Origin of the sequence: Pseudomonas sp. QLc11A (assembly GCF_052112305.1) — a bacterium.
Lineage (GTDB): Bacteria > Pseudomonadota > Gammaproteobacteria > Pseudomonadales > Pseudomonadaceae > Aquipseudomonas > Aquipseudomonas laurylsulfatiphila.
On sequence record NZ_JAVAJJ010000010.1, the window covers coordinates 115344 to 229774 of the forward strand.

Consider the following 114431-nt stretch of genomic DNA (forward strand, 5'->3'; position numbering starts at 1 on the left):
ACCCCGGATGCACCTTCGCCGAGCTTTTTTTCCAGGCGCAATGCCGACCAGTCAATGCGCGGTGTCGCGTCGAGGGCCGCGGCGTCGGCTTCGGTTTCCAGCGGGTTACCGGCGTACGCCAGCCAGGTCAGGCTCGGCAATTCCAGCAACCATTGCGGTAACTCGGTCAACTGGTTGGCGGCGATGCGGATCAGTTCCAGCCGATGGCATTGACGCAAGGATTCCGGCAGTACGTGCAAACGGTTGCCGGCGAGCATGAGCTTTTGCAGGTATGGCCGCTCTCCCAACTCGCTCGGCAGCGTCTCGATGCAGTTGTCGGTCAGGATCAGCCAGCGTAGCAGCGGTGGCAGTGCCGCAGCGGGCACGTGGGCAATGCGGTTGGCCTTGAAGCCGATCATCGTCAGTGCGGCGCATTGGCCCAGGCAGGCCGGCAACTCGGTGAAGCGGTTATCGGAGCAGAACAACACGCGCAGACGGGTCAGGCGATGCAAGTCTTCCGGCAGGGCGCTCAAGGCATTGCCGCTGAGGTTGAGTACTTCCAGCGAGTCCGCCAGATCGAAAATTTCCCGAGGGAATTCGCTGAGGCCGTCGACCAGATCCAGCCGCGTGATGCCTGACAACTCGCCGGCACGCAATTGAGCAAGGGTATGCATGAACAGATTCGCCATTAGCCAAGGGGAGGACGCGTGGGAAATGGGCGACATGATAGCGGGAAAGATGTGGCGCCTGTCAGGCCGCTTTCGCGAGCAGGCTCGCTCCCACATTGGATCTGTGCCACGACAGAAATCCAATGTGGGAGCGAGCCTGCTCGCGAAGGGGCCAGTCAATGCAATAAAAAGATATCGATCAAACTGGCTCGCTGACTTCGACCAGTTGCCCCAGTCGACTGCGGGTGCGTGCCAGATCAATGGCATCGCCGTCCAGGCATTCGCGCAGGGCGTGCTGTGCGAGCAGCGTCAGGTGCTTGTCCTGGTCGTACAGTACGTCGATGAGGTTGATGAAGCGCTGTTGGGCGGCCATCGAGCACTCAGCGAGCCGCGGCAGGTCATCGATGATCCAGCGATCGAAGCGGCGGCACAGCTCCAGGTAATCCATCACGGCCACAGGCTGGTCGCACAGGTCGGCGAAAGTAAAACCGATGCGGCGCTCATCGCACAAACGCGCCTGGAAATGCCGGGTGCCTACGGGGAGCAATAGGGGCGGGGCGCCGCGATCCGGCAGATTCAATGAGCGCCGCTGCACCGCGCTGGCCGGCCACACATAATGGCCTTGGGTGAACAGCTGCTGCGCGTGACTGCGGACCTGGCTGCGATAGTCGTGCGGACCGCCGACTTCCATGACTTGCATGCGTGCATTGATCAAGTCGATCACCGGTTTGAAGCGGGCATGGTACAGCGGATTGGGCAACAGGCCTGCGGGCGGGTAGTTGGAGGTGACCAGCAACAGGATGCCACGCTGGAACAGTGCCTTGAACAACCGGGTGATGAGCATCGCATCGCCGATGTCGTGCACATGGAACTCATCGAAACACAGCACCCTGCAATCGCTGAGCAGGGCATCCAGGGTGATCGCCAGGGCATCAGGATGATCGCGGTGCTCGAACATGCCCTGGTGCAGTTGGGCGAAAAACTGATGGAAGTGCAGGCGTTGTTTATGCGCGAGGGGAACGGCGCGGAAAAAACCGTCGAGCAGCCAGCTCTTGCCGCGCCCCACGGCACCATGCAGGTAAAGGCCCGGAAGGGTTTGCGTCGAAGCGCCCATCAACAGGCAGGTATGCCGGGCCATGCAGTCGATCACGCGTTGCTGGCTGTGACTGAGGGTGTAGCCCCGGGAATGGGCCTGGTGACGAAAGTAGTCGTGGATAACCTCGCTTGCCTCGGCGCTGCCGGCAGCCGGTGCCTTGCCGAGAAGGCGACGCAACGATTGCCAGCGCGATTTGATTCGCGAACGATTGGGTGGTCGAACGGCCACTGAGATGTCACCTCTGGTGTGCGGGCAGGCTCCCCGAGCTGCGGCGGCATAGTTTAACCAGAGCAGGGAATGTGCTTCCAGCGGAGTTGACCTGTCCGGGCCACCGTAACCGGGTTCTGAAGGAACACCGCAAACCCTGTGGGAGCAAGCTCGCTCCCACAGAGGGGGATCAGAACCGAGTGGTCTGCTTGAGCATCTGCGCCGCCGCTGTGTCCGCCGGGCTGACCATCGCATAGTTGTAGCCAGCACCCGACCAGTACTCGGCCTGCAGGTCTCCATCGCTACGGCTGCCACGGGGCAGTAGGAAGTTTTTCGGTCCTGGCGGGCGCACATAGAAGCTGATTTTCTGCCCGCCCTGATTCTCGTAGACCACCATCGCTGCCGGGCCTTGCTCGGTACTCAGCAAACGCCCGCTGGCCGGCTTGAACCCGGCCCCCGAGAGGTCGGGCAGGCGATTGGCCCGGGTGAAGTAGCGGTCGAGCCAACCTTGCATGTCACCGTCGTCGCCGGCCTTGTAATCCGCCGGCAGGATGCCTTGCTGGGCAATCAGGCGATACGCCTGCAGGGCATCGGTCATTGGAAGCTGGGGGCTCGCAAGTGTCATCTCCCGCGCTTGCCAACCGCTGAAACCGCCGACGCTGACGGCGATGAGCAATACCGCGGCAGTGGCCAGGTGTCGACGGGATTGGCGTTTGAGGCGCTGGCGTATCACCACCGGATCCAGGTCCGGGTTCGACGGTTGTTGCAAGGCGCCACTCAAGGCCGCGCGCAGTGTCTGGGCATCCTGCTGCCAGGCGCGCACTTGTGCCGCCACGGGCGGGTTACTGGCCAGAAATGTCTCCACCAGGCGCCGGTCGGCGTCGCTCAGTTGGTGGTCGACGTAGGCGTGCAGGTCTCGCTCGCTGGGGGGCATGCTGATCATTTGAGTCTCCGCAGGGATGGGCGGTTGATTTCGCCATCGCTGAGTTGGCGCAGGGCTTGGCGAGCCCGGGACAGGCGGGACATCACGGTGCCGGTGGGTACGTCGAGAATCTCGGCGACCTCTTTGTAACTCAAGCCTTCTACCGAGACCCAGAGCAGCAGCGCGCGTTGTTCGGTGGGCAGTTGATCGAAGGCATTGAGGGTCGATTGGGCAATGACCGTGCGCTCCACCGAGGGCTGGGCATCGTCACGCCCGGTGAAAAAATCGAGCATGCGCGCGTAGCGCCGGGAGCGGCGGTGTGCATCGAGAAACTGCCGATACAGAATCGAGAACAGCCAGGCGCGCAAGTCGCCCTCGGCGCGTTTGCCAGCCCAACTCGACAGTGCCCGCTCCAGACTCGCCTGCACCAGGTCGTCAGCGCTGCTCGGGTTGCGCGTCAGCGACACGGCGAACCGTCGCAATCGGGGAATGATTTCTCTGAGTTGTTCGTCGATATCGTTCATGAAGTTCTGGCTAGTCACTACGCTTGGGACTAGGAAGACGCCCGGTACTCAAGGTTATTCCACGCCTGAAAAAATAAATACCGCGTGTGGGAATAAACCTGTGTGCGGTTCGTCTGCTTGATTCTTCTCACTTGTGGCCGATGGCCCTGGAGTCTTTCATGGTAGATCGATCATCACCGCCCACCCGGCCACCCTTGAGTGCGGCCAGCCTGACGTTGCGTCTGGCGGGCATTGCCGTGGTCGTTGCCGCACTGGCAGGGGCGTTTGCCTACGTCAACGGCACCTTCGACCCACAGCGCCTGACCCCGAAGAAACTGATCAACGTGCTGGAAACCAACAACGGCGTGCATCCGGGTTTCCGTCGCAACCATTCAAAAGGCGTGTGCGTGATCGGGCACTTCGAAAGCAGCGGTGAGGTGCGCAGCTATTCCACCGCTCAGGTCTTCAATGAGGCGCAGACGCCGGTGGTCGGGCGTTTCGCCTTGCCGGCCGGTAACCCCTACGCGCCGGACAGTGCCGTGCCGATCCGCAGCATGGCCTTGCGCTTCACTCAGGCCAACGGCCAGCAGTGGCGCACCGGGATGAACAGCATGCCGGTGTTCCCGGTGGGCACGCCCGAGGCGTTCTATCAATTGCAAAAAGCCCAGTCACCAGACCCGGCCACCGGCAAGCCGGACCCCAAGGCGGTGCCCGCATTCTTTGCTTCGCACCCGGAAGCGGCACCTTTCCTGGCCTGGATCAAAACCGCCAAGCCGTCGGCCAGTTATGTGACCGAAAACTACAACAGCGTCAATGCGTTCTACCTGGTCAACGCGGCGGGCCAACGCCAGGCCGTGCGCTGGAACATGGTGCCTCTGGCCCAGGATGCACCCGGGGCCACGGCGCCGGAGGGCAGTGATTTCCTGGAGAAAGACCTGGTCCAGCGAATTGCCGCAGGTCCGTTGCGCTGGCAACTGAACATCACCCTGGCCAACCCCGGCGATCCGGTGAACGACGCCAGCAAGGCCTGGCCCGAAGGACGCAAGGTGTTGAACGCTGGCACTCTGGTGCTTGAAAAGACTCAGCCGCAACTCAACGGCGAATGCCGTGACATCAATTACGATCCGCTGGTGTTGCCTGCCGGGATCGAAGGTTCCGACGACCCGTTGCTTGCCGCTCGTTCAGCCGGTTACGCCAATTCCTACCTGCGTCGCACCAGCGAAGTCAGCCAGTTGCCCGCCGCCACACAGGAGACCCGGCAATGAGCACTCAACCGAACCACTTTGCCCCGCTGGCACGCCTGCTGCACTGGCTGATGGCGCTGATGATCATCGCCATGCTGTTTATCGGTGCCGGCATGGTCGCCTCGGTGTCCGAGCGGCATGAATGGCTGATCCATTTGCACAAACCCTTGGGGGTCGCGATTTTGCTGTTGGTGATTGTGCGTCTGGTGGTGCGTTTTTCCACCACGCAACCTCCGCTGCCGGCGGACCTGCCGGGTTGGCAAGCGCTGGCGGCCAAGGCTTCGCATGTCTTGTTGTATGCACTGATGCTGGTCTTGCCGCTGCTGGGCTGGGCGATGATTTCGGCATCGGGCGAACCGGTGATGCTCAGCAGTTCGTTGCAACTGCCGTCGATTGTGTCGGCGAATGCACAGCTGTTTGCGTTTTTGCGCAAGGCGCACGGGTATCTGGCGTATCTGCTGTTTCTGACCGTGTTGCTGCATTTGGCGGCCGCGTTGTTTCACGGTTGGGTGCGGCGAGATGAAGTGCTGGACAGTATGTTGCGGGGTAAGGATCGCGGTTGATCTCGCTGGGCTGTGATTTGGCTTTTGTCACAGGGTGATCGTCTGCTTACCTGTCAACTCTGACAGTTTCGCTGATCTGAAAAAGCACGTTCAATGCTCAAAGACTGCAGTGGTCCCGAATGGGGTCAGTCGGACAGCACTGATCGTGCCATTCAGGGAGACGAACCATGTTCAAGTCTGCAGGTGTGCGTTCCATACGACGCGCTTTTTTCGGGCTGTCGTTAGTGTGTTTGGCGGTGATACTCGGTGCTTGTGCGCATCCGCCGACGACTGACTCCGGAGAACCGAAAAGCTGGGTTGTCGAAAATGTTGCGAGTAAATCGACAGCAGAGCTGTATGCGGATTTGATTGCGCCGGCGGTTTTCGAACGTTCGAGTTCGAAGGTTATTGATGGTTATACCGTTGAGAGTGGCAAGCTGCGCATGCCAGATAAGTCCGAGGGTTCGCTGGTGACGGTGCGTACGGCAAATGGAAGTCTTGTCTCGTTAGTCAATAAGCCAGGCAAAAGCGGGCTGTTTTTAGTCAACAAACAAGGCTTGAGTACGTTTAGTCCAGAGCCGAAATTTGATCCGGCAGTCGAGGACGGCATTCCAAGTCCCGATGAAAAAGTTGCCACGGCGCTGGTAAATTCAGCCAGCGAGGATCCCAAAATTGTTGATGTCTTGTTGGGCTATTCTCGTGCGGCGGTTAATCGAGTAGGCGGGGATGTGATGGCCCATGCGTTATCACAAATAGAGTCTGTTAACTTAGCCTTGAGAATCTCAGAGGTTTCCAATGTTTCACTTAGATTGGTCGGGATTCAGGTAGTGGAGCAGAATTACCCAACAACGACCGGGACCCTGGGGCAATTAAGAACGATTTTTTCTGCAGGCATGGCCGAATACGTACCTGACATAATTTATGGTTTTTTTGATTCGACTCCAGAGGATACGGCCACAGGTTGGGGGAATATAGGAGGCCGTGCGGGTATTGGATTGGCACGTAGCATCAATACGTATAGGCATGAGGTAGGTCACAATGCTGGAAGTATTCATTGCAATTCCAACGGCGGGGCTAAATACCATTATGGGTATAACAATGGGAAGACTTCTACGATTTTGTGTGGAGAGTCAACGGGGTACTATTCAACACCTGCTCTGAACGATGAGTTCGGTTTGCCGCGTGGGGATGCTGTAACCGCAGATACAGCGCGTATATGGCGCGAAAATGCTGAGCGGCTATCCTCTTACGCTCCCTCCCGGCCAACCGCGCCAGGAAACTTTGCCAAAGTTGGGTCAACTGCTAGTACGATTACTTTTAGCTGGAACGCATCACCTGAAGCCGTTCGATATGAAATATACAGTGTGAACGTTGCTTTGGACCCCTTGCCAAAAAAAATTGGAGACAGTACAGCGCTAACGTTTACCGCAACCAATATTTCAGGGGAGGCACTGTACTTTGTTAAGGCTGTTAGTTCTATTGGACTGGTTTCAGTCCCGAGCAATTCCGTTGTTGCAAGGCCATAAATGCTCAAGTGAGTGACGCGGCCTATTGTCAGGCCACGTCACTATGTAATCGAATCAGCGCAGGGTATCGACCATATCCGCAAGCGTGGTCAGCACATCCTTCCCCAACTGCTTCGACCGCTTGCCCGACCAGCCCGTCAACGGATTCGGATGATCATCATGATCCTTGAACGGCATTTCCAGGGTCAGCGACAGGCAGTCGTACTTCTGGCCAACGCTGTTGCAGGCCAGCGTCATGTTGGCCTGGCCCGGTTCGTCGCGGGTGTAGCCGTACTTGGTCTGGAAGTCTTTGGTGGTGTGCTTCAGGTGGCTGCGCAAGTGTTCTTCGAGCTTTTCGATCCGTGGCGTGTAGCCTGGATTGCCTTCGCAGCCGGCGGTGAACACGTGAGGGATTTCCTCGTCACCATGGACGTCGAGGAACATATCGACGCCGTACTTCAACGGCGAATGCCGTGACATCAATTACGATCCGCTGGTGTTGCCTGCCGGTATCGAAGGTTCCGACGACCCGATGCTCGCCGCTCGTTTCGCCGGTTACGCCAATTCCTACCTGCGTCGCACCAGCGAAGTCAGCCAGTTGCCCGCCGCCAAACAGGAGACCCGGCAATGAGCACTCAACCGAACCACTTCGCCCCGCTGGCGGCCAAGGCTTTGCATGTCTTGTCGTATGCACTGATGCTGGTCTTGCCGCTGCTGGGCTGGGCGATGATTTCGGCATCGGGCGGACCGGTGATGCTCAGCAGTTCGCTACAGTTGCCGTCGATTGTGTCGGCGAATGCTGGGCTGTGATTTGGCTTTTGCCACAGGGTGATCGTCTGCTTACCTGTCAACTCTGACAGTTTCGCTGATCTGAAAAAGCACGTTCAATGCTCAAAGACTGCAGTGGTCCCGAATGGGGCCAGTCGGACAGCACTGATCGTGCCATTCAGGGAGACGAACCATGTTCAAGACTGCAGGTGTGTGTTTCATACGACGCGCTTTTTCCGGGCTGTCGTTAGTGTGTTTGGCGGTGATACTCGGTGCCTGTGCGCATCCGCCGACGACTGACTCCGGGGAACCGGAAAGTCGGGTTTTCGAAAATGTTGCGAGTAAATCTACAGCAGAACTGTATGCGGATTTGATTGCGCCGGCGGTTTTCGAACGTTCGAGTTCGAAGGTCATTGATGGTTATACCGTCGAGAGTGGCAAGCTGCGAATGCCAGATAAGTCCGAGGGGGCGCTGGTGACGGTGCGTTCGGTTGACGGAAGCTTGACAGCATTGATCAATAAACCAGGGCAATTCGGTTCTTTGCATGTTGATAGTAAGGGGGGAAGTCAGTTTATTTCCGAGCCTGAGACTAATACCGATTTTGAAGATGCTGTTCCCAATCCGAATGAACAGGTCGCTACAGCACCTGTGGATTCGGCTCAAGCAGAGCACTTTGTTGTAGATGTACTGATGGGGTATTCCAAGGCGGGGGTTGATAGAGCGGGTGGCGATGCGCATGCCGACGCCCTGGCCAAGATTGAGTTGGTCAATATGATGTTGCGCAATTCATTGGTTGACAACGTTTCATTGAGACTGGTTGGTATTCAGGTAGTTGAAGATAATTATCCGATTACATCTGAAACCCTTGGGGGGTTACGTACAATTTTTGCCGAGGGTATGGCCAAGTTTGAGCCAGATGTTACGTACGGTAATTTTGCTGTTGATATTGTGCCGGGAGGGGTAATCGGAATGGGCTGGATGCCTGGTAGGTCTGCGATAGGCGCATCGAATAGGCCTTCGACATTCGCTCACGAGATTGGCCACAATGCGGGCAGTCATCACTGCAACGATAACGGGGTGAATAACTATCGTTTTGGATATTTTAATGGAAAGTCGCGAAGTATTTTATGTAAAGGTCCAAATTCAATTTATTATTCGACACCGGCCGTCTTGGATCAGTATGGTTTACCTTTAGGGAATGCTGTAACCGCCGATACAGCGCGTGTCTGGCGCGAAAATGCTGCCCGGCTATCCTCTTACGCTCCCCCCCAATCTCCACCAACAGCGCCAGGAAACTTTGTCAAAGTTAGGTCAAGTGCTAACACGATTACATTTGGCTGGAACGCATCACCTAAAGCTGTTCGATATGAAATATACCGTGTGAACGTTGCTTCGGATCCCTTGCCAAAAAAAATTGGAGATAGTACAGCGCTAACGTTTACCGCAACCAGTATCTCAGGGGAGGCACTGTACTTCGTTAAGGCTGTTAGTTTTATTGGACTGGTTTCAGTCCCGAGCAATTCCGTTGTTGCAAGGCCATAAATGCTCAAGTGAGTGACGTGGCCTGTTGTCAGGCCACGTCACTATGTAGTCGAATCAGCGCAAGGTGTCGACCATATCCGCAAGCGTGGTCAGCACATCCTTGCCCAACTGTTTCGAGCGTTTGCCCGACCAGCCGGTTTCCGCATTCGGATGATCGTCATGATCCTTGAACGGCATTTCCAGGGTCAGCGACAGGCAGTCGTACTTCTGGCCGACGCTGTTGCAGGCCAGCGTCATGTTGGCCTGGCCCGGTTCGTCGCGGGTGTAGCCGTACTTGGTCTGGAAGTCTTTGGTGGTGTGCTTCAGGTGGCTGCGGAAGTGCTCCTCGAGCTTTTCGATCCGTGGCGTGTAGCCTGGATTGCCTTCGCAGCCGGCGGTGAACACGTGAGGGATTTCCTCGTCACCATGGACGTCGAGGAACATATCGACGCCGTACTTTTCCATCTGCTGCTGAACGAACAGGACCTCTGGGCTGATTTCCTGGCTGGCGCTCTGCCAGGCACGATTGAGGTCCTGGCCCATGGCGTTGGTGCGCAGGTGGCCGTGGAAGGCACCATCCGGGTTCATGTTCGGCACCAGGTACAGGTCGGCGCTGGCCAGCAGTTTGTTCAGCACCGGGTCGTCGTGTTTTTCCAGGCGTTCGATCACGCCTTCCATGAACCACTCGGCCATATGTTCGCCCGGATGTTGCTGGGCAATCATCCACACCTTGCGTCGACCTTCGGCCCCGGTGCCTTTGCGCAACAGCTGGATGTCACGGCCTTCGACACTCTTGCCGGTGGCCAGCAGTTCGGTACCGGCCTTGCTCAGCGCCTGCTCGATCAGCCAGTCGTGACGGCCACGGCTGTAGGGTTCGAAGTAGGCGAACCAGGCGTGGGTCTGCTCGGCTTCGAGGCTGAAACGCAGGCAGTCGCCTTCGAAAATGGTGGGTACGCGGAACCAATTGACGTGATCGTAGGACGCCACCGCCTGATAGCCGGTCCAGGCCTTGTTATAGGAGGACTGGCTGGCATTGTTCAGGCGAAACCAGTGCTCCTGGCCGACATGCAGGCCGCTGGCCTTGAAGTGGAACCACTGGAAATGGGCGCTGCGGGTGTCCGGGCGAATGGCCAGAAGCGGTTTGAGCGGATCGCTGATGTCGATGACTTGGATGTTGCCGCTGTCGAAGTTGGCACTGATGTCGAAAGAGGATTTGCCCACGGTCATAATCGGGTCCTGAATATGATTTTTATCGCGGCTACTTTACACGCAAGAGAGGGGTGAAACCGAGGGAAATTGCGGGGTGCAGGGGTGGGGGCGTCCTCCTTGACGCCGACGCAGCTTAGAGGCTATGCGATTGATTCTCAAGTGCTATCTGTCGCTGGTTTGAACCCATGATGCCGGGCCTCTCTTGCCAACTGGCATTCTTTTGATATCATCCGCGCCATCGAATTTGCGGCACCCAAAGACTTCATTAGCCTGAAGCCAAAGCCAGAAAAAACTGGCAAAAAAAAAGACCCGGCAAAAAGCCGGGTCAAAAACCGTGATTAGCCTGATGAGGAGATAGTCCAGGAGACCGACCTAAGGTCACCTGGTCCATCGACTGATCTCGCGACCAGTTGCTGCAATAATAATCATTCTCGTTTGCGGGTCAAGTGTTTTTACCTGCGCGACAGGAAAGTTCTTTCCTGTCCTCTCGATTTGCCTTCTCACTTCAAGCGTTTTCATACTTTTCCAGCGAGCGATCGACCATCGCCTTGGCCATGTCGATCATGTGCACCGTCGAAAACGCCAGGTCACGGTTTGCGCCTTGCAGGTGACTGGCTGATTCGTACGCGGTGGCGGCCGCACAGCGCAGCAGGTCCAAGGCATGGACCAGGGCCTCTTCGCCGCTGATGTTGCGGTTGACATCAAAAAAACGCGACTCGGCCACTTCCTCCGAAACGGCAGGCTTCAGGTAATAGTCCAGCGCGCGTTGAGCCGCCGCCGAGTCCAGGGATGAGGTGAGGGTAGTGTCGATTTGCGCGTCCGGCAGGTCATTGGCGGGTGGGTTCATGGCGATGGCTAGCTCCGTGTTAGATTCAGATCCGTGAGCTGATCCTAATACGAACTGTATTTGTGACGAGGATTTAAATACTACAATTTGTGTTTTGATGGTCGGAGGCGCCCACGTATCGTGCCGCACATGGATAAATGGATTGAATTGGTCAAGGCCAAGATGAGTGAACTCAAAATCACTCAAGAGATACTCGCCGAGCGCCTCGGGATGTCCCAGGGGGGCATTGGCCATTGGCTCAACAAACGTCGTGAACCCGGCATCGAAGACATGAACCGTGTGTTGCAGGCGCTGGGCCTGGAGTTTCTCGAAGTGGCGCTGGTGATCCGGGAGCCGCAGGCGTCAGCGGAGGACGAAATCCCCCTGTCCCACAAGTACAACCCGTACTTTCGCTACCCGATCAGTGATTGGCGCGAATCTGTCCAAGTGCGCGACGGCGAGGTCCCGGTGTACGGCCAGGAGCGCTATGAACTGTCCGATTACCACGCCCGGGGGCCGGCATTCTGGTTGAGAGTGGCGGGCGATGCGATGACCGCGCCCCATGGCATCAGCATCCCGGAAGGCATGTTGATCCTGGTGGACCCGGCCGTGGAAGCCGTGCCTGGCAAACTGGTCATTGCCCAGTGGCCGGACAGCACCGAAGCCACGTTTCGCAAGCTGATCGAAGAGGGCGGTCAGCGTTATCTGGTCCCGCTCAATCCGACGTATCCGAAAGCCTTGTACGCCGATGAGTGTCGAATCATCGGCGTAGTGGTTCAGGCAACCGCCAGGTTCTGATCAGATCGGTCCTGGCAATGCGCAGGACCGATCTTCATTTCACGCTTCTTCCAGTTCGACCAGCGCACTGCCTTCGCTGACCATTTCGCCTTCCTGGCAATACAGTGCCTTGATCACCCCGGCATGGGGCGCGCGAATGCTGTGCTCCATTTTCATCGCTTCCAGTACCACCAACTGCGCCCCGGCCTCGACCGATTGCCCGGCCTCCACCAGCACGCGGACGATGCTGCCGTTCATCGGTGCGGTCAGCCCGCCCTGATGGCTGTGGCTGGCCTCGACGGCGCTGATCGGGTCATAGGCCTCGATGCGGTGCAATTCGCCATCCCACTGCAAATACACACGCTCGCCACGGCGTATTGCCCGGTGTTGACGGCGCACGCCAGCCTGCTCGGTCAACAGATGCTCACCCTTGAGCCGGGCACTGTGAGCATTGATGTCGCCCAGCGTCAGTGCACGGTCCTGGCCTTCACAACTCAAGTGCAGAGTGATTTCTCTCGGCAAACCGGCACGCAGACCATTAGGCGCCGCCCACGGTGAGCCCGGGTCATCGGCACGGGTTGCGTGCGGCTGGCTCTGGGCAAATGCCTGGGCGGCGGCTTGCCAGAACTCATCGCCGAGTTGTGCTGGCGCTGGCAGCAACTGTTCCTGATAGCGAGGAATGAAGCCGGTATCGAGTTCGGCAGCTGCGAACGCCGGGTGACCGATGATGCGCCGCAGGAAGTTGATGTTGGTCTTCAATCCGCCGATGGCGAACTCGTCGAGCATGCTCAGCAGGCGCAACCGTGCCTGTTCACGATCCTCGCCCCAGGCAATCAGTTTGCCGAGCATCGGGTCGTAGAACGGCGAAATTTCATCGCCTTCTTCAACGCCGCTGTCCACCCGGCGCCCAGACCCCGGGGCGGATTCGCGATACAACTCCAGGCGACCGGTCGCCGGCAGGAAATCATTGCCCGGATCTTCGGCGTACAGCCGCACTTCGATCGCGTGGCCCACCAGCGGCACCTGATCCTGGGTCATCGGCAACGCTTCACCGCGTGCCACGCGAATCTGCCAGGCCACCAGGTCGAGACCGGTGATGGCTTCGGTGACCGGGTGTTCGACTTGCAGGCGGGTGTTCATCTCCATGAAGAAGAATTCGCCGCGGGCATCCAGCAGAAACTCGACGGTGCCGGCACCGACGTAGCCGATGGCCTGCGCCGAGCGCACAGCCGCTTCACCCATGGCGCGCCGCAGTTCCGGACTCAGGCCCGGTGCCGGGGCTTCTTCGACGACCTTCTGGTGTCGGCGCTGAATCGAGCAGTCACGCTCATTGAGGTACAGGCAGTTGCCGTGCTGGTCGGCGAACACCTGGATTTCCACGTGACGTGGCTTGAGCAGGTATTTCTCAACCAGCATCCGCGAATCGCCGAACGACGATTGCGCTTCACGCTGGGCCGAGGCCAGGGCTTCGGCCAACTGGCTGACGTCCTCGACCACTTTCATGCCTTTGCCGCCACCACCTGCGGTGGCCTTGAGCAGCACCGGGTAGCCGATGCGTTCACAGGCGGCGCGGAAGGTTTCCAGGTCCTGGGCTTCGCCGTGATAACCGGGCACCAGTGGCACGCCGGCGGTTTCCATCAGGGCTTTGGCCGCGGACTTGCTGCCCATGGCGTCGATGGCAGAGGCAGGTGGGCCGAGGAAAATCAGGCCGGCGTTTTCGATGGCGCGGGCGAATCCGGCGTTCTCCGACAGAAACCCATAGCCGGGGTGAATCGCTTGGGCGCCGCTGGCCTTGGCGGCGGCGATCAGTTTGTCGATCTGCAGGTAGCTGTCGGCGGCTTTGCTGCCACCCAGGTCAACGCGAATGTCGGCTTCGCGGCTGTGCCGGGCGTCACGGTCGGTGGCGCTGTGCACGGCCACGGTCGTCAGGCCCAGGGCCTTGGCGGTGCGCATCACCCGGCAAGCGATTTCGCCACGGTTGGCCACCAGCAGGGTGGTGAGGACAGGTGCGCTCATCAACGGGGCTCCTTGGTGGTTTCGGCTTGCCAGCTCGGCGGACGTTTTTGCAGGAAGGCACGCAGGCCTTCCTGCCCCTCGGGGCTGACGCGGATGCGGGCGATGGCGTTTTCGGTGTAGCGGCGCAATGCCGGGGTCAATGAGCCGTCGCCGACTTCGCGCAACAGATCCTTGCTGGCGCGCATGGCCGCCGGGCTGTTGAGCAGCAGATTGTCGATCCACTGCTCGACTTTCTGTTCCAGCTCGGCGCTGGCATAGCTCTCCGACAACAGGCCGATCTCCCGTGCCCGTTGCCCGCCAAAGCGCTCAGCCGTCAGGGCATAACGCCGGGTCGCGCGCTCGCCGATGGCTTGCACCACGAATGGGCTGATCACCGCGGGTGCCAGGCCGATGCGCACTTCCGACAGGCAGAACTGCGCGTCATCGGCACCGATGGCCATGTCGCAGCAACTGATCAGGCCCAGCGCGCCGCCGAAGGCTGCGCCTTGCACCACGGCCAAGGTCGGCACTTTGAGTTTGGCCAGGTTGTACATCAACTCCGCCAGTTCCCGGGCGTCATCAAGGTTGGTGGCGTAATCGAGTTCGGCCGATTGCTGCATCCAGGCCAGGTCAGCGCCGGCGCTGAAGTGCTTGCCACGGCCGCGCACGATCAGGAAGCGCAGGCTTGCATCGCTCGCGACTTTGTCGAGGGCGATGATCAGTTCGCGGATCATTTCGGCGTTGAAGGCGTTGTTCTTTTCTTCACGGCTGAGCCAGAGAGTCGCAAAACCCCTTGGATCGCTCAGCAGTTCGAGGGTGTTGAAGTCGCTCATGTTGTCCGTCTCCACGGCTCTTGTGTAGGAGCGAGCTTGCTCGCGATGGGCTACAGGGCGGCGCGTTTTTTCAGAAAACACGCGTTATCGTTAACGTCCATCGCGAGCAGGCTCGCTCCTACAGCAAAAAAATCACATCCGGAACACGCCGAAGCGGGTCGGTTCGATTGGCGCGTTCAACGACGCGGACAAGGCCAGGGCCAGTACGTCGCGGGTCTGGGCCGGGTCGATGACACCGTCGTCCCACAGGCGCGCGCTGGAATAGTAGGGGTGACCCTGTTCTTCGTACTGGTCGAGGATCGGTTGCTTGATCTCGGCTTCCTGCTCGGCACTGAAACCATGGCCGCTGCGTTCGGCCTGTTCGCGCTTGACCTGCACCAGCACGCCGGCCGCCTGTTCGGCGCCCATCACACCAATGCGTGCGTTTGGCCACATCCACAAGAAGCGCGGATCGTAGGCGCGACCGCACATGCCGTAGTTACCGGCACCGAAGCTGCCGCCGATGATCACCGTGAACTTCGGCACCTTGGCGCAAGCCACCGCCGTCACCAGTTTCGCGCCGTGCTTGGCAATACCGCCGGCTTCGTATTTCTGGCCGACCATGAAGCCGGTGATGTTTTGCAGGAACAACAACGGAATGCCGCGCTGGCATGCCAGTTCAATGAAGTGCGCGCCTTTCTGCGCAGCTTCAGCGAAAAGAATGCCGTTGTTGGCGAGGATCGCGATCGGGTAACCGTGCAGGTAAGCAAAACCGCAGACCAGCGTTGTCCCGAACAGCGCCTTGAACTCGTCGAACACCGACCCGTCCACCAGTCGCGCGATGACTTCGCGCACGTCGAACGGCTGCTTGGCATCGGCCGGCACCACGCCATACAACTCGTCGCTGCTGTAGAGCGGGGCGATCGGCGTGCGTTGTTGAACCTCGCCTTGCTTGCGCCAGTTGAGGTTGGCGACGCTGCGACGTGCCAGGGCCAGGGCGTGTTCATCGCTCTCGGCGTAATGGTCGGCCACCCCGGAAATCTTGCAGTGCACATCGGCCCCGCCGAGGTCCTCGGCGCTGACCACTTCACCGGTCGCGGCCTTCACCAGCGGCGGGCCGGCGAGGAAGATGGTCGCTTGCTCGCGGACCATGATCGCTTCGTCGGCCATCGCTGGCACGTAGGCGCCGCCAGCGGTGCAGGAGCCCATGACCACGGCAATCTGCGGAATGCCCATGGCGCTCATGTTGGCCTGGTTGAAGAAGATCCGGCCGAAGTGCTCGCGGTCCGGGAACACTTCATCCTGACGCGGCAGGTTGGCGCCGCCCGAATCCACCAGGTAGATGCACGGCAGACGGTTCTGCTGGGCGATGGTCTGGGCGCGCAGGTGTTTTTTCACGGTCAGCGGGTAATACGAGCCACCTTTTACCGTGGCGTCGTTGGCGACGATCATGCACTCGACGCCTTCCACGCGACCGATCCCGGCGATCACGCCCGCAGCGGGGACGTCTTCGCCATACACCTCATACGCCGCCAGTTGGCTGATCTCCAGAAACGGCGAACCCGGATCGAGCAAGCGGTTGATGCGCTCGCGAGGCAGCAGTTTGCCCCGCGAGGTGTGGCGTTCCTGAGCCTTCGGGCCGCCACCTTGCGCCACTTGGGCGAGCAGGGTGTGCAGGGCGTCGACCTGCTTGAGCATCGCCGCGCTGTTGGTGGCGAACTCCGCTGAACGGGGGTTGAGCTGGGTATGCAGGGTAGCCATGGACAGCTCCGTTTAGCGGGTTTCGTTGAACAGTTCGCGACCGATCAGCATGCGACGGATCTCACTGGTACCCGCGCCGATTTCGTACAGCTTGGCGTCACGCAACAGACGGCCGGCCGGGAATTCATTGATATAGCCGTTGCCACCGAGAATCTGGATCGCGTCGAGGGCCATTTGCGTGGCACGTTCGGCGCTGTAGAGGATCACGCCGGCGGCGTCCTTACGCGTGGTTTCGCCGCGCTCGCAAGCCTGGGCCACGGCGTACAGGTAGGCGCGGCTGGCGTTGAGCTGGGTGTACATGTCGGCGACCTTGCCCTGGATCAGCTGGAATTCGCCGATGCTTTGGCCGAACTGCTTGCGGTCGTGGATGTACGGCACGATCAGGTCCATGCACGCCTGCATGATCCCGGTCGGGCCACCTGAAAGGACGACGCGCTCGTAGTCGAGGCCGCTCATCAGCACTTTCACGCCGCCGTTGAGTACGCCGAGGATGTTTTCTTCCGGCACTTCGACGTCATCGAAAAACAGCTCGCAGGTGTTCGAACCGCGCATGCCAAGCTTGTCGAACTTGTTGCTGCGGCTGAAACCTTTCCAGTCGCGCTCGACGATGAAGGCGGTGATGCCGTGGGGGCCCTTTTCCAGGTCGGTCTTGGCGTAGATCACGTAGGTGTTGGCGTCCGGACCGTTGGTGATCCAGGTCTTGCTGCCATTGAGCACGTAGTGGTCGCCACGCTTGTCGGCGCGCAGTTTCATCGAGACCACGTCGGAACCGGCATTCGGCTCACTCATGGCCAGCGCGCCGATGTGCTCGCCGCTGATCAGCTTCGGCAGATACTTGGATTTCTGTTCGTGGTTGCCGTTGCGGTTGATCTGGTTGACGCAGAGGTTGGAGTGGGCGCCATAGGACAGGGCCACCGAGGCCGAACCGCGGCTGATTTCTTCCATGGCGACCACGTGAGCCAGGTAACCCAGGCCAGCACCGCCGTACTCTTCCGGCACGGTGATGCCCAGCAGGCCCATGTCGCCGAATTTGCGCCACAGGTCGGCGGGGAACAGGTTGTCGATGTCGATCTGAGCGGCGCGCGGGGCGATCTCCTTAGCGACGAAGGACTGGACCTGATCGCGCAGCATGTCGATGGTTTCACCGAGGGCAAAGTTCAGGGATGGATAGCTCATGGGTCACCTTTTGGCTTTTTTATGGGGCGGGGGAGGGCCGTGATTGGGTTCTCACCTTTACGTTAACGTAAGCCTGTGACGAATGGCTGTCAATCACCCTTTACGTTAACGTCAACTTGAGCGAGAGTAGAGCCAGTTCAAGATAGAACGCGGATCAGTTCCTGTAGGAGCGAGCTTGCTCGCGATGAACTTGAAGGCGACGCATTTTTCAGGTGGTACGCGTCATCGTTGACCTCCATCGCGAGCAAGCTCGCTCCTACAAGAGGCCGCCGGTAGCCCATAAATAAAGACAATAGGGGTCGTCATGGATCAACCCAGTGCAAGCCCGCAACGCAGTTACACCCGTGGTTCCCAGGACAAAGCCTTGCTGGCGATGACCATCGGCCAGGCGTTCGACAACACGGTCGCGCAGTACCCGGACGGGGAGGCGCTGGTGGTGCGCCATCAACAGCTGCGTTACACCTGGCGGCAACTGGCCGAGGCCGCGGACCTGCACGCCAGGGCGCTGCTGGCGCTGGGGCTGCAAGCCGGGGACCGCCTTGGTATCTGGGCGCCGAACTGTGCGCAGTGGTGCATCAGCCAGGTTGCCACCGCGAAAATCGGCGTGATCCTGGTCAATATCAATCCGGCATATCGCAGTTCCGAACTCGAATACGTACTCAAGCAGTCCGGCTGCCAATGGCTGGTGTGTGCGGGCGCCTTCAAGACCTCGAACTATCACGCGATGCTGCAAGGCCTGGTGCCCGAGCTGGCCGAGCAATCCATCGGCAAACTGCAGAGCGAGCGGTTGCCGCAGTTGCGTGGCGTTATCAGCCTGGATGCCCTGCCGCCGTCGGGGTTCCTGCCCTGGTCGCAACTGGCTGGTCTGGCGGACAGCGTGACGGTCGAGCAACTGCATGAGCGCCAGAACAGCCTGCGTTTCGATCAGCCGGTGAATATCCAGTACACCTCTGGCACCACCGGTTTCCCCAAGGGCGCGACCCTCAGTCACTACAACATTCTCAACAACGGTTACATGGTCGGTGAAAGCCTGGGCCTGACGGCGGCCGATCGCCTGGTGATTCCGGTGCCCTTGTATCACTGCTTCGGCATGGTCATGGGCAATCTCGGCTGCATCACCCATGGCAGCACGATGATTTATCCGAACGACGCGTTCGATCCGTTGCTGACCCTCGGCACTGTGGCTGACGAAAAAGCCACAGCGCTGTACGGCGTGCCGACCATGTTCATCGCCATGCTCGATCAACCTCAACGTGCCGAATTCGATCTGTCGAGCCTGCGCACCGGGATCATGGCAGGCGCGACCTGTCCTATCGAAGTGATGCGCCGGGTCATCAGCGAAATGCACATGAGCGAAGTGCAGATTGCCTACGGCATGACGGAAACCAGTCCGGTGTCATTGCAGACCGGTCCTTCAGACGACCTGGAATTGCGCGTGACCACCGTCGGCCGCACCCAGCCGCAGCTTGAAAGCAAGATCATCGACGAAGCCGGCAACCTGGTGCCGCGAGGCACCATCGGTGAGCTGTGCACTCGCGGTTACAGTGTGATGCTGGGTTACTGGAACAACCCCGAAGGCACCGCAGAAGCCATCGATCAGGCAGGCTGGATGCACACCGGTGATCTGGCGAGCATGAATGATGAGGGCTACGTGTGTATTGCCGGGCGCAACAAGGACATGATCATCCGTGGCGGTGAGAATATTTACCCGCGGGAGCTGGAAGAGTTTTTCTTCACGCATCCGGCCGTTGCGGATGTTCAGGTGATTGGCATTCCATGCTCGCGCTACGGCGAAGAGATCGTCGCCTGGATCAAGTTCCACCCCGGCCACAGCGCTACCGAACAAGAGCTGCAAGCCTGGTGCAAGGAGCGCATCGCGCACTTCAAGACACCGCGTTACTTCAAGTTCGTGGAAGAGTTTCCAATGACCGTAACCGGCAAGATCCAGAAATTCCGGATGCGCGAGATAAGTATCGAGGAGTTGCGCATCAACAAAGGCTGAACACAACCCAATGTGGGAGCGAGCAAGCCCGCTCCCACAGTTTTGATCGAGGAAAACCTGAATGCCAGACAGCACAAAGGGGAGCCGAAGCTCCCCTTTAATTTGTCGTTGCGCGTGCTCTTTTTTTATTATTGAGGGTCGGTCTGTTTTTGTTTTTGGCAACCGTTGCCCTTTACCGCTGTTTTTGGCGATCCCCATCCGGGATCAAGAGCAAACGTATTTTTTTGAGCGCTGATCTGCTTTTTCGCTGAGCGATCCAACCAGTACGGGAGCTACCTGAAGGTAGTTTTATTATTCTCTGTCTGATTGCGGGTCACTTCGAAAAGCACCCTGAAAAGCACATCTTCTCCAAAAAAATCTGTTAGCTACGTCTCTGCCGTGTTGTTTTTGTTATGTCAGAGTCGTTACGTCTTGTTTTTATTAGGGTTGCTGCAATTTTTTTATTCTTGTTATGCGATAGATATAGCAGGAGCCGTGCCAACTTTTTAAAAGCCTTTAAAATCAATGTTTTGCGGTTTTGTAGGGTTTTTGGCCTCAGGCAAAACCCTACATTTTGTTTCCGTGTTACTCGCTTGCGCCCACGTTTGAGTCTGCGCGGTAACACCCGGACACACTCAGCGCACTCACTGTGCGCTGCGGGCCCTGGCCACGCGGGAACCGGTCGGGCGACCCAATACGCTGCAAATCTGTTGACCGGCGAGCATCAGGGCGTCGAGGTCGATTCCGGTGTCGATACCCAGGCCGTTCAGCAGGTAAACCACGTCTTCGGTCGCGACGTTACCGCTGGCGCCCTTGGCATAGGGGCAGCCGCCGAGACCGGCGATGGAGCTGTCGAACACCGAGATACCTTCCAGCAGGCTGGCGTAAATGTTGGCCACGGCCTGGCCGTAGGTGTCGTGGAAGTGCCCGGCGAGTTTTTCACGGGGTACATCCTTTGATACCACTTCGAACATTTTCCGCGTCGCGCCAGCGGTGCCGGTGCCGATGGTGTCCCCCAGCGAGACCTCGTAGCAGCCCATGGCATAGAGCTCGCGAGCGACCAAAGCGACTTGCTCCGGGGGAATGTGACCTTCATAGGGACAGCCCAGCACGCAGGACACGTACCCGCGCACGGTCACTCCCTGTTGTCTGGCGGCCTCCATGATCGGCGCGAAACGCTCCAGGCTTTCGCTGATCGAGCAATTGATGTTGCGCCGGGAAAACGCCTCGGACGCTGCGGCGAACACGGCCACTTCCTTGACCCCGGCGGCGAGGGCATCTTCAAAACCGCGCAGGTTGGGAGCGAGCGCGCCATAGACCACACCCGGTTTGCGCTGGATCTGCGCGAAAACCTCGGCGGAGCCGGCCATCTGCGGCACCCACTTGGGCGACACGAAACTGCCGACTTCTATATAGCCGAGCCCGGCTGCGGTCAGTGCATCGACCAGTTGCACCTTGTCGGCAACACTGATGGGTTGGGCTTCGTTTTGCAGGCCGTCGCGCGGGCCGACTTCGACAATGCGTACGTGGGAGGGGAGGGACATGGGCTTCGACCTGTGCTGATTGTTCGGAGAAGCCTGTAGGAGCGAGCTTGCTCGCGATGGGTTCTCAGGCACCGCGTTTATCCAGCAAACACGCGTTATCGTTAACGACCATCGCGAGCAAGCTCGCTCCTACAGGGGGCGGTGTGGATTTACTGAATTGATTCCTGGCTTTTGAGGGTCTGCTCCAGCGCTTGTACGCAGCGCTCTTCGGCAGTATCGAGCTCCAGTTTCATCTGTTCGATGTCCAGCAACTGTTGTTCCAGCTGCTCACGGCGCTCGCTGATTTTCGCCAGCATGCTGTGCAGCTGTTTGGTGTTACCGCTGGACGGATCGTAAAGCTCGATCAGCTCGCGGCATTCAGCCAGCGAGAAACCGATGCGTTTGCCCCGCAGGATCAGCTTCAGGCTGACTTTGTCCCGGGGCGAGTAAATGCGTTCCTGACCACGGCGCTCGGGGCTGAGCAGGCCTTGCTCCTCATAAAAGCGAATGGCGCGGGTGGTGATGTCGAGCTCGCGGGCGAGGTCGGAAATGCTGTAGGTCTGGCTGCTCATGGAAGCGCTCGCAAAAGGTCATGGCGCTAAGCTAATGGCAGGTTGACGTTTACGTCAAGGGGCGTGAATTTTCAGTGTTCTTGCTGGCCCCTTCGCGAGCAAGCCCGCTCCCACATTGGATCTTCAGTGGACACAAAACTGGTGCCCTGCACAGATCCCTGTGGGAGCGAGCTTGCTCGCGATGGGGGCACCCCGGTATCAAGCCCTACACCTTCTCGAGCTTCTTCTCCTGCGCCGTCACCTGCTGGCACAACTCGATCATCTGCTCGCGCATCCAGCGGTTCGCCGGGTCCTGGTCAGTGCTTTCGTGCCAGTAAAGGTGGGTTTCCACTGGCGGCACATCGTTGACCGGCAGATAAAAGGCGTGCAGGTCGTTGCGGCGGGCGAAACGTTCCGGCACGGTCATGACCATGTCCGTCTGCTGCAACACCTGCGAGGCCATCAGGTAATGCTGGGAACGCAGGGCGATCTTGCGCTGGATGCCCATCTTGCCCAGTGCCAGGTCGACATAACCGAGGCCGCTGCGGCGGCTGGAAATATGGATGTGGGTCAGGCTGAGGTAATCATCCAGCGTGAGTTTTTCCTTGCCCGCCAGCGGATGCCCCTTGCGCATGGCACACACGTAGCGGTCCTCCATCAACTTGACGTGACGCACCTGTGGGTCGGTGTTGAGCGGCGCATCGACCGCAAAGTCCAGGCGGCCGGCCGCCAGTTCCTTGGTGGTCTCGCGGCGTTTGGACAGAAAACTCTCGATGATCACCGTCGGCGCCAGGCGGCGCAGGCGCTGGAACAGCGGCGGCAGGATCACCGCTTCGGTGAGGTCGGTCATGCTGATGCGATAGGTCTTGACCGCTTGCTGCGGGTTGAAAATGCGGCTTTCCTGCACTGACACGCGCAGCAGTGAGAGCGCATTGCGCACCGGGCCGATGATGTTCTGCGCCATGGGCGTCGGCACCATGCCCTGGGCCGTGCGGACGAACAGCGGGTCGTTGAAGGTCTCGCGCAGGCGGGCCAGAGCGTTCGACACCGCCGGTTGAGTGATGCCGACAATCTGCCCGGCACGGGTCAGGTTGGCTTCGGTGTAGATCGCGTCGAAGACGATGAAAAGGTTGAGATCGACCTTGCTCAGATTCATTACGCGGCTCTCTTATTGTGTGGGCGGGCTGACCTTGACGATCAGCCGATCATATATCGGTGATGAATGTTTATACACGCCGAGAATAGGCTAGGTAAATTTTCATGGCTGTTCTAGCATCGATTGCATGATCTAAACAACCTCCCCCAAGAAGGTATCTCGCTCATGGATTTCGCTTATTCGCCCAAGGTTCAGGAACTGCGTGAGCGCGTAACAGCGTTCATGGACACCTACGTTTATCCCGCCGAAGCCGTGTTCGAGCGCCAGGTCGCCGAGGGCGACCGCTGGCAGCCGACCGCGATCATGGAAGAACTCAAACTCAAGGCCAAGGCTGAAGGGCTGTGGAATTTGTTTCTGCCTGAGTCTGAGCTCGGTGCCGGTCTGACCAACCTCGAATACGCGCCGCTGGCGGAAATCATGGGCCGCTCGCTGCTGGGACCTGAGCCGTTCAACTGTTCGGCACCGGACACCGGCAACATGGAAGTGCTGGTGCGTTATGCCAACGAAGAACAGAAGCAACGCTGGCTCGAACCCTTGCTGCGCGGCGAGATTCGCTCGGCATTCGCCATGACGGAACCGGACGTGGCCTCCTCCGACGCCACCAACATGGCCGCCCGTGCGGTGCGCGATGGTGATGAGTGGGTGATCAACGGCAAGAAATGGTGGACCTCGGGGGCTTGCGACCCACGCTGCAAAATCCTGATTTTCATGGGGCTGAGCAATCCGGACGCGCCACGCCACGCCCAGCACTCGATGATTCTGGTGCCGGTCGATACCCCCGGCGTGAAGATTGTGCGTCCGCTGCCGGTGTTCGGTTACGACGATGCGCCCCATGGTCACGCCGAAGTGCTGTTTGAAAACGTCCGGGTGCCGTACGAAAACGTCCTGCTGGGCGAAGGACGCGGCTTCGAAATCGCTCAAGGTCGCCTTGGTCCGGGCCGGATTCACCACTGCATGCGTTCGATCGGCATGGCCGAGCGTGCGCTGGAACTGATGTGCAAGCGCTCGGTGAGCCGTACGGCATTCGGCAAGCCCTTGGCGCGGCTGGGCGGTAACGTCGACAAGATCGCCGATTCGCGGATGGAAATCGACATGGCACGCCTGCTGACACTGAAGGCGGCGTACATGATGGACACCGTTGGCAACAAAGTGGCCCGCAGCGAGATCGCGCAGATCAAGGTCGTCGCGCCAAACGTTGCGTTGCGGGTGATCGACCGGGCGATCCAGATCCATGGCGGGGCAGGGGTTTCCAACGATTTCCCGCTGGCCTACATGTATGCGATGCAGCGCACCCTGCGCCTGGCCGACGGCCCGGACGAAGTACACCGTGCGGCGATCGGCAAGTTCGAAATCGGCAAGTATGTGCCGAAAGAGATGATGCGTAGCGGGCACTAAGACCGCGTCATCGTTCTTCGCGAGCAGGCTCGCTCCCACAAGGGAATTCTGTGGTCACAGATAGTGTGTTCACTGAAGATCCACTGTGGGAGCGAGCCTGCTCGCGAAGGCGTCCGTACATTCACCACAGCACGTTCAATACACCCAAACCTCAACCCGCCGATTCTTGATCCTTCCCTCATCGGCGCTATTGGCCGCCACCGGCATCTGCGCTCCAAACCCGCGAATCTCGCGAAACACCACACCGCTTTTCACCAACTCCCGCCTTACCGCCATGGCCCGCAGCTTCGACAAAAGATCGGCACGCGCCGGGTCGCTCTTGGCATCGCCAAAGCCCACCAGTGTTACCTGGCCATTGGTTTTGTCGTGCTGCTTTATATAGTCGAGCACCCGGGACAAGTCTTGTTGCGCCTTGTTGTCCAGCGTTGCGCTGCCTTCTTCGAAACGAAAGTTGACCGACAAACGCTGTGCGTGACGGCTCAGAGCCTGATAACCCTCGGGCATCAACGCATTGGGTGTCACGGTCATGGCCTGGACGGTCTGGGCGATGAAACCGTTGGCGGCGACAATCGCTTGTCCTTTACTGCTTTGGGCAAACGCCGCCAGTGCATCGGCCCAAGGGTTCTTTGCGTTCGGTGGCAGATAAAAAAACAGTCGGCGGGACAGCGGATAGTCTTCCGTGGCAATCAGGTTGTTCAGTGGCGGCATGGCTTGTGATTGCCCATCGACAATCGCCACGGCTTTGGCCTGGCGCACGTAGGGCAGGCCGATAAAACCAATGCCTTGTGGGTCTGCACTCACGGCGTCGGACAGTTGTTCACTGGATTCGAAGCGTTTCGCCGTGCTGCTGAGACCTTTCCCGCGATCACTCAGGACCAGTTCCTTGAAGGTGTCGTAGGTACCGGACTGATCATCCCGTGCATACAGATGAATCGGCCCGCCGCGGCCGCCGATGTCTTCCCAGGTTTTGACTTCGCCACTGAAAATGCGCGCCAGTTGCTCGGTGCCGAGTTGAGTCAGCGGATTGTCCGGGTGAAGGATGATGGCCAGGCCGTCGATGGCGATGACTTGTTCGGCACCCGGGCTTTTCAGATCGCCCAGGGATGCAAGGCTCACCCGTTCGCTGTCCTTGATCGGGCGCGATGAGGCGGCGAGGTCGGCATTGGCGGCTTTCAGGGCGGCAAAACCGGTGCTCGAACCGTGGGCTGCGACTTCAACGACAACCCGGCTGCCCTGATCGGTTTCACCCACGATGCGCAGTTCGTTGGCGGTAGCCAGGGTTTCGCGGTGAATCCTGCGCAGGCCCTGTTCGCCCAGCAGGCCTTCGACCAGCGCCGGCCCCAGGGCCGCGCCGATGGTGTTGGAGCCCTGAATGCGCAGCACCGGGCCTTGTCCGGATGTCGGCAAATTGCCGGCAGCCGCCAGGTGTGGCAAGCCGAGGCACAGCATCAACGGGAACAACACGCGCAGCATCATGCCGGCACCTTATATAGCCAAGGGAGGTGTCGGGAGATTAAGTCAGTAAGGTTTCCGAAAAATGACAGGTTGCAGTGATGGTCCCTTGTGGGAGCGAGCTTGCTCGCGATAGCGGTGGTTCAGTGACAATGATGTCGACTGACACTCCCTCATCGCGAGCAAGCTCGCTCCCACAGGGGATTGTGGTTGGTCCTGGTTCAGCTCAACTCAAGCCAGATCGGCGCATGGTCCGAAGGTTTTTCCATGCCGCGCAGTTCGTAGTCGACACCGGCGGCCTTCACACGCGGCAGCAAGCCGTGGGAGGCGAGGATCAGATCGATGCGCAGGCCTCGCTTGGGTTCGTCTTCGAAGCCACGGCTGCGGTAGTCGAACCAGCTGAAGGTGTCGGTCACGTCCGGGTTCAGGTGACGGAAACTGTCGACCAGGCCCCAGTTCTTCAGGCGGGCCATCCACTCGCGCTCTTCCGGCAGAAAGCTGCATTTGCCGGTCTTCAGCCAGCGCTTCATGTTGTCCGGGCCGATGCCGATGTCGCAGTCTTCCGGGGAAATGTTCACATCGCCCATCACCACCAGCGGCTGGTCGTTCTTGAACTGGCTTTCCAGCAATTGCTGCAAGTCGCCGTAGAAACGCTCCTTGGCCGGGAATTTGGTCGGGTGGTCGCGGCTTTCGCCCTGTGGGAAATAACCGTTCATGATGGTGACCGGGACACCGTTGGCGTCGGCGAAGGTGCCCCAGATGAAACGCCGCTGGGCATCTTCTTCATCGGTGGCGAAACCTTTATGCAGGGCCAGCGGTTCCTGGCGCGAGAGCAGGGCGACGCCGTAATGGCCTTTTTGCCCGTGGAAATACACGTGGTAGCCCAGCGCCTGCACCTCGGCCAGCGGGAACTGCTCATCGTGGACTTTGGTTTCCTGCAAGCCGATCACATCGGGCTGGTGCTTTTCGATCAGCGCCGCCAGCTGATGGGGACGGGCGCGCAGCCCGTTGATGTTGAAGGAGACGATCTTCATGGTCGGCAGTCCTGGCAAAAGGGCGATGCTAGCTGACATGGGGGAATCGGGCCAGTGTGGGGTGAGGGGATTGAGTTTTGCCTGTCAGTCTTGTGTGGGCAGTGATGGCCTCATCGCGAGCAGGCTCGCTCCCACAGGGAATGGACACGGCCTGTACCCTTGTGGGAGCGAGCCTGCTCGCGAAGGCGATTTCATTGCCTACACTGATTGCGGATCTTTAAGGAACTGTGTCAGCGCCGATCAGCTCGTAACAACAGTAACAACAGAAGCGCAGCCATCCGAGCTGTGCCGGGGAGATCAACCGTCATGCCCGAAACCTCGACCGCCATCGCCGATATTCACATGCTCGACAGCGGCTATGCCCGTGAAGCCCGTTCGCTGCTGTACCAGGCTTATCGACACGAACCGACCTTCGGCTATCTGTTCGAAGCTGAACGCCCCGGTTACGAACAGCGGGTTCGCGCCACGGTGCGCGAACTGGTGACCCAGCATTTTCTCCAGGACCTGCCGGCCATCGGTCTGCTGGTCAACGACCGCCTGATCGGCATCGCCCTGATTGCGCCGCCGCAACGTCGCCTTGGGGTCACCGAAAGTTGGGCGTGGCGCCTGCGCATGGTGCTCAGCACGGGATTTCGCTGCACCCGTCGCTACCTCGAGTATCACGCTGCCGTGGAGGCCTGCGTGCCGAACGACTCGGTGCACGTCTTGCCGTTGCTGGGGGTTCACCCGCAGTTCCAGGGCCAGCATTTCGGCGAACAATTGTTGCAAGCCGTGCACAACTGGTGCGCGGTGGATGAACACTCACAGGGCGTGATTCTCGACACCGGGAACCCTCGCTATCTGGAGTTCTATAAGCGTCAGGGCTATGAGGAAATCGGTGAAGTTGCCGTTGGGCCGGTTCGCGAACACGTGTTTTTTCACCCCAATCCCCAGGTGTTACAAACAGCAACGGCTTAGATCACGAACTTTCCGGACATGTCAGGCTCTATCACGCTTCCATGTTCATGAACCATGCTCGTGATAGCATCCGCGCCTATGAAGTTTCCAGGAAGATTTACCAGTGGCGTGCTCATGCTGTTATCCAGCTGCACGGCGCTGGCGCAAAGTGAATTGGATGTGCGGATCAAACCGTCCAACGATGAACTGAAGGCCAATATAGAGGGCTATATCGGCAGCCTCGGCGATCGTGACGAAGAAGCCTTGCAGCGCTTCAGTCGTGGCGCCGAGGAGCAGGCGCGCAAGGCCGCCCAGGCCTTGGGTTATTACCAGCCGCACATCGACAGCGAAGTGAAGGGCGGCGAAAAGCCACGCCTGGTGTTGAAGGTCGACCCCGGCGAGCCGGTGCACTTGCGCAATGTCACGGTGCGAGTCGAAGGACCCGCGGCGTCCCTCAAATCCTTTCGAATCCCCAAAAGCGACGCGCTCAAGCCCGGTGCCGTGCTCAACCATGGGCATTACGAGGACGCCAAGCGCCTGATCCAGAACCAGGCTTCGCGTTATGGCTTTTTCAGCGGCCGTTTCACCCGTTCGACACTGTCGGTCGACCCGCGGGCCGGCGTTGCCGATATCGAGCTTATCTATGAAAGCGGTCCGCGCTATTCCTTGGGCAGGGTCAGTTTCGAGGGCGATACGCCGTTCGATGACGAACTGCTGCAACGCATGGTGCCCTTCAAGGCCGGTACACCTTACGACTCGGAGCTGATTGCCGAACTCAATCAGAACCTGCAATCGAGTGGCTACTTCGAAGGCGTGCGCGTGGACGCAGCACCCGCGGCGTCAAAAGAGAATGCGATCCCGGTAGACGTCAAGCTCGAAACCCGCAAGCCACGGACCATGGGCCTGGGCCTGGGTTTCTCCACCGACGTCGGCCCAAGGGCCAAGGCCAACTGGACCCGGCACTGGGTCAACCCACAAGGGCACAGTTATGGCTGGGAAACCGAAGTCTCGGCACCCCGGCAAAACGTCGGGCTGTTCTACGACATTCCGCTGGACCCGCCCCTGACCGACAAACTCCGTTTTGCCGGTGGCTACCAGAATGAAGAAATCGCCGATAAGGAAAGCCACAGCAAGTTGCTGACCCTCGGTCCCGAGTGGCACAGCAAACTGCCCAGCGGCTGGCAACGGGTGGTGTCGCTGAAGTGGCAGCGCGAAGATTACCAACTGGGCGATGACTCGGGACTCAGCACCTTGCTGATGCCCGGTGTGAGCTATTCGTACCTCAAAAGCGACAACCGCATCGATCCGCACAACGGCTATCGCCTGCAATTCGAATCCAAGGTGGCCAAGGAGGGGCTGGGTTCCGACAGCAACCTGCTCTATGGCACGGCATTGGTCAAAGGCCTGACCACGGTGTTCGATAAGCACCGCTTCCTCGGACGGGTGCAGGTCGGCGGCAGTGCCACCAACGGCTTCAAATCGGTACCGCCATCGTTGCGCTTCTTCGCCGGTGGCGATCAGAGCGTGCGCGGCTACGACTATCAGAGCCTGTCCCCGGAAAACTCCGACGGCGATCGCATCGGTGGCCGCTACATGGTGGCCGCCAGCGCGGAGTACCAGTATTCGGTCGCCGAAAAATGGCGGATAGCGACCTTTGTCGACCAGGGCAACGCCTTCAACACCCTCGAACTGCCGAACCTCAAGACCGGGGTCGGTATTGGCGTGCGCTGGGTATCGCCGGTGGGGCCGATCCGCCTCGACCTGGCCCATGCGCTGGACGACGATGGCGGCATTCGACTGCACTTTTCCATGGGGCCTGAGCTGTGAAGCGTGGTTTGAAAGTAACGCTGCTGGCAATAGCCGCACTGTTGATGCTGGTTGTCCTGACGCTGGCCACGGTACTTGGCACGGCGACGGGCAGCCGCTGGGCGTTGGGCTTCGTACCGGGGTTGACCCTGGACAGTTTCCAGGGCCGGCTGGGCGGGCAGTGGAGTGCCGACCGGGTGCTGTGGCAGCAGGACACCAGTCGGATTGAACTGAACCAGGTGATTTTCGCCTGGTCGCCGTTGTGCCTGACCCGTATGACCTTGTGCATCGAGCAATTGCAGGCCGACCAGGTCAGCCTGACGTTCCCGCCGGGTTCCGAAGAGCCGGGCACTGGCCCGATTACCCTGCCGGAACTGAAGTTGCCGCTGGCCATCGAGTTGGGAGACGTCAAGGTCGGCAGCCTGCTGTTCAACGGCAGTGAAGAGCTCAAGGGTTTGCAGCTGGTAGCACACTGGACCCCTGAGGGCATGCAGATCGATTCCGTGCATTTGCAGCGCGATGACCTCAGCCTGAACCTGTCCGGCTCGTTGCAACCGATCGGCAATTGGCCGCTTCATGCGCAAGGCAAGTTGACCCTGTCGACCCCCGCGCCGTGGGAGCTGGCGCTCAAGATTGATGGCGACCTGCTGAAAACCCTCAATCTCAGAGCCGACAGCAGCGGTTACCTCAACGGGCAACTGACCGGCGAGCTGCAACCGCTGGTGGACAACCTGCCGGCCAAGGTGCGGATCACCGCTGATGGCTTCAAACCCGGTGCCGATCTGCCGGACACCCTGCAACTCAATCAGCTTGAACTCAGCGGTGCCGGCGACTTGAAGAACGGCTATGCGCTGCTCGGCAAAGCCACGCTGCCCGCCGAGCAAGGGCCGGTCGCCCTGGCGCTGCAAGGCAAGGTCGACGCCAACGGCGCGCAGATCGCCGCGCTCGACCTGACCGCCAACGACAAGCAAAGCCTCAAGCTCACAGGGCTTGTGGATTGGAGCAAAGGCCTGAGCGCCGAAGCGAAAATCGACTGGCTGGACTTCCCCTGGCACCGTCTCTATCCCTTGATCGACGAGCCGGAGGTGGGGTTGCGCCGCTTCACCGGTGAGGTGTCCTACACCGACGGCAAGTACCTCGGTCATTTTGACGCCGCGGCGGATGGTCCGGCGGGCGCCTTCACCCTGGCCAGTCCGTTCGCCGGCGACCTGACGAAAATCTACCTGCAACAGATTCAACTCCAGGCCGGGCAGGGCAAGGCTGAAGGGCATCTGAACCTGCAGTTCGCCGACGGCATTGCCTGGGACACCGCGCTGGACCTGTCGGCGATCAACCCGGCGTACTGGGTCGCAGAGTTGCCGGGCACGCTGGCGGGGCCGTTGCGCAGCACGGGCGAACTGAAAAACGAAGTGCTCAGTCTCAATGCCGACCTGGACCTCAAGGGCAAACTGCGCGGTCAGCCGGCGGTGATCCAGGCCAAGGCCGATGGCCGTGGTGAGCAATGGAACCTCAACGCCCTGCAGGTTCGCTTGGGCGAGAACAGCATCAGCGGCAAGGGCAGCCTGCAACAGAAACTCGCCGGGCAGATCGATCTCAAGCTGCCGCGCCTGGCCCAGCTCTGGCCGGAGCTGCGCGGCCAGCTCAATGGCCGCGTGGATGTCGCCGGCACACTCAAGGCGCCCCAGGGCAAGCTTGACCTGCAAGGCTTGCAATTGGTTTTCCAGGACAATCGCCTGCAAAGCCTGAACCTGGACGCCACGCTGGACAGTGCGCAACGGGCGAAAATCGACCTCAAGGGCAGCGGCATCCAGGCCGGTGACACCTCGCTGGGAACCCTGACCGCCAGTGGCCAGGGCGACATCAAGAACCAGAAGCTGAGCCTCGATCTGCAAGGGCCGAAGCTGAAACTGGCGCTGGGTCTGGACGGTGCGCTGGATAAAGGCAATTGGCGTGGACGCCTGGCCAGCGGTGATATCCAGGCCGGTGGCCAGGACTGGAAGCTGCAAGGGCCGGCGAAACTCGAGCGCCTGGCGGACGGCAAAATCAACTTCGGTGCCCATTGCTGGGCATCCGGCCAGGCCAGCCTGTGCGGGGAAGACTCGCGCCTGATGCCCGAGCCGAAGCTGCGTTATCACCTCAGGCAGTTCCCGATCGACAGCCTCGCGCAGTGGTTGCCGAAGGATTTCGCCTGGCAGGGCCGACTCAATGCCGATCTGCAACTGGACCTGCCGGCCAGTGGCCCCAACGGCCAGGTCAGCGTCGATGCCGGCGGCGGCACATTGCGCATCAAGGAAAAGGATCAGTGGCTGGACTTCCCGTACCAGACCCTGAAGCTCACCAGCAAACTCACGCCCAAACGTATAGACACCGAACTCAATTTCGTCGGCGGCAAACTCGGCGAACTGATGGTGCAGGCGCAGCTCAATCCGTTGCCGAAGAACAAACCGTTGAGCGGCTCGTTCCGCTTGAGCGGGCTGGACCTGTCGGTGGCGCGACCGTTCGTGCCGATGGTCGAGAAGCTGACCGGGCGCCTGAATGGCAGCGGCACGATTTCCGGCGGACTTTTGGCGCCGCAGGTCAATGGCAGCCTGCAACTCAGTGACGGCGAGGTAACTGGACCTGAGTTGCCGATGGAGTTGCAAAACCTGCACGTTCAGGCGCTCATTGCCGGTGAAAGCGTGCAACTGAACGGTGGCTGGAACAGCGGCAAGGCCGGGCAGGGCAGCTTGAACGGCAACATCGCCTGGGGTCAGGCGCTGGTGGTGGATCTGGCGCTCAAGGGCACGCAATTGCCGGTCACCGTCGAGCCTTACGCCAAGCTTGAAGTCGCACCGGACCTGAAAATCTCGATGAAGGGCGATGAGTTGGCCATCGCCGGTAAAGTGCTGGTGCCCAGGGGCGAAATCACCATTCGTGAATTGCCGCCGTCGACGGTCAAGGTTTCCGATGACACGGTGATCGTCGGTCAGCAGACCGAGGAGGGCAAGCCACCGCTGGCGATGAAGATGGACATTGAAGTGCTGGTCGGCGAGGACAAGCTGAGCTTTGCCGGGTTTGGCCTGACGGCGAATGTGCAGGGGCATGTGCACATCGGCGACAACATGGACACCCGTGGCGAGCTGTGGCTCAACGACGGGCGTTACCGCGCCTATGGCCAGCGGCTGTCGGTGCGCCGGGCACGCTTGCTGTTTGCCGGGCCCATCGATCAGCCGTACCTGGACATCGAAGCCATTCGCAAGACCGACGACATCATCGCCGGCATTCGTTTGAGTGGCAGCGCCGAACAACCGACCACGCAAATCTTTTCGGAACCGGCGATGAGCCAGGAGCAGGCCCTGTCCTATCTGGTGCTCGGGCGTCCGTTGAGCAGCAATGGCGAAGACAACAACATGCTCGCCCAGGCGGCCCTCGGGTTGGGCTTGATGGGCAGTTCCGGTGTGACCAGCGGCATTGCCAAGAACCTGGGCATCCAGGACTTCCAGCTCGACACCCAGGGCAGCGGCGACGCTACCAGTGTGGTGGCCAGCGGCAATATTTCCGAGAAGCTCAGCCTGCGCTACGGCGTCGGCGTGTTCGAACCGGCCAACACCATTGCCCTGCGCTACAAGCTGAGCAAAAGGGTCTACCTCGAAGCCGCGGGCGGCGTGGCCAGTTCGCTGGACATCTTCTACAAGCGGGATTTCTAGGTCCCGTTCTCCCATCCGGGTGCGGTCCCTGTGGCGAGGGGGCTTGCCCCCGTTGGGCCGCGAAGCGGCCCCAAAACCTGCAACCTCATTTCTCCTGAAACCCTGCAACACGAAAAGCGAGGACTGCTCCGCAGCCCAACGGGGGCAAGCCCCCTCGCCACAGGTGTTGTGGCAATTCCCGACACCATTTATCAACTATTTACAAAGCATGCTAACTATTGCGTTGACATTCGCTGCCTAGGCAGTAACATTTAGACATACATTCACTGCCTAGGCAGCTAACGGGTGGTCAGATGAAACATTTCTCTCCAGACGATTTCCACAATTGCCATCTCGGCCTGCTGCTCGGACGCGCCGCGCTGCTCAAGGACCGGATCATCGACACCCACATGGAACCCCACGGCATCACCGCCGCGCAGTTCAAGGTGTTGATCATCATGGCCCAGTACGGCGTCGATTCGCCGGGCGAGTTGTGCCGTCACCTGTCCCTGGACAGCGGCTCGATGACGCGCATGCTCGATCGTCTGGAACAGAAGGGGTTCCTCGCCCGCCAACGCTCCGAGGCGGATCGCCGTCAGGTGCAGTTGGTACTCACGGAAGACGGCCAGAAGCTCGCCGGGCTGTTGCCGCACATCGGCACCGAAGCCATGAATGAACTGGCCGGTGCCATCACTCCAGATGAGCTGAAAACCCTGGAGATGATTCTGAAGAAGATTTTGGTAGCAGCCGGTGACTCGATCACCCTGCTGCGGGTAGGTGACAAATGAGCAGTAAACCCTTGCGTGCCGGCTTGAGCCTGGTGCTGCTGGCCATGAGCCTGGCCGGTTGCGCCAGTTACAGCGGCCTGAAAACCGAAGGTGTCAGCCTCGATGCGAAAAGCCTAAAGGCCGGGCAATCCCTCGGCGGCGTGACCCTGTCGCCGGCCGCCTGGCCGAAAAGCGACTGGTGGAAAAGCCTCGGCGACCCGCAACTCGACGGCCTGATCCGCGAGGCCCTGCGCGACAGCCCGGACATGCAGATCGCCGACGCCCGTGCCCATCAGGCCAGTGCTGCCGCTTACGCCGCCGACGCCGCGCGGATGCCGACCCTGGATGCCAGCGCCGGTGTCAGCCGCTCGCGCCTGGCCCGGGACCAGGACCCGCTCGGACAGGGTGACGCGTACGCCACCCTTCGCAATATCAGTACCAACTTCAACTACAACTTCGACCTGTGGGGCGGCCAGCGCGATGCCTGGGAAGCGGCCCTCGGCCAGGCCCGTGCCGCCGAAGTCGACCAGCAGGCCGCGCAACTGACCCTGGCTGCCGACGTCGCCCGTGCCTACAGCGATCTTGGTCAGGCGCATATCGTGTATGACCTGTCCAACGAAGACCTCAAGCGCACCCGGCAAATGCTCGAGCTGAGCCAGCGGCGCCTGACGGCCGGGATCGACAGCCAGTACCAGTTCCAGCAGACCGAAAGCCTCGAAGCCACCTCCCAGGCCAATTTGATCGACGCGGAAAAGCGCCTGAACAGCGCGAAGATCGCCCTTGCGGTGCTGCTCGGCAAAGGTCCGGACCGCGGCAATGAAATTGCCCGGCCGAACATTCTTCAGCCGAGTGCGGTAGCGCTACCTTCGGTGTTGCCGGCCGAGTTGCTCGGACGTCGCCCGGACCTGGTGGCCGCGCGCTGGCGGGTCGAGGCGGCGAGCAAAAGCATCGACGCCGGCAAGACCCGGTTCTACCCCAACCTGAACCTCAGCGCCGCAGCTGGCGCCGAGTCCTTGTTGGGCGATGCGATGTTTGGAACGGCCAGCCGCTTCTTCAACATTGCACCGACGATCTCTGTGCCGATTTTCGACGGTGGCCGCTTGCGCGCCGACCTCGATTCGCGCGACGCCGACTACGACCTCGCGGTGGCGCAATACAACAAAAGCCTGGTGAAGGCGCTGGGGGATGTCAGTGACAGCGTCAACCAGCTGCGCGATATCGGCCGGCAGATCGCTGCCCAGCAGCATGCCACCGACATCGCCCAGGATTCCTACAACACCGTGGTCCAGCGTTACGGTTCCGGCATCGGCAACTACCTGGACGTGCTCAGCATCGAGCAGCAATTGCTCCAGGCCCAGCGCCAGCTGGCCAACCTGAATGCCGAGCAGATCGACCTGTCGATCCAGCTGATGCAGGCGCTGGGCGGCGGTTTCCAGCCTGAGGTCGTTGCCTCGGCCAACGCCACGCCAGCCACGCTGACCCACTAATTCAAGGTACTTGTCATGGCCACTGCCGATACAACTCAACCTCCGGAAAACACCCAAGGCAACCCCAACTCGGGCAAGCGCAAGTTCATGTTGCTGGTCCTGGCTGCCGCCGTCGTGCTCAGCGGCGCGGGTGTCTGGGCCTACCACGAGTTCTACGGGCGCTGGAGCGAAAGCACCGACGATGCCTATGTGAACGGCAACGTGGTGGAAATCACGCCGCTGGTCACGGGCACCGTGGTCAGCATCGGCGCAGACGATGGCGATCTGGTGCATGAAGGCCAGGTGCTGGTGAACTTTGACCCGAACGACGCCGAAATCGGTCTGCAAAGCGCCCGGGCCAATCTGGCGCGTACCGTGCGTCAGGTGCGTGGCCTGTACAGTGATGTGGATGGCATGAAAGCCCAGGTCAATGCGCAGAAAGCCGAAGTGCAAAAGGCCCAGGACAACTTCAGCCGGCGCAAGAACCTCGCTGCCGGCGGGGCGATTTCCCAGGAAGAGCTGTCCCACGCCCGCGACGACCTGACCTCGGCGCAAAACGCCCTGGCCAATGCCGAACAAAAGCTCAAGACCACCAGCGCGCTGGTCGATGACACCGTGGTTTCTTCGCACCCGGACGTGATGGCCGCCGCCGCACAACTGCGCCAGGCCTACCTGAACAACTCACGCAGCGTCCTGATTGCACCGGTCACCGGTTACGTGGCCAAGCGTTCGGTGCAACTGGGTCAACGCGTGCAACCGGGTACCGCGCTGATGGCGGTGATTCCGCTGGATCAGCTGTGGATCGACGCCAACTTCAAGGAAACCCAGCTGCGTGACATGCGCATTGGCCAACCGGTGGAGATCGAGACGGACCTGTACGGCAGCAGAGTGAAATACAGCGGCACCATCGACAGCCTCGGCGCCGGCACCGGCAGCGCCTTTGCCCTGCTGCCGGCGCAGAACGCCACCGGCAACTGGATCAAGATCGTGCAACGCGTGCCGGTGCGAGTCCACGTCAACGCCGAGGAGCTGGCCAAACATCCGCTGCGGGTCGGCCTGTCGACCATGGTCGATGTGGACCTGCACGACCAGAGCGGGCCGGTGCTGGCGCAACAGCCGCCGCAGAAGGCTTCGTTCAGCACCAACGTCTACGACCGTCAGCTGGCCGAGGCCGACGCGATGATCACCCGGTTGATCCACGACAACAGCGCCGCGGTCAGCAAAACCGCGCAACGCTGAAATGCCATTACCTGGACCCTGTGGGAGCGGGCTGTGGCGAGGGGGCTTGCCCCCGTTGGGCTGCGAAGCAGCCCCAAAATTTCCAATGTATCGAAGATCTTGTGGGTGCTGCGCACTCAAACGGGGCGATGCGGCGTTCCGACAAGCCCCCTCGCCACAGTTCGCTCCCACAGGGTTAGCTGCGCCCAACTGGTTTCAAAGGATTCGCGATGAGCAATAACGCGTCTTTCACACCGCCAAGCCTGTTACTGAGCACCATCGGCCTGTCGCTGGCGACCTTCATGCAGGTGCTCGACACCACCATCGCCAACGTGGCGTTGCCGACGATCTCCGGCAACCTGGGTGTGAGTTCGGAGCAGGGCACCTGGGTCATCACTTCGTTTGCGGTGAGCAATGCCATCGCCTTGCCGTTGACCGGTTGGCTCAGTCGGCGTTTTGGCGAGGTGAAGCTGTTTGTCTGGGCGACGCTGCTGTTCGTGCTGGCCTCGTTCCTGTGCGGGATTTCCACCTCGATGCCCGAGCTGGTGGGCTTCCGGGTGCTGCAAGGGGTGGTGGCGGGGCCGTTGTACCCGATGACCCAGACGTTGCTGATCGCGGTCTATCCGCCGGCGAAACGGGGGCTGGCCCTGGCGTTGCTGGCGATGGTCACGGTGGTCGCGCCGATTGCCGGGCCGATCCTCGGCGGCTGGATCACCGACAGCTACAGCTGGCCGTGGATTTTCTTCATCAACGTGCCGATCGGCCTGTTCGCGGCATGGGTGGTCACCCAGCAGATGAAAAAGCGCCCGGTGGTCACCAGCCGCCAGCCGATGGATTACGTCGGTCTGATCGCGCTGATTATCGGTGTCGGGGCGCTGCAGATCGTGCTCGACAAGGGTAACGATGCCGACTGGTTCGAATCGAGCTTCATCGTGATCGGCAGTGTGATTTCGGTGGTGGCCCTGGCGTTCTTCGTGATCTGGGAAATGACCGATGAACATCCGGTGGTCAACCTGCGTCTGTTCGCCCACCGCAACTTCCGCTACGGCACCATTGTGTTGATCCTGGGCTATGCCGGGTTCTTCGGGATCAACCTGATCCTGCCGCAGTGGCTGCAGACACGCTTGGGCTACACCGCGACCTGGGCCGGTTTTGCCGTGGCACCGCTGGGGATCCTGCCGGTGTTGCTGGCCCCCTTTGTTGGCAAATACGCACCGAAATTCGACATGCGGTTACTGGCGGGCGGGGCGTTCCTGGCCATTGGCCTCAGTTGCTTCATGCGCGCCGGGTTCACCAATGAAGTGGATTTCCAGCACATCGCCATGGTGCAGCTGTTCATGGGGATAGGCGTGGCGCTGTTCTTCATGCCGACCCTGACCATCCTGCTCTCGGACCTGCCGCCGAGCCAGATCGCCGACGGTTCCGGGTTGGCGACGTTCTTGCGGACCCTGGGCGGTAGTTTCGCCGCGTCGCTGACCACCTGGATCTGGATTCGCCGTGCCGACCAGCACCATGCCTACCTGACCGAAAGCATCACCCCGTTCGACCCGGCGACCCGCGAAGCACTGAGCAACCTGGGCGGGGCGGGGGCCAAGGCCTATACGCAACTGGATCAGATGGTGATCAGCCAGGCGTACATCATGTCCACGGTGGATTACTTCACCTTGCTGGGCTGGATGTTCCTGGGGCTGATCCTGATCGTGTGGCTGGCCAGGCCGCCGTTTACGGCGAAGGCCGGGCCTGCGGCGTCTGCCGGGCACTAACAAACACTGCAGAACCCCTGTGGGAGCGAGCTTGCTCGCGATGGCGGTGGATCAGTCAACAGAGATGTTGAATGTTAATCCGCTATCGCGAGCAAGCTCGCTCCCACAGGGATCTCCTACAGCCTTCAGTTCGCGGGTGCTGCCAGTTGCGGCGGCGGGGTGAAGTCGAACGGCGCCAGCGCAAACCCTTGCTCATCCACCTGCAACGCCCAACCCTGACGATCCCAATCCCCCAGCACAATGCGCCGGGCTGCCTGGTCGCCCAACTGCAACTTGTGGATCGCCGGACGATGGGTATGCCCGTGGATCAAGGTCTTCACCCCGAACTCCTGCATGATCCGCGGAATCTCTTCGGGCGTGACGTCGACGATGTCATTGGCCTTCATCCGCACCTGGGCACGGCTTTCACTGCGCAGTTTGCGTGCCAGCTTGTGCCGGGTGCGCAAGGGCAGGTTGCGCAGGATGAACAGGGTGATCGGGTTGCGCAGGTAGCGGCGCAGCTTCATATAGCCTTCGTCGCGAGTGCACAGGCTGTCGCCGTGCATCAGCAGCACCGGCTCGCCGTTGAATTGCACGACACTCGGGTCTTTGAGCAGGGTGCAGCCGGCCTGCTTGCAGAAGGCCTTGCCGAGCATGAAATCACGATTGCCGTGCATCAGGAAAATGGCCGTGCCGCTGTCGCTGAGGTCGCGCAGGGCCTGGCAGATGGAACGCAGGAAGGGCGTCATGGCGTCGTCGCCAATCCACACCTCGAAAAAGTCGCCCAGGATGTACAACGCACTCGCCGAGCGGGCGCGTCCGGCGAGCAAATCCAGAAACGCCCGGGTAATGTCCGGGCGCTCCTCTTCCAGATGTAAATCTGAAATCAGCAATATCACTCAATGATCTCGGCTTTCTCGATGATCACGTCGTCTGCCGGAACGTCCTGGTGGCCGGACTTGGAAGTGGTGGCCACGCCTTTGATCTTGTCGACAACGTCGGTGCCGGCGGTCACTTTACCGAATACCGCGTAGCCCCAGCCTTGAACGTTCTTGCCGCTGTGGTTGAGGAAGCTGTTGTCCGCCACGTTGATGAAGAACTGTGCAGAAGCCGAATGCGGCTCCATGGTGCGGGCCATGGCGATGGTGTACTTGTCGTTGGAAAGACCGTTGTCGGCTTCGTTCTGGATGCTTGGACGCTTGTCTTTCTTTTCTTTCATGCCTGGCTCGAAACCGCCGCCCTGGATCATGAAGTTGCCGATGACACGGTGGAAAACGGTGTTTTCGTAGTGACCGGCTTTAACGTACTCGACGAAGTTGGCCACGGTGATCGGGGCTTTGTCGGCGTTCAGTTCGAGGACGATGTCGCCGAAATTGGTAGTCAGTTTGACTTGGGTCATGATCGTTACTCACTAAGGGAATTCGTGGTTTTGGAACATTCCGTCCCGCAACCGGTTCAGCCTGTCTCGGCCAAGGTGCGCAGTTTAGCGTGACAGGCACGAATTTCGAGGCAGTTTTTTCATTTGCGGCCCATTAAATGCGACGGTTTACAGAGTGCGCTCTGTCAGGCACTTGACGGCATCGGCTATGATAGCGGCTTTGTTTTGTCCGGCCTTCATTACGGCCACGCACTTGTACGTTCAAGGATCCTATGAGCAAGCCCACTGTCGACCCTACCTCGAATGCCAAGACCGGCCCTGCCGTGCCGGTCAACTTCCTGCGGCCGATCATCCAGGCAGACCTGGACTCGGGCAAGCACACGCAAATCGTCACCCGTTTCCCGCCTGAACCCAACGGCTACCTGCACATCGGTCACGCCAAGTCGATCTGCGTGAACTTCGGCCTGGCCCAGGAGTTCGGCGGCGTCACGCACCTGCGTTTCGACGACACCAACCCGGCCAAGGAAGACCAGGAATACATCGACGCGATCGAAAGCGACGTCAAATGGCTGGGCTTCGAGTGGTCCGGTGAAGTGCGCTACGCCTCGCAATATTTCGACCAGTTGCACGACTGGGCAGTGGAGCTGATCAAATCCGGCAATGCCTACGTCGATGACCTGACCCCGGAGCAAGCCAAGGAATACCGTGGCAGCCTGACCGAACCTGGCAAGAACAGCCCGTTCCGCGACCGCAGCGTCGAAGAGAACCTGGACCTGTTCGCCCGCATGAAGGCCGGCGAGTTCAAGGACGGCGCACGGGTGCTGCGGGCCAAGATCGACATGGCCTCGCCGAACATGAACCTGCGCGACCCGATCATGTATCGCATCCGTCACGCTCACCACCACCAGACCGGTGACAAGTGGTGCATCTACCCGAACTACGACTTCACCCACGGTCAGTCGGACGCCATCGAAGGCATCACCCACTCGATCTGCACCCTGGAGTTCGAAAGCCACCGTCCGCTGTACGAGTGGTTCCTCGAGCACCTGCCGGTTCCGGCCAACCCGCGCCAGTACGAGTTCAGCCGCCTGAACCTGAACTACACCATCACCAGCAAGCGCAAGCTCAAGCAACTGGTCGATGAAAAGCACGTCAACGGCTGGGACGACCCGCGCATGTCCACGCTGTCGGGTTTCCGCCGCCGTGGCTACACGCCGAAATCGATCCGCAACTTCTGCGAAATGATCGGCACCAACCGTTCCGACGGCGTGGTGGACTTCGGCATGCTCGAGTTCAGCATCCGTGACGACCTCGACCAGAGCGCCCCGCGTGCCATGTGCGTGCTGCGTCCGCTGAAAGTCGTGATCACCAACTACCCGCAAGGCCAGGTCGAGAACCTCGAACTGCCGTGCCACCCGAAAGAAGACATGGGCGTGCGCGCTTTGCCGTTCGCCCGTGAAATCTACATCGACCGTGAAGACTTCATGGAAGAGCCGCCGAAGGGCTACAAGCGCCTGGAGCCGGCCGGTGAAGTGCGTCTGCGTGGCAGCTACGTGATCCGCGCCGACGAAGCGATCAAGGACGCCGATGGCAACATCGTCGAACTGCGCTGCTCGTACGATCCGGACACCCTGGGCAAGAACCCGGAAGGCCGCAAGGTCAAAGGCGTGATCCACTGGGTGCCGGCCGCGGCCAGCGTCGAGTGCGAAGTGCGTCTGTACGATCGTCTGTTCCGTTCTCCGAACCCGGAGAAGGCCGAAGACAGCGCCAGTTTCCTGGACAACATCAACCCTGACTCGCTGCAGGTACTCACCGGTTGTCGTGCTGAGCCTTCGTTGGGCAATGCACAGCCGGAAGACCGTTTCCAGTTCGAGCGCGAAGGTTACTTCGTCGCCGATCTCAAGGACTCGAAACCAGGTCAGCCGGTATTCAACCGTACCGTGACCCTGCGTGATTCGTGGGGCCAGTGATTCAGCGTCAAGGGAAATAACGTGCTTACGATCTACAACACGCTCACCAAGAGCAAAGAAGTCTTCAAGCCGCTCGATGGCAACAAGGTGCGCATGTACGTGTGCGGCATGACCGTGTACGACTACTGCCACCTGGGCCACGGCCGCAGCATGGTTGCGTTCGACCTGGTGACCCGCTGGTTGCGCTTTAGCGGTTACGACCTGACCTATGTGCGCAACATCACCGACATCGACGACAAGATCATCAATCGGGCCCGCGAGAACGGCGAGTCGTTCGAAGCCTTGACCGAGCGCATGATCGCGGCGATGCACGAAGACGAAGCGCGCCTGAACATCAAGAAGCCGGACATGGAGCCGCGTGCCACCGATCACATTCCGGGCATGCACGCGATGATCCAGACCCTGATCGACAAGGGTTATGCCTACGCCCCGGGCAATGGCGACGTGTACTACCGCGTCGGCAAGTTCATGGGCTACGGCAAGCTGTCGCGCAAGAAGATCGAAGACCTGCGCATCGGCGCGCGCATCGAAGTCGACGAGTCCAAGCAGGACCCGCTGGACTTCGTGCTGTGGAAAGCGGCCAAGCCGGGCGAACCGAGCTGGGAATCGCCGTGGGGCGCCGGGCGTCCGGGCTGGCACATCGAATGCTCGGTGATGTCGACCTGCTGCCTCGGTGAGACTTTCGACATTCATGGCGGCGGCAGCGACCTTGAGTTCCCGCACCACGAAAACGAAATCGCCCAGAGCGAAGCGGCCACCGGCAAGACCTACGCCAACGCGTGGATGCATTGCGGCATGATCCGTATCAATGGCGAGAAGATGTCCAAGTCCTTGAACAACTTCTTCACCATTCGCGACGTGCTCGACAAGTACCACCCGGAAGTCGTGCGTTACTTGCTGGTGTCGAGCCACTACCGCAGCGCCATCAACTACTCGGAAGACAACCTCAAGGACGCCAAGGGCGCCCTGGAGCGTTTCTACCACGCGTTGAAAGGCCTGCCGAACGTGGCGCCGGCCGGCGGCGAAGCCTTCGTCGAGCGTTTCACCCAGGTGATGAACGACGACTTCGGCACGCCGGAAGCCTGCGCGGTGCTGTTCGAGATGGTCCGCGAGATCAACCGTCTGCGCGAGAGCGATCTCAATGCAGCGGCCGGCCTGGCGGCGCGTCTGAAAGAACTGGCCAGCGTGCTGGGTGTGTTGCAACTCGAAGCTGATGACTTCCTGCAGGCCGGTGCCGAAGGGCGCGTGGATGCAGCCGAAGTCGAGGCGTTGATTGCTGCTCGCCTGGCGGCACGTGCCGGCAAGGACTGGGCCGAATCCGACCGCATCCGCGACCAGCTCACCGCCATGGGCGTGGTGCTGGAAGACGGCAAGGGCGGCACGACCTGGCGTCTGGCTGACTGATTGCCTGATCCGCTATAAAGCAAAACCCGCCTTGTGCGTAATGCTGTTCAGTTAAGGATTTTGTAGGAGCGAGCTTGCTCGCGATGGACTCAAGAGCGCCGCGTTTAGTCAGTAAACACGCGGTATCGTTAACGACCATCGCGAGCAAGCTCGCTCCTACAGTGGATCATTCTCACTTAACTGAACAGCATTACGCCTTTTGCGAGTTTTTGTTTAAGGGGGTGGCAGTTCATTTTGAAGTGACAGGGCTGACGCTTTCGCGGGCAAGCCCGCTCCCACAGGTTCAGCGGGCAGCACAGATTTTGTGTACGACACGGACAATGTGGGAGCGGGCTTGCTCGCGAAGAGGCCCATTCGGTCAACTTGTCATTCAGCCTGGCGCAACCGCTTGTAGAGGGTATTGCGACTAACCCCCAACCGCCGCGCCAGATACGAAATATTCCCCCCGACCGCCTGCAACTGCCGATTCAGTGCTTCCACATCATTCAAGTCGATGCCTAGCGGCTCCGGCGTCTCCACCGGTTCCATCTCCAGGTCGACAAAAAAATCATCCGGCAAGTGCTCAGCCCGCACCGGCTGTTCCTCGGCCATGGCCAGGGCCACCTGGATCACGCTGCTGACCTGGCGCAAGTTGCCCGGCCACGGGTGGCGGCTGAATAACGCCATCACTTCCTGACTCAAACCGGCCCATTGCGTCGGTTCGCGGTGCTGCTCCCACAGGCGTTTGAACAGTGCCTCCTTATCGCTGCGCTCACGCAGGGGCGGCAGTTCCAGGGTCAGGCCGCCGATGCGGTAGTACAAGTCTTCACGAAACCGCCCCAGTTGTACTTGTTCGCGCAGCGAGCGATTGGTCGCTGAAATGATGCGCAAGTCCACAGGGAACAATTCGCTGCTGCCCACCGGCTGTACGCAACGTTCCTGCAACACCCGCAACAGTCGCGCCTGTGTCGGCAGCGGCATGTCACCGATTTCGTCGAGAAACAGCGTGCCTTTGTCAGCCTTGCGGATCAGCCCGATGCTGCCTTTCTGGTTGGCACCAGTGAATGCGCCTTTCTCGTAGCCGAATAGCTCGGATTCCACCAGTTCGGCGGGAATCGCCGCACAGTTGACGGCGATGAGTGCTTGTTTGCTGCGTGAGCTGGCGTGGTGCAGGGCTTTGACGAACACTTCCTTGCCGACCCCGGTTTCACCATGGATCAGCAGTGGAATGTCTTTTTCCAGCAAGCGTTCGGCCTGGCGCACGGCTTTTTCCACGCGGCTGTCGCCGAAATGCAGGGTGTTGAGGCTGATGGCCGCGGGTGTAGCTACAACCGGCTCGGTGAACACTCGGGGTTGAATGGATGCCTGTTTCGGCCGCTTCAGCAGGCACTGGAAGCGGTTGCGTCCGGAGGTTTGCAAGGCGAAGGGCAGGCCTTCGGGCTGATTGAGCAGTTCCAGCAACGAGACCTTGAACAGGCTCTCGACACTGACCCGCGACAGGCTGATGCCCAGCAGATTGTCGGCCCGACGGTTGGCCGACAGCACCTGGCCGCTTTCATCGAAAATCAGCAAGCCGGCCCATTGGCTGTCGAGGTTGTTCAGCCCGGTATTGAACGTCAACTGGAAATGCTGGCCATGGAACAGGTTGAGGATCAGCCGGTTTTCCACGGTCTGGCTCATCATCTTGACCATGCCCAGGGTGTGCGATGGCGGCAGGTAGCTGTCGCTGGACACGTCCAGCACCGCGATTACCTTGCGCTCGGCATCGAAAATCGGCGCGGCGGAACCGGTCATGAAGCGGTTGGCCTTGAGAAAATGTTCATCGTGCTCGATGTGCACGGCTTGCTCACAGGCCAGGGCGGTGCCAATGGCGTTGGTGCCGGTGCAACGTTCCATCCAGCTGGCGCCGGCGCTGAAACCCCGGGCCAGTTTCGGCTCGATAAAGCGCTGGGTGCCCCACGACGTGAGCACCTGGCCCTGATGGTCGGCGAGCATGATCAGGCAATTGGAATTGCTCAAGATGTTCTCGTAGTAGGGCAGCACTTCCTGATGGGTGGTTTGTACCAGTGAATGCTGGCTCTCCAGCAATTGCGCGATGCCCGCGGCCGGCAATTGATCGAATGCCGGCGCGCTCTGATGACTGAGGCCGAACGCGCGGCAACGCGACCAGGAGTCCTGGATGATGGCGTCGTGGGACAGCGGCAGGGCAGGTGCGGCCATGGCAGTCGATCTCTGAACAAGACTTTATTGTTTTTATGGGATAGCGCCGATCCCTGTAGGAGCGAGCTTGCTCGCGATGCACGTGAGAGCGCCGCATTTACTCAGGCAGCCCTCGTCAACGTTAACGTCCATCGCGAGCAAGCTCGCTCCTACAGGGGCCGTGAACAGTCCGTAGAGTGTTGTTCACTATTGTTCACTGTCAATGGGTGAACTGTTCAATTGTTCATTTCAGATTGTTCATTTGTGTTCAGCAACGAACGTAGACGGGCTGTGGTTTTCACTCATTTCTAGCTGAATCAATGGCTTGGGATTGTTGGCACGGATGTCGCTTTATCGCTTCGGTCGCTTGACTCCAATAATAAAAGGCCGAGCCATGTCACTCACCCTGGAGCACGTCAGCCGCACCGTCGAGGGCCAGACCTGGATCGACGATGCCAACCTGAGTTTTGAACCCGGTTCCTTCAACGTTTTGCTGGGTCGCACCCTGTCCGGCAAAACCAGCCTGATGCGCCTGATGGCCGGTCTGGACAAGCCCGACAGCGGCCGCATCCTGATGAACGGCGTCGACGTTACCCAACGGCCGGTGCGCTTGCGCAATGTGTCGATGGTTTATCAGCAATTCATCAATTACCCGACCATGACGGTGTTCGACAACATCGCCTCGCCGCTGCGCCAGGCCGGTGTATCCAGCGAGCTGATCCAGAGCAAGGTGCTGGAAACCGCGAAGATGCTGCGCATCGAAAAATTTCTGAAGCGTTATCCGCTGGAGCTTTCCGGTGGCCAGCAACAACGCACGGCCATGGCCCGGGCGCTGGTCAAGGATGCCGAGTTGATCCTGTTCGACGAGCCGCTGGTCAACCTCGACTACAAGTTGCGCGAGGAACTGCGCCAGGAAATGCGCGAGCTGTTCAAGGCGCGCCATACCATCGCAATCTATGCCACCACCGAACCCAACGAGGCCCTGGCCCTGGGCGGCACCACCACCATTCTTCACGAAGGGCGGGTGATCCAGAGCGGCCAGTCGTCTTCGGTCTATCACCAGCCGCAAACCGTGCTGGCGGCGGAGCTGTTCTCCGAGCCGCCGATCAACCTGATGCCGGGGCGCATTGCCGGCAACGAAGTGAGTTTCGCCAACTTCGTGCACTTTCCGCTGAACGTCGATTTGCGCCCGGTGGGCGAGGGCGAGTTCCGTTTCGGCGTGCGACCCAGCCATATCTCGCTGGTGCCGAGCAATGACGATGACCTCGAACTGGCGGTGACCGTCGAGGTGGCCGAGATCAGCGGCTCGGAAACCTTCCTGCACGTGCGCAACGAGCATTTCCTGCTGGTGCTGCACCTGCCGGGAGTTCACGAATACGACGTCGATGCGCCCATCCGTATCTACATCCCGACCCATAAACTGTTTGTGTTCGATACGCAGGGCCGGCTGGTGCAGGCGCCGGGCCAGCGTGTCGCGAGGGTAGCCTGATGGCCGAAATCCGTTTGCAGAACCTCGCCCACAGCTACACCAAAACCCCGGTGGGACCTGAGGACTACGCGATCCGCGAGATGGACCACATCTGGGAGCAGGGCGGCGCCTATGCGTTGCTCGGTCCGTCGGGCTGTGGCAAATCAACTTTGCTCAACATCATTTCCGGGCTGCTCAGTCCGTCCCAGGGGCATGTGCTGTTCGATGGCAAAGCGGTCAACGACCTGACGCCGGAGAAGCGCAACATTGCTCAGGTTTTCCAGTTCCCGGTGGTCTACGACACCATGACGGTGTTCGACAACCTGGCCTTCCCCCTGCGCAACCAGGGCATGGCCGAGGCAAGCATTCATGCCAAGGTGCAGGAAATCGCCGAAGTCCTCGACCTGCAGAACCTGCTGAGCAAAAAGGCGCGCAACCTCACCGCCGACGAAAAACAGAAAGTCTCCATGGGCCGCGGGCTGGTGCGCGACGATGTGTCGGCGATCCTGTTCGATGAACCGCTGACGGTGATCGACCCGCACCTGAAGTGGAAGCTGCGACGCAAGCTCAAGCAGATCCACGAGCAGTTCAACATCACCATGGTCTACGTCACCCACGATCAGCTGGAGGCCTCGACCTTCGCCGACAAGATTGCGGTGATGTACGGCGGGCAGATCGTGCAATTCGGCACACCACGGGAATTGTTCGAGCGCCCGAGCCACACCTTTGTCGGCTACTTCATCGGCAGCCCGGGGATGAACCTGATCGAGGTGCAGCCGCAACCGGGTGGCGTCGGGTTCGCTTCGACCCACCTGCCCCTGTCCGAGACCATGCAGCAACGCATCGCTGCATCCGAATGGAAAACCCTGAAGGTCGGCATTCGCCCGGAGTTCGTCCATGTGTGGGACGAAGCCTTTGATGACGCGCTGCGGGCACAGGTCGTACACGTCGAGGACCTGGGCACTTACAAGATCATGACCCTCAACCTCGACGGCGCGACCCTGAAGGTGCGCCTGGCTGAAGACAAACCGGTGCCGCAAGGCACGGCCTACATCAGTTTTCCGGCGCAGTGGTTGATGGTGTACGCCGATGATTTCCTGCTCGAAGCCCATGCCAACCAAGAGGCGCAGCCATGAACAAGGTGCAGAACAACAAGGCCTGGTGGCTGGTGTTGCCGGTGTTCCTGCTGGTGGCGTTCAGTGCGGTGATCCCGATGATGACTGTGGTCAACTATTCGGTGCAGGACATTTTCGACCAGTCCAGCCGCTATTTCGTCGGTGCCGACTGGTACAGGCAGGTACTGCTCGACCCTCGGCTGCACGACTCGCTGCTGCGCCAGTTCATCTATTCCGCCTGCGTGCTGCTGATCGAAATTCCGCTGGGCATCGCCATCGCCCTGACCATGCCGACCAAGGGCCGCTGGTCTTCGGTGGTGCTGATCGTGCTGGCGATCCCGCTACTGATCCCGTGGAACGTGGTCGGCACCATCTGGCAGATCTTCGGCCGCGCCGACATCGGCTTGCTGGGGGCGAGCCTCAAGGCCATGGGCATCAGCTACAACTATGCGGCGAACACGGCGGACGCCTGGGTCACCGTGCTGGTGATGGACGTCTGGCACTGGACCTCGCTGGTGGCGCTGTTGTGTTTCTCCGGGTTGCGGGCGATTCCGGATGTGTATTACCAGGCGGCGCGGATCGACCGAGCCTCGGCCTGGGCGGTGTTCCGGCACATTCAGTTGCCCAAACTCAAGAGCGTGCTGCTGATCGCCGTGATGCTGCGCTTCATGGACAGTTTCATGATCTACACCGAGCCCTTCGTGCTCACGGGCGGCGGTCCGGGCAATGCCACGACCTTCCTCAGCCAGACCCTGACGCAGATGGCCGTAGGGCAATTCGACCTGGGGCCGGCCGCAGCGTTCTCGCTGGTGTACTTCCTGATCATCCTGTTGGTGTCCTGGCTGTTCTACACCGCCATGACTCACTCTGACGCCAACCGTTGAGGCCCGCGCCATGAGCAAAAGAAAGCTTATCCCTTTGCTGCTCTACATCCTGTTCCTGCTGGTGCCGATCTACTGGCTGCTGAACATGTCCTTCAAGAGCAACAGCGAAATACTCGGCGGCCTGACGCTGTTTCCGCAGGATTTCACCCTGGCCAACTACAAGGTGATCTTCACCGACCCGAGCTGGTACACCGGCTACATCAACTCGGCGTATTACGTGAGCCTGAACACGATCATTTCCCTGACCGTGGCACTGCCGGCGGCTTATGCGTTTTCGCGTTATCGCTTCCTGGGTGACAAGCACCTGTTCTTCTGGCTGCTGACCAACCGCATGGCGCCACCGGCGGTGTTCCTGTTGCCGTTTTTCCAGCTGTATTCGTCGATCGGGTTGTTCGACACCCATATTGCCGTGGCCCTGGCTCACTGCCTGTTCAACGTGCCGCTGGCGGTGTGGATTCTCGAAGGCTTCATGTCCGGCGTACCCAAGGAAATCGACGAAACCGCCTACATTGATGGCTACAGTTTTCCCAAGTTCTTCGTGAAGATTTTCATCCCGTTGATCGGCTCCGGCATTGGTGTGACGGCGTTCTTCTGCTTCATGTTCTCCTGGGTAGAACTGCTGCTGGCACGAACCCTCACCTCGGTGAATGCCAAACCGATCGCGGCGGTGATGACGCGTACGGTTTCGGCATCCGGTATCGACTGGGGCGTACTGGCAGCGGCGGGGGTGTTGACCATCCTGCCGGGCATGCTGGTGATCTGGTTTGTTCGCAACCACGTGGCCAAGGGCTTTGCCCTGGGCCGGGTATGAGGAGCTGATGATGGAGTGGATGAGTTGGACCGCCCCCACGGCGGCGTTCTTCGGCGTTATTGCCTTGATCCTGGTGGGCATGACCACCTGGGAGTTGCGTTCGCCGAGCGTGCTTCGGCGAGGTTTGCTACCGATTGCCACCACCCGTGGCGATCGCTTGTTCATCGGTCTTCTCGGCAGCGCCTACCTGCATTTGCTGGTAATCGGCGTCACCGACTGGAGCATCTGGGTGGCGTTTGCGTTGTCCCTGGTGTGGCTGTTGGCTGTGATGCGTTGGGGCTAGTCGAATCGCTCGGCAGTGTTGCTCCGAAACTTAAACAGGAGGTCTTATGTTCGACAAAAACAATAAGCTGCGACATAGCATTTCATTGGCAGCCATGCTGGCACTCAGCGGTTTGAGCGCTTCGGCCTGGGCCGATGCCTACGAAGATGCCGCGAAAAAATGGATCGGCAGTGAGTTCAAGCCATCCACACTGACGGCCGATCAGCAGCTGGAAGAGTTGAAGTGGTTCATCAAGGCGGCGGAGCCCTTCCGCGGAATGAACATCAAGGTGGTGTCGGAAACCATCGCTACCCACGAGTACGAGTCCAAGGTGCTGGCCAAGGCCTTCACCGAGATCACCGGGATCAAGCTGACCCACGATCTGCTGCAGGAAGGCGACGTGGTAGAAAAGCTGCAGACCGTGATGCAATCGGACAAAAGCATCTATGACGGCTGGGTCAACGACTCGGACTTGATCGGTACGCACTTTCGCTACGGCAAGACCGAATCGATCACCGACCTGATGGCGAACGAAGGCAAGGACTTCACCTCGCCGACCCTCGACCTCAAGGACTTCATCGGCATTTCCTTCACCACCGCGCCGGACGGCAAGATCTACCAGTTGCCTGACCAGCAGTTCGCGAACCTGTACTGGTTCCGTGCCGACTGGTTCGAGCGCGCGGACCTAAAAGCCAAGTTCAAGGAAAAGTACGGTTACGAGCTGGGCGTACCGGTGAACTGGTCGGCCTATGAAGACATTGCCAAGTTCTTCAGCGAAGACGTCAAGGAAATCGACGGCAAGCGCGTCTACGGGCACATGGACTACGGCAAAAAGGACCCATCCCTGGGCTGGCGCTTCACCGATGCCTGGTTCTCCATGGCCGGTGGCGGCGACAAGGGCATCCCCAACGGCTTGCCGGTGGACGAGTGGGGCATTCGTGTCGAGGACTGCCACCCGGTGGGTTCCAGCGTGACCCGCGGCGGCGACACCAACGGCCCGGCGGCGGTGTTCGCCACCACCAAGTACGTCGACTGGCTGAAAAAGTACGCGCCACCGGAAGCGGCGGGCATGACCTTCTCCGAATCCGGTCCGGTGCCCTCCCAGGGCAGCATCGCGCAGCAGATTTTCTGGTACACCGCCTTCACTGCCGACATGACCAAGCCAGGCCTGGCGGTGATGAACGCCGATGGCACGCCGAAATGGCGCATGGCGCCGTCACCACGGGGACCTTACTGGGAAGAGGGCATGAAGCTGGGCTATCAGGACGTGGGGTCCTGGACCTTCATGAAGTCCACGCCTGAGAAGCAGAAACTGGCGGCCTGGCTCTATGCGCAGTTCGTGACCTCGAAAACCGTATCGCTGAAGAAAACCATCGTCGGCCTGACGCCTATCCGCGAATCGGACATCAACTCACAAGCGATGACCGACCTGGCGCCGAAACTCGGTGGCCTGGTGGAGTTCTACCGCAGCCCGGCCCGCGTGCAATGGACCCCGACCGGGACCAACGTACCTGATTATCCTCGCCTCGCGCAGTTGTGGTGGAGCCACATCGCCGAAGCGGCCAGCGGCGACAAAACCCCGCAACAGGCTCTCGACGGCCTGGCCAAGGATCAGGACGCGATCATGACCCGTCTGGAGCGTTCGAAGGCACAAGCCACCTGCGCACCGAAAATGAACCCCGAGCGCGATGCTCAGTACTGGTTCGACCAGCCGGGCGCTCCGAAACCTAAACTGGAAAACGAGAAACCTAAGGGAGAGACCGTGAGCTACAGCGAGCTGCTGAAATCGTGGGCGGATGCGCGTAAGTAACGTGGCGGGAGTGTGAAACGCGAACGGCACCGAAAGGTGCCGTTTTCATTTGTGCTTGACCTACAGTCTTCGCGAGCAAGTCCGCTCTCGCATTTGATCGGAGTTGGGCTGACTAAATCAAAATAGCCAAATCCGTGTACTTGGCCACCAATGGGTCAGACGTTAGAAGTTTCATGGGTTCAGTCATCGCGGTTGCAACAATGAGGCGGTCGAACGGATCACGATGGTGATGTTTGAGGTCTTTCACGGCAATGGCATGTTCTGAAGTCACAGGCAATTCGATGAACCCGCTTTCGAGGCAGTACTGGCGGATTTCTTCCAGATCAACATTCAGCTTTCCCAACCCGACCTTGATTGCCATTTCCCAGAATGTCGCTGCGCTGATGTATATGTCGGCAGCGCCTTCAATGAGCTTTCTGGCCTTGCCGGATAGTTTGGGGTCATCGCTCAGAGCCCAAAGCAAAACATGAGTGTCCAGCAGAACCCTCATTCGTGGGTTCCTTCAAAAGCATCCAGCATGTCGTCCGGCAGTGGTGCATCGAAGTCTTCAGCCAGAACCAGTTTGCCTTTCATCGCACCGATACGCTTCCCGTTGGTTTTTCCTACGGGAACAAGGCGGGCCAAGGCTCGACCATGCTTGGCAATCGTTATGATCTGGCCCGCCGCTGCATCATCGACGAGTTTGGACAGATTGTTTTTTGCTTCGGCCAACGGAACGATGATCATGATTTCTCTCCCATATTCTGGACAAATATAGCCAGAATTTTTCGGGGTGGCAAAGGCAAGCGAGCCATAGCTCGGTTTCGCCATTTCATTGCACATCATCACCATCGGTTCTTGTTTCATTTGAATACTCCTGTAAGCCCGTCGCTCACATTAGCGTTCGGAGCAATCGCCGGATGTCATCGATTGCTGATCGCCAGACAAATACTTTCTGAAAGGAGGGTAGGCCATGAAGATTAAAAGATCGCAGCCTGCGGCAGCTCCTACAGGCTGTACGCCTCCCCAATGTAGGAGCTGCCGCAGGCTGCGATCTTTTGACCTTGAAAACCCCAAACGCAAAAACGGCACCCGAAGGTGCCGTTTCTGTTTGTTGCCGAGAGTCGCCTAAGCGATCAACCCGCCAGACCCGATTGCTGAACCAGGTTCAGCAGCGGTTGTGGGTACAGGCCGAGGAAGAAGGCCAGTACCGCGATGGCCAGCAGCATCACGCCGCCTGCACGTTGTTCCCAGTGCAGCTGGGCATCGACGCGACGCAGGTTCGGTTCGATCAGGTACAGGGTGACCATCACACGCAGGTAGTAGAACACGCCGATGGCGCTGCCCAGTACCAGGGAACCGACCAGCCACCATTGGTGCGACTCGACACCGGTGGCGATGATGTAGAACTTGCCGATGAAGCCCGCGGTCAGCGGGATACCGGCCAGGGACAGCATCATCACGGTCAGTACGGCGGTCAGGTACGGACGGCGCCAGAACAGGCCGCGGTATTCGTACAGGGCGTCTGCGTCACGGCCTTTGTACGGCGAGGACATCAGGGTGATCACGCCGAAGGCGCCGAGGCTGGTGATCACGTAGGTGACCAGGTATACGCCGATGGCTTCCACGGCCAGGCCCTTGCTCGCCACCAGGGCGATCAGCAGGTAGCCGAAGTGGGCGATGGACGAGTAACCCAGCAGACGCTTGAGGTTGCTCTGGGTCAGTGCCAGCAGGTTACCGAACAGGATCGACGCAATGGCGATGATGGTCAGCACGTCGCTCAGCACGCCGCTGCTGGCCGCTGGAGAGATCTGGAACAGGCGCACCATCACTGCGAACACGGCCACTTTGGAAGCGGTGGCCAGGAACGCTGCGACCGGTGCCGGAGCACCCTCGTAAACGTCTGGAGTCCAGAGGTGGAAGGGCACCAGCGACAGCTTGAACGCCAGGCCGATCAGCATCATGCCCAGGCCCAGTTGTGCCAGCGAGCTTGGCAGGCCGGTAGCCGCCAGCGCCTGACCGATGCCGACGAAGCTCAGGGAGCCGGAGTCTGCGTACAGCAGGGCCATACCGAACAACAGGAACGCGGAGCCGGCAGCCGACAGCACCATGTACTTGATACCGGCTTCCAGCGAACGCTTGTTGAAGAAGGCATAGGCCACCAGACCGTAGACCGGCACCGACAGCAGTTCCAGACCGATGAACAACCCGGCCAGGTGCTGCGCGCTGACCAGCACCAGGCCACCGGCGGCGGCCATCAGGATCAGCAGGTACAGTTCTTCACGGTTGCCCGGGTAACCCGTGCCGCCATCGCCGAGGTAGGCGTGGGCGAGGGTGACACAAGCGAGGGTGGCGACCAGGATCAGTGCCATGTACAGGCAAGCGAAGCTATCGATTTGCAGCAGTGGGGTCACGGCCAATGGCGCGACCTTCAAGGCTGGCAGGATCGACAGCAACGCCAGGTTCAGACCCGCCACGGACAGCAGGAAGGTCTGGGAGTGGTTGCGGCGCCAGGCGATCGCCAGCATCACCACGATGATCGTGGCGCTGGTAATCAACAGCGGCGCTAGCGCGATAAAGTGTTGAGTCGTGAATTCCATAGCGCTCTTACCGGGCCGAAGCGAGTTGAGTGAAGGCGGTGCCGAGCCATTGCTGCACGCCATGCATCGTAGCGGCAGAGGTATCGAGGAACGGTTGTGGGTAGATGCCGATGTAGACCAGCAGCGCTGCCAGACCGACCACCATGATCATTTCGCGACCGTCCATGCCATGCAGTACCGCGTCCGACTTGGCCGGGCCGAAGAAGGCACGGTGGACCATGATCAGCGAGTAGACCGAACCGAACACCAGGCCGGACGTGGCGATGATGGTGATCCATGGGGCGATCGGGAAGGTGCCGATCAGGATCAGGAACTCACCGACGAAGTTACCGGTACCCGGCAAGCCCAGGGACGCCGCCGCGAAGAACAGGCTGAGGGCCGGCAGGTAAGCGATCTTCGACCACAGGCCACCCATTTCACGCATGTCGCGGGTGTGGGTGCGTTCGTACAGCTGGCCACTCAGGATAAAGAGTGCTGCCGCCGACAGACCGTGGGCCAGCATCTGCATCACCGCGCCCTGCAGTGCCAGTTGGCTGCCGGAGTAGATGCCGATCAGTACGAAGCCCATGTGGGAAACGGACGAGAAGGCGATCAGACGCTTGATGTCGGTTTGCGCGAACGCCAGGAACGCACCGTAGAAGATCCCGATCAGACCCAGGGTCATGGCGATCGGCGCGAACTCGGCCGAGGCATTCGGGAACAGCGGCAGGGCGAAACGCAGCAGGCCGTAGGCAGCGGTTTTCAGCAAGATACCGGCGAGGTCGACGGAACCTGCAGTCGGCGCCTGGGCGTGAGCGTCAGGCAGCCAGGAGTGGAACGGCACCACGGGCAGCTTGACCGCAAAGGCGATGAAGAAGCCGAGCATCAGGATGTACTCGGTGGTCATCGACATCTTGGTCTTCAACAGGTCGGCGTAGTTGAAGGTAATCACGCCGGTGTCGTTGAAGTTGACCAGTACCAGACCCAGGATCGCCACCAGCATGATCAGGCCGGAAGCCTGAGTGAAGATGAAGAACTTGGTCGCCGCGTAGATCCGGGTTTTCTTGCCGTCCGAAGAACTGTGACCCCAGAGCGCGATGAGGAAGTACATCGGCACCAGCATCATTTCCCAGAAGAAGAAGAACATGAACAGGTCGAGGGCGAGGAACACGCCGACGACACCGCCCAGGATCCACATCAGGTTCAGGTGGAAGAAGCCAACGTGACGCTGGATCTCTTTCCACGAGCAGAGTACGGAGAGGACACCCAGCAGGCCGGTCAGCATGATCATCAACAGCGACAGGCCGTCGAGGGCCAGGTGCACATTGATACCGAAGCGCTGGATCCAGACGTGCTTGAACTCAAGCGCCCAGGTCGGATCGGCACCCGGTGCCGGAGCGAATGAATAGTCACCGTTGGCCCACAGCCAGAGGCCGAGGGAGAGCAGCAGGGACATGGTGATCAGCGCAATCCAGCGGGGGAGGGTGGCGCCGAAGCGCTCACCCATCCAGCACAGCAGGCCGCCGATGAAGGGGATCAGGATTAGCCAAGGCAGAATCATGACGGGTTCGTTTCCTTTCGCAAATTCGCAAGGTTCATATCAGACCGCTACCAGCACGACGGCGCCGATGACCAGCACGGCACCCGCAGCCATCGAGGCGGCATACCAACGCAGTTGACCGGTCTCGGTACGGCTCAGGGCGGTGTGACCGCCTTTGGCCATGCGCGGGATCAGACCGATGGTCTGGTCGAGCGGGTCTTTGCGCAGGATGTGGCTGATCGCCAGGTAAGGCTTGACGAACAGTTTGTCGTAGATCCAGTCGAAGCCCCAGGCAGCGAACCACCAGGCCGAAAGGACACGGCCGATGCCGCTGTTGGCGATGGCCGTCACGAAACGACGCTTGCCGAGGAACAGCAGCGCGGCCAGCAGGATACCGGCCAGGGCGATGGCGCCCGAAGCGATTTCCAGGCTGTGCTTGGCTTCGCCGCCGGCATGGCCGACGCTCTCAGGCAGTACGCCGTGCAGCGGTGGAACGATCATCGCGCCGATGGCGGTGGACAATACGATCAGCACCGACAGTGGCAGCCAGTGGGCAATGCCGTGACCGGCGTGCGCTTCGGTCTTCGCTTCACCGTGGAACGCGATGAAGATCAGGCGGAAGGTGTACAGCGAAGTCATGAACGCACCGACCAGACCTGCATACAGCAGACCTTCGTTACCGCTGGCAAATGCTTCCCAGAGTATTTCGTCCTTGGAGTAGAAGCCCGCGGTTACCAGTGGCAGGGCCGCCAGGGCCGCGCCACCGACGATGAAGCTGGCGTAGGCCAGTGGCAGTTTCTTCCACAGGCCGCCCATCTTGAAGATGTCCTGCTCGTGGTGGCAGGCAACGATCACCGCACCGGATGCAAGGAACAGCAGGGCCTTGAAGAAGGCGTGGGTCATCAGGTGGAAGATCGCGCCATCCCAGGCACCGACGCCCAGGGCCAGGAACATGTAGCCGATCTGGCTCATGGTCGAGTAGGCGAGGATACGCTTGATGTCGGTCTGAACCAGGGCTGCAAAACCGGCGAGTACCAGCGTCACACCGCCGACCAGGCCAACCAGATGCAGGATTTCCGGCGCCAGGGTGAACAGGCCGTGGGTACGGGCGATCAGGTAGACACCGGCGGTCACCATGGTTGCGGCGTGGATCAGTGCCGAAACCGGAGTAGGACCGGCCATCGCGTCCGCCAGCCAGGTTTGCAGTGGCAGTTGCGCGGATTTACCGACAGCGCCGCCCAGCAGCATCAGGGTGGCCATGACCATCCAGAAGTCGCCGGCCTGGAATTTCTGCGGTGCCAGCACCAGCAGTTCCTGGACGTTCAGCGTGCCCAGTTGGGCAAACAGAATGAACAGGCCGATGGCCATGAACACGTCACCGATGCGGGTCACGATGAAGGCCTTGAGTGCGGCGTTACCGTTGTTGCGGTTGCTGTAGTAGAAACCGATCAACAGGTACGAGCACAGGCCCACGCCTTCCCAGCCGAAGTACAGGAACAACAGATTATCGCCCAACACGAGGAACAGCATGCTGGCGATGAACAGGTTGGTGTAGGCGAAGAAACGCGAGTAGCCGGCTTCACCGCGCATGTACCAGGACGCGAACAGGTGGATCAGGAAGCCGACGCCGACGACCACACCGAGCATGGTCACGGACAGGCCGTCCAGGTACAGGGCGAAGTTAGGGGTGAAGCCTTCCACCGCCATCCACTGCCACAACACCTGGGTGTAGTGGCCGCCTTCCGGCGGGGCGACGTTGAATTGCCAGATCACGTAGGCGGTAACGATCGCCGACAGACCGATGGAGCCGACGCCAATCAGCGCGGCCAGGTTTTCCGAGATGCGTCCACGGGAGAACGACAGCAGCAGGAAACCGATGAGAGGGAATACGAAAGTCAGATAGAGAAGGTTCATCCGCGCATCTCACTGGCAGCGTCGATATCGAGCGTGTGGAAGCGGCGATACAGTTGCAGCAGGATCGCCAGGCCAATACTGGCCTCGGCGGCTGCCAGGCTGATCACCAGGATGAACATGATCTGTCCATCCGGCTGCGCCCAGCGGCTACCGGCAACGATGAACGCCAAAGCGGAGGCATTCATCATGACCTCCAGGCTCATCAGCACGAAAAGGATGTTGCGGCGGACCATCAGGCCGACCAGGCCGAGGCAGAACAGGATGCCGGCGACCGCCAGACCATGCTCCATGGGGATAGCAGGCATCGTCATTGCTCCTTGGCTTCGTTGCGGCCCAAGTGGAACGCCGTGACGGCTGCGGCGAGCAGCAGCATCGAGGCGAGTTCAACCACCAGCAGGTAAGGACCGAACAGGCTGATGCCCACGGCCTTGGCGTCTACGGTGGTGTGGCCGATGGCTTCACCGGTCTGATGGGAGAACAGCACGTACAGCAGTTCCACCAGCAGCAGCGTGGCGAGGAGGACCGGGCCGCCCCAGATGCCGGGCTTGAGCCAGGCGCGCTCTTGCTGAACCGAGGCCGGGCCCAGGTTCAGCATCATCACCACGAACACGAACAGCACCATGATGGCGCCAGCGTAGGCGATCACTTCCAGGACACCGGCAAACGGTGCGCCGAGGGCGAAGAACGTCATGGCCACGGCGATCAGCGAAATGATCAGGTAGAGCAGGGCGTGCACGGGGTTGGTGTGGGTGATCACGCGAAGCGTGGACACCACAGCGATACCCGATGCGAAATAGAAAGCGAATTCCATCTTTCTTCCTTAAGGCAGCAAGCTCTTCACGTTGATCGGCTGGGCTTCGTTCTGCGCGGAGCCTTTCGGCTTCCCGGCAATCGCCATACCTGCAACACGATAGAAGTTGTAATCAGGGTTTTTGCCGGGGCCGGAGATCAGCAGATCTTCTTTCTCGTAGACCAGGTCCTGACGTTTGAACTCGGCCATCTCGAAATCCGGTGTCAGCTGGATCGCGGTGGTCGGGCAGGCTTCCTCGCAGAGGCCACAGAAAATGCAGCGCGAGAAGTTGATGCGGAAGAAGTCCGGGTACCAGCGACCGTCTTCGGTTTCAGCTTTCTGCAGCGAGATGCAACCGACCGGGCAGGCCACGGCGCACAGGTTGCAGGCTACGCAACGCTCTTCGCCGTCGGGGTCGCGGGTCAGGACGATACGTCCACGGTAGCGCGGCGGCAGGTAGACCGGTTCTTCCGGGTACTGCAGCGTGTCGCGCTTGCGGAAGGCGTGGCCGAAAATCATCACCAGGCTGCGAAGCTGGGTGTAGAAGCCATGCACGATGTCAAATATGTACTTCATGATTCTCTATCCTCACTGAGCCGCGACGGCGGGCGTGTTGAGCAACACGATCGCAGCGGTCACCAGCATGTTGACGAGGGTCAGCGGCAGGCAGAACTTCCAGCTGAAATCCATCACTTGGTCATACCGTGGGCGCGGGATCGAAGCGCGCAGCAGGATGAAGATCATGATGAAGAACGCGGTTTTCAGTGCGAACCAGATGAACGGGATCTGCGGCAGGAGTCCGAACGGACCGTGCCAGCCACCGAAGAACAAGGTCACCAGCAGCGCCGAAATCAACACGATGCCGATGTACTCGCCGACGAAGAACATGCCCCATTTCATGCCGGCGTATTCAATGTGGTAACCGTCGGCCAGTTCCTGTTCCGCTTCCGGCTGGTCGAACGGGTGACGGTGAGTCACGGCCACGCCGGCGATGAAGAAGGTCAGGAAGCCGAAGATCTGCGGAATGATGAACCACAGGTTCTGCGCTTGATATTCAACGATGTCGCGCATGTTGAACGAGCCGACCTGGATCACGATGCCCATCAGCGACAGGCCCATGAACACTTCGTACGACACGGTTTGCGCCGAGGCACGCAAGCTGCCCAGCAGGGCGAACTTGTTGTTGCTCGACCAGCCGGCGAACAGCACCGCGTAGACCGAGAGGCCAGCCATGGCGAAGAAGAACAGGATGCCGATGTTGATGTCCGCCACGCCCCAGGTTGGGGTGATCGGGATGATCGCGAAGGCAATCAGCAGGGCGCTCATGGCCACGACCGGTGCCAGGGTGAAGATCATCTTGTCGGCGAATGGAGGCGTCCAGTCTTCCTTGAAGAACATCTTGATCATGTCGGCGGCGATCTGGAACGCGCCGAACGGGCCGACGCGGTTCGGACCGTAACGGTCCTGCCAGAGGGCGAGCAAACGACGCTCGACCCAGCTCAGCAGGGCACCGCAAACCACCACGGCGAGCAGAATCACCACGGCCTTGAGGACCGTGATGATGATGTCGATCACTTCAGGAGTGAACCAGGTCATTGAGCTGCCTCCTGCAGACCGTCAACGGATTTGCCTGCGATCGCTGGCGGAATGCCGGCGATGCCCGCAGGCAATGCCACCAGGCCTGCGCCCAGCTCTTCATTGATACGCAGCGGCAGACGCAGGGTCTGGCCGGCCACGTTCAGGCTCAGCATGGCACCGTCGTTGACGCCCAGGCGGTCGGCTTCGGACTTGGCCAGTGCAACGTAGGCCGCCGGAATGCGTTCCTGGACCGGAGCGGCTTTCGAAGAGTTTTCTTCGCTGCCGAACAGGTGGAAGAACGGCACGACCTGCCAGGTGCCTGGAGCCGGGTTGAACGCGCGCGGAACGCTGGCGAACCAGTTCAGCGAGTCACCGGTGCTTTCGATCAGGCGGGTGCCCGGGTCGCCAGCGCGGATGTGACCACCGACTTCGTCCTGGAACTTGTTCCAGGCTTGCGGCGAGTTCCAGCCCGGAGACCAGGCAAAGGGCACTTGCTGACGCGGTTCGGCCGAACCCGAGTAACCTTCCATGGAGAAGGCGAACGCGGTGTCCTTGTCCTGCGGGGTACGCGGTTCGTGCACGTTGATGTCGGCGCGCATGGCGGTACGACCGGAGTAGCGCAGCGGTTCACGGGCCAGCTTCATGCCCTTGATGCGGAACGCGGCGGACGGTGCGGCGTCGACAATGCGGTTCAGGACCGGTGTGCTGGAAGCGACAGCGGCGGTGGCGTGGTCCAGCTGGGTCCAGTCGATCGGCTGGTTCAGCAGGGTGGCGCGCAGGGCATGCAGCCAGCGCCAGCCTTCGTGAACCAGGATGCTCGCGTCCATGTACTTCGGATCGAAGACCTGGAAGAAGCGCTGAGCGCGACCTTCCTGGCTGACCAGGGTACCGTCGCCTTCAGCAAAGCTGGCGGCTGGCAGCACCAGGTGCGCGCGATCGCTGGTGGCAGTCTTCTGATGGTCGGCGACGATCAGCACTTTGGCGGCGGTCAGCGCGGCATCGACACGGGCTTTGTCGGTACGGGTGTACAGGTCGTTTTCCAGCACGACAATGGCGTCGGCCTTGCCATCGATTACGGCTTGCAGCGCAGCGTCGACCGATTCGCCACCGAGCATGGCCAGGCCGAGGCTGTTGGCCTCTGGCACGATCAGGCTGATGGAACCGTTCTTCTCGCGCAGCTTCAGGGCCTTGGCGATGTTCGCGGCCGCTTCGATCAGGGCTTTGGAGCCCAGGGAAGTACCGGCGATGATCAGTGGGCGCTTGGCCGCAAGCAGGGCGTCGGCAATGCGCTTGGCCAGCTCGAGGGCCTCAGCGTCCAGGCCTTCAACGGCCGGTGCGCTGGCGTCGAGGGCGTGGGCCACAGCGAAACCGATGCGGGCCAGGTCGTCTGGAGCGGCGTGAACGCATTCTTCGGCGATGTCGTCGAGCTTGGTTTCAGCCAGGCTGGCGATGAACAGCGGGTTCAGCGCGTGCTGGCCAATGTTCTTCACCGCGGCGTCGAGCCAAGGCTGGACGCGCATGGCGTCGGCCATGTCTTCGGCCTTGCCCTTGACCGATTGACGCAGGGACAGGGCCATGCGCGCAGCCGTCTGGGTCAGGTCTTCACCGAGGACGAACACGGCGTCGTGGTCTTCGATGTCGCGCATGTTCGGCACTGGCAGCGGGCTGTCCTTGAGCACTTGCAGGACCAGGCGGATGCGCTCCAGTTCGGCAGCTTCGATACCCGAATAGAAGTGCTCGGCGCCGACCAGTTCGCGCAACGCGTAGTTGCTTTCGAGGCTGGCGCGTGGCGAACCGATGCCGACGATGTTGCGACCGCGCAGCAGGTCGGCGGCTTTATCCAGCGCTTCGTCGAGGCTCAGCTTGGTGCCATTGGCCAGCAGCGGCTGACGCGGACGGTCTTCACGGTTGACGTAGCCATAGCCGAAACGGCCGCGGTCGCACAGGAAGTACTGGTTCACCGAACCGTTGAAACGGTTTTCGATGCGGCGCAGTTCGCCGTAACGCTCGCCCGGAGAGATGTTGCAACCGCTGGAGCAGCCATGGCAGATGCTCGGCGAGAACTGCATGTCCCACTTGCGGTTGTAGCGCTCGGAGTGAGTCTTGTCGGTGAACACACCGGTCGGGCAGACCTCGGTGAGGTTGCCGGAGAACTCGCTTTCCAGGGTGCCGTCTTCAACGCGACCGAAGTACACGTTGTCGTGGGCGCCGAATACACCCAGATCGGTGCCGCCGGCGTAGTCCTTGTAGAAGCGCACGCAGCGGTAGCAAGCGATGCAGCGGTTCATTTCGTGGGAAATGAACGGGCCCAGTTGCTGGTTCTGGTGGGTACGCTTGGTGAAACGGTAACGGCGCTCGTTGTGGCCGGTCATTACCGTCATGTCTTGCAGGTGGCAGTGACCACCTTCCTCACAGACCGGGCAGTCGTGAGGGTGGTTGGTCATCAGCCATTCAACAACACTGGCGCGGAACGCCTTGGACTCTTCATCTTCGATGGAGATCCAGGTGTTGTCGGTGGCAGGGGTCATGCAGGACATGACGATGCGACCACGGGTGTCGTTCTCGTCGGTGTACTGCTTGACCGCGCACTGGCGGCAAGCGCCAACGCTGCCCAGGGCAGGGTGCCAGCAGAAATAAGGGATATCGAGGCCTAGCGACAGACATGCCTGTAACAGGTTGTCTGCCCCATCGACTTCGAGCTCTTTGCCGTCTACGTGGATAGTGGCCATGGTTCAAAGTTCTTCGTTGGCCCGGTGTCAGCGGGCGTGGCTAATGGAATCTTGTCATTCGCGTGAATCAACACAGCCGCTTACGGCGTCATCACACGAAAAGCGAAGGGCACGGACCCTTCGCCTTTTTAAGCAGTTACGCGCCGACTACGATCGGCCTTGCCAGAGGCGGGACGGCGGCGCTGACAGGCGCGATACCGGCTTCGAACTCTGGACGGAAGTATTTGATTGCGCTGCCCAACGGCTCCACGGCGCCCGGTGCGTGAGCACAGAAGGTCTTGCCCGGGCCGAGGAAACCGACCAGGCCCAGCAGGGTCTCGATGTCGCCTGGCTGGCCTTCACCGTTCTCGATGGCCATCAGGAGCTTGACGCTCCATGGCAAGCCATCGCGGCACGGGGTGCAGAAGCCACAGGATTCGCGGGCGAAGAACTGCTCCATGTTGCGTAGCAGGGACACCATGTTGACGCTGTCGTCCACCGCCATGGCCAGGCCGGTACCCATACGGGTACCCACTTTGGCGATGCCGCCGGCGTACATTTGTGCGTCCAGGTGTTCCGGCAACAGGAAGCCGGTCCCGGCGCCGCCTGGCTGCCAGCACTTGAGCTTGTAACCGTCGCGCATGCCACCGGCGTAGTCTTCGAACAGCTCGCGGCCGGTGACGCCGAACGGCAATTCCCACAGGCCCGGGTTCTTGACCTTGCCGGAGAAGCCCATGAGCTTGGTGCCCATGTCTTCACTGCCTTCGCGGGCCAGGGATTTGTACCAGTCCACGCCGTCGGCAATGATCGCCGGCACGTTGCACAGGGTCTCGACGTTGTTCACGCAAGTCGGCTTGCCCCACACGCCCACGGCGGCAGGGAAGGGCGGCTTGGAGCGCGGGTTGGCGCGGCGGCCTTCGAGGGAGTTGATCAGTGCGGTTTCTTCACCGCAGATATAACGCCCGGCACCGGTGTGGACGAACAGCTCGAAATCGAAACCGCTGCCCAGGATGTTCTTGCCCAAAAGGCCCGCTGCCTTGGCTTCTTCCACGGCACGGTTCAGGTGCTTGGCGGCGGTGGTGTATTCGCCACGCAGGAAGATGTAGCCACGGTAGGTTTTCAGCGCGCGGGCGCTGATCAGCATGCCTTCGATCAGCAGATGGGGCAGTTGCTCCATCAGCATGCGGTCTTTCCAGGTGTTCGGCTCCATTTCATCCGCGTTGCACAGCAGGTAGCGGATGTTGATGGATTCGTCCTTGGGCATCAGGCCCCACTTCACGCCAGTGGGGAAGCCTGCTCCGCCACGACCCTTGAGGCCGGAATCTTTCACGGTCTGGACGATGTCGTCCTGGGCCATGTCGGCGAAGGCCTTGCGCGCAGCGGCGTAACCGTTCTTGGCCTGGTACTCGTCGAGCCATACGGCTTCGCCGTCGTCGCGCAGACGCCAGGTGAGCGGGTGAGTCTCGGCCGAACGCTTGATGCGGTTGGCTGGACCGAAGGAAGTCAGGGTCATACGTAGCCCTCGAGCAATTTGGCAACGCCTGCTGGCTGCACATCACCGAACGTGTCGTCGTCGATCATCAGCGCCGGCGCCTTGTCGCAGTTGCCGAGGCAGCAGACCGGCAGCAGGGTGAAACGACCGTCGGCGGTGGTCTGACCCAGGCCGATGCCGAGCTTGCTCTGGATTTCGCTGACCACGGACTCGTGGCCGCCGATGTAGCAGACCATGCTGTCGCAGACGCGAATGATGTGACGGCCGACCGGCTGACGGAAGATCTGGCTATAGAAAGTAGCCACGCCTTCAACGTCGCTGGCCGGGATGCCGAGGATCTCGCCGATGGCGTACAGGGCGCCGTCCGGCACCCAGCCACGTTCCTTCTGGACGATCTTCAGGGCTTCGATCGACGCCGCGCGCGGGTCTTCGTAGTGATGCAACTCGTGCTCGATGGCCGAGCGCTCGGTTTCGCTCAGGGCGAAACGGTCTGTCTGGATAAGCGTGCTGTTCATGCTTAGCGGTCCACGTCGGCCATAACGAAATCGATACTACCCAGGTACGCAATCAAGTCCGCGACCATGCTGCCTTTGATCACCGAAGGGATCTGTTGCAGGTGCGGGAAGCTTGGGGTACGAATCCGGGTGCGGTAGCTCATGGTGCCGCCATCGCTCGTCAGGTAATAACTGTTGATGCCCTTGGTCGCTTCGATCATCTGGAAGGATTCGTTGGCCGGCATGACCGGACCCCACGAAACCTGCAGGAAGTGCGTGATCAAGGTTTCGATGTGCTGCAGGGTGCGCTCTTTCGGCGGCGGCGTGGTCAGCGGGTGATCCGCCTTGTACGGGCCTTCCGGCATGTTGCGCAGGCACTGGTCGATGATCCTGATGCTCTGGCGCATCTCCTCGACGCGCACGATGCAGCGGTCGTAGGCATCGCCGTTGGCGGCCAGCGGCACTTCGAATTCGAAGTTCTCGTAGCCCGAGTACGGGCGCGCTTTACGCAGGTCGAAATCGCAACCGGTCGAACGCAGACCGGCACCGGTGACACCCCATTCCAGGGCCTCTTTGGTGTTGTAGTCGGCGACGCCGATGGTGCGGCCACGCAGGATGCTGTTGTCCAGGGCGGCTTTCTGGTATTCGTCCAGACGCTTGGGCATCCACTCGACGAAGTCCTTGACCAGCTTTTCCCAGCCGCGCGGCAGGTCGTGGGCGACACCACCGATGCGGTACCAGGCCGGGTGCAGGCGGAAACCGGTAATGGCTTCGATCACCGTGTAGGCGCGCTGGCGGTCGGTGAAGGTGAAGAACACCGGGGTCATGGCGCCGACGTCCTGGATGTAGGTACCCAGGAACAGCAGGTGGCTGGTGATTCGGAAGAACTCGGCCATCATGATGCGGATGACGTCGACCTTCTCCGGTACCTTGATGCCGGCCAGCTTCTCGACCGAGAGCACGTACGGCAGGTTGTTCATCACGCCGCCGAGGTAATCGATACGGTCGGTGTACGGGATGAAGCTGTGCCACGACTGACGCTCGGCCATTTTCTCGGCACCACGGTGGTGGTAACCGACGTCCGGTACGCAATCGACGATCTCTTCACCGTCCAGCTGCAGGATGATGCGGAACGCACCGTGCGCCGAAGGGTGGTTCGGGCCGAGGTTGAGGAACATGTAGTCCTCGTTCGGGCCGGAGCGTTTCATGCCCCAGTCTTCCGGCTTGAAGCGCGCGGACTCTTCTTCGAGCTGCTGCTTGGCCAGGTTCAGGGTGAACGGATCGAACTCGGTGGCGCGCGCCGGGAAGTCCTTGCGCAGCGGGTGACCTTCCCAGGTCGGCGGCATCATGATGCGCGACAGGTGCGGGTGGCCTTTGAAGTCGATGCCGAACATGTCCCAGACTTCACGCTCGTACCAGTTGGCGTTCGGCCAGATGCTGGTGACGGTCGGCAGGCTGAGGTCGCTCTCGGACAAGGCGACCTTGATCATTACGTCACTATTACGTTCGATCGACATCAAGTGGTAGAACACGGAGAAGTCGACGCCGTTCGGCAGCCCTTGACGCTTGGTGCGCAGACGCTCGTCCACGCCGTGCAGGTCATAGAGCATGACGTACGGCTTGGGCAGGTTACGCAGGAAAGTCAGGACTTCGACGAGTTTGGCGCGGGCAACCCAAAGCACCGGCATGCCGGTGCGGGTAGGCTGGGCGGTGAACGCCTCCGGGCCAAAACGGTTGTTCAGTTCGACGACCACATCCTGGTCGTCTGCCTTGTAAGGCGGGATGTACAGAGCACTGCCTGTAGTCATGGTTATTTATCGCTTTCGGTCAACGTAAAGAATGAAGCCAGGTTCTCGTTCTATATAAGAAGCAGATCTGGATCAGACTTCGTCGGGGCTGCGCAGGTTGGTTACCTGAATACGCTGTTCGCGGCGCTTTTCCTTCTCGGAAGGCATCTCGGCGCGATACACGCCTTGATCGCCAACGACCCAGGAAAGTGGGCGACGCTCCTGGCCAATCGACTCCTGCAACAGCATCAGGCCTTGCAGGAAAGCTTCAGGGCGGGGCGGGCAGCCAGGCACGTAGACGTCCACGGGCAGGAACTTGTCCACCCCTTGAACGACGGAGTAGATGTCGTACATGCCACCGGAGTTGGCGCACGAACCCATGGAGATGACCCATTTAGGCTCGAGCATTTGCTCGTAGAGACGCTGAATGATCGGCGCCATCTTGATGAAGCAGGTACCGGCGATAACCATGAAATCCGCCTGGCGCGGCGATGCCCGGATAACTTCGGCGCCAAAGCGCGCGATGTCGTGGGGCGCCGTGAAGGCGGTGGTCATTTCCACGTAGCAGCACGAAAGACCGAAGTTATACGGCCACAGGGAGTTCTTGCGCCCCCAGTTGATCGTGCCGTTGAGCACGTCTTCGAGCTTGCCCATGAAAATGTTTTTGTGGACTTGATCTTCTAACGGATCGGAAACGGTTTCCCGCTGGCCAATCGGATACTGCTCGTTAGGAGCATCGGGGTCGATCCTGGTGAGATTGTATTGCATTGCCAAAGCCTCATTGTTTCAGCTTCGCTTGCCGCTTGCGCCGAGCTTCCGGAGCCCAGTCAAGGGCGCCCACTCGGAATAGGTAGACAAGGCCTGCCAACAGAATTGCTATGAAAACGAGAGCTTCGACGAATCCGGTCCAGCCGCTTTCGCGGACGGACACAGACCATGCAAAGAGAAAGAGGGCTTCGATATCGAAGATCACGAAGAGCATCGCGACCAGATAGAATTTGGCTGAGAGCCGCAAGCGGGCGCCACCTGTAGGTAGCATGCCGGACTCGAACGGTTCGTTTTTGCTGCGGCCCCAGGCTTTTGACCCGAGGAGGCTGGAGACGCCCAGCATGAAGGCACAGAGGCCGACAACGCCTAGAAGGAAAATGGCAAAGCCCCAGTTGTGGGCCATGAGTCCTGTCGCTTCGGGCATGCTGGTAATCCTTAACAGAGAGCAAAGGTCTCTGAGCTTGAAAAGAAACAAAAGCAGTGACGATATGTCGCAGCAATCAATCCCGCTGATTTTATGGCTAAACACCCGGCAAGTAAAATTCCTATAGCGAAATTATTTATAGGAATAAGGACATAGCGCACCTCCAAAGCCCCGCAGCCCATGCGATGCGGGCATTAGCAGGGTTTTCATCAATTATGTTTTGTAGGGAATGTAACGAACATAGTTGTCGCCAAATGATAATCAATATTGTTTGAGTCGGTTTTCAAACTGTTTAACGGGTGAGTGGTCGGGAAGTTGTCTTACATGCGCGCTACTGCGAGCAGCGGACGGGGCATTTTTACCTTGGTTTTCCGAGCGAGAAACTGCTCTGGAACAATGTTTTTCCCTGAATCACCATCGCCCGTTGTGGGAGCGGGCTTGCCCGCGATGGCGGTGTGTCAGCCAACCATGCGCTTGATGATCCACCGTAATCGCGGGCAAGCCCGCTCCCACAGGGTTCGGCGGTGATTGTATATCTCAGGCAAAAACGCCCCGAACCAGGTCGGGGTATCAGATGTGCGGCGTTGCGGTTGGCTTTCGGTCCGCAACGGCCAGTTGTTTAGGCCAAGCAGATCAGAGGCGACAGGTACGACCTTGCTATGCCTCGTGCCAATAGGAAAAAAACATAAAGTCTGCTGCGACTTTAAGGTTCTCTAAATACAGCTGTGCCCCCCATCAATTACCAGATCAGCACCGGTCATCCATGATGACTCATCGGATGCCAGGAGGATGGCAGCGCCCGTCATATCCGAGGGAATTCCGGCGCGCTGCATTGGAATCTCTTTTTTTCTGTTCTGCCATAGCTCTGGAGCGTCCCGCCACTGGTTGGCGTTGCCGTTGGTGGCGGTCAGTCCAGGTGAAAGGGTGTTGACCCTGATGCCATAGGGAGCCAGTTCCAAGGCACAGCTTCGTGTAAGCATCGACAGTGCTGCCTTGCTGGCTTGATACGCTGACATTCGGCTGACTGCCTTGAAGGCGCTGACCGATGAAATGTTAATGATGCTGCCGCCCTGTTTGCGTGCTATGCAATCTTTTGCAAAGCGTTGAGTTGCAAAGAAGGGGAAGCGGAGGTTGACTGCAAGGGTGCGTTCGTACTCATCGCCGCTCAGCTCCAGAAATGGAGTGCGGGTTATGAATGCGGGATTATTGACAAGTATATCTATCGGTCCGATGTCTGCGTGCGCTTTCTCGAAGAGCGCATTTACGCTACAGCTTTCGGCATCCATTAGCATGAAACTGGCCCGCTGTTCAAGACGCTCGGCTATTTCAATAACTGCACGCGCGCCGGCTTCATCAGTGCGTGCGGTAATGAAAACGTCGGCCCCCTGCGCAACGAAAGCTTCGGCTATTGCTCTTCCAATGCCTGCCGATGCGCCTGTTATTAGAGCTCGCTTACCTTTTAATCTTCCTTCCATGAAGGAGCCTCCGTTTGGTGGTTGGGTGCAAATAGTTCAAGTAGGCGTAACGTTTGAATATAGAGAGGGATCTGCATTTTGCTGGCGTGGGATCTAACAAAACTATCTTGGTTTGTTACATGATAATTCAGAGCGGCGTTGGGTATAATTTCTCATCAGGATTGCACTTGCGTAAATATCTATCTGTTGAAGCTTTGTTAGTATTTCGGTTTGGTTTTGGCGAAAATTCCTACGGAACTTTCATTCGTAAATTACAGACTTTTCTGAGTTGCCGGAAAGAAATGAGTGTGTAAGGCTAATTGGGCTGGCATGAAGTGGCTGGTGTATTGAATTTTGCTGTTGTACTGGCTCTTCATGTGTCATCGGTCATAGAGAGGTCGTGTATGTCAGAGCAAAAAAATAAATATATCAACACTGCCAGATCCGTCGAAATGGGTAATCCCTCCTGGGGGCTTGCACAAGAGTCGGGGCTTACCGATTTGAGTATCGAGCATACTCGACAGGGGCGCATGCAAGACCAGAACGGTCATGAATTCATGAATATGTGCTCTTGTTCATATTTGGGGCTTGAGGTCGATGAACGTCTGGCGCGACGTGCTGCAGATTATGTGCTGAGTTGCGGTACCGTGAATTTGCCCACTTCGCGTATCCGAATAAGGTTGAAAGAACTCGATGAGCTTGAAGACGCCTTATCTGCCCATTTCAATTGTCGAGCATTCACAGCGACTTCCTGCAGCGCGGGCATCGTCGCGTCTCTTCCCCTGCTGGCAGCCGGTATGTTTACTGATGGCCAGCGCCCCTTTTTGATCTTTGATAAACATGCCCATTTTGCACTGAACCAGGTCAAGGCCATCTGCGGTGATGAAACGCAGGTTGTCACTTGCAATCACAATGATGTCGATTTCATCGAGGATATGTGCAAGCGTCATCCTTTGGTCGCGTATGTTGCTGACGGTGCTTACAGTATGGGAGGAAGTGCGCCTATTGAGCGGCTGTTGGCTTTGCAGAGCAAGTTTGGGCTGTTTCTCTACTTCGATGACTCTCATTCATTGAGCGCCTATGGCGAGCGGGGTGAGGGTTATATTCGTACTTTCCTGCCTGAGCTCAATCCGCGGACCCTGTTGGTTTATTCATTGGCCAAGGCATTTGGCGCCAATGGAGGCGGTATATTCATGTCGGAGAAGGCCAACTATCAGAAGATTTTCCGTCGTTTTGGCGGGCCAATGTCCTATTCGCAATATGTGAATCCCGCCGCTATAGGCGCTGCCATGGCTTCTCTGGATATTCACAAGACCAGTGAGCTTGGCGTTTTGCAGCAGAAGCTTAGTGCCAATATTCGCCTGTTCGACAGCTTGTTTGCGACGGAGCACGCGGGGTCGGGTCTACCGATTCGGGTTATCCCATTAGACAGTCCGGATATGGCGATTTCTGTTTCGGAGGGTGTCTTCAAACGCGGGTATTACACCTCGGCAGTATTCTTTCCCATCGTGGCCAGGAACAAATCCGGTTTGCGCGTGATGATGCGTGCAGACATGTCCCAAGAAGATGTCCGGAGCTTCTGCTCCGCTGTCCAGGCAGCGGTCAAAGAGGCCCGTCTGAACCTGAAACCTGTCCAGCGTTGAGAGGTTGCGATGTCCAATCCCACACCAAGAAGTTTGCTGTATTGCTCCGCCTTGCACCCTGAGCAATACGCCAAGAGTGCTCTGACGGATGTCATGGTGATTGATCTGGAGGACGGTGTTCCGCTCTCTGGGAAAGCTGAAGCCCGGTTGTGTGTCGAACAGTTCTATCGTTCCCGTGTTACGCAGCGTACAGCACTGCGTATCAATCCTCTGCGGGACAATCAAGGGTTGCTCGATCTGCTGCTGGTGCAATCACTTGACCAGCGGCCCGAGTTCGTTGTCCTGGCAATGACCGAAGCGGCGGCGGAGATAGAGGTGGTGCGCGCCAATTTAAGTCGTGATGGAGAAAGTCCGAAAATACTGGTCACCGTCGAAACACCGGCCTGTCTGCGGGATATTTACGCCATTGCATCGAGTGCCGATGGACTGATCTTTGGTTCCGCCGACTATGCGGCCAGCCTGGGGGTGCAGATCGGTGGCTGGAGCAACATCCTGCATGCCCGTGGGAGCATCGTCGCGGCCGCAAGCGCCGCGGGTATTCCCGCGTTCGACACCGCTTACTTCAATCTCGACGACGAGGCGGGGCTGCTGAAGGAATGCCAGGACACCCGGGAGTTGGGATTCAGTGGCAAGACCTCCATTCACCCAAGGCAGATTCCCATCATCAATGATGTGTTCACTCCTTCCATCGCTGAGTACGAACATGCTTTGGCAGTTGTGCAGGCTGCGGAGAACAGTGGTGAAAAAATCACCCGGTTGAAAAACCTCATGGTGGGACCGCCGTTTGTGAAGCAAGCCAGGAAACTTATCCAGCGCGCCCAGGAACTGGGCCTTTGAGGAGAAGGTTATGGAACCGATGATTTCGGCCCATGTACGGATCGGTGCAAATCGCTACCGGGAGTCTTATGGCTTGCACTACGAAGAGTTTGTGGTGGGGGATGTATTCGAGCACCGCCCCGGCCGAACTGTGACTGAGCTGGACAACATCTGGCAGTCACTGGTGAACATGAACAACCATCCTGCACATATCGACGTTGCTTATGCCCAGCGCACCGAATTCGGGAAATTGCTGGTCAACAGTTCGGTGACCTTGTCGATTATCAGCGGCATGACGGTAGCGACAATGAGTGCCCGGGCGATCGCAAACCTGGGCTGGGACGAAATTCGTCTGCCAAATCCGGTTTATGTCGGCGACACCTTGTACGCCGAGAGCGAGGTTGTCTCCAAGCGTGAATCCCGATCGCGTCCGGGGCAAGGCATTGTCACCATCAGGGTGATTGGTCGTAAGCAGGATGGCACCCCCGTGATCACTTACCTGCGCACCTTTTTGGTTCCCAAGCAAGGGCATTCCCAAGACTACCCGGTCGGCTAGGCGTCTCGGGATGGCGATGTCGATGGATGGAGGCACTCAAGCATGAGTGCTGCCGGCTCGAGGATGGCCCGTATCTTCGAAAAGCTTTGATGGAAAAGGAAAAGCCATGCTGCTTCTTAATCGCGAAGATATCGGGCGTTGTGTCGAGTTACTAACGCTTGTTCGCGCACTCGAAAAAGCCCACCGGGGGTTTGCACTCTCGCCTCCTGTGGTTCCGCAACGTTCGATCATCACACACGAGCGACAGAAAGCATTCTCTTTGTTCATGCCGGCCTTTTTGCCCGGAAGCCAGACGCTGGGCATCAAAGTGTCGTCGTTTCATCCCGGCAACGCTATGCATGGGTTATCGGGGGTCAATGGCGCGGTTTTGCTGATCGATATCGACAGCGGGAGGTTGCTAGCCATGATTGACAGTGCAGCCCTGACGGCGATTCGTACCAGTGCCATGAGTGCCCTGGCGACGGACAAGCTCTGCCCGCGGGAGCGACTCAATCTGGCGGTGATCGGTGCTGGGGCTCAGGCCGCAGCGCATACCAAGGCGATGGCCGCTATCAGAGATCTGGGGCAGGTCAGGATATTTTCCCGTTGCCTGGCCAAAAGTGTCGCTTTGGCCGAGCGCCTGTCCATTGTGCTTGCGCTGCCGGTCGAGGCCGTCAACCGCATGGAGGAGGCGCTGGCTGATGCGGACATAGTCTGCACGACGACCTCCCATGACAGTCCACTGCCCTTGATTGGAGTGCATCAGCTCAAATCCGATGCCCATATCAATGCCATTGGTGGCAGTACGCTTCAGGCGTGCGAGATCGATCCCCGGTTACTGGGCAACGCTCAAGTTCATGTCGATCATTTGGACGCCGCATGTCGTGAGTCGGGCGAAATTGCTCAGGCGTTGGCGTTGTCGGTGATTGGTGTAAAGGACATCCGGGAAATCGGTGCTTTAGCCGTCGAGCAGCCTTCGCCAGTAACGCATAAACAAGGTCTGAGTTATTTCCGCAGCGTCGGCCACGCCAGTCAGGACATGGTGGTCGCTGCCTGCCTATATGACGTGGCCATGGCACGGAACATCGGCAAACACTGCGACTACCTCAGCGGCTGAGGGCTGCCAGGCGCGAAATTTGAATCGGCAATGCTACTGCTAGGGAAGGAGGAGAAGCTCATGAATATTCTGATGATCGATTCGCGGAGAGTGAATTATGTCGACCCTGGGGAGTATGTCTCGGGTTCGGCGCATCAGCCCTATAGCCTGGAGGTCACATCCCGGCCCTCGGATGAACAATTGGCCCGCGCCGACGGGATCATCGCCTTTCATTCGGTTGTCATCGACGCGCCATTGGTGGCCAGGATGCATCGATGCCGCGCGTTGGTGAAGGCGACCATTGGCCTTGATGATGTGGATGTCGAGGCTTTGAGCGCGAAAGGCATTCTTTGCTCCAACATCGGCTCTGTGGGGGCGGAGGAAGTCGCGGAGCACGCCATGGCGTTGATTCTCTTTGCCCAGCGCAAGCTTCTCGACTACGCCAGGCACACCCGGCAGGGCGGCTGGAGCTGGCGAGCTCATACTGGCGAGGTCAAAGCCTGCGCAGATACGGTCCTGGGGTTGATCGGTTATGGCGCAACAGGGCGAGCATTGGCGCGCAGAGCGGTGGCCCTGGGTTACCGGATTTGTTTTTACGATCCTTGGGTCGAGCGCTGTGTCGAAGGTATTGCGCAGGGCGGCACGCTGGAGTCGTTGCTCGATACGGCCGATGTCATATCGCTGCATTTGCCTCTTAATCCGGACACTGCGCATTTGATGAACGATGCGCGATTTTCGCGGATGAAGCACGGTGCGACCCTGGTCAATACTGCGCGAGGTGGCATCGTCGATACCAATGCTCTGCTTCTGGCCCTGCAGTCCGGGGTAGTGTCAATGGCACTGCTGGATGTCGTGCAGGAGGAACCGGCACCTCCCCAGGCCCTGATCGAACATGAGCGTGTGTTATTGACGCCGCATGCCGCGTTTTACAGCGAACGCTCTCTGGCCGATTTGAAGGCCAATGCCCTGGAAACGATTCTGGGTCTGCTACAGGGGACAAAGATCAAAACCGTGGTCAATCCCGATTGCGTATCGGGGGGAGGCAAAGGGATATGCCTGAATTAAAACTGGCGGGACTTGAAACTTCCCGATCCGGGTTGCCAGCCTGGTTCGACGTGGCGATCGGCAGCAGTATTCTTCAATACGGTCAGCGCTTGGCGGCGCGACAGCTGTTGGTCAATACGCTGGGCAATATCGCTGTACGAAGCCACTGCGCATACTGGCAGCGCGAAGTGATCTACACCAAACACCGCGGCGTCTCCCTGGAAGAGTGCGGTCTTGAACATCTGGCTGTGCTGGATATGCAGTCCGATGAGCTTTTGCACGGTCGTTTCAGACCCAGCCTGGGGCACCAGATGCACCGGGAAATCATGCGCTGTCGCGCTGATGTCAATGCCACGGTGCATCTTCATCCCAATGAAGTCATTTCCTTCTTCGCTGTCATGCAATGGCGTGAAATGGAGTACGTGTCGAACGACACGGCACTGGTGATGGGCAAGCCACCGTGCATTCTTGGTGAGGGTGTGAATGTCGAACTGGATGTCAGTGCCATTGGCCGCTGCGCCAGCGACACCAACTGCATTGTCATGCCCAGTCATGGCATTACCTGTTTTGGCCGCGACCTGTCCGAGGCGTTTCATCGTGCCGTGGCATTCACTGCGGAAATCAGTCGATTGATTACGAGCCAGTATTTATCGGCGGCCACAGGGAAGTCGGTGGTGTATGCCAGCGACGAAGAGGTCAGGCAGATGTATGAGCTCGGCGAACAGGTGATCTACGGAGGGATGCACAAATGAAGTTTCACGGACACATCTTGCGTTCCGGATTATGGAAGTCTCCGGAACGCGATCTCTCGTCGGTGTTGCTGGATCTGAATGAAAACCAGTTTCTACATGAGTTTCTGGCGCGGTTCATGGCCACCGAATTGAAGCCTCGGGATCTGTTCACCTACCCCAATTATCAGCCACTCCTTAGCGAGCTGGCAAAGTACTGCAAGGTGTCGACCGACAGCTTGCTGTTGACCAATGGGGCGGATCAGGCAATCGATCTGGTGATACGGTCGGTGTTTTCGCCCGGGGATCGGGTGGTAGTTCCTTCTCCGGTTTTTTCCTTCTATTACCAGATGCTCGACGTCAATGGCGTGGCGCCGGTGATCGTGGGCTTCGAGAAACAAGCCCAAAGATTCGTGCTGCCGACCGAGGCTGTGCTCGAGGCTTTGCAAACCTGTCAGGGACTGATCCTGTGTAACCCCAACAATCCTCTGGGCGTACGTATTGATCCTGAGCAATTGAAAGCTCTTGTCGAGACTTGTGTAAGACAAGACAAGCCGATGATCGTTGACGAATGCTACTTTGAGTACCTGCAACACTCGTGTCTGGATACATTCAACACGGCCAGGCAGTTGTTCGTCATCCGTTCGTTCTCAAAGTACTTTGGCCTTGCCGGGTTGCGTCTGGGGTATGTGATCACGCGACCGGAATCAATCCGTGAACTGATGAAGGTGCGCGGACCCTGGGATGTAAACCATGTGGCGGTGAAAGCTGCGCTGTTCTGCTTGCAGAACCGGGAAGCATTGCAGCGGGCTCACGATAAACTCGCGCAGATCAAGCGTGAAATAATCGAAGTCTGTCGGGCCAACGCGATCGTCGTATACGAAAGCGATACGAATTTTTTGCTGTTGCAGGATCAGTCCGACGGTCGTCTGGCCAACGCTTTCGCTCAGGCCAAAATTCGCGTCAGCGACTGTTCGCAGTACCCCCACAGCTTCGGCCTGCTCCACAATATGTTGCGTGTGGCCATTCCTGCTTCGTCGGATCTCAAAACATTCCTGATGGCAATATTGCTTGGCAGCGGCAGTACGGCTGCCAGCGTTGCTCACTTGCGCAGCGTCGAGGTGATTCTCAAGTGAAGGGATTGCTGAAAAGGATCGGTATGGCAGAAGGGATGCGCAATATCGTTTTGCTTCGGTTGCTGTTCGTCATGGCGAATGCCTTGGGGCCTTTTGCTGCTTTGTTTTTCCAGCGCCACTACCAGCTCGACAGTTCGGCGGTGGCCTTGGTAATCACGCTGATGTCGGCGTTCTATCTATTGGGCAATCTGTTGGGCGGGGTGCTGATCGGTCGTTGTTCCTTCCGGGTGCTATTGATCTGTACCTCGTCTTGTTCATCGGTGTTTTTGTTGTTTGCTGCACTGTTCAGCTCATCGATCGCATCCATTGTGATGGTGCTGCTGTTCATGCTGTGTGCGGGCCTGATCACGCCGGTATTTAGTGTCCTCACGTCCTTGGCGGCGGATGAAAGCAATCGCGTCGCCAACTTTGGCTATTTACACCTGGCCAGCAATCTGGGGGGCGCGCTGCTGTTCGTGATTGGTGGGTATTTGCTCGGCCTGGACAGTCACTACCTGATGATTTTTGCGATGGTCGTGAGTGTGTTGTGCCTTTTGGCGAGTATCTTTCTGGCTCTGCCGGAACGCCAGAGCGCCGTACCTGAAGCCAGAAGGGCTTCCATCGGCGCACTGGTTGATGTGCCAAGGATCGTGATCGTTGCGGGCGCAATGTTCTTTGCGTTGTCGGTGCTGGATGCGCAGCGTGAATATCAGCTGCCTCTATGGCTTGACGTGGTAACGGCGGGGAAGGCCGCCAGCGTGTTCGGTGCTGTAGGTATCGTCAATGCGTTGATGGTGATCGTGTTGACGCAACCACTGATAGCGTTGACGTCGCGTTTCGGGGCGCTCACCAATCTGTCCCTGGCTGCGGTTTTTTACGGTATCGGATTTGGCGCCTATGCCTTTTTCGAGCAGACAGTTCTGATCCTGTCGTTTGTTTTCTTCTGGACGCTGGGTGAGATTCTCGGCATTACCTACATCACCGCGCTGATTTCACAGAAAACCACATTGCAAACCCAGGCCAGTCTTTTTTCCCTTATTCCGATCGTGCTGGCGGGGGCGAGGATGGTATCCGTAGGGCTGGGCGCCTCGTTGATCAGCGGGGTCGGTTTCCAGCTGAGTTGGAGTCTTTATGGGCTGTTGGGCCTCCTGTTCGGAGGCGGCTGTCTTTTGGTTGCTGCCAGGACGGCTGTAGCGCCCCGTGTTTCATCGCCGGACAGGAACTGAAGCAAATCGACCGGTAACTTTTAAGGAGTGTGAGCCGAGCGAGTCGTTGTTCAGCTCCTGCAATGTTGAGGAACCTCTATGCGACCACAGTATGATCCAGTCTGGGTTGAAAGTACGGCTCAGGCCAAATGGCTTCAAGGTGATGTATTCAGGGCGGTCGAAGATCAAAGTCGGCCGAAGTTTTATGCCTGCTCGATGCTTCCCTATCCATCGGGAAAGTTGCATATGGGGCACGTTCGCAACTATACGATCAACGACATGTTGGCCCGTCATTTACGCATGAAAGGGTTCAATGTCCTGATGCCGATGGGCTGGGATGCTTTTGGTTTGCCGGCAGAGAATGCGGCCATGCAGTCGGGTGTTTCTCCCGCCGAGTGGACACGACTGAACATTGCGGACATGAAGGCGCAAATGCAGCCGCTGGGGCTGGCCTTCGATTGGTCGCGCGAGATCGCCACCAGCGACCCACAGTATTACAAATGGAGTCAGTGGTTCTTCCTCAAGTTGCTGGAAAAGGGCGTGGCCTACAAGAAAACCCAGATAGTCAACTGGGATCCTGTCGACCAAACGGTGCTGGCCAATGAGCAGGTGATCGAAGGTCGAGGCTGGCGCTCGGGGGCGCTGGTCGAGAAGCGGGAAATTCCCGGGTACTACCTGCGTATCACGCAATATGCCGAAGAGTTGCTATCGGCCATCGACACGCTGGATGGCTGGCCCGACAGGGTGCGCACCATGCAGCGCAACTGGATCGGCAAGGCCAGCGGTGTTCGTCTGGCATTTGCCCACCAGATCCGGGATGCGTCGGAGCAACTTATCGATGCAGGCAAGCTGTGGGTGTTCACAACCCGGGTGGATACGCTGATGGGGGTGACCTTCTGTGCCATTTCTCCCGAGCATGCACTGGCCAGGCGGGCTCTGGAGCTTGATCCGAGCCTGGAGTTGCAGGTGCGGGCGTGTCGTCAAGCGGCGGATGCCGGTCCCGCCTCCAGCGTTCAGGTCAAGATCGGCGTTCCCAGCGGTTTGCACGTCGAGCACCCGTTGACCGGTGAGCCTGTCGCACTGTGGATTACCAACTATGTGCTCAGCGAATACGGTGAAGGGGCCCTGATGGCCGTGCCTGCCCACGATGAGCGTGACTTCAACTTTGCCCATCAATACGGTTTGCCTGTTCGCCAGGTCATTGCCTCCGATGATCAGGCGTACGAGCCCGAGGTCTGGTCAGACGATTACACCCGTCGGGACGGCCATCTGATCAACTCCGGCACCTTCGATGGGCTGACAGTCGAACAGGCCACTCAGGCCATCGTCGCGGCGTTGGTTGAATGTGGCATGGGCGAGGAAACCACCACGTGGCGCCTGCGCGATTGGGGGATTTCACGGCAGCGGTACTGGGGAACCCCAATTCCCATCATCCATTGTGAACAATGTGGCGACATCCCGGTACCTTACGCAGATCTGCCCGTGGTGTTACCCACCGATTGTGTTCCCGACGGCAGCGCAAACCCGTTACTGGAACATGAAGGATTTCGCCATGTGGCTTGCCCTCGCTGCGCGGCGCCGGCGCTTCGAGAAACGGACACCATGGATACCTTCGTCGACTCAAGCTGGTACTTCATGCGCTACTGCGATCCCGACAGTGCTACCGCGATGGTGGGGCCAGGCAGCCAATACTGGATGCCCGTCGATCAATACATCGGCGGTATCGAGCATGCTGTGCTGCATTTGCTGTACGCCAGGTTCTGGACCCGGGCTATGCGGGATGAAGGGCTGGTGGCGTTCAGCGAACCGTTCAAGAACCTGTTCACCCAAGGCATGCTGTTGCGGGAAAGTTATTACCGCAAAGCGGATGACGGCAGTCGGCGATGGTTTTATCCCGCGCAGGTGACGGTCGAGTACGATGAAAAAGGTCGCCCGGTAAAGGCTACGGCGCTTGAGGACGGTTTGCCCGTCACCATTGGCGGCGTGGAGAAAATGTCCAAGTCGAAGAACAACGTCGTCGAGCCGAAGGACATCATCAACACGTTCGGCGCCGACACTGCCCGTTTGTTTACTATTTTCGCGGGACCTCCCGACCAGGACACGATCTGGAGCGACAGTGGGGTGGAGGGTGCTTATCGCTTCCTGCGCCGGCTATGGACTTTTGCCTGTGACAGCCGGGCCCCGGATGGTGGGGATGCTCGGGTTGAGGACGTTGCCGAATCCAGACGCGTGCGCTTTGAGATACATCGCTTGCTGCAGCAGATCAACAACGATTACGAACGGCTGCAATACAACACTGTGGTTTCGGGTGCGATGAAGATGTTCAAGGTGCTGGAGGGCGGCAGGTCGGCTGGCCCGCACGCGGCCCGCGAGGGGATGGCGATCCTGTTGCAGGTCCTGTATCCCGTTACGCCGCACATCGCCCAGACACTCTGGGCGGAACTGGGTTTCGCAGGTGACATCTACGACAGTTCGTGGCCGGTACCCGACAATGAAGCCTTGAAACAGAACGAAGTAAAAATGATGGTGCAAGTCAACGGCAAGTTGCGTGGGGACATCATGATCCAGGTTGATGCCGATCACGATGCGATACGGAGCCAGGCATTGGCTGATCCGGTGTTGCGCAGTTATCTGGAAGGCGCGGGCAGGATGATTGTGGTGCCCAATCGACTGGTTAACTTCGTTATCTGATTCCCGGTCGCTCACTCCGCTTAGAGATGGAGCAACGTTTTTGCCCAGACTGCCGCCGACTCTTGTAGGAGCTGACGAGTGAAACGAGGCTGCGATCTTTTGACTTTGTTTTTTAGAAGCAAGATCAAAAGATCGCAGCCTCGTTTCACTCGTCAGCTCCTACCGGGGTTTTGCAGTGTTGGTTAAATCGCAGGCAAAAAAACGCCCCGAACCAGTCGGGGCGCCAGATGTGCGGCGTTGCGGTTAGCTTTCTATTCGGTCCGCAACGGCCGTTCGTTCAGGCGAAGCAGATCAGTGGAACTGTTCTTCTTCAGTCGAGCCGGTCAGCGCGGTTACCGAAGACGAGCCACCCTGGATCACGGTGGTCATGTCGTCGAAGTAGCCGGTGCCCACTTCCTGCTGGTGGGCCACGAAGGTGTAACCCTTGGCGGCGTCAGCGAATTCCTGCTCTTGCAGCTTCACGTAGGCAGTCATGTCGTTGCGGGCGTAGTCGTGCGCCAGGTTGAACATGCTGTGCCACATGTTGTGAATGCCGGCCAGGGTGATGAACTGGTGCTTGTAGCCCATGGCGGACAGTTCGCGCTGGAACTTGGCGATGGTCGCGTCGTCCAGGTTTTTCTTCCAGTTGAAGGAAGGCGAGCAGTTGTACGACAGCAGTTGGTCCGGGTATTCCTTCTTGATCGCTTCAGCGAAGCGACGAGCCTCGTCCAGGTCCGGCTTGGCGGTTTCGCACCAGATCAGGTCGGCGTACGGAGCGTAGGCCAGGCCGCGAGCGATGGCCTGGTCCAGACCGGCGCGCACTTTGTAGAAGCCTTCCTGGGTACGTTCGCCGGTTACGAATGGCTGGTCGTACGGGTCGCAGTCGGACGTCAGCAGGTCAGCAGCGTTAGCGTCGGTACGAGCCAGGATGATGGTCGGAGTACCGGCGACGTCAGCTGCCAGACGGGCAGCGGTCAGCTTCTGTACGGCTTCCTGGGTAGGAACCAGTACCTTGCCGCCCATGTGGCCGCATTTCTTCACGGAAGCCAGCTGGTCTTCGAAGTGAACGCCGGCGGCGCCTGCTTCGATCATGCTCTTCATCAGCTCGTAGGCGTTCAGTACGCCGCCGAAACCGGCTTCGGCGTCAGCCACGATCGGTGCGAAGTAGTCGATGTAGCCAGCGTCGCCAGGGTTCTTGCCGGCTTTCCACTGGATCTGGTCGGCACGACGGAACGAGTTGTTGATGCGCTTGACCACGGTTGGAACCGAGTCCACCGGGTACAGCGACTGGTCCGGGTACATCGATTCGGCGGAGTTGTTGTCCGCAGCAACCTGCCAGCCCGACAGGTAGATTGCCTGGATGCCGGCTTTGACTTGTTGTACAGCCTGGCCACCGGTCAGGGCGCCCATGCAGTTGACGAAATCTTTCTCAGGACGGAAGGCTGGCTTGGCACCCTGGGTGACCAGGTTCCACAGCTTCTCGGCGCCCATTTTTGCAAAGGTGTGCTCAGGTTGAACCGAGCCACGCAGGCGGACGACGTCAGCAGCGGAGTAAGTGCGTGTCACGCCTTTCCAGCGCGGGTTTTCAGCCCAGTCTTTTTCGAGGGCTGCAATTTGCTGTTCGCGTGTCAGTGCCATGGGAGATAAACCTCGTCGCGTCTTTATGAAAAGTTGTTCTGCGGTGGAAAATTCCTGCGCTCGCTGACCAGAAGCTTAAGCGGTCAAGTCGGATTCGGCGGGGAGGGCGACGGGATGAACGATGGGCTCGAGGGGAAGTGAGCAGGTAAAGGCGAACTGCGGGCGCATTCGGGCGTCGTGGGCCTTGGTACGAACATCAGTGTGGTGCCGGGTTACCTATTACGCTTCCGTCCCTCGGGACAACTTCGTTCCAGTCGACAACCTCGTCAAACACACCTTGTGGGCGGTACAGACACGAAGCGGTTCGCGGGGGTAGGTGCGAACATCGCCTCGAAGGCCCTTGCCAGGGCCCCTGATTAGCGGGAGCGAGGCCATCATGCCTTCGCTTTTTTGGCTCGTCAAACGTTTTGTAGTGCTTTTTTTCAAGCACTACATCTTTGGTCTAATACGACTCGTCAGTCAGTTTTTGGTGATTTAGTCCAAGGTGTCGACTTTCACCCGCAAAGTCATGTCGTTGCGGCTCTGGGTTGAGTAGCTGCGGGTCTGGCCCTGTTTGTCGGCCTGGGTCTGGCCGTTGACCCCGGCCAGCAGGATCCACTCACCGAGGTGGCCGGTGACGGTTGTGTCGGTGCTTTGCACGTTCACTACATCGGGACGTTCCTGGCTCATGCGGTCACGGTTGGTGCTGATCGAGAGGTGAACGATGTCGCCGGTGACGTTTGCGGTGACGTAAAAGCCCTGGGTGACGTTGCGGTATTCGGTCTGGCTGCGCAGGTCACCATAGCCATCGGTCTGCGAACTGGTCAGCGGCACGCTCTGGCCGACCTGGATCAGCGCCGGTGCGCCTTCGCTGGCCTGCACTTGCTGAATACCGCCGTCACGGCTGTCGGTGCTGTAGTTGATGATGCGAGTCTTGGCGCCGTTGGCTGAAGAACCCTGGTCACCCTGGAAGTTGTTGTCGCTGGTGTCGACAGTGATCAGCAGGCGCTTGGGTGCTGTGTCGAGTTGGGAAACAAGGGCTTTAAGTTCGTCGATCTTGCGCTGATCGGCGTTGACGATGAGTTGATTGCCGTAGGCACTGACCTGTCCATCCTTGCCGATGAAATCCTGCGCTACCGGCAGAAGATCGGCGCTGGTGCGGTAGTTCAGGGGCACGATTTCGGTGGCTGCCATGACCGAAAAACTGCAGGCTACCAGCAGGGTGCTGAGCAGGGTGCGTAGGGACATATCCGTTATCTCCGGCTTTTTGGTGTGTGTAGGAGCGAGCTTGCTCGCGATGGTCGTGAACGATAATGCTGGAAGCCTGACTCCCCGCGGCGTTCTCAAGTCCATCGTCGGAACGCCGCCCGGAGCAAGCTCGCTCCTACAGGTGCATGTGTTGATATTGCCAGTTTGTCGGCCGGTAGTGGCGCTAGTTGAATCCTAGACAGCAAAACGCCCCGGCATCGTGTGATGTCAGGGCGTTTTGTGGTGTTCTTGAGGCTGCTATCGCGAGCAAGCTCGCTCCCACAGGGATCGATGGTGTTGCCAGAATCTTCAACAGCTCACAAATCTATTGTGGGAGCGAGCTTGCTCGCGATGTAGACGACTCGATATCAGGCCGAATGCCGAACCATGTCCACATGCGGAATCCCGGCTTCCAGGAACTCCTCGCTGACCAGGTGAAAGCCCAGGCGCTCATAGAACGCCGTGGCTTGTACCTGGGCGCTGAGCATCTGCTGCTTGAGTCCGCGCTCTTCGGCTTCGCCGATGACCGCTTGCATCAGCGCATCGCCGACTTTCAGGCCGCGCCAGTCCTTGAGTACCGAGACCCGGCCAACGTGACCGTCAGGCAACAGGCGCGCGGTGCCAATCGGAAAGTCGCCTTCGTAAGCGAGGAAATGCACGGCATCAATGTCATCGGCGTCCCATTCCAGTTCTGGCGGAACGGATTGCTCGGCAACGAACACCGCTTCACGAATGCGCCGGATCTCGGCGTTGTCCTTTTGCCAGTCTGCGACACGTACGTGAATCTTATTCATCGGCAAACCCCAGGCTTCCTTGCTTGACCAGTTCGCACAACAGGCCGCGGCCGTCTTCATCGCTCAACCATTCGCCGAGATTGTCGGCGTGCAGCGCGTCGGCGGCGCAGATCATCTTCAGCAGTTCGCGCAGTTTGCCCGGCAGGTAACGGCTCTGGCCGCTGGCGAACAGCAGCAGGTCGTCATCGACTTCGGACCATGCCAGGCGCGCGCTCGGGTTGCGAATCAGGATCGCGCCTTGCTCCAGGGCGGACATGAAGTCCTCTTCTTCGACATCTTCCGGACCCACCACCAGTTCCGGGTAGCGTGGCTCGGTCATGAACTGGCCGAACCAGGTCAGCAGCAGGCGCTCGTCGCTCATGTGCTCGGCCAGCAGGCCTTTGAGGCGGTCGAGTGCATCGCGCTGGATCTGGTGAGGATCGGCAGTCGGCAGGGCGTCGGCGTCGGTGTAGCGTTCTTCGTCCGACAGGAACTGGCTGAGGAAGTCGGTGAAGTGGGTCAGTACTTCAGCGGCGCTCGGCGCGCGGAAGCCCACCGAGTAGGTCATGCAGTCATCCACGGCGACGCCACAGTGCGCCAGGCGTGGCGGCAGGTAGAGCATGTCGCCCGGCTCCAGCACCCATTCATCGGTGGCTTCGAATTCGGAGAGGATGCGCAGGTCGGCGTGGGCCAGCATCGGGCTCTCGGTGTTGCACATCTGGCCGATCTTCCAGTTGCGCTTGCCGTGGCCTTGCAGCAGGAATACGTCGTAGTTGTCGAAGTGCGGACCCACGCTGCCGCCTGGTGCGGCGTAGCTGATCATCACGTCGTCGATGCGCCAGCTTGGCAGGAAGCGGAAATTTTCCAGCAGTTCGCTGACTTCCGGGACGAATTGATCCACGGCCTGAACCAGTAGGGTCCAGTCACGTTCAGGCAGCTTGCTGAATTCATCTTCGGCGAACGGGCCGCGACGCAATTCCCATGGACGCTCGCCATTCTCGATGATCAGGCGCGATTCGACTTCTTCTTCCAGCGCCAGGCCGGCCAGTTCGTCGGCGTCGATCGGGCTTTCGAAATCAGGAATCGCCTGGCGGATCAACAGCGGCTTTTTCTGCCAGTAATCGCGCAGGAATTCCCGTGCCGTGATGCCGCCCAGAAGTTGAAGAGGAATATCAGGATTCATGTGTAACCTATTGAAAAAATGCACTTTTCAGACGGGAATAAAAACGCCCGGCGCGGCCGGGCGTCTTCAAAGGGTCTAGCGATCGATCAGATGCGTCTGGCTTGTTCCACGGCATTGCCGATGTAGTTCGCCGGGGTGAGCAATTTCAGCTCGGCCTTGGCGGCGGCTGGCATGTCCAGGCCGTCGATGAAAGTCTGCAGCGCTTCAGGGCTGATGCCCTTGCCGCGCGTCAATTCTTTCAGTTTTTCGTACGGGTTTTCGATGTTGTAGCGACGCATCACGGTCTGGATCGGCTCGGCCAATACTTCCCAGCAAGCGTCCAGGTCAGCGGCAATCTTCTGCTCGTTGAGCTCAAGCTTGCTGATGCCCTTGAGGCTGGCTTCGTACGCGATCACGCTGTGGGCGAAGCCGACGCCGAGGTTGCGCAGTACGGTGGAGTCGGTCAGGTCGCGCTGCCAGCGGGAGATCGGCAGCTTGCTCGCCAGGTGCTGGAACAGTGCGTTGGCGATGCCCAGGTTGCCTTCGGAGTTTTCGAAGTCGATCGGGTTGACCTTGTGCGGCATGGTCGACGAACCGATTTCGCCAGCGATGGTGCGCTGCTTGAAATAACCCAGGGAAATGTAGCCCCAGATGTCGCGGTCGAAGTCGATCAGGATGGTGTTGAAGCGGGCGATCGCGTCGAACAGTTCGGCAATGTAGTCGTGGGGTTCGATCTGCGTGGTGTACGGGTTGAAACCCAGGCCCAGTTCGTCTTCGATGAAGGCGCGGGCATTGGCTTCCCAGTCGATCTCAGGGTAGGCCGACAGGTGGGCGTTGTAGTTGCCGACAGCGCCGTTGATCTTGCCCAGCAGCGGAACGGCAGCGACTTGAGCGATCTGGCGCTCCAGACGGTAAACCACGTTCGCCAGTTCTTTGCCCAGGGTGGTCGGCGAGGCTGGTTGACCGTGGGTGCGCGACAGCATTGGCACGTCGGCGAAGCGGATGGCCAGTTCGCGGATGGCGTTGGCGGTCTGGCGCATCAGCGGCAGCATCACGTCATCACGGCCTTCGCGCAGCATCAGGGCGTGGGACAGGTTGTTGATGTCCTCGCTGGTGCAGGCAAAGTGGATGAACTCGCTGACCTTGGCCAGCTCCGGCAGCTTGGCCGCTTGCTCTTTGAGCAGGTATTCGATGGCCTTGACGTCGTGGTTGGTGGTGCGCTCGATCTCTTTGACGCGCTCGGCGTGCTCCAGAGAGAAGTTTTCCGCCAGGGCGTTGAGCACAGCGTTGGCTTCGGCGGAGAACGCCGGCACTTCGCTGATGGCAGGGTGAGCGGCCAGGCGCTGGAGCCAGCGCACTTCAACCAGAACGCGGGCACGGATCAGGCCGTACTCGCTGAAAATTGGGCGCAGGGCCTGGGTTTTGCCGGCGTAGCGGCCGTCAACAGGGGAAACCGCAGTGAGCGAAGAGAGCTGCATGGGGTGTTCTCGGACAGTCGGGCAACGAAATGGGGCGCGTATCATACATGAAAAAATCCGCCGGTCCGTCGCCAACTGACCGGCGTATTACGCGTATTGCTAAGTTCTGTTCTGTCGATGCGGGTTATTCGTTACGCATCAAGGGGTAAAGCTCTTTGAGCAATTTGCGACGGCTGATCACCAGCTGCCAGCGATGACCGCCCAATTGCCGCCACAGGCGTGCAGAACGGATGCCGGCCAGCAGCAGGGCACGAATTTTCGAGGCGTTGCTCGGTTGTTGCAGGTTGCGCATGTCGCCGTGCACCTGGATACGTTGGCGCAGGGTGCTCAAAGTATCCTGGTACAGCGCGCCGCAGGCGGCGATCACGTTTTCGTGAGCCGGGCCGAAGTGTTCGACCTGGGACTGGATCTGCGGCAGACGCTTGCCGATCACCTCAAGCATGTCGCCACGTTTTGCCAGTTGGCGCTCAAGACCGAGCATTGCCAGGGCATAGCGCAGCGGTTCGCGCTGCAGGGTGCTTGGGTCGCGCTCGAGGGCGCCGATCAGGGCGCGATAACCTTCACGCAGGTTGATGTCATCGCCGCCGTAGACTTCCAGGGTGTCCTTGGGGTCGCGGATCAGCAGGCTGCCGAGCATGCAGCTCAGGCCGGCCTCGTTGGTCTGGCCGCTCTTGGCAATCCTGTCCACCAGCACGGCGGCGAGAAACACGCCGCCCAGTGCTGTCAGTTGCTCCTGAATCGGGTTCATAGGGCCTGGCCCTTGCTCGTCCACGGCTCGGCTACTTCAATCACGCCGCCGCCGAGGCAGATCTCACCGTCGTAGAACACCACGGACTGGCCCGGAGTGACCGCGCGTTGCGGGTCATCGAAGGTCGCGCGATAACCGGTGGCGGTTTTTTCCAGGGTGCAGGGCTGGTCGCTCTGACGATAACGAACCTTGGCGGTCAGCTTGCGTGGCTGGCTCAGGTCGATCGGGTTGACCCAGTAGATATCGGAAGCGAGCAGGGCGCGGGAGAACAGCCATGGGTGGTCATTGCCCTGGCCAACGATCAGCTCGTTGTGCTCCAGGTCCTTGATCAGCACGTACCACGGCTCGTCGCTGGCGTCTTTCAGGCCGCCGATGCCCAGGCCCTGGCGCTGGCCGATGGTGTGATACATCAGGCCGTGATGACGGCCGATGATTTCACCTTCGGTGGTCTTGATCTCGCCCGGTTGTGCCGGCAGGTACTGTTTGAGGAAATCGCTGAAACGGCGCTCGCCGATAAAGCAGATCCCGGTGGAGTCCTTCTTCTTCGCGGTTGCCAGCTCGTACTTTTCGGCAATCGCGCGCACTTGCGGTTTTTCCAGCTCGCCGACCGGGAACAGGGTCTTGGCGATCTGTTCGCCGCCGACGGCGTGCAGGAAGTAGCTCTGGTCCTTGTTCGGATCCAGGCCCTTGAGCAGTTCGGTGCGGCCATCGATGTCGCGGCGACGCACGTAGTGACCGGTGGCGATCAGGTCGGCGCCAAGCATCATGGCGTAGTCGAGGAACGCCTTGAACTTGATTTCGCGGTTGCACAGGATGTCCGGGTTCGGCGTGCGTCCGGCCTTGTATTCGGCCAGGAAGTGCTCGAACACATTGTCCCAGTACTCGGCGGCGAAGTTGGCGGTGTGCAGCTTGATGCCGATCTTGTCGCACACGGCCTGGGCGTCCGCCAGGTCATCCATGGCGGTGCAGTATTCCGTTCCATCGTCTTCTTCCCAGTTCTTCATGAACAGGCCTTCCACCTCATAGCCCTGCTCGATCAGCAGGAGGGCGGAAACGGAAGAGTCCACGCCGCCGGACATGCCGACAATGACGCGCTTCTTTTGTGTGTCAGAAGGGGCTGGATCACGCATAGGGATTCAATGAGTGTCTTGAAAAAGGACGCGATTCTAACAGGCCGGAGCCCGCATGGCTAAAGAGAAGGACGGATCAATTCAAGGCCGAAGTGAATGCCTGCCAGATAGTCATCGATGCAGCGCATGATCAGCTCGCTGCGCCAGTTGCCGCGCTGCTCGATTAATTCCTCGCGGGTCAACCACTTGGCGCCGACGATGCCGTCGTCCAGTTGATAATCAGGGTGGTGTTTCAGTGGTTTTGCGATGAAGCAGACCCGCTGGTAGGTTACGCCGTTGCTCGGGGCGGTGTAGAGGTAAATGCCCAGTACACCGGTCGGTTCGACGTCCCAGCCGGTTTCCTCGAGGGTTTCGCGCACGGCGGCTTCGGTCAGGGTTTCGTCCGGATCGAGATGCCCGGCGGGCTGGTTGAGCACCACGCGACCGTGCTTGAGTTCTTCGACCATCAGGAAGCGGCCATTGTCTTCGACGATGGTGGCGACGGTGATGTGGGGTTTCCAGTCCATGAGATCTCCTCGAAGTTGAAATGCTGTCCCTGTGGGGGCGGGCTTGCTCGCGAAAGCGGTGGGTCAGTCAATGAAGGTGTTGAATGATAAACCGCTTTCGCGAGCAAGCCCGCTCCCACATTGGTCCGTGTGTCACCGGTAAATTGTGTGAAGGCCAGAAAACACAAACCCCGGCACAGGGCCGGGGTTTGTGGTGCTTCCTTACAACCTTAAACCAACGCTGCAACCGCCGCGTTGAAGGTTGCGCTTGGGCGCATGGCTTTGCTGATCAGCTCGGCGTCGGCGTGGTAGTAACCGCCGATGTCCACTGGCTTGCCCTGAACGGCGTTGAGTTCGGCAACGATGGTCGCCTCGTTCTCGGTCAGGGTTTTGGCCAGGGTCGCGAACTGCGCTTGCAGTGCAGCGTCTTCGGTCTGGGCGGCCAGGGCTTGAGCCCAGTACAGCGCCAGGTAGAAGTGGCTGCCGCGGTTGTCGATGTTGCCGACTTTGCGCGATGGCGACTTGTTGTTGTCCAGGAACTGGCCGGTGGCCTGGTCCAGGGTCTTGGCCAGTACCAGCGCCTTTGGATTGTTGTAGGTCACGCCCAGGTGTTCCAGGGACGCGGCCAGGGCCAGGAACTCACCCAGCGAATCCCAGCGCAGGAAGTTCTCTTCCAGCAATTGCTGAACGTGCTTCGGCGCCGAACCGCCGGCGCCGGTTTCGAACAGGCCACCGCCGTTCATCAGCGGTACGATCGACAGCATCTTGGCGCTGGTGCCCAGTTCCATGATCGGGAACAGGTCGGTCAGGTAGTCGCGCAGTACGTTGCCGGTCACCGAGATGGTGTCCTTGCCTTCGCGGGTGCGCTGCAGGGTGAACTTCATGGCGTCGACAGGCGACATGATCTGGATGTCCAGGCCTGCGGTGTCGTGATCCTTCAGGTAGGCCTGAACTTTCTCGATGACCACGCCGTCGTGGGCGCGCATTGGGTCCAGCCAGAAAATCGCCGGAGTGCTGCTGGCGCGAGCACGGTTGACCGCCAGTTTGACCCAGTCCTGGATCGGTGCATCTTTGGTCTGGCACATGCGGAAGATGTCGCCGGCTTCGACCGACTGCTCCAGCAGCAGGTTGCCCTTGCTGTCGGTGACGCGAACAACGCCGTCAGCCTTGATCTGGAAGGTCTTGTCGTGGGAGCCGTATTCTTCGGCTTTCTTCGCCATCAGGCCAACGTTCGGTACGCTGCCCATGGTGGTCGGATCGAATGCGCCGTTGGCTTTGCAATCTTCGATCACGGCCTGGTAGATGGTTGCGTAGCAACGATCCGGGATCACGGCCTTGGTGTCGTGCAGCTGGCCGTCGGTGCCCCACATCTTGCCGGAGTCACGGATCATCGCCGGCATCGAGGCGTCGACGATGACGTCGCTCGGCACGTGCAGGTTGGTGATGCCTTTGTCGGAGTTGACCATCGCCAGGGAAGGGCGAGCGGCGTAGACCGCCTGGATGTCAGCTTCGATGGCCGCTTGCTGTTCGGCAGGCAGGGCCTTGATGCGAGCGTACAGGTCGCCGATGCCGTTGTTCAGGTTGAAGCCGATCTGTGCCAGCACGTCAGCGTGCTTGGCCAGTGCGTCTTTATAGAACTCGGCAACGATCTGGCCGAACATGATCGGGTCGGAGACCTTCATCATGGTGGCTTTCAGGTGAACCGACAGCAGCACGCCTTGTGCCTTGGCGTCTTCGATTTCGGCGGCGATGAAGCGGCGCAGGGCGTTTTTGCTCATGACCGCGCAATCGAGGATCTCACCGGCTTGTACGCTGGTCTTTTCTTTCAGGACGGTGGCGGTGCCGTCTTGAGCGATCAGTTCGATTTTGACGGCGTCAGCGGCGTCGATCAGGGCGGCTTTTTCGCTGCCGTAGAAATCGCCGGTGCTCATGTGCGCAACGTGGGACTTGGAGTCCTTGGCCCAGGCGCCCATTTTGTGCGGGTGCTTGCGCGCATAGTTCTTGACCGACAGCGGAGCGCGACGGTCGGAGTTACCTTCACGCAGAACCGGGTTCACGGCGCTACCCTTGACCTTGTCGTAGCGCGCCTTGGCTTCTTTGTCGGCGTCGCAGGTCACGGTTTCCGGGTAGTCCGGCAGGTTGTAGCCCTGGGCTTGCAGCTCTTTGATCGCGGCTTGCAGTTGTGGAACCGAAGCACTGATGTTCGGCAGCTTGATGATGTTGGCTTCAGGCGTAACGGCCAGGGCGCCCAGTTCGGCGAGGTGGTCGGCTACGGCTTTGTCACCCAGTTGCTCGGGGAAGCTGGCCAGGATGCGCCCTGCAAGAGAGATATCGCGGGTTTCAACGGCGATATCAGCCGAGGCGGTGAACGCCTCTACGATAGGCAACAGTGAATAGGTGGCGAGGGCAGGAGCTTCGTCGGTGAAGGTATAGATGATCTTCGAGCGGGTGGGCATATTCGGATTAACTCTCTCTTCTTTGCTAAAGCGTGCGCAGAAACTCGAGGGCGCCGGGTAAGCGCGTTCGTTCAAAGTCATCCATGAGCCGAATATCGAGGTTTCGTTGCTGTGATGTTGGGTGCATCAGTGGGGCGTCAAGCAGTCGGGCTGCGGTAACAGACCGACTTTGGGCGTAAACACTCGTCGCTATTTATCAAGCGGCAGGCTGTTCAGTCCGTCGTGACCCTTTAGTCAGCGGCGGCATTATACATAGGTAGCTGGCAATCTGCCGATGGTTCATACGCAACGAATGTCGTCCATTGGTCTAAAGGTCGCAGGGGCGAGGAGGGCGTAAGGTCATTCGTCGTGCTTGAGTTTGGCGTTTTTCCCTTTGCTTTCAGGCTTGTAGGCCGCTGGTTGTGCGGCTTTGCGGCATATGGACAGAACATAGGGTTTGCGCGCCGATTCAACTGGGTTACGCTCGAACCAAGCCAGATGTTCAATCCAATCAATGGAGTTCAGCATGGGTTACAAGAAGATTCAGGTTCCAGCCGTCGGCGACAAAATCACCGTCAATGCAGACCATTCTCTCAATGTTCCTAATAACCCGATCATCCCCTTCATCGAAGGCGACGGCATTGGTGTCGACATCAGCCCGGTCATGATCAAGGTTGTCGATGCTGCAGTTAAGAAGGCTTATGGTGGCGAGCGCAAGATTTCCTGGATGGAGGTGTACGCCGGGGAAAAAGCGACTCAGGTCTACGATCAGGATACCTGGCTGCCTCAGGAAACCCTGGACGCGGTCAAGGATTACGTGGTTTCCATCAAGGGCCCTCTGACCACCCCGGTCGGTGGCGGCATCCGTTCACTTAACGTGGCCCTGCGTCAGCAACTCGACCTGTACGTCTGCCTGCGCCCGGTGCGCTGGTTCGAAGGCGTGCCTAGCCCGGTCAAGAAACCGGGTGATGTCGACATGACCATCTTCCGCGAGAACTCCGAAGACATCTACGCCGGCATCGAGTGGAAGGCCGGTACGCCGGAAGCCACCAAGGTCATCAAGTTTCTTAAAGAAGAAATGGGCGTCACCAAGATCCGTTTCGACGAGAACTGCGGTATCGGTGTCAAGCCGGTTTCGCTGCAAGGCACCAAGCGTCTGGCGCGCAAGGCCCTGCAATATGTGGTCGACAACGATCGCGATTCGCTGACCATCGTGCACAAAGGCAACATCATGAAGTTCACCGAAGGTGCCTTCAAGGAATGGGCCTACGAAGTGGCGGCTGAAGAATTCGGCGCGACCCTGCTCGACGGCGGTCCGTGGATGCAGTTCAAGAACCCGAAAACCGGCAAGAACGTCATCGTCAAGGATGCCATCGCCGACGCCATGCTCCAGCAGATCCTGCTGCGCCCGGCCGAATACGATGTGATCGCGACCCTGAACCTGAACGGTGACTACCTCTCCGACGCCCTGGCGGCGGAAGTGGGCGGTATCGGTATTGCACCAGGGGCCAACCTGTCCGACACCGTGGCCATGTTCGAAGCCACCCACGGTACGGCACCGAAGTACGCCGGCAAGGACCAGGTCAACCCGGGTTCGCTGATCCTCTCCGCTGAAATGATGCTGCGCCACATGGGCTGGACCGAAGCGGCCGACCTGATCATCAAGGGCACCAATGGCGCGATTTCCGCCAAGACCGTGACCTATGATTTCGAGCGTCTGATGGAAGGGGCGAAACTGGTGTCGTCTTCCGGTTTCGGTGATGCGCTGATCTCGCACATGTAAGAACACGCAGGTACACAAAAACCGCCTGATTCAAGAAGTTGAGTCGGGCGGTTTTTTTATGACTGGATGACGCGGCGGTATTAAACCGAAACGGTCTGCTCAGGTGACGGTGTCGCGGTTTTCGAGGCGTCCACCGGGTTGCCGATGTTGACCGCGTGAAGGCCTTTGGGGCCCTGGATGATCTCGAATACGACAGCTTGCCCGGCTTTCAGGGTTTTATAACCTTCCATTTTTATGGCCGAGTAGTGGGCAAACAGATCCTCTGTCTTGCCTTCCTCGTTGATGAATCCGTAACCCTTGGCGTTGTTGAACCACTTCACCTTGCCGACTGCCATACCCAACTCCCTCTGCAACAGACTCCATCACTGGAGTATCATCCACTACATCCGCAGTCGAACCTGTAAATAAGTTTGACTCCGCGGACCTTTTTTACCCACTGTGGGCTCTATTGGTTGTAACACCCTTTTGCCGATAGTCAAGCTGACCGGCAGTCGGAGTTGAAATCGCTGATAGCCGCCCCCACCACTGTATTTGAACAACTGACGAACCTTTCTTTCCATGCATGCAATCAGCCAGATTCGACTAACATTCAATCAGGATCGCCCTGATTTACACGACGACGATTCCGCAGGCATTGCTGTTCAGGAGGCAAAGCCTGCTCTACAGGCGCCGCCGATGTACAAGGTGGTTTTGTTCAATGATGACTACACACCGATGGATTTCGTCGTCGAAGTGCTCGAGGTGTTTTTTAACCTGAATCGCGAGCTGGCGACCAAGGTCATGCTGGCCGTTCATACAGAAGGACGGGCAGTATGTGGAGTGTTTACCCGCGACATCGCGGAGACCAAGGCCATGCAGGTCAACCAGTACGCCAGGGAAAGCCAGCATCCGCTACTCTGTGAAATCGAGAAGGACGGTTAATCGCCGACCACTTGGGTATGAGGTGAAGCTATGTTAAACCGCGAGCTCGAAGTCACCCTCAATCTTGCCTTCAAGGAAGCCCGTTCGAAGCGTCATGAGTTCATGACCGTCGAACACCTCCTGCTGGCCCTATTGGACAATGAGGCTGCCGCCACCGTTCTGCGCGCGTGCGGCGCAAACCTCGACAAACTCAAGCATGACCTGCAGGAGTTCATCGACTCCACCACGCCATTGATCCCCGTGCATGACGAGGATCGCGAAACCCAGCCAACCCTGGGCTTCCAGCGTGTACTGCAACGTGCTGTGTTTCACGTACAGAGCTCGGGCAAACGCGAAGTGACTGGTGCCAACGTGCTGGTCGCGATCTTCAGTGAGCAAGAGAGTCAGGCGGTGTTCCTGCTGAAACAGCAGAGCGTTGCCCGCATAGATGTCGTCAACTACATCGCCCATGGCATTTCCAAGGTGCCGGGGCATGGCGATCACTCTGAAGGTGAGCAAGATATGCAGGACGACGAGGGCGGTGAGTCTTCTTCCTCGGGCAATCCCCTGGATGCTTATGCCAGCAACCTCAACGAGCTCGCGCGCCAGGGTCGTATCGATCCGTTGGTGGGGCGTGAGCTGGAAGTCGAACGTGTCGCACAGATCCTGGCACGTCGGCGCAAGAACAACCCGCTGCTGGTGGGCGAGGCGGGCGTGGGTAAAACCGCGATTGCCGAAGGCCTGGCCAAGCGCATTGTCGACAACCAGGTGCCGGACCTGCTGGCCAACAGCGTGGTTTACTCCCTCGACCTGGGTGCCTTGCTGGCCGGTACCAAATACCGTGGCGATTTCGAGAAGCGCTTCAAGGCGTTGCTCAATGAGCTGAAAAAACGGCCGCAGGCGATCCTGTTCATCGACGAGATCCACACCATCATTGGTGCGGGTGCTGCGTCCGGTGGTGTCATGGATGCCTCGAACCTGCTCAAGCCGCTGCTGTCCTCGGGTGATATCCGTTGCATCGGATCGACCACCTTTCAGGAATTTCGCGGCATCTTCGAGAAGGACCGTGCCTTGGCCCGGCGTTTCCAGAAGGTCGATGTGTCGGAGCCTTCGGTGGAAGACACCATTGGCATTCTGCGCGGCCTGAAGGGGCGTTTCGAAAGCCATCACAATATCGAATACAGCGATGAAGCCCTGCGCGCGGCTGCCGAACTGGCTTCGCGTTACATCAACGATCGTCACATGCCGGACAAGGCGATCGATGTGATTGACGAAGCGGGTGCCTACCAGCGCCTGCAACCGGTCGAGATGCGTGTCAAGCGCATCGAAGTGCCTCAGGTCGAGGACATCGTCGCGAAAATCGCGCGGATTCCGCCAAAACACGTCACCAGCTCCGACAAGGAACTGCTGCGTAACCTCGAGCGTGACCTGAAGTTGACCGTATTTGGTCAGGATGCTGCGATCGACTCGCTGGCAACCGCGATCAAGCTGTCCCGTGCCGGCCTCAAGTCCCCTGACAAGCCTGTCGGTTCGTTCCTGTTCGCAGGGCCTACCGGTGTCGGTAAAACCGAAGCGGCGCGTCAGTTGGCCAAGGCGCTGGGGGTCGAGCTGATTCGCTTCGACATGTCCGAGTACATGGAGCGCCATACCGTATCGCGTCTGATCGGTGCGCCTCCGGGTTATGTCGGGTTCGACCAGGGCGGTCTGCTGACCGAAGCCATCACCAAGCAACCACACTGCGTGCTGTTGCTCGATGAAATCGAGAAAGCGCATCCGGAAGTCTTCAATCTGCTGCTGCAGGTCATGGACCACGGTACCTTGACCGATAACAACGGGCGCAAGGCGGATTTCCGTAACGTGATCGTCATCATGACGACCAACGCCGGTGCCGAGACAGCTGCTCGTGCTTCGATCGGTTTCACCTTCCAGGACCACTCGTCCGATGCGATGGAAGTGATCAAGAAGAGCTTCACGCCGGAATTCCGCAACCGTCTGGACACCATTATCCAGTTTGGTCGCCTCAGCCATGAGGTCATCAAGAGCGTGGTGGACAAGTTCCTTACCGAGCTTCAGGCGCAGTTGGAAGACAAGCGAGTGTTGCTGGAAGTCACCGATGCGGCCCGCAGCTGGCTCGCCGAAGGTGGCTACGACGCGGCGATGGGTGCTCGCCCAATGGCTCGCCTGATCCAGGACAAGATCAAGCGTCCACTGGCGGAGGAGATTCTCTTTGGCGAACTGGCCGAACATGGCGGTGTAGTGCACATCGACATCAAGGATGGCGAGCTGACCTTCGAGTTCGAGACCACGGCCGAGATGGCCTGACGTTAAACCGCCACAAAGCAAAAAGGCGCCGAAAGGCGCCTTTTTGTTGTCTGCAAAATGCACATCAAAACCTGTGGGAGCGAGCTTGCTCGCGATAGCGGTGCATCAGCTTGCATCAATGTTGGACCAACTGACGCCATCGCGAGCAAGCTCGCTCCCACAGGGTTTTGTGTTGTGGTCGCTAAATCGCAGACAAACAAAAACGCCCGGCATAAGCCGGGCGTCTTGTATTGACCAGATTAGCGGGCGCGGTAAGTGATGCGCCCTTTGCTCAAGTCATAGGGAGTCAGCTCTACGCGCACTTTGTCGCCGGTAAGAATACGGATGTAGTTCTTGCGCATCTTGCCGGAGATGTGCGCGGTTACGACGTGCCCATTTTCCAACTCCACACGAAACATGGTGTTGGGCAGGGTGTCGACGACAGTGCCTTCCATTTCGAAGCTGTCTTCTTTCGACATGCAGTAAAGCCCTCGGTGTCCAATGAATGGCCCGGTGCAACTGCGCCAGGCAAAAGCGGCGTGCATTGTGCCCGAAAAGTGGGGTTTAAGCCAAGGGGTTTAGGGCCGGCTCTAGTTTAGAACCACCCAGCGCTGATTAATCAGCAACTCAATAGGGCGATATTGAGTCTTGTAATTCATTTTTTTGCAGTTTTTGATCCAGTAGCCGAGGTAGACCGCCTCCAGCCCCAGTCGCCTGGCCTCGGCGATTTGCCACAGGATTGCATAGCGCCCAAGGCTGCGACGCTCTTCGGCTGGCTCGTAGAAGGTGTAGACCGCCGAAAGACCGTTCGGCAGTAAATCGGTGACGGCGACGGCCAGTAGCTGGCCATTCAGGCGGAACTCATAAAACCGTGAAAACGGCAGGTCCCGCACCAGGAAGGTCGAAAACTGGTCGCGACTTGGCGGATACATGTCGCCATCGGCGTGACGCTGTTCGATATAGCGCTGGTAAAGCTCGAAGTACTCTTCGTTGAAGCGGGGCTTGGCCGGGCGCACCTGCAAGTCCGCGTTGCGCTTGAAAATGCGTTTCTGTTGCCGGTTGGGCGTGAACTGCCCCACGGGGATGCGCGCCGGAACGCAGGCATTGCAATTCTGGCAATGCGGCCGGTAGAGATGATCGCCACTGCGACGAAACCCCATCTCCGACAGGTCTGCATAGACATGCACATCCATGGGCTGGCTAGGATCGAGGAACAGGGTTGTGGCCTGCTCATCGGGCAGATAACTGCAAGAGTGCGGCTGAGTGGCATAGAACTTCAAACGCGCCAACTCGGTCATGATCAACCCTCGGGATAATGCTTTTGAATAAGTGTAAGCCACGCGCGCAAAAGTCGCTCAGCAAACCCAGGTGGCATGGTTGGGTTGGTCCAGATGCCGGGACAGATAAGCGGCAAATTCGCGACGCGGAATCGCCCGGGCTCCCAAGCTATGCAGGTGATCGGTCGGCATCTGGCAATCAATCAGTACAAACCCCGAGTCTTTCAGATGTCGGACCAGGGTGGCAAAGCCGAATTTCGAGGCGTTGTCAGCGCGACTGAACATGGACTCGCCAAAAAACAACCGGCCCATGGCCAGGCCATACAGGCCGCCGACCAGTTCCTCCCCGTCCCACACTTCCACCGAGTGCGCGTGACCACGCCTGTGCAGTTCGATGTAGGCCTCCTGCATCGCTTCGGTGATCCAGGTGCCGTCGGCGTAATCCCGGGGAGCCGCACAAGCGCGGATGACGGCGGCGAAGTCCTGGTCGAAGGTCACTTGATAGCGTTGCTGGCGCAGCAGTTTGTTCAGGCTTCGCGAGACGTGCAATTCGTCGGGAAACAGAACCGTGCGCGGGTCCGGCGACCACCAGAGAATCGGCTGGCCTTCGGAAAACCATGGGAAGCAGCCGTGGCGATAAGCCGAGATCAGCCGATCGGCGGACAGGTCGCCACCGGCAGCCAGCAGCCCGTTGGGGTCGCGCATGGCCTTTTCCAGTGGTGGGAAATGCAAGGTATTGCGTTGTAACCAAGTCAGCATGGCATCCGGGCTTGCAGAATGGGAGGGCAGTGGCGGGCATTGGCCCGCCGTAAAGTTTGCCTTCAAACGGCAGGAATGTCGTCGAGGTATTTTTCGGCGTCCAGCGCCGCCATGCAACCGGCCCCGGCAGACGTAACGGCCTGGCGATAAACATGATCGGCCACGTCGCCGGCGGCAAACACACCTGCAATCGCCGTGGCGGTAGCATCGCCTTCGCTGCCGCCCTTGACCAGCAGATACCCGTCGCGCATTTCCAGTTGCCCGGTGAACAGGTCGGTGTTGGGTTTGTGGCCGATGGCGATAAACACCCCGGCCAGCGGCAGCTCTTTGGTTTCACCTGTTTGGCTGTCCCGCAGGCGGGCACCGGTCACGCCACTGGCATCGCCGAGCACTTCGTCCAGATTCTGGTTCCAATGCAGGCGGATATTGCCGTTGGCGGCTTTTTCGAAGAGTTTGTCCTGGAGGATTTTCTCCGAGCGCAGTTTGTCGCGTCGATGGATCAGGTGCACTTCCCTGGCGATGTTCGACAGGTATAACGCTTCCTCGACCGCCGTGTTGCCGCCGCCGACCACCGCGACCACCTGGTTGCGATAGAAGAACCCGTCACAGGTCGCGCACGCCGAAACCCCTTTGCCGGCAAAGGCTTCTTCCGATGGCAGGCCCAGGTATTGCGCGCTGGCGCCGGTGGCAATGATCAGGGCGTCGCAGGTGTAGGTGCCGCCATCGCCAATCAGCTCGAATGGCCGTTGTTGCAACTTGGCGGTATGGATGTGGTCGTAAACGATCTCGGTGGCAAAGCGCTCGGCGTGTTTTTGCATGCGCTCCATCAGCACGGGGCCGGTCAGGCCTTCGACGTCGCCTGGCCAGTTATCGACTTCGACGGTGGTGGTGAGCTGGCCACCTGCCTGTATGCCGGTGATGACAACGGGCTTGAGGTTGGCGCGGGCGGCATAAACGGCTGCGCTGTAACCGGCAGGACCGGAGCCCAGGATAATCAGGCGGGAATGCTTCGCTTCGCTCATAAAAACACCTCATAAGCCTTTGTCACAAAAGACAATGCATGCTCAAATTGAATAGCATGTCATGTGCTGTTGACTATGCTACACCCAAGGGTCTCAAGCATGGCGTCGTGCGTACAAACCCGTACAATGCCCTGCGTGTTACATATATTCAGTGCGCACCGTGTTTATAAAAGCCGCGACGCAGTGTTAAAAGTAGTCCCGGTTACGTGTGTTAACTTTTTTACCTGCCTGGATTGGGCGGTTTTTTAGACATTCAACAGATGGACGCGCCATTGGCGCAGGAAAAGAAGCGTTTTGAAGAAATCCACCGCAGCACCTAAACCAGCCGTCGTTCCGCTCTGGCGCCAGCACTTGCACTACCGACTCAAGGAAGGTGCGCTGATCGCCATCGGTGCCCTGTGCCTGTTCCTGATGATGGCCTTGCTGACCTATGGCAAGGATGATCCGGGCTGGAGCCATAACAGCAAGATCGACGACGTGCAGAATTTCGGCGGGCCCGCGGGCTCCTACAGCGCCGATATCCTGTTCATGGTGCTGGGTTACTTCGCCTACATTTTCCCGTTGCTGCTGGCGGTCAAGGCGTACCAGATCTTCCGTCAGCGTCACGAGCCTTGGCAGTGGAGCGGCTGGCTGTTCTCCTGGCGCCTGATCGGCCTGGTGTTCCTGGTGCTGTCGGGGGCCGCGCTGGCCCATATTCATTTCCATGCCGCGACCGGTCTGCCGGCCGGTGCGGGCGGTGCGCTGGGGGAAAGCCTCGGCGAACTGGCGAGGAACGCCCTGAATATCCAGGGCAGTACGCTGCTGTTCATCGCGTTGTTCCTGTTCGGCCTGACGGTGTTTACCGACCTGTCGTGGTTCAAGGTGATGGACATCACCGGCAAGATCACCCTCGACCTGTTCGAACTGTTCCAGGGGGCGGCCAATCGCTGGTGGGCGGCCCGTACCGAGCGCAAACAGCTGGTCGCCCAGTTGCGTGAAGTCGATGACCGTATGGGTGAAGTGGTTGCGCCGACCGTCACCGACAAGCGCGAACAGGCCAAGGTCAAGGAGCGGTTGATCGAGCGTGAGCAGGCCCTGAGCAAGCACATGTCAGAGCGTGAGAAGCAGGTGCCGCCGGTGATTGCACCCGCGCCGCCAAAACCTGCCGCGCCGAGCAAACGCGTTGAAAAAGAGAAGCAGGCGCCACTGTTCGTCGACAGCGCCGTGGAAGGCACCTTGCCGCCGATCTCGATTCTTGATCCCGCGGAAAAGAAACAGCTCAATTATTCGCCCGAATCCCTGGCGGCGGTCGGCCACCTGTTGGAAATCAAGCTCAAGGAGTTCGGCGTCGAAGTGACTGTGGACTCGATCCACCCGGGTCCGGTGATTACCCGTTACGAAATCCAGCCCGCCGCTGGCGTCAAGGTCAGCCGCATCGCCAACCTGGCCAAAGACCTGGCCCGTTCCCTGGCCGTGACCAGCGTGCGCGTGGTGGAAGTGATTCCGGGCAAGACCACGGTCGGTATCGAGATTCCCAACGAAGACCGGCAGATCGTGCGTTTCTCCGAGGTGTTGTCGACCCCCGAGTACGACAACTTCAAATCCCCGGTCACCCTGGCCCTGGGCCACGATATCGGCGGCAAGCCGGTCATCACCGACCTGGCGAAGATGCCGCACCTGTTGGTGGCCGGTACCACCGGTTCCGGTAAGTCGGTGGGCGTGAACGCGATGATCCTGTCGATCCTGTTCAAGTCCGGGCCGGAAGACGCCAAGCTGATCATGATCGACCCGAAAATGTTGGAATTGTCGATCTACGAGGGCATTCCGCACCTGCTGTGCCCGGTGGTCACCGACATGAAGGACGCCGCCAACGCCCTGCGCTGGAGCGTTGCCGAGATGGAGCGCCGCTACAAGCTGATGGCCAAGATGGGCGTACGGAACCTTTCGGGTTTCAACGCCAAGGTCAAGGAAGCCCAGGACGCCGGCGAGCCGTTGAGCGATCCGCTGTACAAGCGCGAAAGCATCCACGACGAAGCGCCGCTCCTGCAAAAGCTGCCGACTATCGTGGTGGTGGTCGACGAATTCGCCGACATGATGATGATCGTCGGCAAGAAGGTTGAAGAGCTGATCGCGCGTATCGCCCAGAAGGCGCGTGCGGCCGGCATTCACTTGATCCTCGCGACCCAGCGTCCGTCGGTGGATGTGATCACCGGTCTGATCAAGGCCAACATCCCGACCCGCATGGCGTTCCAGGTGTCGAGCAAGATCGACTCGCGGACCATCATCGACCAGGGTGGCGCCGAACAACTGCTGGGCCACGGTGACATGCTGTACATGCCGCCGGGCACCAGTCTGCCGATTCGTGTTCACGGTGCCTTCGTGTCCGACGATGAGGTTCACCGCGTGGTGGAGGCCTGGAAGCTGCGGGGCGCGCCGGAATACAACGACGACATCCTCAATGGCGTCGAAGAGGCGGGCAGCGGCTTCGAAGGCAGCAGCGGGGGCAGCGACGGTGACGATCCCGAGGCCGACGCGCTGTACGACGAAGCGGTCCAGTTCGTGCTGGAAAGCCGTCGCGCCTCCATTTCCGCGGTTCAGCGCAAGCTCAAGATCGGCTACAACCGCGCCGCGCGCATGATCGAAGCCATGGAAATGGCCGGGGTCGTGACGTCCATGAACACCAACGGTTCGCGTGAAGTCCTGGCCCCTGGCCCGGTGCGCGACTGACACGAATATGAAAGGGTGGCGCCCTTTGGCGCCGCTCGCACTCCCACGAATGTTATGAGGACTCCCATGCGTCTGATCCGCATGCTGTTGCTGCCGGTACTGGCTTTGACCACGCTCCAGGCTAACGCCGATGACAAGGATGTGGCACGCCTGACCCAGCTACTGGAAAAATCCCAGACCCTGACTGCGCGTTTCTCGCAACTGACCCTTGATGGCACCGGCACCCAGTTGCAGGAAACCGCCGGCGACATGTCCCTGCAGCGCCCGGGCCTGTTCTATTGGCACACCGATGCACCGGCCGAACAGACCATGGTGTCCGATGGCAAGAAGGTCACCCTGTGGGACCCGGACCTGGAACAGGCCACCATCAAGAACCTCGACCAGCGTCTGACCCAGACCCCGGCCTTGCTGCTGTCCGGTGACGTGTCCAAGATCAGCCAGAGCTTCGACATCAGCGCCAAGGAAGCCGGCGGCGTGATCGACTTCACCCTGAAGCCGAAGACCAAGGACACCCTGTTCGACAGCCTGCGCCTGTCGTTCCGCAATGGTCTGGTCAACGACATGCAGTTGATCGACAGCGTGGGCCAGCGCACCAATATCCTGTTCACCGGGGTGAAGGCCAACGAGCCGATCCCGGCGTCCAAATTCAAGTTCGACATCCCTAAAGGGGCGGACGTGATCCAGGAATAACCACGCAGCCTGTGGGAACGGGCTTGTGTGGCGAGGGGGCTTGCCCCCGTTCGGCTGCGAAGCAGTCGTAAAACCATCACACTCGGTATACCTGATGTACCGCAGTGGCACGTTTTAGGGCCGCTTCGCAGCCCAACGGGGGCAAGCCCCCTCGCCACAGGATTTTTGCCAGACATGAAGGCTACGTAACAAGACGAGGTTTTAAACGTACGTGATGGACCTGTTTCGCAGCACCCCCATCGCCCAGCCCCTGGCCGCCCGCCTGCGCGCGGCCAACCTGGACGAGTACGTCGGTCAGGAACACGTGCTCGCTCGCGGCAAGCCCTTGCGCGAGGCGCTGGAGCAGGGTGCCCTGCATTCGATGATTTTCTGGGGGCCGCCGGGTGTGGGCAAAACCACCCTGGCGCGATTGCTCGCGGAAGTCTCGGATGCACACTTCGAAACGGTCTCGGCGGTGCTGGCCGGGGTCAAGGAGATCCGTCAGGCGGTGGAAATCGCCAAGCAGCAGGCCGCGCAGTACGGCCGCCGCACCATTTTGTTCGTCGACGAAGTGCATCGTTTCAACAAGTCCCAACAGGACGCGTTCCTGCCTTATGTCGAGGACGGCACGCTGATTTTCATCGGCGCGACCACGGAAAACCCTTCGTTCGAACTCAACAACGCCTTGCTGTCCCGCGCCCGCGTCTACGTGCTCAAGAGCCTCGACGAAGCGGCCCTGCGCAAACTGGTGCAGCGCGCGCTGACCGAAGAGCGGGGCCTGGGCAAGCGCAGCCTGACCCTCAGCGATGAAGGCTTCCAGATGCTGCTGTCGGCCGCGGACGGCGATGGTCGGCGCCTGCTCAACCTGCTGGAAAACGCCTCGGACCTGGCCGAAGACAACAGCCAGATCGGTACCGAGCTCCTGCAAAGCCTGCTCGGCGACACCCGTCGACGCTTCGACAAGGGTGGCGAAGCCTTCTACGACCAGATATCCGCGCTGCACAAATCGGTGCGCGGCTCCAACCCCGACGGCGCGCTGTACTGGTTCGCGCGCATGATCGACGGCGGTTGCGACCCGTTGTACCTGGCCCGGCGCGTGGTGCGCATGGCCAGCGAAGACATCGGCAACGCCGACCCGCGCGCCCTGAGCCTGTGCCTGGCGGCCTGGGAAGTGCAGGAGCGTCTCGGCAGCCCCGAAGGCGAACTGGCGGTGGCCCAGGCCATCACCTATCTGGCCTGCGCGCCAAAAAGCAACGCGGTGTACATGGGCTTCAAGACCGCATTGCGCGCCGCCGCCGAACACGGCTCGCTGGAGGTGCCGCTGCACCTGCGCAACGCGCCGACCAAGCTGATGAAACAATTGGGCTATGGCGACGAATACCGCTATGCCCACGACGAACCGGATGCTTATGCCGCCGGGGAAGACTATTTCCCCGAAGAACTCGACCCGATTCCGTTCTATCAGCCCGTGCCCCGTGGCCTGGAGTTGAAGATCGGCGAAAAACTCAACCACCTGGCAAAACTCGACCGTTTAAGCCCCCGGCAGCGGAGAAAATAGTGCTTCCCTTGATCGTTGCGGTTTCCGTCGGCGGGATGGCCGGCACGCTGTTGCGCTTTGCCACGGGTAACTGGATCAACGCGAATTGGCCGCGGCACTTCTATACCGCGACGCTGGCCGTTAATATCGTGGGCTGTTTGCTGATCGGCGTTCTATACGGTCTGTTTTTGATACGCCCGGAGGTGCCCATCGAGGTGCGCGCCGGGTTGATGGTCGGCTTCCTCGGGGGGCTGACGACTTTTTCATCCTTTTCACTGGATACGGTGCGCCTGCTGGAAAGCGGGCAAGTGCCGCTGGCCCTGGGCTATGCGGCACTCAGCGTATTCGGCGGGCTGCTTGCCACCTGGGCCGGCCTGTCCTTGACCAAACTTTGATAAACGAGAAACCGACATGCTCGATTCCAAACTGTTACGTAGCAACCTTCAGGACGTAGCGGACCGCCTGGCATCCCGTGGCTTCGTGCTGGATGTTGCGCGCATCGAAGCGCTGGAAGAACAGCGCAAGACCGTCCAGACCCGCACCGAAGCACTGCAGGCTGAACGTAACGCGCGCTCCAAATCCATCGGTCAGGCCAAGCAGCGTGGCGAAGACATCGCGCCGCTGATGGCGGACGTCGAGCGCATGGCGGGCGAATTGAGTGCCGGTAAAGTCGAACTGGACGCGATCCAGACCGAACTGGACTCGATCCTGCTGGGTATTCCCAACCTGCCGCACGAATCCGTGCCGGTTGGCGAAGACGAAGACGGCAACGTCGAAGTGCGCCGTTGGGGCACCCCGACTGCCTTCGATTTCCCGGTTCAGGACCACGTTGCCCTGGGTGAGACGTTCGGCTGGCTGGACTTCGAAACCGCCGCCAAGCTGTCCGGCGCGCGTTTCGCCTTGCTGCGTGGCCCGATCGCCCGTCTGCATCGCGCCCTGGCGCAGTTCATGATCAACCTGCACGTCACCGAGCACGGCTACGAAGAGGCCTACACGCCTTACCTGGTCCAGGCCCCGGCGCTGCAAGGCACCGGTCAGCTGCCGAAGTTCGAAGAAGACCTGTTCAAGATCGCCCGCGAAGGCGAGGCCGACCTGTACCTGATCCCGACCGCCGAAGTGTCGCTGACCAACATCGTCGCCGGCGAAATCGTCGATTCGAAACTGCTGCCGATCAAGTTCGTCGCCCACACGCCGTGCTTCCGCAGTGAAGCCGGCGCATCGGGTCGTGATACCCGCGGTATGATCCGTCAGCACCAGTTCGACAAGGTTGAAATGGTGCAGATCGTCGAGCCGTCGAAGTCGATGGAAGCGCTGGAAGGCCTGACCGCCAACGCCGAGAAAGTCCTGCAACTGCTGGAACTGCCTTACCGCACCCTGGCGCTGTGCACCGGCGACATGGGCTTCAGCGCGGTCAAGACCTACGACCTGGAAGTGTGGATCCCGAGCCAGGACAAGTACCGCGAAATCTCGTCGTGCTCCAACTGTGGCGACTTCCAGGCCCGCCGCATGCAGGCGCGCTTCCGCAACCCGGAAACCGGCAAGCCGGAACTGGTACACACCCTGAACGGCTCCGGCCTGGCAGTGGGTCGCACCCTGGTGGCGGTGCTGGAGAACTATCAGCAGGCCGACGGTTCGATCCGTGTGCCCGAGGTTCTCAAGCCGTACATGGGTGGTCTTGAGGTCATCGGCTAAATGAAATATCTGCCGCTGTTTCACAACCTTCGCGGCAGTCGTGTGTTGGTCGTCGGCGGGGGGGAAATTGCCTTGCGCAAATCCCGCCTGCTGGCCGATGCCGGTGCGCAGCTGCGGGTGGTTGCACCTGAAATCGAAGCGCAACTGCGCGAACTGGTTGCCGGCAGCGGTGGCGAGTGCCTGTTGCGTGGCTACGCCGAGGCGGACCTGGACGGTTGCGGGCTGATCATTGCCGCCACCGACGACGAAGCGCTCAACGCACAAGTCTCCGCCGATGCCCATCGGCGTTGCGTGCCGGTCAACGTGGTGGACGCGCCGGCCCTGTGCAGCGTGATCTTCCCGGCCATCGTCGACCGCTCGCCGCTGATCATTGCAGTGTCCAGCGGTGGCGATGCGCCGGTGCTGGCACGCTTGATCCGCGCCAAGATCGAAACCTGGATTCCTTCCACCTACGGTCAACTGGCCGGCCTGGCGGCGCGTTTTCGCCATCAGGTCAAAGGCCTGTTTCCGGATGTGCAGCAGCGTCGGGCATTCTGGGAGGATGTTTTCCAGGGTCCGGTTGCCGATCGGCAACTGGCCGGGCAGGGCGCTGAAGCCGAGCGTTTGCTCCAGGCGAAAATCGATGGCGAAGCTCCAGTGGCGACCGGTGAGGTCTATCTGGTGGGGGCGGGGCCAGGTGATCCCGATCTGCTGACGTTCAAGGCACTGCGCCTGATGCAGCAAGCCGACGTGGTGCTGTACGACCGTCTGGTGGCGCCGGCGATTCTCGAACTGTGCCGTCGCGACGCCGAGCGGGTTTACGTCGGCAAGCGCCGTTCCGATCACGCGGTACCGCAGGACCAGATCAACCAGCAATTGGTGGACCTGGCCAAACAGGGCAAGCGTGTAGTGCGACTGAAGGGCGGCGATCCGTTCATCTTCGGTCGTGGCGGTGAAGAGATCGAAGAACTGGCGGCCCATGGCATCCCGTTCCAGGTCGTGCCGGGGATCACCGCGGCCAGTGGTTGCGCGGCCTATGCCGGGATTCCGCTGACTCACCGCGATTACGCGCAGTCGGTACGCTTTGTCACCGGGCACCTGAAGGACGGCTCAACCGATTTGCCGTGGGCCGATTTGGTCGCGCCGGCGCAGACGCTGGTGTTCTACATGGGCCTGGTGGGCTTGCCGATCATCTGCGAGCAGTTGATCAAGCACGGTCGCGGCGCTGATACCCCGGCGGCGTTGATCCAGCAGGGCACCACGGTCAATCAGCGCGTCTTCACCGGAACCCTGGCCGACTTGCCACGATTGGTGGCGGAGCATGAAGTGCATGCGCCGACGCTGGTGATCGTCGGTGAAGTGGTGCAACTGCGCGAGAAACTGGCGTGGTTCGAAGGGGCTCAGGGGTAGGTCTGAAGACCGAGTTGCCCCCATTCGCGAGCAAGCCCGCTCCCACATTGGATTCGTGAACGACACAAATCCCCTGTGTGTGGGCTTGCTCGCGATGGGGCCTTCAAAAGCACCGAATTACTCAACCTCTGCGCCAAACCCCTTTCCCACTCAACCGCTCCCGATCATGGGCCACGGTAAAGTCCTGCGCCGGCCCCTTGGGCACCACACCCGTCGGGTTGATGGTGCGGTGGCTGGCATAGTAGTGGTGCTTGATGTGTTCAAAATCCACCGTCTCGGCAATCCCCGGCCACTGATAGATCTCCCGCAGCCAGTTCGACAGGTTCGGATAATCCGCAATCCGCCGCAGGTTGCACTTGAAGTGCCCGTAGTACACCGCATCGAAGCGAATCAGCGTGGTGAACAGGCGGATGTCCGCTTCGGTCAGGTATTCGCCAGCCAGATAGCGGTTGGCGCCCAGCAGCAGCTCCAGGCGGTCCAGTTCGGCAAACACCTCATCGAAGGCTTGTTCATAAGCCTGTTGCGAGGTGGCAAACCCGGCGCGGTACACGCCATTGTTCACTGCCGGATATATCCGCTCGTTCAACGCATCGATCTCACCGCGCAGCGGAGCCGGGTAGAAGTCCAGGTCGTTACCGGTCAGATCATCGAAGGCAGCGTTGAACATGCGGATGATTTCCGATGATTCATTGTTGACGATGCGCTTTTGCTGTTTGTCCCACAGCACCGGCACGGTGACCCGGCCGCTGTAGTCGGCGATATCGGCGGTGTAACGCTGGTGCATGAAGTCAAAGTGATCGAGCTTGTCGCCGGTGGAGCCCAAGGCTTTGTCGAAGGTCCAGCCGTTTTCCAGCATCAGCCAACTGACCACCGAAACGTCGATCAGGCTTTCGAGGCCTTTGAGTTTGCGCAGGATCAGGGTGCGATGGGCCCACGGACAGGCCAGGGACACGTACAGGTGATAGCGACCGGGTTCTGCGGCAAACCCGCCGACGCCGGTCGGTCCCGGCTTGCCGTCTGCGGTCAGCCAGTGGCGACGCTGCGCCTGCTCACGCTGGAACGCGCCGTCTTTGTTGCTTTCGTACCACTTGTCCTGCCAGCGGCCATCGACTAACAAACCCATGTTCAAGACTCCCGAAGCCAATAATCGTTGGAGTCGAGTCTATTCCCATGGGTTCGAACAAAAAGCGCAAAGATCGGGCGCGAATGATCGGTTAAATCGATTTGTTGCGCGTGGCCCAGTATTGTTCGGCGGTTTCAAAGGCCTGTTCGCGGCTCTGGCCGAGTCCACGCAGGGCCAGGGCCATGGTCGAGATCAGGGCCATTTGCGGGTAACTGTCGACCACGTCGCCACGCCACACCGCTTTCAAATGCTCGGGATCGAGCGAGGCGGGTTTGACGTGACGCTGCGCCGACAACTGCGGCCATTCCTCGTCCCAACTTTCGCCGTCAGTGGTGCCGTACAGATGGCTGTCGGCGTCCGGGTTGATCTCGATCTCGCCGCCATCGCCCTTGATCACGATCGCGGTATCGCCGAGCAAGCCGCTGGCATCGCGATGCACGGCCTGATAGCCGGGGTGGAAAATGCTCTGCAGGCCGCAACGCGCACCCAGCGGATTGAGAATCCGCGCCAGCGAGTGGATCGGCGAGCGCAGACCGAGGGTGTTGCGCAGGTCGATCATCCGTTGCAGCTGCGGTGCCCAGTCCACCAGCGGCATGAAGGCCAGGCCGCCGTTATCCAGCGCGGAGCCGACCTGTTGCCAGTTGCGGCACAGCGGGATGTTCAACTCACCCAGCAGTTGCTCGCTGTACAAGCGACCGGCCGTGTGGGCGCCGCCGCCATGCATGAAAATCCGCACGCCGTTTTGCGCCAGGCACTTGGCCGCCAACAGGTACCACGGCAAGTGCCGTTTCTTGCCGGCGTAGGTCGGCCAGTCCAGGTCCACCGCCAGCGCCGGAGGGTTCAGGCGTTCGCGCAAGGCTTCGGTGAACCCGGCCATTTCCTCGGCGCTTTCTTCCTTGTGCCGCAACAGCATCAGGAATGCGCCGAGCTGGGTTTGCTCGATCTTTTCATCGAGCACCATGCCCATGGCCTCGCGGGCCTCGACCCGGGTCAAGTCACGGGCGCCGCGCTTGCCTTTGCCAAGGATCCGCACGAATTGGGCGAACGGGTGCTCGGCGGGCGTTTCGAGGGTCAGTGCTGGGTAATCGGTCATAAGCAATTCGTCGGTTTGGGCAGGCCCGCCAGCTTCGCGGCGAGTTTGGCGGGGGTGCCTTTGAACAGTCGGTTCAGGTGCAGGCTGTTGCCTTTTTCCGGGCCGAGTTTCAATGCGGTGTACTTGATCAACGGGCGGGTGGCCGGTGACAACTGGAACTCGGCGTAGAAACTGCGCAGCAGTTCGAGGACTTCCCAGTGCTCGGGCGTCAACTCGATGTCTTCGGCAGCCGCCAGGGCGCTGGCCACATCGGCAGACCAGTCATTGAGTTCGACCAGGAAGCCGTCCTTGTCCAGCTCGATGGCGCGGGCGCCGACCGTCAATGCATTCATAGCCAACTGTTGACCTTGTCATAGTGAATCGACAGTTCGACGAAGGCCGGGTAATCGATGGCCCGGGCCCAGTCCGGAACCACCAGCGCACGGGCCTGGGCATCTTCGGTCAGGACGAACAGCTTCAGGCCACGGGTGCTGAGTGCCGTGAACGGTACAGTGCCTGGTTGCAACGCATAGGCGGCATCGCCGGACAGCAGCAAGCCGTCGTTGGCACCGATCACGCGCAGGCAACTGGTCAGGCGTTCGTCAGCGAACGGGGAGTGAGACAACACATGTAAAGTCGACATCAGAGGGTGATCACCTGGTCGTAACGATCAATGAGGGCGGTGATTTCGTGGGCGGCCAACACCCGGGCTTCTTCCAGCGCCAGGCCGCTCGGGTCGAGGCCGCGCCGGGCGATGCTGTCGCCACAGGCGAACAGTTCCTCGACACCGAACATCGGCAGGGCTTGCAGGTTGGCGCTCAGGTCTTTTTGTTGCAAGGCCCTGGCGTTCTGGCTGGCGGCGAGCTGGAACACGCCGTCATCGAGAAACAACAGGCCAATCGGCAGATCGAAGGCCCCGCCGGCCAGCACGATATCCAGCGCTTCCCGCGCGCCCGGGCCGGACCATGGCGACTGGCGGCTGATGATCAATGTGGATTTGGCCATGTCATGCGCCTCCGAAACAGATCAGGCGGTCGGCATCCTGAGCCGCGTCATGCAATTGGCCGAGGCCGGACAATTCCCACGGCGCACCGACGGTAACAGCCTCACGCTGATAGCGCCGGGCTTCTTCTTCATTCAAGACACCACGACGCAGGGCGGCGGCGATGCACACCACGCCGTCGAGTTGATGGTCGCTGACAAAGGCGCGCCATTGCTTGGGCAAGTCCGCTTCATCCTGGGGCGTGACCACGCTGGCGGACGCGTTGTAGACACCGTCCTGATAGAAAAACAGCCGGACGATCTCATGCCCGCCGGCCAGCGCCGCTTGGGCGAACAGCAGGGCGCGGCGCGAGGAGGGCGCGTGGGCGGCGGAAAACACGGCGATGGCGAACTTCATGACAGACTCGATCAGCGAAACTGCGGCCATGATAAAGCTTTATCGGCGGGGCGGCCAAAGTGATGTTGTCTGTACGGGCCTCTTCGCGGGCAAGCCCGCTCCCACAGTGATCTATGCCATGCCAACGATTGCGGTATGACCACAAAACCTGTGGGAGCGGGCTTGCCCGCGAAGAGGCCCGCACAGACAACACAAAACTCAACGCGGCATGTACCCCAACTGCCAGCGCCGCGGGATCTTCAACGACAATACCCCGAGCGCCGCAGCCAGCAGGCCACTGGCAAACAACGCCTTGAGCCCCAGGTGATGTTCCAGCACGGCACCGAGTACCGCGCCGGCGAACATGCCGGTCCAGGGAATCAGTTGCACGCGCCAGCCGTTACGGCGCTCGCCGAGCATATAGCGGCCCAGTCCGCGGCCGAAACGCGACAGGGCGCCGGTGACGTAAGTCAGGCCCACCGGCAGGCCGTTCACTTCTTCCACCGCGGCGTTGAGCATGCCCATTGCGATGATCGCCGCCAGCAGGGCCGGCAATTGCGCCTCATAAGGCCAGGCTGCGGCGGCGCACAGCAGGGTGGCGATGCACAACAGCAGCGGCAGGGCCCGGCGGCCACCCAGGCGGCTGACGATAATGCCCAGGGCGTTGCCGACGATGAAGGTGGCGACGAGTATCACCAGGCGCAGGGTCAAGCCAAGGTCGCCAGCGCTGATGGCGACAGCCATCCGGGTGGTGTTGCCGCTCATGAACGAGACGAAGTCGCCGCTGGCCATGAAGCCGATGGCGTCGGTCATGCCAGCGAGTACCGAGAGCATGGCCACCAGGCTCAGGCCTATGCGCCCGCGCCATTTCTGCGTGTGCAAGTGACCGGGGCTGGCGTGGGTCCTGGCGGTGTTGGGCAGCATTGGCGACGGCATCCTTGAACAGTGCTTAGGGTTTTATCCCATTCAACTCGCAATACTCAAGCCAGTCCATACCGGCCATTTCCGCGACTTCCCGGTGCACTTCCAGGCGCTGCGCTTCGTAGTCCCGGGGGGTGACGGCGGTTAACTGCAACGTCAGTTCCCAAGCGAACAACTGCTGGCGTTCTGCTTCAGCTTCAAACGCTTCGTGCAGCCGTTCCTCGCGATACTGTGCCGCCGTTTCACCCTTGGCCTGAGCCAGCAGCGGGTTGAGGTGGTCGAGTTCTTCGCGCAACTCGGGGCGTGCATCGAGAAACCTCTTGAGTGCTTGCTCATGCTGCAGTTCGGTTGCCGCCATGGTCGCTCCTTGAGAACGGATTACGAGGATTGCTTCTTGCTGGCCTTGGCTGCTGCTGCCAGGCATTCGAGGGCAAACTGTTCGGTGTAGGTCATCTGGATCGGCGTGGTTTCGCCTTTGACGGTTCTTTCGCCGTCGAGGATGTAGCGAATCCGCTTGTCGGTGACGCCGATTCGCTTGGCGATCCAGGACGGCGTCTGCCCGATCTGGCTGATCAGCTTGTCGGCATATTCAGTGCTCGGTTTGTAGAACTCGGCATTAGGTGTCATCAGATTTCCAGTCAGGGCTGCGATGGGGCGATATTGGCGCGACAGGGTGCGCGAATCGTTGTGCGCTGTCGCGGTATAAATGCAGTAAAGCAGAACGATACGGGCTGCCGGGGTGATAAAGTCCGCTTTTTCCCGATGAGTGAATGCAATGCGAATTCTGATGGTGGCGCTGGCCGTGACCTTGCTGGCCGGATGCGCCAGCTCGGCGATGAACGACGCCCGCACCAAGGCCCCGTACAAAACCCTGAACTCGGAAAAACCGGGAAAGGACGTCGCCCAGTGCGTGCAGTTTTCCTGGCAGGACGAGGCTGTGTTCGGCGTTGATGCTGCCGCCTATCTGGAGCCTGGCGAGAAGGGCGGCACGACCGTTTATACCCGTTCGGCGGAGTCCTTCGTCGACGTGACCACCGATGCCTCGGGCACGGTGTTGAGCTACTACGCACAGAAGGATGACTTCGTGGCCAAGCGCCGGTTGGCGGCGTTGGCGACTTGCCTTTGATTTGACGCTGTACCCCTGTAGGAGCGAGCTTGCTCGCGATGGTCGACAACGAAAACGCTGGGTGCCTGACACCCCGCGGTGTTCCGGTTTTTTTCGCGAGCAAGCTCGCTCCTACAGGGGGGGGCGGTATGGATCAATAGCTCAGGCGCTTCTGGAAGAAGAAGTGCTTGTGCCCCGGCGGGTAATCGGCAATGTGCCCGATCTCGCTGTAGCCGCATTTCTTGTAGAACTCCGGCGCCTGGAATTCGAAGGTTTCCAGCCACAGACCGACGCATTCCTTTTCGCGCGCAAGGTCTTCGGCCATCTGCATCAACCTGGTGCCCATGCCTTGTCCCCGGGCCTGTTCCGGCACCGCCAGCAAGTCTATGAACAACCACTGATAAAACAACCGGGCGTAAACGCCGCCGACGATTTCGTCGTTGTCGTCGCGTATCAGCAATGCGATATGTTCCGGTGGCGGGCTTGCAGACTTCGAGGCGTTGTAGGCGCGCAACGGCACGAGGATCGCCTCGCGCTCTTCGGTGCTGGGGTTGTGCTTGCGTTCGATACGCAGGTTCATGGCTATATCCTTATGGCAGTGAAGCCGCAGCCTATCCCGGTTGCTGTGATTGTTCCATCCCGGGAAAGTTGAACCGTCGCCAACGCACAGCTGTCATTCCTTAAGACGCGTCACTCCTGACGCCGCTGAAGAGGACAACGCCCCGTGAACATTTTTGAAGCCTTGCGCGAAAGCCACGAACGCCAACGGACCTATGCCAAGGCGCTGATCCATACCAGCGGCGATACGCCTGAGCGGGTCGAGGCGTACAAGCAACTCAAGTCAGAATTGCAGGCTCACGCCACGGCCGAAGAGCGGCATTTCTACATTCCGCTGATGAAGTTCGACAACGGGGTCGACCTCAGCCGTCATGGCATCGCCGAACATCACGAAATGGACGAAATGATGGAGGCGCTCGATGACACCGAAATGTCCAGCCCGGCCTGGCTGGTGACCGCGAAGAAGCTCTCGGAGAAGGTGCATCACCATCTCGAGGAAGAAGAGCAGAAGTTCTTCCAGATGGCCGGCAAGCTGCTCGACGACAAACAGAAAGAGTCGTTGGCCGGGCAATACGAGAAGGAGTACAAGGCGCAGCTTGCTTGAGGAGGCAGGTTTTCACCTAACATGTGCACTCTCTGACAAATAACAGGACGCGTTGTCATGTCGAACACAGCCGAGCGGGTCAACATCCTTGAGTCCCAGGTGTTGTCCCACGACTGGTACCTGCTGAAGAAAATCACCTTCGATTACCAACGCAACAACGGCGAGTGGCAACGCCAGACGCGAGAGGTCTACGACCGTGGCAACGGCGCGGCGATTCTCTTGTACAACCGCGAAAAGAAAACCGTGGTACTGACCCGGCAATTTCGCCTGCCGGTGTTCGTCAACGGTCACGACGGGCTGTTGATCGAAGTGGCGGCGGGGTTGCTGGAAGGCGCGGCGCCTGAAGACCGCATCCGTGATGAAGCGGAGGAGGAGACGGGTTACCGCGTGCACCATGTGCAGAAGGTGTTCGAGGCGTACATGAGCCCCGGTTCGGTGACGGAAAAACTTCACTTCTTCATTGCCGAGTACGACGCCAGGTCGAAAGTCAGCGACGGTGGCGGGCTGGAGGCGGAAACCGAAGAACTGGAAGTGCTGGAGTGGGCGTTCGACGATGCGCTCGAAGCGTTCTACCGTGGCGAGATCTGCGACGCCAAGACCATCATGCTGTTGCAGTATGCGGCGATGAAAAACCTTTTCACGGGTTGATCCATACCGTTTGTGTGGCGAGCGAGCTTGCTCGCGCTGGGTTGCGTAGCAGCCCCAAAACTCTTGAA

General features: G+C 59.7%; 102 protein-coding genes and 3 pseudogenes (1 of these 105 only partly in view). 45 read left to right on the top strand and 60 right to left on the bottom strand.

The genetic code is table 11. From position 1 onward, the window contains the following. From Q8X48_RS16205 to Q8X48_RS16220, 4 genes are all read right to left on the bottom strand, one after another. A protein-coding gene (locus Q8X48_RS16205) for a leucine-rich repeat-containing protein kinase family protein (protein ID WP_407801147.1) crosses the window boundary here: on the bottom strand, nt 1-653 show its beginning. The gene continues 661 nt to the left of window position 1, outside the view; 653 of the gene's 1314 nt are visible here — the first part of the coding sequence; it begins with the start codon at nt 651-653; the stop codon falls past the left edge of the window. 193 nt (nt 654-846) lie between these two features. Continuing rightward, entirely contained in the window at nt 847-1971 is a 1125-nt protein-coding gene (gene zapE / locus Q8X48_RS16210) for a cell division protein ZapE (RefSeq protein WP_407801148.1), read from the bottom strand. Between the two features lie 169 nt (nt 1972-2140). Then, complete coding sequence (locus tag Q8X48_RS16215; RefSeq protein ID WP_407801149.1) at nt 2141-2893, bottom strand: anti-sigma factor family protein; 753 nt, start codon at nt 2891-2893, stop codon at nt 2141-2143. Continuing rightward, nucleotides 2890-3396: an RNA polymerase sigma factor gene (locus Q8X48_RS16220; RefSeq protein ID WP_095966533.1), complete on the bottom strand. Its 507-nt coding sequence runs from the start codon at nt 3394-3396 to the stop codon at nt 2890-2892. Before Q8X48_RS16220 ends, Q8X48_RS16215 begins: the two co-directional genes overlap by 4 nt. Before the next feature lie 158 nt (nt 3397-3554). Here Q8X48_RS16220 and Q8X48_RS16225 point away from each other — a divergent pair, with 158 nt between their 5' ends. From Q8X48_RS16225 to Q8X48_RS16235, 3 genes are all read left to right on the top strand, one after another. Continuing rightward, complete coding sequence (locus tag Q8X48_RS16225; RefSeq protein WP_407801150.1) at nt 3555-4640, top strand: catalase family peroxidase; 1086 nt, start codon at nt 3555-3557, stop codon at nt 4638-4640. Continuing rightward, on the top strand, nt 4637-5182 hold the full coding sequence (locus tag Q8X48_RS16230; protein WP_007976988.1) for a cytochrome b: 546 nt from the start codon (nt 4637-4639) through the stop codon (nt 5180-5182). Before Q8X48_RS16225 ends, Q8X48_RS16230 begins: the two co-directional genes overlap by 4 nt. 167 nt (nt 5183-5349) lie before the next feature. Continuing rightward, complete coding sequence (locus Q8X48_RS16235; protein WP_407801151.1) at nt 5350-6687, top strand: hypothetical protein; 1338 nt, start codon at nt 5350-5352, stop codon at nt 6685-6687. A 54-nt stretch (nt 6688-6741) separates the two neighbouring features. On the opposite strand, the pseudogene Q8X48_RS16240 reads toward Q8X48_RS16235, so the two are convergent. Further along, a pseudogene (locus tag Q8X48_RS16240) lies at nt 6742-7125 on the bottom strand (hypothetical protein); the annotation flags it as partial. On the opposite strand from Q8X48_RS16240, the pseudogene Q8X48_RS16245 reads away from it, so the two are divergent. From Q8X48_RS16245 to Q8X48_RS16255, 3 genes and pseudogenes are all read left to right on the top strand, one after another. Next, nucleotides 7118-7297: pseudogene (locus Q8X48_RS16245) on the top strand (catalase); the annotation flags it as partial. The pseudogenes Q8X48_RS16240 and Q8X48_RS16245 sit on opposite strands and share 8 nt — an antisense overlap. 23 nt (nt 7298-7320) lie before the next feature. Next, nucleotides 7321-7473: pseudogene (locus Q8X48_RS16250) on the top strand (cytochrome b); the annotation flags it as partial. 154 nt (nt 7474-7627) lie between these two features. Next, nucleotides 7628-8977, top strand: coding sequence for a hypothetical protein (locus Q8X48_RS16255; protein ID WP_407801152.1), 1350 nt, complete (start codon nt 7628-7630; stop codon nt 8975-8977). A gap of 54 nt (nt 8978-9031) precedes the next feature. On the opposite strand, the gene Q8X48_RS16260 is transcribed toward Q8X48_RS16255, so the two are convergent. Next, complete coding sequence (locus Q8X48_RS16260; RefSeq protein ID WP_407801153.1) at nt 9032-10183, bottom strand: M14 family metallopeptidase; 1152 nt, start codon at nt 10181-10183, stop codon at nt 9032-9034. 487 nt (nt 10184-10670) lie between these two features. Continuing rightward, complete coding sequence (locus Q8X48_RS16265; protein ID WP_015094348.1) at nt 10671-11012, bottom strand: DUF6124 family protein; 342 nt, start codon at nt 11010-11012, stop codon at nt 10671-10673. A 129-nt stretch (nt 11013-11141) separates the two neighbouring features. On the opposite strand from Q8X48_RS16265, the gene Q8X48_RS16270 reads away from it, so the two are divergent. Then, nucleotides 11142-11789: a LexA family protein gene (locus tag Q8X48_RS16270; protein WP_407801154.1), complete on the top strand. Its 648-nt coding sequence runs from the start codon at nt 11142-11144 to the stop codon at nt 11787-11789. A 39-nt stretch (nt 11790-11828) separates the two neighbouring features. Here Q8X48_RS16270 and Q8X48_RS16275 read toward each other — a convergent pair whose 3' ends face one another. From Q8X48_RS16275 to Q8X48_RS16290, 4 genes are all read right to left on the bottom strand, one after another. Then, entirely contained in the window at nt 11829-13784 is a 1956-nt protein-coding gene (locus Q8X48_RS16275) for an acetyl/propionyl/methylcrotonyl-CoA carboxylase subunit alpha (RefSeq protein WP_407801155.1), read from the bottom strand. Further along, on the bottom strand, nt 13784-14596 hold the full coding sequence (locus tag Q8X48_RS16280) for a gamma-carboxygeranoyl-CoA hydratase (RefSeq protein ID WP_007981004.1): 813 nt from the start codon (nt 14594-14596) through the stop codon (nt 13784-13786). The genes Q8X48_RS16275 and Q8X48_RS16280 overlap by 1 nt, the downstream gene beginning before the upstream one ends. Nucleotides 14597-14728: 132 nt before the next feature. Then, complete coding sequence (locus tag Q8X48_RS16285; protein WP_407801156.1) at nt 14729-16336, bottom strand: carboxyl transferase domain-containing protein; 1608 nt, start codon at nt 16334-16336, stop codon at nt 14729-14731. A 12-nt stretch (nt 16337-16348) separates the two neighbouring features. Further along, a complete protein-coding gene (locus Q8X48_RS16290) occupies nt 16349-17512 on the bottom strand; it encodes an isovaleryl-CoA dehydrogenase (RefSeq protein WP_008031893.1) in 1164 nt (387 codons plus the stop codon). Nucleotides 17513-17816: 304 nt separating this feature from the next. Between Q8X48_RS16290 and Q8X48_RS16295 the strand changes: the two genes are divergently transcribed. Continuing rightward, the gene (locus Q8X48_RS16295; protein ID WP_407801157.1) at nt 17817-19514 is read left to right on the top strand and encodes an AMP-binding protein; all 1698 of its coding nucleotides are present in this window, start codon (nt 17817-17819) and stop codon (nt 19512-19514) included. 623 nt (nt 19515-20137) lie between these two features. Here Q8X48_RS16295 and Q8X48_RS16300 read toward each other — a convergent pair. The 3 genes from Q8X48_RS16300 to Q8X48_RS16310 form a co-directional block, all read right to left on the bottom strand. After that, nucleotides 20138-21037 (bottom strand): hydroxymethylglutaryl-CoA lyase, encoded by a 900-nt coding sequence (locus Q8X48_RS16300; protein WP_407801158.1) that lies wholly within the window; start codon nt 21035-21037, stop codon nt 20138-20140. Nucleotides 21038-21186: 149 nt separating this feature from the next. Further along, complete coding sequence (locus Q8X48_RS16305; protein WP_007980992.1) at nt 21187-21588, bottom strand: MerR family transcriptional regulator; 402 nt, start codon at nt 21586-21588, stop codon at nt 21187-21189. 205 nt (nt 21589-21793) lie between these two features. Then, on the bottom strand, nt 21794-22723 hold the full coding sequence (locus Q8X48_RS16310; protein WP_007970503.1) for a LysR family transcriptional regulator: 930 nt from the start codon (nt 22721-22723) through the stop codon (nt 21794-21796). A 165-nt stretch (nt 22724-22888) separates the two neighbouring features. Here Q8X48_RS16310 and Q8X48_RS16315 point away from each other — a divergent pair, with 165 nt between their 5' ends. After that, a complete protein-coding gene (locus Q8X48_RS16315; protein WP_015094355.1) occupies nt 22889-24118 on the top strand; it encodes an acyl-CoA dehydrogenase in 1230 nt (409 codons plus the stop codon). Nucleotides 24119-24253: 135 nt separating this feature from the next. Here the strand turns inward: Q8X48_RS16315 and Q8X48_RS16320 are convergent, their stop codons facing one another. Continuing rightward, nucleotides 24254-25594 carry a substrate-binding domain-containing protein gene (locus Q8X48_RS16320; protein ID WP_407801159.1) on the bottom strand — a complete coding sequence of 447 codons (1341 nt, stop codon included), beginning with the start codon at nt 25592-25594 and terminating at the stop codon, nt 24254-24256. Nucleotides 25595-25791: 197 nt separating this feature from the next. Continuing rightward, complete coding sequence (gene xthA / locus Q8X48_RS16325) at nt 25792-26604, bottom strand: exodeoxyribonuclease III (protein WP_007970500.1); 813 nt, start codon at nt 26602-26604, stop codon at nt 25792-25794. A gap of 306 nt (nt 26605-26910) precedes the next feature. On the opposite strand from xthA, the gene Q8X48_RS16330 reads away from it, so the two are divergent. From Q8X48_RS16330 to Q8X48_RS16360, 7 genes are all read left to right on the top strand, one after another. Then, the gene (locus Q8X48_RS16330) at nt 26911-27561 is read left to right on the top strand and encodes a GNAT family N-acetyltransferase (protein ID WP_095966520.1); all 651 of its coding nucleotides are present in this window, start codon (nt 26911-26913) and stop codon (nt 27559-27561) included. Between the two features lie 78 nt (nt 27562-27639). Beyond that, nucleotides 27640-29367, top strand: coding sequence for an autotransporter assembly complex protein TamA (locus tag Q8X48_RS16335; RefSeq protein ID WP_407801160.1), 1728 nt, complete (start codon nt 27640-27642; stop codon nt 29365-29367). After that, nucleotides 29364-33032 (top strand): translocation/assembly module TamB domain-containing protein, encoded by a 3669-nt coding sequence (locus Q8X48_RS16340; protein ID WP_407801161.1) that lies wholly within the window; start codon nt 29364-29366, stop codon nt 33030-33032. The genes Q8X48_RS16335 and Q8X48_RS16340 overlap by 4 nt, the downstream gene beginning before the upstream one ends. A gap of 293 nt (nt 33033-33325) precedes the next feature. After that, complete coding sequence (locus Q8X48_RS16345) at nt 33326-33799, top strand: MarR family winged helix-turn-helix transcriptional regulator (protein ID WP_407801162.1); 474 nt, start codon at nt 33326-33328, stop codon at nt 33797-33799. Further along, nucleotides 33796-35265, top strand: a complete 1470-nt coding sequence (locus Q8X48_RS16350; RefSeq protein ID WP_407801163.1) for an efflux transporter outer membrane subunit — start codon at nt 33796-33798, stop codon at nt 35263-35265. The genes Q8X48_RS16345 and Q8X48_RS16350 overlap by 4 nt, the downstream gene beginning before the upstream one ends. A 15-nt stretch (nt 35266-35280) precedes the next feature. Then, complete coding sequence (locus tag Q8X48_RS16355; protein ID WP_407801164.1) at nt 35281-36483, top strand: HlyD family secretion protein; 1203 nt, start codon at nt 35281-35283, stop codon at nt 36481-36483. A gap of 209 nt (nt 36484-36692) precedes the next feature. Continuing rightward, complete coding sequence (locus tag Q8X48_RS16360; RefSeq protein WP_407801165.1) at nt 36693-38225, top strand: DHA2 family efflux MFS transporter permease subunit; 1533 nt, start codon at nt 36693-36695, stop codon at nt 38223-38225. Nucleotides 38226-38350: 125 nt separating this feature from the next. Here the strand turns inward: Q8X48_RS16360 and lpxH are convergent, their stop codons facing one another. Together lpxH and Q8X48_RS16370 are read right to left on the bottom strand one after the other, a co-directional pair. Next, nucleotides 38351-39103, bottom strand: coding sequence for a UDP-2,3-diacylglucosamine diphosphatase (gene lpxH, locus Q8X48_RS16365; RefSeq protein ID WP_407801166.1), 753 nt, complete (start codon nt 39101-39103; stop codon nt 38351-38353). After that, nucleotides 39100-39603 carry a peptidylprolyl isomerase gene (locus Q8X48_RS16370; protein ID WP_095966512.1) on the bottom strand — a complete coding sequence of 168 codons (504 nt, stop codon included), beginning with the start codon at nt 39601-39603 and terminating at the stop codon, nt 39100-39102. The genes lpxH and Q8X48_RS16370 overlap by 4 nt, the downstream gene beginning before the upstream one ends. Nucleotides 39604-39854: 251 nt before the next feature. On the opposite strand from Q8X48_RS16370, the gene Q8X48_RS16375 reads away from it, so the two are divergent. Further along, nucleotides 39855-41552, top strand: a complete 1698-nt coding sequence (locus tag Q8X48_RS16375; protein ID WP_407801167.1) for a glutamine--tRNA ligase/YqeY domain fusion protein — start codon at nt 39855-39857, stop codon at nt 41550-41552. 21 nt (nt 41553-41573) lie between these two features. Beyond that, nucleotides 41574-42956, top strand: a complete 1383-nt coding sequence (gene cysS / locus Q8X48_RS16380) for a cysteine--tRNA ligase (RefSeq protein WP_046037823.1) — start codon at nt 41574-41576, stop codon at nt 42954-42956. Between the two features lie 366 nt (nt 42957-43322). Here the strand turns inward: cysS and Q8X48_RS16385 are convergent, their stop codons facing one another. Then, entirely contained in the window at nt 43323-45155 is a 1833-nt protein-coding gene (locus Q8X48_RS16385) for a sigma-54-dependent Fis family transcriptional regulator (protein ID WP_407801168.1), read from the bottom strand. Between the two features lie 373 nt (nt 45156-45528). On the opposite strand from Q8X48_RS16385, the gene Q8X48_RS16390 reads away from it, so the two are divergent. From Q8X48_RS16390 to Q8X48_RS16415, 6 genes are read left to right on the top strand one after another with little or no spacing between them, the layout of a single operon-like run. After that, entirely contained in the window at nt 45529-46623 is a 1095-nt protein-coding gene (locus Q8X48_RS16390) for an ABC transporter ATP-binding protein (protein ID WP_015094365.1), read from the top strand. Then, entirely contained in the window at nt 46623-47738 is a 1116-nt protein-coding gene (locus Q8X48_RS16395) for an ABC transporter ATP-binding protein (protein ID WP_126046387.1), read from the top strand. The genes Q8X48_RS16390 and Q8X48_RS16395 overlap by 1 nt, the downstream gene beginning before the upstream one ends. Continuing rightward, nucleotides 47735-48601 (top strand): carbohydrate ABC transporter permease, encoded by an 867-nt coding sequence (locus Q8X48_RS16400; RefSeq protein WP_407801169.1) that lies wholly within the window; start codon nt 47735-47737, stop codon nt 48599-48601. Before Q8X48_RS16395 ends, Q8X48_RS16400 begins: the two co-directional genes overlap by 4 nt. 10 nt (nt 48602-48611) lie before the next feature. Then, entirely contained in the window at nt 48612-49412 is an 801-nt protein-coding gene (locus tag Q8X48_RS16405) for a carbohydrate ABC transporter permease (RefSeq protein ID WP_007970460.1), read from the top strand. A 10-nt stretch (nt 49413-49422) separates the two neighbouring features. Further along, complete coding sequence (locus Q8X48_RS16410) at nt 49423-49695, top strand: DUF2160 domain-containing protein (RefSeq protein ID WP_015094367.1); 273 nt, start codon at nt 49423-49425, stop codon at nt 49693-49695. Nucleotides 49696-49741: 46 nt separating this feature from the next. Continuing rightward, nucleotides 49742-51484, top strand: a complete 1743-nt coding sequence (locus tag Q8X48_RS16415) for an ABC transporter substrate-binding protein (protein ID WP_407801170.1) — start codon at nt 49742-49744, stop codon at nt 51482-51484. Between the two features lie 112 nt (nt 51485-51596). Here the strand turns inward: Q8X48_RS16415 and Q8X48_RS16420 are convergent, their stop codons facing one another. The 16 genes from Q8X48_RS16420 to Q8X48_RS16495 all read right to left on the bottom strand — a co-directional run bounded on the left by Q8X48_RS16420 (nt 51597) and on the right by Q8X48_RS16495 (nt 69012). Continuing rightward, nucleotides 51597-51974: a type II toxin-antitoxin system VapC family toxin gene (locus Q8X48_RS16420; protein WP_126046385.1), complete on the bottom strand. Its 378-nt coding sequence runs from the start codon at nt 51972-51974 to the stop codon at nt 51597-51599. After that, nucleotides 51971-52306, bottom strand: coding sequence for a type II toxin-antitoxin system Phd/YefM family antitoxin (locus Q8X48_RS16425; RefSeq protein ID WP_371918110.1), 336 nt, complete (start codon nt 52304-52306; stop codon nt 51971-51973). The genes Q8X48_RS16420 and Q8X48_RS16425 overlap by 4 nt, the downstream gene beginning before the upstream one ends. Nucleotides 52307-52599: 293 nt before the next feature. Beyond that, on the bottom strand, nt 52600-54063 hold the full coding sequence (nuoN, locus tag Q8X48_RS16430; protein WP_015094370.1) for an NADH-quinone oxidoreductase subunit NuoN: 1464 nt from the start codon (nt 54061-54063) through the stop codon (nt 52600-52602). Between the two features lie 7 nt (nt 54064-54070). Next, a complete protein-coding gene (nuoM, locus tag Q8X48_RS16435; RefSeq protein ID WP_015094371.1) occupies nt 54071-55603 on the bottom strand; it encodes an NADH-quinone oxidoreductase subunit M in 1533 nt (510 codons plus the stop codon). 39 nt (nt 55604-55642) lie between these two features. Further along, entirely contained in the window at nt 55643-57496 is a 1854-nt protein-coding gene (gene nuoL, locus Q8X48_RS16440; protein WP_015094372.1) for an NADH-quinone oxidoreductase subunit L, read from the bottom strand. Next, a complete protein-coding gene (gene nuoK, locus Q8X48_RS16445) occupies nt 57493-57801 on the bottom strand; it encodes an NADH-quinone oxidoreductase subunit NuoK (RefSeq protein ID WP_007946416.1) in 309 nt (102 codons plus the stop codon). Before nuoK ends, nuoL begins: the two co-directional genes overlap by 4 nt. Nucleotides 57802-57803: 2 nt before the next feature. Next, entirely contained in the window at nt 57804-58307 is a 504-nt protein-coding gene (gene nuoJ, locus Q8X48_RS16450; protein ID WP_015094373.1) for an NADH-quinone oxidoreductase subunit J, read from the bottom strand. A gap of 9 nt (nt 58308-58316) precedes the next feature. Next, nucleotides 58317-58862 (bottom strand): NADH-quinone oxidoreductase subunit NuoI, encoded by a 546-nt coding sequence (gene nuoI / locus Q8X48_RS16455; protein ID WP_015094374.1) that lies wholly within the window; start codon nt 58860-58862, stop codon nt 58317-58319. Nucleotides 58863-58874: 12 nt separating this feature from the next. Next, a complete protein-coding gene (gene nuoH / locus Q8X48_RS16460; RefSeq protein ID WP_095966504.1) occupies nt 58875-59882 on the bottom strand; it encodes an NADH-quinone oxidoreductase subunit NuoH in 1008 nt (335 codons plus the stop codon). Further along, nucleotides 59879-62593 carry an NADH-quinone oxidoreductase subunit NuoG gene (gene nuoG, locus Q8X48_RS16465; RefSeq protein WP_407801171.1) on the bottom strand — a complete coding sequence of 905 codons (2715 nt, stop codon included), beginning with the start codon at nt 62591-62593 and terminating at the stop codon, nt 59879-59881. Before nuoG ends, nuoH begins: the two co-directional genes overlap by 4 nt. 136 nt (nt 62594-62729) lie before the next feature. Next, nucleotides 62730-64085, bottom strand: a complete 1356-nt coding sequence (gene nuoF, locus Q8X48_RS16470) for an NADH-quinone oxidoreductase subunit NuoF (RefSeq protein WP_095966502.1) — start codon at nt 64083-64085, stop codon at nt 62730-62732. Then, on the bottom strand, nt 64082-64579 hold the full coding sequence (gene nuoE / locus Q8X48_RS16475) for an NADH-quinone oxidoreductase subunit NuoE (protein WP_007970445.1): 498 nt from the start codon (nt 64577-64579) through the stop codon (nt 64082-64084). The genes nuoF and nuoE overlap by 4 nt, the downstream gene beginning before the upstream one ends. Before the next feature lie 2 nt (nt 64580-64581). Further along, nucleotides 64582-66366 (bottom strand): NADH-quinone oxidoreductase subunit C/D, encoded by a 1785-nt coding sequence (nuoC, locus tag Q8X48_RS16480; RefSeq protein ID WP_007981273.1) that lies wholly within the window; start codon nt 66364-66366, stop codon nt 64582-64584. 72 nt (nt 66367-66438) lie between these two features. Further along, nucleotides 66439-67113: a NuoB/complex I 20 kDa subunit family protein gene (locus Q8X48_RS16485; RefSeq protein WP_007970441.1), complete on the bottom strand. Its 675-nt coding sequence runs from the start codon at nt 67111-67113 to the stop codon at nt 66439-66441. Nucleotides 67114-67123: 10 nt separating this feature from the next. After that, complete coding sequence (locus Q8X48_RS16490; protein WP_003223812.1) at nt 67124-67537, bottom strand: NADH-quinone oxidoreductase subunit A; 414 nt, start codon at nt 67535-67537, stop codon at nt 67124-67126. A gap of 713 nt (nt 67538-68250) precedes the next feature. Further along, nucleotides 68251-69012 carry an SDR family NAD(P)-dependent oxidoreductase gene (locus Q8X48_RS16495; protein WP_407801172.1) on the bottom strand — a complete coding sequence of 254 codons (762 nt, stop codon included), beginning with the start codon at nt 69010-69012 and terminating at the stop codon, nt 68251-68253. Between the two features lie 383 nt (nt 69013-69395). Here Q8X48_RS16495 and Q8X48_RS16500 point away from each other — a divergent pair, with 383 nt between their 5' ends. The 9 genes from Q8X48_RS16500 to leuS all read left to right on the top strand — a co-directional run bounded on the left by Q8X48_RS16500 (nt 69396) and on the right by leuS (nt 79864). Further along, on the top strand, nt 69396-70634 hold the full coding sequence (locus Q8X48_RS16500; protein ID WP_407801173.1) for an aminotransferase class I/II-fold pyridoxal phosphate-dependent enzyme: 1239 nt from the start codon (nt 69396-69398) through the stop codon (nt 70632-70634). A gap of 9 nt (nt 70635-70643) precedes the next feature. Beyond that, a complete protein-coding gene (locus Q8X48_RS16505) occupies nt 70644-71471 on the top strand; it encodes an HpcH/HpaI aldolase/citrate lyase family protein (RefSeq protein WP_015094379.1) in 828 nt (275 codons plus the stop codon). Nucleotides 71472-71481: 10 nt separating this feature from the next. After that, a complete protein-coding gene (locus Q8X48_RS16510; protein WP_407801174.1) occupies nt 71482-72006 on the top strand; it encodes a MaoC family dehydratase in 525 nt (174 codons plus the stop codon). Nucleotides 72007-72112: 106 nt separating this feature from the next. Next, entirely contained in the window at nt 72113-73102 is a 990-nt protein-coding gene (locus tag Q8X48_RS16515) for an ornithine cyclodeaminase family protein (protein ID WP_407801175.1), read from the top strand. A gap of 60 nt (nt 73103-73162) precedes the next feature. After that, complete coding sequence (locus Q8X48_RS16520; protein ID WP_015094382.1) at nt 73163-74146, top strand: C-terminal binding protein; 984 nt, start codon at nt 73163-73165, stop codon at nt 74144-74146. Continuing rightward, entirely contained in the window at nt 74134-74877 is a 744-nt protein-coding gene (locus tag Q8X48_RS16525) for a class II aldolase/adducin family protein (RefSeq protein WP_015094383.1), read from the top strand. The genes Q8X48_RS16520 and Q8X48_RS16525 overlap by 13 nt, the downstream gene beginning before the upstream one ends. Further along, nucleotides 74874-75989: a pyridoxal phosphate-dependent aminotransferase gene (locus Q8X48_RS16530; protein ID WP_015094384.1), complete on the top strand. Its 1116-nt coding sequence runs from the start codon at nt 74874-74876 to the stop codon at nt 75987-75989. Before Q8X48_RS16525 ends, Q8X48_RS16530 begins: the two co-directional genes overlap by 4 nt. After that, the gene (locus Q8X48_RS16535; protein ID WP_227698116.1) at nt 75986-77194 is read left to right on the top strand and encodes an MFS transporter; all 1209 of its coding nucleotides are present in this window, start codon (nt 75986-75988) and stop codon (nt 77192-77194) included. Before Q8X48_RS16530 ends, Q8X48_RS16535 begins: the two co-directional genes overlap by 4 nt. Before the next feature lie 78 nt (nt 77195-77272). Beyond that, a complete protein-coding gene (gene leuS / locus Q8X48_RS16540) occupies nt 77273-79864 on the top strand; it encodes a leucine--tRNA ligase (protein WP_015094386.1) in 2592 nt (863 codons plus the stop codon). Between the two features lie 291 nt (nt 79865-80155). On the opposite strand, the gene aceA is transcribed toward leuS, so the two are convergent. From aceA to Q8X48_RS16590, 10 genes are all read right to left on the bottom strand, one after another. Next, complete coding sequence (gene aceA / locus Q8X48_RS16545; RefSeq protein WP_007970439.1) at nt 80156-81481, bottom strand: isocitrate lyase; 1326 nt, start codon at nt 81479-81481, stop codon at nt 80156-80158. 474 nt (nt 81482-81955) lie between these two features. Next, nucleotides 81956-82708 carry a secretin N-terminal domain-containing protein gene (locus Q8X48_RS16550; RefSeq protein ID WP_407801176.1) on the bottom strand — a complete coding sequence of 251 codons (753 nt, stop codon included), beginning with the start codon at nt 82706-82708 and terminating at the stop codon, nt 81956-81958. A 368-nt stretch (nt 82709-83076) separates the two neighbouring features. Continuing rightward, nucleotides 83077-83502, bottom strand: a complete 426-nt coding sequence (locus tag Q8X48_RS16555) for a GNAT family N-acetyltransferase (protein ID WP_015094388.1) — start codon at nt 83500-83502, stop codon at nt 83077-83079. Beyond that, complete coding sequence (locus Q8X48_RS16560) at nt 83495-84664, bottom strand: ribosomal protein uL16 3-hydroxylase (protein WP_007972092.1); 1170 nt, start codon at nt 84662-84664, stop codon at nt 83495-83497. The genes Q8X48_RS16555 and Q8X48_RS16560 overlap by 8 nt, the downstream gene beginning before the upstream one ends. Before the next feature lie 86 nt (nt 84665-84750). Beyond that, on the bottom strand, nt 84751-86121 hold the full coding sequence (gene purB / locus Q8X48_RS16565) for an adenylosuccinate lyase (protein WP_015094389.1): 1371 nt from the start codon (nt 86119-86121) through the stop codon (nt 84751-84753). A 124-nt stretch (nt 86122-86245) separates the two neighbouring features. After that, nucleotides 86246-86869 (bottom strand): high frequency lysogenization protein HflD, encoded by a 624-nt coding sequence (hflD, locus tag Q8X48_RS16570; RefSeq protein WP_095966498.1) that lies wholly within the window; start codon nt 86867-86869, stop codon nt 86246-86248. Next, nucleotides 86866-87999 carry a tRNA 2-thiouridine(34) synthase MnmA gene (gene mnmA / locus Q8X48_RS16575; protein ID WP_007972086.1) on the bottom strand — a complete coding sequence of 378 codons (1134 nt, stop codon included), beginning with the start codon at nt 87997-87999 and terminating at the stop codon, nt 86866-86868. Before mnmA ends, hflD begins: the two co-directional genes overlap by 4 nt. Before the next feature lie 59 nt (nt 88000-88058). Further along, on the bottom strand, nt 88059-88505 hold the full coding sequence (locus Q8X48_RS16580; RefSeq protein ID WP_407801178.1) for an NUDIX hydrolase: 447 nt from the start codon (nt 88503-88505) through the stop codon (nt 88059-88061). Between the two features lie 209 nt (nt 88506-88714). After that, nucleotides 88715-90940, bottom strand: coding sequence for an NADP-dependent isocitrate dehydrogenase (locus tag Q8X48_RS16585; RefSeq protein WP_407801179.1), 2226 nt, complete (start codon nt 90938-90940; stop codon nt 88715-88717). A 339-nt stretch (nt 90941-91279) separates the two neighbouring features. After that, nucleotides 91280-91447 carry a hypothetical protein gene (locus Q8X48_RS16590; protein WP_162831814.1) on the bottom strand — a complete coding sequence of 56 codons (168 nt, stop codon included), beginning with the start codon at nt 91445-91447 and terminating at the stop codon, nt 91280-91282. On the opposite strand from Q8X48_RS16590, the gene icd reads away from it, so the two are divergent. Next, on the top strand, nt 91446-92702 hold the full coding sequence (icd, locus tag Q8X48_RS16595) for an NADP-dependent isocitrate dehydrogenase (protein WP_007972065.1): 1257 nt from the start codon (nt 91446-91448) through the stop codon (nt 92700-92702). The genes Q8X48_RS16590 and icd overlap by 2 nt on opposite strands. An 80-nt stretch (nt 92703-92782) precedes the next feature. On the opposite strand, the gene cspD is transcribed toward icd, so the two are convergent. Continuing rightward, the gene (gene cspD / locus Q8X48_RS16600; RefSeq protein WP_015094393.1) at nt 92783-93037 is read right to left on the bottom strand and encodes a cold shock domain-containing protein CspD; all 255 of its coding nucleotides are present in this window, start codon (nt 93035-93037) and stop codon (nt 92783-92785) included. Nucleotides 93038-93260: 223 nt separating this feature from the next. On the opposite strand from cspD, the gene clpS reads away from it, so the two are divergent. Continuing rightward, the gene (gene clpS, locus Q8X48_RS16605) at nt 93261-93623 is read left to right on the top strand and encodes an ATP-dependent Clp protease adapter ClpS (protein WP_015094394.1); all 363 of its coding nucleotides are present in this window, start codon (nt 93261-93263) and stop codon (nt 93621-93623) included. Between the two features lie 30 nt (nt 93624-93653). Then, complete coding sequence (clpA, locus tag Q8X48_RS16610; RefSeq protein ID WP_007972069.1) at nt 93654-95924, top strand: ATP-dependent Clp protease ATP-binding subunit ClpA; 2271 nt, start codon at nt 93654-93656, stop codon at nt 95922-95924. A gap of 239 nt (nt 95925-96163) precedes the next feature. Here clpA and infA read toward each other — a convergent pair whose 3' ends face one another. The 4 genes from infA to trxB all read right to left on the bottom strand — a co-directional run bounded on the left by infA (nt 96164) and on the right by trxB (nt 98961). Beyond that, nucleotides 96164-96382 (bottom strand): translation initiation factor IF-1, encoded by a 219-nt coding sequence (infA, locus tag Q8X48_RS16615; RefSeq protein WP_002553999.1) that lies wholly within the window; start codon nt 96380-96382, stop codon nt 96164-96166. A gap of 111 nt (nt 96383-96493) precedes the next feature. Then, nucleotides 96494-97201, bottom strand: a complete 708-nt coding sequence (locus tag Q8X48_RS16620) for an arginyltransferase (protein ID WP_015094395.1) — start codon at nt 97199-97201, stop codon at nt 96494-96496. 57 nt (nt 97202-97258) lie between these two features. Beyond that, on the bottom strand, nt 97259-97939 hold the full coding sequence (gene aat, locus Q8X48_RS16625; protein WP_407801180.1) for a leucyl/phenylalanyl-tRNA--protein transferase: 681 nt from the start codon (nt 97937-97939) through the stop codon (nt 97259-97261). A gap of 62 nt (nt 97940-98001) precedes the next feature. Continuing rightward, the gene (trxB, locus tag Q8X48_RS16630) at nt 98002-98961 is read right to left on the bottom strand and encodes a thioredoxin-disulfide reductase (protein WP_095966493.1); all 960 of its coding nucleotides are present in this window, start codon (nt 98959-98961) and stop codon (nt 98002-98004) included. Between the two features lie 294 nt (nt 98962-99255). On the opposite strand from trxB, the gene Q8X48_RS16635 reads away from it, so the two are divergent. The 6 genes from Q8X48_RS16635 to cysG all read left to right on the top strand — a co-directional run bounded on the left by Q8X48_RS16635 (nt 99256) and on the right by cysG (nt 106954). Beyond that, on the top strand, nt 99256-101667 hold the full coding sequence (locus tag Q8X48_RS16635) for a DNA translocase FtsK (RefSeq protein WP_407801181.1): 2412 nt from the start codon (nt 99256-99258) through the stop codon (nt 101665-101667). A gap of 66 nt (nt 101668-101733) precedes the next feature. Further along, a complete protein-coding gene (lolA, locus tag Q8X48_RS16640) occupies nt 101734-102357 on the top strand; it encodes an outer membrane lipoprotein chaperone LolA (protein ID WP_095966491.1) in 624 nt (207 codons plus the stop codon). A gap of 214 nt (nt 102358-102571) precedes the next feature. Then, entirely contained in the window at nt 102572-103894 is a 1323-nt protein-coding gene (locus Q8X48_RS16645; protein WP_407801182.1) for a replication-associated recombination protein A, read from the top strand. Then, nucleotides 103894-104268, top strand: a complete 375-nt coding sequence (crcB, locus tag Q8X48_RS16650; protein ID WP_008049383.1) for a fluoride efflux transporter CrcB — start codon at nt 103894-103896, stop codon at nt 104266-104268. Before Q8X48_RS16645 ends, crcB begins: the two co-directional genes overlap by 1 nt. Nucleotides 104269-104284: 16 nt before the next feature. Further along, complete coding sequence (gene serS / locus Q8X48_RS16655; protein ID WP_407801183.1) at nt 104285-105565, top strand: serine--tRNA ligase; 1281 nt, start codon at nt 104285-104287, stop codon at nt 105563-105565. Beyond that, nucleotides 105566-106954 carry a siroheme synthase CysG gene (gene cysG, locus Q8X48_RS16660; protein WP_407801184.1) on the top strand — a complete coding sequence of 463 codons (1389 nt, stop codon included), beginning with the start codon at nt 105566-105568 and terminating at the stop codon, nt 106952-106954. 121 nt (nt 106955-107075) lie between these two features. Here the strand turns inward: cysG and Q8X48_RS16665 are convergent, their stop codons facing one another. From Q8X48_RS16665 to Q8X48_RS16705, 9 genes are all read right to left on the bottom strand, one after another. After that, nucleotides 107076-108077: a glutathione S-transferase family protein gene (locus Q8X48_RS16665; RefSeq protein ID WP_407801185.1), complete on the bottom strand. Its 1002-nt coding sequence runs from the start codon at nt 108075-108077 to the stop codon at nt 107076-107078. Nucleotides 108078-108168: 91 nt separating this feature from the next. Beyond that, a complete protein-coding gene (locus tag Q8X48_RS16670; RefSeq protein WP_407801186.1) occupies nt 108169-109170 on the bottom strand; it encodes a glycosyl transferase family protein in 1002 nt (333 codons plus the stop codon). After that, nucleotides 109167-109502, bottom strand: a complete 336-nt coding sequence (locus Q8X48_RS16675) for a TusE/DsrC/DsvC family sulfur relay protein (RefSeq protein ID WP_015094405.1) — start codon at nt 109500-109502, stop codon at nt 109167-109169. The genes Q8X48_RS16670 and Q8X48_RS16675 overlap by 4 nt, the downstream gene beginning before the upstream one ends. Beyond that, nucleotides 109499-109792 carry a sulfurtransferase complex subunit TusB gene (tusB, locus tag Q8X48_RS16680; RefSeq protein ID WP_015094406.1) on the bottom strand — a complete coding sequence of 98 codons (294 nt, stop codon included), beginning with the start codon at nt 109790-109792 and terminating at the stop codon, nt 109499-109501. Before tusB ends, Q8X48_RS16675 begins: the two co-directional genes overlap by 4 nt. Beyond that, complete coding sequence (gene tusC / locus Q8X48_RS16685) at nt 109792-110154, bottom strand: sulfurtransferase complex subunit TusC (RefSeq protein ID WP_407801187.1); 363 nt, start codon at nt 110152-110154, stop codon at nt 109792-109794. The genes tusB and tusC overlap by 1 nt, the downstream gene beginning before the upstream one ends. Before the next feature lies 1 nt (nt 110155). Beyond that, the gene (gene tusD / locus Q8X48_RS16690; RefSeq protein ID WP_407801188.1) at nt 110156-110548 is read right to left on the bottom strand and encodes a sulfurtransferase complex subunit TusD; all 393 of its coding nucleotides are present in this window, start codon (nt 110546-110548) and stop codon (nt 110156-110158) included. 198 nt (nt 110549-110746) lie between these two features. Then, complete coding sequence (locus Q8X48_RS16695) at nt 110747-111451, bottom strand: YoaK family protein (RefSeq protein WP_407801189.1); 705 nt, start codon at nt 111449-111451, stop codon at nt 110747-110749. Between the two features lie 25 nt (nt 111452-111476). Next, complete coding sequence (locus Q8X48_RS16700) at nt 111477-111806, bottom strand: DUF6388 family protein (protein ID WP_407801190.1); 330 nt, start codon at nt 111804-111806, stop codon at nt 111477-111479. Nucleotides 111807-111826: 20 nt separating this feature from the next. Then, nucleotides 111827-112075: a hypothetical protein gene (locus Q8X48_RS16705; protein ID WP_008015571.1), complete on the bottom strand. Its 249-nt coding sequence runs from the start codon at nt 112073-112075 to the stop codon at nt 111827-111829. Between the two features lie 148 nt (nt 112076-112223). Between Q8X48_RS16705 and Q8X48_RS16710 the strand changes: the two genes are divergently transcribed. Continuing rightward, nucleotides 112224-112574 carry a hypothetical protein gene (locus Q8X48_RS16710; RefSeq protein WP_015094411.1) on the top strand — a complete coding sequence of 117 codons (351 nt, stop codon included), beginning with the start codon at nt 112224-112226 and terminating at the stop codon, nt 112572-112574. Between the two features lie 133 nt (nt 112575-112707). Here the strand turns inward: Q8X48_RS16710 and Q8X48_RS16715 are convergent, their stop codons facing one another. Further along, nucleotides 112708-113133: a GNAT family N-acetyltransferase gene (locus Q8X48_RS16715; RefSeq protein WP_102673988.1), complete on the bottom strand. Its 426-nt coding sequence runs from the start codon at nt 113131-113133 to the stop codon at nt 112708-112710. Between the two features lie 144 nt (nt 113134-113277). On the opposite strand from Q8X48_RS16715, the gene Q8X48_RS16720 reads away from it, so the two are divergent. Further along, nucleotides 113278-113715 carry a hemerythrin domain-containing protein gene (locus Q8X48_RS16720; protein WP_015094413.1) on the top strand — a complete coding sequence of 146 codons (438 nt, stop codon included), beginning with the start codon at nt 113278-113280 and terminating at the stop codon, nt 113713-113715. Nucleotides 113716-113772: 57 nt separating this feature from the next. After that, a complete protein-coding gene (locus Q8X48_RS16725) occupies nt 113773-114363 on the top strand; it encodes an NUDIX domain-containing protein (RefSeq protein ID WP_126046365.1) in 591 nt (196 codons plus the stop codon). Nucleotides 114364-114431: the final 68 nt, after the last annotated feature.

Coding starts and splice junctions, on each gene's coding strand:
- Q8X48_RS16215 (WP_407801149.1), bottom strand. CDS start 2,893: ATGATCAGCATGCCCCCCAGCGAGCGAGACCTGCACGCCTACGTCGAC.
- Q8X48_RS16220 (WP_095966533.1), bottom strand. CDS start 3,396: ATGAACGATATCGACGAACAACTCAGAGAAATCATTCCCCGATTGCGA.
- Q8X48_RS16225 (WP_407801150.1), top strand. CDS start 3,555: ATGGTAGATCGATCATCACCGCCCACCCGGCCACCCTTGAGTGCGGCC.
- Q8X48_RS16230 (WP_007976988.1), top strand. CDS start 4,637: ATGAGCACTCAACCGAACCACTTTGCCCCGCTGGCACGCCTGCTGCAC.
- Q8X48_RS16235 (WP_407801151.1), top strand. CDS start 5,350: ATGTTCAAGTCTGCAGGTGTGCGTTCCATACGACGCGCTTTTTTCGGG.
- Q8X48_RS16255 (WP_407801152.1), top strand. CDS start 7,628: ATGTTCAAGACTGCAGGTGTGTGTTTCATACGACGCGCTTTTTCCGGG.
- Q8X48_RS16260 (WP_407801153.1), bottom strand. CDS start 10,183: ATGACCGTGGGCAAATCCTCTTTCGACATCAGTGCCAACTTCGACAGC.
- Q8X48_RS16265 (WP_015094348.1), bottom strand. CDS start 11,012: ATGAACCCACCCGCCAATGACCTGCCGGACGCGCAAATCGACACTACC.
- Q8X48_RS16270 (WP_407801154.1), top strand. CDS start 11,142: ATGGATAAATGGATTGAATTGGTCAAGGCCAAGATGAGTGAACTCAAA.
- Q8X48_RS16275 (WP_407801155.1), bottom strand. CDS start 13,784: ATGAGCGCACCTGTCCTCACCACCCTGCTGGTGGCCAACCGTGGCGAA.
- Q8X48_RS16280 (WP_007981004.1), bottom strand. CDS start 14,596: ATGAGCGACTTCAACACCCTCGAACTGCTGAGCGATCCAAGGGGTTTT.
- Q8X48_RS16285 (WP_407801156.1), bottom strand. CDS start 16,336: ATGGCTACCCTGCATACCCAGCTCAACCCCCGTTCAGCGGAGTTCGCC.
- Q8X48_RS16290 (WP_008031893.1), bottom strand. CDS start 17,512: ATGAGCTATCCATCCCTGAACTTTGCCCTCGGTGAAACCATCGACATG.
- Q8X48_RS16295 (WP_407801157.1), top strand. CDS start 17,817: ATGGATCAACCCAGTGCAAGCCCGCAACGCAGTTACACCCGTGGTTCC.
- Q8X48_RS16300 (WP_407801158.1), bottom strand. CDS start 21,037: ATGTCCCTCCCCTCCCACGTACGCATTGTCGAAGTCGGCCCGCGCGAC.
- Q8X48_RS16305 (WP_007980992.1), bottom strand. CDS start 21,588: ATGAGCAGCCAGACCTACAGCATTTCCGACCTCGCCCGCGAGCTCGAC.
- Q8X48_RS16310 (WP_007970503.1), bottom strand. CDS start 22,723: ATGAATCTGAGCAAGGTCGATCTCAACCTTTTCATCGTCTTCGACGCG.
- Q8X48_RS16315 (WP_015094355.1), top strand. CDS start 22,889: ATGGATTTCGCTTATTCGCCCAAGGTTCAGGAACTGCGTGAGCGCGTA.
- Q8X48_RS16320 (WP_407801159.1), bottom strand. CDS start 25,594: ATGATGCTGCGCGTGTTGTTCCCGTTGATGCTGTGCCTCGGCTTGCCA.
- xthA (WP_007970500.1), bottom strand. CDS start 26,604: ATGAAGATCGTCTCCTTCAACATCAACGGGCTGCGCGCCCGTCCCCAT.
- Q8X48_RS16330 (WP_095966520.1), top strand. CDS start 26,911: ATGCCCGAAACCTCGACCGCCATCGCCGATATTCACATGCTCGACAGC.
- Q8X48_RS16335 (WP_407801160.1), top strand. CDS start 27,640: ATGAAGTTTCCAGGAAGATTTACCAGTGGCGTGCTCATGCTGTTATCC.
- Q8X48_RS16345 (WP_407801162.1), top strand. CDS start 33,326: ATGAAACATTTCTCTCCAGACGATTTCCACAATTGCCATCTCGGCCTG.
- Q8X48_RS16350 (WP_407801163.1), top strand. CDS start 33,796: ATGAGCAGTAAACCCTTGCGTGCCGGCTTGAGCCTGGTGCTGCTGGCC.
- Q8X48_RS16355 (WP_407801164.1), top strand. CDS start 35,281: ATGGCCACTGCCGATACAACTCAACCTCCGGAAAACACCCAAGGCAAC.
- Q8X48_RS16360 (WP_407801165.1), top strand. CDS start 36,693: ATGAGCAATAACGCGTCTTTCACACCGCCAAGCCTGTTACTGAGCACC.
- Q8X48_RS16370 (WP_095966512.1), bottom strand. CDS start 39,603: ATGACCCAAGTCAAACTGACTACCAATTTCGGCGACATCGTCCTCGAA.
- Q8X48_RS16375 (WP_407801167.1), top strand. CDS start 39,855: ATGAGCAAGCCCACTGTCGACCCTACCTCGAATGCCAAGACCGGCCCT.
- Q8X48_RS16385 (WP_407801168.1), bottom strand. CDS start 45,155: ATGGCCGCACCTGCCCTGCCGCTGTCCCACGACGCCATCATCCAGGAC.
- Q8X48_RS16390 (WP_015094365.1), top strand. CDS start 45,529: ATGTCACTCACCCTGGAGCACGTCAGCCGCACCGTCGAGGGCCAGACC.
- Q8X48_RS16395 (WP_126046387.1), top strand. CDS start 46,623: ATGGCCGAAATCCGTTTGCAGAACCTCGCCCACAGCTACACCAAAACC.
- Q8X48_RS16400 (WP_407801169.1), top strand. CDS start 47,735: ATGAACAAGGTGCAGAACAACAAGGCCTGGTGGCTGGTGTTGCCGGTG.
- Q8X48_RS16405 (WP_007970460.1), top strand. CDS start 48,612: ATGAGCAAAAGAAAGCTTATCCCTTTGCTGCTCTACATCCTGTTCCTG.
- Q8X48_RS16410 (WP_015094367.1), top strand. CDS start 49,423: ATGGAGTGGATGAGTTGGACCGCCCCCACGGCGGCGTTCTTCGGCGTT.
- Q8X48_RS16415 (WP_407801170.1), top strand. CDS start 49,742: ATGTTCGACAAAAACAATAAGCTGCGACATAGCATTTCATTGGCAGCC.
- Q8X48_RS16420 (WP_126046385.1), bottom strand. CDS start 51,974: ATGAGGGTTCTGCTGGACACTCATGTTTTGCTTTGGGCTCTGAGCGAT.
- Q8X48_RS16425 (WP_371918110.1), bottom strand. CDS start 52,306: ATGTGCAATGAAATGGCGAAACCGAGCTATGGCTCGCTTGCCTTTGCC.
- nuoN (WP_015094370.1), bottom strand. CDS start 54,063: ATGGAATTCACGACTCAACACTTTATCGCGCTAGCGCCGCTGTTGATT.
- nuoM (WP_015094371.1), bottom strand. CDS start 55,603: ATGATTCTGCCTTGGCTAATCCTGATCCCCTTCATCGGCGGCCTGCTG.
- nuoL (WP_015094372.1), bottom strand. CDS start 57,496: ATGAACCTTCTCTATCTGACTTTCGTATTCCCTCTCATCGGTTTCCTG.
- nuoK (WP_007946416.1), bottom strand. CDS start 57,801: ATGCCTGCTATCCCCATGGAGCATGGTCTGGCGGTCGCCGGCATCCTG.
- nuoJ (WP_015094373.1), bottom strand. CDS start 58,307: ATGGAATTCGCTTTCTATTTCGCATCGGGTATCGCTGTGGTGTCCACG.
- nuoI (WP_015094374.1), bottom strand. CDS start 58,862: ATGAAGTACATATTTGACATCGTGCATGGCTTCTACACCCAGCTTCGC.
- nuoH (WP_095966504.1), bottom strand. CDS start 59,882: ATGACCTGGTTCACTCCTGAAGTGATCGACATCATCATCACGGTCCTC.
- nuoG (WP_407801171.1), bottom strand. CDS start 62,593: ATGGCCACTATCCACGTAGACGGCAAAGAGCTCGAAGTCGATGGGGCA.
- nuoF (WP_095966502.1), bottom strand. CDS start 64,085: ATGACCCTGACTTCCTTCGGTCCAGCCAACCGCATCAAGCGTTCGGCC.
- nuoE (WP_007970445.1), bottom strand. CDS start 64,579: ATGAACAGCACGCTTATCCAGACAGACCGTTTCGCCCTGAGCGAAACC.
- nuoC (WP_007981273.1), bottom strand. CDS start 66,366: ATGACTACAGGCAGTGCTCTGTACATCCCGCCTTACAAGGCAGACGAC.
- Q8X48_RS16485 (WP_007970441.1), bottom strand. CDS start 67,113: ATGCAATACAATCTCACCAGGATCGACCCCGATGCTCCTAACGAGCAG.
- Q8X48_RS16490 (WP_003223812.1), bottom strand. CDS start 67,537: ATGCCCGAAGCGACAGGACTCATGGCCCACAACTGGGGCTTTGCCATT.
- Q8X48_RS16495 (WP_407801172.1), bottom strand. CDS start 69,012: ATGGAAGGAAGATTAAAAGGTAAGCGAGCTCTAATAACAGGCGCATCG.
- Q8X48_RS16500 (WP_407801173.1), top strand. CDS start 69,396: ATGTCAGAGCAAAAAAATAAATATATCAACACTGCCAGATCCGTCGAA.
- Q8X48_RS16505 (WP_015094379.1), top strand. CDS start 70,644: ATGTCCAATCCCACACCAAGAAGTTTGCTGTATTGCTCCGCCTTGCAC.
- Q8X48_RS16510 (WP_407801174.1), top strand. CDS start 71,482: ATGGAACCGATGATTTCGGCCCATGTACGGATCGGTGCAAATCGCTAC.
- Q8X48_RS16515 (WP_407801175.1), top strand. CDS start 72,113: ATGCTGCTTCTTAATCGCGAAGATATCGGGCGTTGTGTCGAGTTACTA.
- Q8X48_RS16520 (WP_015094382.1), top strand. CDS start 73,163: ATGAATATTCTGATGATCGATTCGCGGAGAGTGAATTATGTCGACCCT.
- Q8X48_RS16525 (WP_015094383.1), top strand. CDS start 74,134: ATGCCTGAATTAAAACTGGCGGGACTTGAAACTTCCCGATCCGGGTTG.
- Q8X48_RS16530 (WP_015094384.1), top strand. CDS start 74,874: ATGAAGTTTCACGGACACATCTTGCGTTCCGGATTATGGAAGTCTCCG.
- leuS (WP_015094386.1), top strand. CDS start 77,273: ATGCGACCACAGTATGATCCAGTCTGGGTTGAAAGTACGGCTCAGGCC.
- aceA (WP_007970439.1), bottom strand. CDS start 81,481: ATGGCACTGACACGCGAACAGCAAATTGCAGCCCTCGAAAAAGACTGG.
- Q8X48_RS16550 (WP_407801176.1), bottom strand. CDS start 82,708: ATGTCCCTACGCACCCTGCTCAGCACCCTGCTGGTAGCCTGCAGTTTT.
- Q8X48_RS16555 (WP_015094388.1), bottom strand. CDS start 83,502: ATGAATAAGATTCACGTACGTGTCGCAGACTGGCAAAAGGACAACGCC.
- Q8X48_RS16560 (WP_007972092.1), bottom strand. CDS start 84,664: ATGAATCCTGATATTCCTCTTCAACTTCTGGGCGGCATCACGGCACGG.
- purB (WP_015094389.1), bottom strand. CDS start 86,121: ATGCAGCTCTCTTCGCTCACTGCGGTTTCCCCTGTTGACGGCCGCTAC.
- hflD (WP_095966498.1), bottom strand. CDS start 86,869: ATGAACCCGATTCAGGAGCAACTGACAGCACTGGGCGGCGTGTTTCTC.
- mnmA (WP_007972086.1), bottom strand. CDS start 87,999: ATGCGTGATCCAGCCCCTTCTGACACACAAAAGAAGCGCGTCATTGTC.
- Q8X48_RS16580 (WP_407801178.1), bottom strand. CDS start 88,505: ATGGACTGGAAACCCCACATCACCGTCGCCACCATCGTCGAAGACAAT.
- Q8X48_RS16585 (WP_407801179.1), bottom strand. CDS start 90,940: ATGCCCACCCGCTCGAAGATCATCTATACCTTCACCGACGAAGCTCCT.
- icd (WP_007972065.1), top strand. CDS start 91,446: ATGGGTTACAAGAAGATTCAGGTTCCAGCCGTCGGCGACAAAATCACC.
- Q8X48_RS16590 (WP_162831814.1), bottom strand. CDS start 91,447: ATGCTGAACTCCATTGATTGGATTGAACATCTGGCTTGGTTCGAGCGT.
- cspD (WP_015094393.1), bottom strand. CDS start 93,037: ATGGCAGTCGGCAAGGTGAAGTGGTTCAACAACGCCAAGGGTTACGGA.
- clpS (WP_015094394.1), top strand. CDS start 93,261: ATGCATGCAATCAGCCAGATTCGACTAACATTCAATCAGGATCGCCCT.
- clpA (WP_007972069.1), top strand. CDS start 93,654: ATGTTAAACCGCGAGCTCGAAGTCACCCTCAATCTTGCCTTCAAGGAA.
- infA (WP_002553999.1), bottom strand. CDS start 96,382: ATGTCGAAAGAAGACAGCTTCGAAATGGAAGGCACTGTCGTCGACACC.
- Q8X48_RS16620 (WP_015094395.1), bottom strand. CDS start 97,201: ATGACCGAGTTGGCGCGTTTGAAGTTCTATGCCACTCAGCCGCACTCT.
- aat (WP_407801180.1), bottom strand. CDS start 97,939: ATGCTGACTTGGTTACAACGCAATACCTTGCATTTCCCACCACTGGAA.
- trxB (WP_095966493.1), bottom strand. CDS start 98,961: ATGAGCGAAGCGAAGCATTCCCGCCTGATTATCCTGGGCTCCGGTCCT.
- lolA (WP_095966491.1), top strand. CDS start 101,734: ATGCGTCTGATCCGCATGCTGTTGCTGCCGGTACTGGCTTTGACCACG.
- Q8X48_RS16645 (WP_407801182.1), top strand. CDS start 102,572: ATGGACCTGTTTCGCAGCACCCCCATCGCCCAGCCCCTGGCCGCCCGC.
- serS (WP_407801183.1), top strand. CDS start 104,285: ATGCTCGATTCCAAACTGTTACGTAGCAACCTTCAGGACGTAGCGGAC.
- cysG (WP_407801184.1), top strand. CDS start 105,566: ATGAAATATCTGCCGCTGTTTCACAACCTTCGCGGCAGTCGTGTGTTG.
- Q8X48_RS16665 (WP_407801185.1), bottom strand. CDS start 108,077: ATGGGTTTGTTAGTCGATGGCCGCTGGCAGGACAAGTGGTACGAAAGC.
- Q8X48_RS16670 (WP_407801186.1), bottom strand. CDS start 109,170: ATGACCGATTACCCAGCACTGACCCTCGAAACGCCCGCCGAGCACCCG.
- Q8X48_RS16675 (WP_015094405.1), bottom strand. CDS start 109,502: ATGAATGCATTGACGGTCGGCGCCCGCGCCATCGAGCTGGACAAGGAC.
- tusB (WP_015094406.1), bottom strand. CDS start 109,792: ATGTCGACTTTACATGTGTTGTCTCACTCCCCGTTCGCTGACGAACGC.
- tusC (WP_407801187.1), bottom strand. CDS start 110,154: ATGGCCAAATCCACATTGATCATCAGCCGCCAGTCGCCATGGTCCGGC.
- tusD (WP_407801188.1), bottom strand. CDS start 110,548: ATGAAGTTCGCCATCGCCGTGTTTTCCGCCGCCCACGCGCCCTCCTCG.
- Q8X48_RS16695 (WP_407801189.1), bottom strand. CDS start 111,451: ATGCTGCCCAACACCGCCAGGACCCACGCCAGCCCCGGTCACTTGCAC.
- Q8X48_RS16700 (WP_407801190.1), bottom strand. CDS start 111,806: ATGGCGGCAACCGAACTGCAGCATGAGCAAGCACTCAAGAGGTTTCTC.
- Q8X48_RS16705 (WP_008015571.1), bottom strand. CDS start 112,075: ATGACACCTAATGCCGAGTTCTACAAACCGAGCACTGAATATGCCGAC.
- Q8X48_RS16710 (WP_015094411.1), top strand. CDS start 112,224: ATGCGAATTCTGATGGTGGCGCTGGCCGTGACCTTGCTGGCCGGATGC.
- Q8X48_RS16715 (WP_102673988.1), bottom strand. CDS start 113,133: ATGAACCTGCGTATCGAACGCAAGCACAACCCCAGCACCGAAGAGCGC.
- Q8X48_RS16725 (WP_126046365.1), top strand. CDS start 113,773: ATGTCGAACACAGCCGAGCGGGTCAACATCCTTGAGTCCCAGGTGTTG.